This window comes from Streptosporangium pseudovulgare (genome assembly GCF_014648055.1).
In the GTDB taxonomy this organism is placed as follows: domain Bacteria; phylum Actinomycetota; class Actinomycetes; order Streptosporangiales; family Streptosporangiaceae; genus Streptosporangium; species Streptosporangium pseudovulgare.
In genome coordinates, this window is record NZ_BMQJ01000001.1 from 1 (window position 1) to 115343 (window position 115343).

Sequence of the window (115343 nt, forward strand, 5' to 3'; positions counted from 1 at the left end):
AGAGCGAGAAGGTCGGGAACCTCAAGGGGTTCCTGGATGCGTGCGAACGACACACGACGGGGACCAGCGGGTACGGCGGAGGCGTTGCGCGAGGCTGCCAACAGGCGTCCTTCCGGAGAGCACGGATGGAATCGAACTTCGCGCACGCCAAAACGCCCCGGCGGGATCCAGGGCGTCGGAGGGCAGCGCGAGGCAGCAGCATAACGCAAATGGTAAACGAATGTCCACACCTACTAGGCATGTCAACCTCGGTGCCATCTTCAGGATGGCACAGCCCTGTCGAACTCGTCAACTCTCACGGACCCCGTCGTCTTCCGCGGGGCGTCCCGCGGAAGACGACGGGCGGCCCGGCTCGTGCCGGGCCGCCCGTGACACCGCCGCGGCGGCTACTTCCGCTTCGCCGCCCCCGAGGACTGCCGCTTCTCGCGGATCTTCATGGTGACCTCGATCGGGGACCCGGCGAAGCCGAACTCCTCGCGGATCCGCCGCTCGACGAAGCGGCGGTAGGTCTCCTCCAGGAAGCCGGAGGTGAACAGCACGAACTTGGGCGGCTCCGTCGACGCCTGCGTGGCGAAGAGGATCTTCGGCTGCTTGCCGCCCCGGACCGGCGGCGGGGTCGCCGCGACCAGCTCGGTGAGGAAGGCGTTGAGCCGCGCCGTCGGGACGCGGGTGGACCAGGAGTCCAGCGCCTTCTCCAGCGCCGGGACGAGCCGGTCGACGTGCCAGCCGGTCATGGCGGAGATGTTGACCCGCAGCGCCCACGGGACGCGGACGAGCTGGCGGTCGATCTCCTTCTCCAGGTAGTAGCGGCGGTCCTCGTCGACGAGGTCCCACTTGTTGAACGCCACCACCATGGCCCGGCCGGACTCGATGACCAGGGAGATGATCCGCAGGTCCTGCTCGGTCAGCACCTCGCCGGCGTCGATGAGCACGACCGCGACCTCCGAGCGCTCCAGCGCAGCCCGGGTGCGCATGCTCGCGTAGAAGTCGGCGCCCTTCAGCTCGCGGTCACGGCGGCGGATGCCGGCGGTGTCCACGAAGCGCCACGTCCGGCCGCCGAGCTGGATCAGCTCGTCCACCGGATCGCGGGTGGTGCCGGCCATCGGGTCGACGAGGACGCGCTCCTCCCCCGCGAGCTTGTTCAGCAGCGAGGACTTGCCGACGTTGGGCTTGCCGACCAGGGCCACCCGGCGCGGGCCGCGCTCGGCCTCGAAGGTCTGCTTCGGAGTCTCAGGCAGCGCGTCGAGGACCACGTCGAGCAGGTCACCGCTGGACCGGCCGTGCAGGGCGGAGACCGGCTGCGGCTCGCCCAGGCCGAGGGACCACAGCGCGGCGGCCTCCAGCTCCATCTGCTGGTTGTCGACCTTGTTGGCGGCGAGGATGACCGGTTTGCCGGAGCCGCGCAGCACGTGGCCGACGATCTCGTCGGCGTCGGTCACGCCCACGGTCGCGTCCACCACGAACAGGATCACGTCGGCCAGGTCGGCCGCGATCTGCGCCTGCTCGGCGATCCGCAGGGCCATGCCGGTCGCGTCGGGGTCCCACCCGCCGGTGTCGACCACCGTGAACCTGCGCCCGCGCCAGGTCGCGTCGTAGGTGACCCGGTCGCGGGTCACGCCCGGAACGTCCTCCACGACCGCCTCGCGGCGGCCGATGATCCTGTTGACCAGGGTGGACTTGCCCACGTTGGGGCGGCCCACCACGGCCACGACCGGCTGCGGGCCCAGATCGGGGCCCGCCTCCGGGGAGCTGTCGTCGGTACCCGGATCGGTCAGCTCAGCCTCGATCCAGCCGCTTTCTTCGCTCACACTTTTTCCTTAATCAGACGGAGCACCTCGGCGATGACCTCTTCCAGGTTCAGCGCCGTGGTGTCGAGCTCGACGGCGTCTGCCGCCTTCGCCAGCGGGTCGGTCTTCCGCGTCGAGTCCAGGGTGTCGCGCCGGGCCATCGCGGCCTTCTGCGCCTCCACCGTGGTGCCGGTGAGCTCCGCCGTACGGCGAAGCGCCCGGGCCTCCGCGCTCGCGGTCAGGTAGATCTTGACCGGGGCCTCGGGGGCCACGACCGTGCCGATGTCACGGCCCTCGACGACGATGTCGCCCGCCCCGATGATCTCGCGCTGCTCGGCCACCAGCCGGCGCCGCACCTCGGGCACCGCGCTGACGGCGGAGACCGCCGCGGTGACCTCGGCCGTCCGGATGGGCCCGGCGGCGTCGACGCCGTCGACGGCGACCGTGGGCGCGTCGGGGTCGGTGCCCATCGAAAGGGCCGGTTCCGAGGCCCTGACCGCGATCGCCGCGGGGTCGGTGAGATCGACCTCTCCCTGCAGCATCCACCACGTGATCGCCCGGTACATCGCCCCGGTGTCGAGATAACGCAGCCCCAGCGCCCGCGCGACCCCGCGCGACGCGCTCGACTTGCCCGACCCCGAAGGACCGTCCATGGCGACGACCAGTCCGGCCACGGCGCCTCTCCCTTACAGCCCGCTTCAGTTGTCTGTACGAGGCTACCGGCAGCCGGGCCGCAACCTCGCATCGGAGGCCGGGCGAGGTCCGGGCGGCGGCCAGGAGGCCGGCGTCGGCGGGCCGGGGCAGGTGCCGGAGGTCAGGGCAGGTGCCAGCCGTGGGCGCGCAGCGCCTCCGACAGCGCCGGCACCGCCTCCGGCTGCACCAGCAGGTCCGCCGCGCCCAGCGGCAGGCCGGGGGCGTGCTCCAGCCGGACGTCCTCGATGTTGACGCCCGCGTCCCTGGCCACCTGGAACAGCCGGGCCAGCTCACCCGGACGGTCGCCGATGATGACCTGGACGGTCGCGTAGGCGCGCGCCGGGCCGCCGTGCTTGCCGGGGATGCGGCCGGTGCCCGCGACGCCGCGGCGCAGCAGCTCGGTGACCCTGCCCATGGCCTCCGGATCCGCCGGGGCGTCCGCCGCGCCCGGGGCGCTTTCGGCGTCGGGGCCCGCCGAGGCGCGCAGCGAGGCCGCGGCGGCGGCGAGATCGGCCGCCACCGCCTCCAGCACGTCGGCCACCGGCAGCGCGTTGCCCGACAGGATGCCCGTCCACAGGTTCGGGTCCCCGGCCGCGATGCGCGTGACGTCGCGGACGCCCTGCCCGGCCAGGCCGAGCGCGGCGGCCGGGGCCTCGGCGAGCCGGGCGGCCACCGCGGAGGCGGTCACGTGCGGGGCGTGCGAGACGACCGCGACGGCCCGGTCGTGCTCGACCGCCCCGACCTGTACGGCCTCGCCGCCGCAGAGCTTGATCAGCAGGCGCAGGGCCTCCACCGCGTCGGGCGAGGTCTCCGCCGTCGGGCACAGCGCCCAGGGGCGGCCCAGGAACAGGTCCGCGCGGGCCGCCGCGGGGCCCGAACGCTCCCGGCCCGCGAGCGGATGCCCGGCGACGTAGGTGGCCAGGTCGCAGCCGATCTCGGCGGCCTGCCGGAGCGGGAGCGCCTTGACGCTGGCGACGTCGGTGTAGAAACGGGCCGCCCCGGCCCGCTGCAGCTCGGCGAGCTGGCCCGCCACCGCCTGCGGCGGGACCGCGATGACCGCCATGTCCACGCTCTCACCGGCCCACTCGACGCCGGCGCCCAGCTCGCTGGCCAGCCGTACGGCGGCCGGGTCGCGGTCGGCGAGGTGGACGGTGACGCCCTGCCCGCGCAGGGCGAGGGCCACCGACGCGCCGATCAGGCCGGTGCCGACGACGAGGACGTTTTCGAGGCCGCTCACGTCTGTCCTTAAGGTGTTGAGACCCGCGGCGGGGCCGACGGGATCTCCGCGGGGATCGCGGCGGAGGCCGCCGTCCGGATCATCGTCCGGATCCCCGCCCGGATCACCGGCCGGACCGCCGGGTTCACTGGGCGATGTCCACCCGCAGGGCGACCGCGCCGCGCAGGTAGACGTGCTGGATCTCCGCGCGCGGCCGGTCGGTCTCCACGTGGGCCATCAGCCGGACGACACGGGGCAGCGCGCCCGGGACGCCGATCTCGGAGGCGCAGATCAGCGGGACGTCGTGGAAGCCGAGCTTGCGGGCGGCCAGCGCGGGGAACTCCGCGGTCAGGTCGGGGGTGGCGGTGAAGATGACGCTGATCACGTCGTCGGTGGTGAGCCTGTTGCGCTCCATCACCTCGGTGACCAGCTCGGTGACGCCGGACAGGATGGACTCCCGGTCGTTCCCGTCGACCTGGACCGCCCCGCGGATCGCCCGCATCATCGCCGTTCCTCCTTTGCGTGCCCGCCGGACCCGCCCGAGGCGGGACGGGTCCGGCGGGCCCCGAACGCGTGTGTATCCGAAGGTTACAGGCCGACGGCGGCGTAGAGCTCGCCGACTTCCCTGAGGGTCAGCGCCCGGACCGTGCCCGGCTTGAGGCGGCCGAGCTTGACCGGGCCGAACTCGATGCGGGCGAGGTCGATGACCGGGTGGCCGACCTCCTCCAGCATGCGGCGCACGACGTGCTTGCGGCCCTCGTGCAGGATGATCTCCACCAGCGCCTGCTGACCGTGCTCCTGGACCACGCTGAAGGAGTCGGCCCGGGCGATGCCGTCCTCCAGCTCGATGCCCTTCTGCAGGCGGCGGCCGAGATCGCGCTCGATCTTGCCCGGCACCTTCGCCCAGTACTTCTTCTGCACGCCGTAGCTGGGGTGGGTGAGCCGGTTGGCCAGCTCGCCGTCGTTGGTGAGGAGGATCAGGCCCTCGGTCTCGGTGTCGAGGCGGCCGACGTGGAAGAGCCGCTCGGTGCGGTCGGCGACGTAGTCGGCCAGCGAGGGACGGCCCTCGGGGTCGGACATGGTGCTGACGACGCCGATCGGCTTGTTGATCGCGAGGTAGACCAGGTCGGGCATGGTCGGCAGGCGCTTGCCGTCCACGTGGATGACCTGCTTGGCCGGGTCGACGCGGGCGCCGAAGCGGCGGACCACCTGACCGTCGACCGTCACGCGGCCCTCGCCGATCATCTCCTCGCAGGCCCGGCGGCTGGCCACGCCCGCCTGGGCGAGGACCTTCTGCAGCCGGACGCCGCCGGGGACCTCGGTGGTGTCGCGCTCGTCGGTGTAGCCGGCCTCGTAGAAGTCGGGGTCGCGGCGCGGCTGGCGGGCGGTCTTGAACCGGTCGTTCCCGGCCCCGCCGGGTCCGCGCCCGGCGGGCGCCCCGGACGCGCGGCCGGCCGGACCGCGGCGCTCGCCGTACGAGCCGGACCGGCCGCCGCCGATCGTCTGGACCTCGTCCCGCCGGCCGGTCCTGCCGTACCGGGCACGGGAACCGCCGCGGGGGGCGTCGTCACGGCGCGGGCCACCGGAACGCTCCTCACGGCGAGGGCCGCCCGAGCGGTCGTCACGGCGCGGCGCGTCGAAGCGCTCCTCACGGCCCGAACCGCCGAAACGGTCTTCGCGGCGCGGGCCACCGGAACGGTCGTCACGGCTGGAGCCGCCGAAGCGGTCGTCACGGCGCGGGCCGCCGAAGCGGTCGCGCGAACCACCGCGCTCGGCCCGGAAGCCCCCGCGATCGTCACGCCGGGGCGCGTCGGAGCGGTCGTCACGGCGGAAGCCGCCGGAACGGTCGTCACGGCGCGGCGCACCGGAACGGTCGTCACGACCGGAACCGCCGAAACCACCGGAACGGTCGTCACGGCGCGGGCCGCCGAAGCGGTCGCGCGAACCACCGCGCTCGGCCCGGAAGCCCCCGCGGTCGTCACGCCGGGGCGCGTCGGAACGGGAGCCGCCGCGCTCATCGCGGCGGAAGCCGCCGGAACGGTCGTCACGGCGCGGCGCGCCGGAACGCTCCTCGCGACCGGAACCGCCGATGCCGCCGGAACGGTCGTCACGGCGCGGGCCACCGAAGCGGTCGTCGCGGCGCGGGCCACCGAAGCGGTCGTCGCGGCGCGGGCCGCCGGGACGGTCGTCGCGGCCGGAGCCGTACCGGCTCCGCGAACCGCCGCGCTCGGCCCGGAAACCCTCACGGTCGTCACGCCGGGGCCCGTCGAACCGGTCGTCGCGGCGCGGGCCGCCGGAGCGGTCGTCGCGGCGCGGCGCGTCGGAGCGGAAACCGCCCCGGGATCCGCCGCGGAAGCCGCCGGCCCCGGATGCTCCTCGGGTGCCGCCGCCTCCGCGGGGGCCGCCGCCGCGCGGGGCTCCGCCGCGGCCTCGACCGCGTCCATCACCGGACGGGGTGCTACGCCTGTCGTTCACTGCTTCTGCTCCTCTAGGTTTTCCACGTCGTCGGGAAGGAACGGTGCCAGCTCGGGAAGCTCCTCAAGCTCCCGGAGGCCCATCCGTTCGAGAAAGTACGAGGTCGTGCGGTAAAGAAGGGCCTGGCTCTCGGAGTCGGTGCCGGCCTCCTCGACCAGCCCCCTCGCCACCAGCGTGCGCATCACGCCGTCGCTGTTGACGCCCCGGATCGCCGCCACCCTGGCCCGGCTGACCGGCTGGCGGTAGGCGACCACGGCCAGGGTCTCCAGCGCGGCCTGGGTGAGCCGCGCCTGCTGGCCGTCGCGGACGAACCGCTCCACGAGGGGCGCGTGCTCGGCCCGCGTGTAGAACCGCCAGCCGCCCGCGACCTCTCTCAGGTCGAAACCCCGTCCGGCGGCGGTGTATTCCGCCGACAGCGCGCGCAACGCGGCGGCGATCTCCGGAACGGGGCGTTCGAGCACCTGGGCGAGGGTCCGCTCGGCGACCGGTTCGTCCACCACGAGCAGGATGGCCTCCAGCCCGGCGCGCAGACCGGCCTCGGGCGCCACGTCGGTCATGAAGCTTCTTTCCTGCCGCTCTCGTCGTAGTCGTCCGCCACGGCGATGTCGCCGTCGTCGCTGCCCGTCCAGGTCACATGCAGCTCTCCCAGGGGCTCGATCTGCTCGAAGGAGACGGCAGCCTCCCGGTAGAGCTCCAGGACGGCCAGGAAACGCGCGACGACCTCGAAGGTGCCGGCGCAGTCGGAGGTGAGCGCCCGGAACGTCGCCCGGCGGATCCGCCTCAGCCGCTCGACAAGGATAACCGCCTGCTCGCGGACATTGGCGAGCGGCTGGTAGATGTGGGCGACCGACACCGAGGGCGGCGCCTTGGGGGTGAAGGCCCGTCGTGCGATCTCCGCGAGGCGCTCGGGGCCGATGCCCAGCACCAGTTCGGGCAGGAGACCGGCGAACCGCGCCTCCATGGGGACGAGCCGGGGGAAGCGCAGCGCCTCCTCGGCCATCCGGCCGGAGAAGACCTTCGCGACCTCCTTGTAGGCCCGGTACTGCAGGAGGCGGGCGAACAGCAGGTCGCGGGCCTCCAGCAGGGCGAGGTCCTCCTCGTCGTCCACCTCGCCGGACGGCAGCAGCCGGGCCGCCTTCAGGTCGAGCAGGGTCGCCGCGACGAGCAGGAAGTGGCTCGTCTGGTCGAGGTCCCACTCCGGTCCCCTGGCCCGGATGTAGGCGATGAACTCGTCGGTGACCTGGCTGAGAGAGACCTCGGTGATGTCCAGCTTGTGCTTGGCGATCAGGCCGAGCAGCAGGTCGAAGGGACCCTCGAAGACCTCCAGGCGGACCCGGAAGGTGTCGGCGGCCGGTTCCGGCCGCCCGGCCGGCTGTGGCTCCGGCTGCGGCTGCTCGGTCATCCCGCCATTGTCCCGCACCCCGGCCGCGCTCATCGCCCCCCGGCGCGCCGTCGCGCCCGTTCTCCCGGCGCCATCGCGCCCGTTCCCCGGCACGCCGCGGCGCCCGCCGTCGTCCGTGCCCGTCGCACCCGGCCGTCCCGGGTCGCGCTCACCGGCCCCGGGTGCCCCGCCCGCGGCCGCTCTCCGCCGTACGGCGGGTCACCGTTCCTGGGCGCGCTCCTCGGCGCTCCACCTGGCCAGGACCTCGCGGGCCAGCTCGCGGTAGGCGCTGGCGCCGAGCGAGGAGGGGTCGAAGCTGGTGATGGGCTCGCCGGCCACCGTGGCGTCCGGGAAGCGGACCGTACGGTTGATCACGGTGTGGAACACCTTCTCGTCGAACGCCTCGACCACCCGGGCCAGCACCTCGCGGCCGTGCAGGGTGCGCGCGTCGTACATGGTGGCGAGCAGGCCCTCGATGACCAGGTCCTCGTTGATGCGCTGCTGGACCTTCATGATGGTGTCCATGAGCAGCGCGACGCCGCGCAGCGCGAAGAACTCGCACTCCAGCGGGACCATGACGCCGTGCGCGCAGGCCAGCGCGTTGATCGTGAGCAGGCCCAGCGAGGGCTGGCAGTCGATCAGGCAGACGTCGTACTCGGGCAGCAGCGGCTTGATCACCCGGCCGAGCACCTGCTCGCGGGCGACCTCGGTGACGAGCTGGACCTCGGCCGCGGACAGGTCGATGTTGCTCGGCAGCAGGTCCATGCCCTCGACGCCGGTCTCCATCAGGACTTCCCTGGCGGTGATCTGCGGGTCCATCAGGAGGTTGTAGACCGTCAGGTCGAGCTGGTGGGGGTTGATGCCCAGGCCGACCGACAGGGCGCCCTGCGGGTCGAAGTCGACCAGCAGCACCCTCAGCCCGGCCTCGGCCAGCGCCGCGCCCAGGTTGATGGTGGTGGTGGTCTTGCCGACGCCGCCCTTCTGGTTCACCATGGCCACGATGCGCGCCGGTCCGTGCACCGTACGCGGGGGCGGGTCGGGGAAGACCGGGCGGGGCCGCCCGGTGGGGCCGAGGACTCCCCCCGGGTGAGGGGTCCCCGCGGTCTTGGTGTCGCCCCAGGGATTCTCGGGGTTTCCGGGGGTCGTTCCCCGAGCAGAACCGTCGGTGGTCACAGTCACCAGTTGAACCTCCCTGACGGCCTCGAACCGGACCGTCCGGACGGACACTATGGCGTCAACACGTATGCGGCAAGGCGGCACGCCCGAACGCGGACAAGCTCAATGCCGCGCGCGGGGGCGCGCGGCGGCGTACGCCTCCCGGAGCTTGTCGACCGTGACCAGGGTGTAGACCTGCGTGGTCGTCACCGAGGCGTGGCCGAGCAGCTCCTGAACCACCCTAACGTCCACACCCCCGTCTAGGAGGTGTGTTGCGAACGAATGTCGCAAGATATGGGGCGAGATTCCGTCCAGTCCCCCGCGCTCGGCGGCGGCCTGGAGCACCTCCCAGGCGCCCTGGCGGGTCAGCCGGCCGCCCCTGGCGTTGAGGAACAGCCCCGGACCGCCCCCGCCCTGAACGGCGATGCGGGGGCGCCCCCGGGTGAGGTAGGCGCCCAGCGCCTCCCTGGCGAAGCGGCCCAGCGGCACCGCGCGGACCCGCCCGTCCTTGCCGCGCAGCCGTACCCGCTGGATCTCGGCGCCCAGGTCGACGTCGTCCACGGCGAGCCCGACGGCCTCGGAGATGCGGGCGCCGGTGCCGTACAGCAGCTCCAGCAGCGCCCGGTTGCGCATGGTGAGCGGCGCGCCCTCGGGCCCGGCGGCGGCGATGAGCCGCTCCACCTCCGCCACGCTGATCGCCTTGGGCAGCCGCCGCAGACGGCGCGGCGGGCGCACCGCGTGCGCGGGGTCCTGCCCGGACAGGCCCTCGCGCAGCGCGAAGCGATGCAGGCCGCGTACGGCGGAGGCGGCACGCGCCACGGAGCTGGCGACGAGGGCCTGGTGGTCCTCGTCGCCGTCCCCGAGCGCGGTCAGGAAGGCCGTGACGTCGCCCTCGACGACCTCTCCGAGGGCGACGCGGCCGCGGCTCCTCAGGTGCGCGGTGTAGCGCAGGAGGTCACGGCGGTAGGAGGCCAGTGTGTTGGCGGCCAGCCCCCGCTCCACCGCGAGGTGGGCGAGGTAGCTCTCGAGGACGGCCTCCGTCTCGCTCAGGGTGTCCTCCTGTCATGCCTCCGGTGCGTCGGCGGGCCGCAGAGAGGCGAAAGCGTCCGCCGAAGCGGCGTATGCGGCGAGAATACCGGCCACGGCCTGGGAATTGTGGATCATTCCCGCCAGGGCACGCCGAACCGCTTCGGACAGGGGAATCCACACCACCGGCATGTCGGCCTCCTCATGCCGCCGGACGAAGTCCAGCTCCCCCTCGGGGATGGGGCTGAGGTCCCTGGCGAGGAAGATCCGGGTCCGCTCGTCCGTCATCCCCGGCGAGATGAAGGCGTCGACGAGGGTGTGCCAGGTCCGCGCGCGGTAGCCCGCCTCCTCGGCCAGCTCCCGCGCCGCCCCGGCGTGCAGCGGCTCGCCGTCGACGTCACGCAGCCCGGCGGGCAGCTCCCACAGCAGCCGCCGGGCCGGGTGGCGGTACTGGCGGATCATCAGGACCCGGTCCTCGTCGTCGAGCGCCACCACGGCCACCGACCCGGGGTGACGGACGTAGTCGCGGGCGACGACCTCGTCCTCGCCGTCCCCGCCCGGCATGACGACCCGGTCGGTCAGCGCGGTGATGACCCGCCCGGAGAAGTGCTCGGCCGAGGAGACGACCTTCCACTCCTCCGGGACGTCGACGACCTCGGGGACCCCGGGACCGGCGGAGGCGTCCGCCCGGTCCGCCGTCACCCGCCCGGAGTCGTCCGTACGGTCCGCCTGCGGTTCGGGGGCGCTCACTTGCCCCGCCCGGCCTTCGCCGTGGTGCCGCGGGCCTCGGCGTAGGCCAGGGCGGCGGCGACGAGGCCCTTGAACAGGGGGTGCGAGCGGGTGGGCCGGGAGCGGAACTCCGGGTGCGCCTGGGTGCCGATGAAGAACGGGTGGACGTCGGTGGGCAGTTCGGCGTACTCCACCAGGCGGCCGTCGGGCGACAGGCCGGAGAAGACCATGCCGATCTTCTCCAGGTCGGCGCGGTAGGCGTTGTTGACCTCGTAGCGGTGGCGGTGGCGCTCGTCGGCCCTGGCCTTGCCGTACAGCTGGCGGGCGAGGGAGCCCTCGGTGAGCTTGGCGGGGTAGAGGCCCAGCCGCATGGTGCCGCCCATGTCGCGGTCGCCGGCGACGACGTCCTTCTGGTCGGCCATGGTGGAGATCACCGGGTGCGGCGTCTCGGGGTCGAACTCGGTGCTGCCGGCGTCCTCGATGCCCGCGAGGTTGCGGGCGGCCTCGATGACCATGCACTGCATGCCCAGGCAGATGCCGAGCAGCGGGACCTTGTTCTCCCGGGCGTGCCGGACCGCGCCGAGCTTGCCCTCGATGCCGCGTACGCCGAAGCCGCCGGGGATGAGCACGCCGTCCACGCCGTCGAGCTCGCGGGCGGCGCCCTCGGGGGTCTCGCAGTCGTCGCTCTTGACCCAGCGGATGTTGACGCGGGCGTCGTTGGCGAAGCCGCCGGCGCGCATCGCCTCGGTGACCGACAGGTAGGCGTCGGGCAGGTCGATGTACTTGCCGACGAGCGCGATCGTGACCTCCCTGGCCGGGTGGTGCACCCGGCGCAGGAGCTGCTCCCACTCCTTCCAGACGACGTCGCGGAAGGGCAGGCCGAGGCGGCGGACGACGTAGGCGTCCAGGCCCTCGGTGTGCAGGACCTTGGGGATGTCGTAGATGCTCGCGGCGTCCACGGCCGAGACGACGGCGTCCTCGTCGACGTCGCACATCAGGCTGATCTTGCGCTTGATCGGGGTGGCGACCGGCCGGTCCGAGCGCAGGACGATGGCGTCGGGCTGGATGCCGATGCTGCGCAGCGCGGCCACGGAGTGCTGGGTCGGCTTGGTCTTCAGCTCGCCGCTCGGCCCGATGTACGGCAGCAGCGAGACGTGGAGGAAGAACACGTTGTCGCGGCCGACCTCGTGGCGGACCTGGCGGACGGCCTCGAGGAAGGGCAGCGACTCGATGTCGCCGACGGTGCCGCCGACCTCGGTGATGACCACGTCGACGTCGGGGCCGGCCATGGACCGGATGCGGTCCTTGATCTCGTTGGTGATGTGCGGGATGACCTGGACGGTGTCACCGAGGTACTCGCCGCGGCGCTCCTTGGCGATCACGTTGGAGTACACCTGGCCCGTGGTCACGTTCGCGGAGCCGTGCAGCTCGGTGTCGAGGAAGCGCTCGTAGTGGCCGACGTCGAGGTCGGTCTCGGCCCCGTCGTCGGTGACGAAGACCTCACCGTGCTGGAACGGGTTCATCGTCCCGGGGTCGACGTTGAGGTAGGGGTCGAGCTTCTGCATGGTGACTCGCAGGCCACGCAGCTTGAGAAGGCGTCCGAGGCTCGACGCCGTCAGTCCCTTGCCGAGACTGGAGGCGACGCCGCCGGTGACGAACAGATGCTTGGTTTGTGCGGCGCTGCGCAAGGAGTCTCCCGTGGTCGCGATAGAGCTGCAGGCACCCCCTGATGGGGGCCTACTGTCCACGGGCTCTCAGAATATCAAACGGCTGCCGCGAACCGCCCCGTCACCTGCCCTGCCCCGCATTTCCCGGGTAAACCCTCGAACGGTAACTTATCCCCCTATGTCACTACATGGGGTGTTGAGGCGCGTCCTCGGCACTCTTGTCCACCGCGGCTGGTCCGCGCTCCGCGCAGCCGGCGCGGTCACCCCGGCCAGCCCCGGCGGCTACCGGTTCCGCCGCCTGGGCGAGGGCGCCTGCCTGGCCTTTCCCATCGGCGCCGTCTTCGGCGAGCGGTGGATCGAGATCGGCGAGCACACCCTCGTCGGCGAGCGGGTCTCCATCTCCGCTGGCATGGGCCCCGGGGTGGACCTCGGCCCCGGCAGCGTCGTGCGGATCGGCGGCCACTGCTCCATCGGCCGGGGCGGCCACATCGTCGGGCACCAGTCGATCGACATCGGCGACCACGTCTTCACCGGCCCCTACGTCTACATCACCGACCAGAACCACGTCTACGACGACCCCGAGACGCCGATCGGCCGCCAGTGGCCCCGCAACAACCCCGTGGTCATCGGCTCCGGCTCCTGGCTGGGCACCGGCGCGATCATCCTGCCGGGCACCCGGATCGGCCGGCAGTGCGTGGTCGCCGCCGGAGCCGTGGTCCGCGGCGAGTTCCCCGACCACAGCGTGATCGCCGGCGTCCCGGCGAGGGTGGTCCGCCACCACGTCCCCGGCCACGGCTGGCTCCCACCCCACCTCGCCGCCGACGGCTCCCCCGGAGCCCCCGTGCCTCCCGGAGAGCCCGCGATCCCCGGAATCACCGTGACATCCGATGACGCGGTGACCTCGGGGACACCGTGATCCCCGTACCTCCCGGGGCCTCCGCCGCCGCCGCGGTCCGCCGAGACGGGATCTTTGCGCCGTGATCGTTCGTTGAGGGAAGGGCGACAGACGGAGGAGGCACGATGCTCGCGGCACTGACGGGCCTGGGGCTGTCCACGGCGGCCGGGCTCAACGCCTACATCCCGCTGCTGGTCGTCGGCGTGCTCGCCAACCTCACCGACGAGGTGCGGCTGCCGAACGAGTTCGCCTGGCTGTCCAACGGCTGGGTGCTCGCGATCATCGGCGTGCTGCTGCTCGCCGAGATCGTGCTCGACAAGGTCCCGGCGGTCGACAGCGTCAACGACATGATCCAGACGGTCGTCCGCCCGGCCTCCGGCGGCGTGGTGTTCAGCGCCACCGAGGCGGCGGCCCGGCTCGACGGCTCGGCCTGGATGAGCCACAACCCCTGGCTGAGCTGGGTGCTGGGCATCGCGATCGCGCTGGCCGTACACGTGATGAAGTCCACCGCCAGGCCGGTCGTCAACGTCTCCACCGCCGGGGTGGGCGCCCCCGTGGTCAGCACCCTGGAGGACGCCGGCTCGCTCGGCATGAGCCTGGTCGCCGTCTTCCTTCCGGTCCTGGTGATCGTCGGCGTGGCGATCCTCGCCCTGTTCGGCTGGTGGGCGATCCGCAGGGTACGGCGCCGCCGCGCCCTGCGCCGAAGTCCGACCTGACCCCGGCCCCGGCCCCACCGGGTCCTGCCCGGCCGCCCCAGCACAGGACGGGCGGCCCCGCGGCCGGATCCTCCCGCCCACGGCTCCGCCCCGTCCCCGGTCCCGGGGATATGCTCGAAGAACCCGTCTCGCCCCCGTCAGGAGGTGGCTCCCATCGGCACTTTCGTCACCATCGCGCTGGTGATCCTGCTGTTCGTCCTTCTCGCCTCGGCGGCCGGGATCTACCTCCTGGTCAAGGTCGGCAAGAAGGCCACCAAGGAGGCCCGCAAGGTCGGCGACCGGGTCGCCACCCACGTGGCGTCGATGGGCACCGGCGAGGCCGCCGAGGCCGAGCGGATGCGCATCGACCTGCGCCGGGAGGTCTCCCTGACCCGCCAGGCCGTCGAGCAGGCGTTGCGCGACGGCTGGGGCCTGGGCGACCTGCCCCACCTGATGGCCGAGATCGCCGTACAGGCCGACCAGCTCGACGCCCAACTCGGCCTCTACGCCCGGCACGCCCGCATGCCTTCCAACTCCGACCGCCACTCGTTCGGCCTGCTGCGCGACCACCACGCCAAGCTGACCGATTCCTGCTCCCGCATCCGAGCCGACCTGCTCAACGACCAGATGTCGCACTCGGCCGGGGTCATCGCCGACCTCCAGAGCCGCACCGACCTGGAGATCGAGGCCCGCCGCCGCGCCCCCGACCCGCTGGACCAGATCGACGAGCTCTACCGGCGCACCATGCTCAGCCGCCCCCAGCGGGAAGAGCCCCGCTGACGAAAGGCGGAGCGATCCACCCGGGACGGCTGCGGACGTCCGCCGGCTTCGACGTGGACATCGACCTCGATCTGAGCACGTACATGGACGGCAAGGCTCCGTAGGAGCCGCTCCACGTCCGTCTCCGCCCGCGCGGCGGCCCTCTCCCCGCCGCGGGCGTCCCGGCTCTCCCGTGCCAATGGGGTGTCCGCTGGTGCGCCGAAAAGGTGTCGTGCCGGATTTGGGATGATCGACCGGTGATCCCTCCCCCTACGGAAGCCGGCCGGGCATCGGCACGAGAACGTGTACGCCGCATCCTCGAAACCCCCCGCCTGCAGCGGGTCGTCATCGTCGTCATCGTCCTCAACGCGGTCACCATCGGCTGCGAGACCTCCTCGCTCCTCGTCGACCGGATCGGCGGCCTGCTGCACGTGATCGACCGGGTCACCCTGGCCGTCTTCGTCGCCGAACTCGCCGCCCGGCTGTACGCCTACCGTGGGAAGTTCTTCCGCGACCCGTGGAACTGGTTCGACACGCTCGTCGTGGCGGTCTCCTTCGCCCCCGCGTCGGCCTCCACCTCGGTGCTGCGCACACTGCGGATCGTGCGGGCGCTGCGCCTGGTGTCGGCCGTGCCCAGCATGCGGAAGGTCATCGGCGCCCTGATGGCGGCCGCCCCCGGCATGCTCTCGATCGTCGGCCTGATCATCCTGCTGGTGTACGTCTCGGCGGTGCTGGCGACGCACCTGTTCCGCGACACCGCTCCGCAGTACTTCGCCGAACTGCCCACCTCGCTGTTCTCCCTGTTCCAGGTCATGACCGGCGAGGGATGGCCCGACATCGCCTCCGAGGTGATGGGGCAGAAGCCCTGGGCGTGGGTGTTCTTCGTCGGCTACATCCCGCTGACCACCTTCGTGGTGCTGAACCTGTTCATCGCCGTCGTCGTCAACGCCATGGACGACCAGACCACCTCGGCCGAGGAGCAGCGCGTCGAGGACACGCTCACCGTCATCGCCGGGGAACTGGCCCGCCTGCACGCCAAGATCGACGAACTGCAGGCGTCCGCCGGCGACCGGCACCCCGGCGGGAAGGCCGCGGCGGAGTCCTCCGACATGGCCGGGCCCCGCTAGCCCACGGACCAGATCATGCCGTCGCTGAACGGCGTCGCCTCCCTGCCATGGGGGCTCACAGCGGGAAGGATCTCCTCGGGCCGCCCCGGAGGTCTCACTCCCGGGGCGGCCGGTCGGCTCAGGAGACGCCGGCCTCGCGCATGTCGCGGACCTCGCGCTTGAGCTCCTTGATCTCGTCGCGGAGCCGGGCGGCGACCTCGAACTGCAGGTCGGCCGCGGCCTGGTGCATCTGCTCGGTGAGCGAGGCGACCAGCTCCTCCAGCTGGGCCCGGGGCATCTCCCCGGCGATGGCCTTGGCGTGCTGGCCGGCGGCCTTGGAGGCGAAGCCGGGGACCGGCGCCTTGCCGCGCGTCTGCTGGCGGCCGCCGCCGCCGAGGAGCTGCTCGGTGTCGGCGTCCTCGCGGTTGAGCGAGTCGAGGATGTCGGCGATCTTCTTGCGGAGCGGCTGCGGGTCGATGCCGTGGGCCTCGTTGTAGGCGATCTGCTTGGCCCGGCGGCGGTTGGTCTCCTCGATCGCCCGCTCCATGGACGGGGTGATCCGGTCGGCGTACATGTGCACCTGGCCGGAGACGTTGCGGGCCGCGCGGCCGATCGTCTGGATCAGCGAGGTCTCCGAGCGCAGGAAGCCCTCCTTGTCGGCGTCGAGGATGGCCACCAGCGACACCTCCGGCAGGTCGAGGCCCTCACGCAGGAGGTTGATGCCGACCAGCACGTCGAACTCGCCGGAGCGCAGCTCGCGGAGCAGCTCGATGCGGCGCAGGGTGTCGACCTCGCTGTGGAGGTAGCGGACCCGGATGCCGAGCTCCAGGAGGTAGTCGGTGAGGTCCTCGGCCATCTTCTTGGTCAGCGTGGTGACGAGGGCCCGCTCGTCCTTCTCGGCGCGGATCCTGATCTCGTGGACGAGGTCGTCGATCTGCGACGTCGTGGGCTTTACGATCACCTCGGGGTCGACCAGGCCGGTCGGCCGGATGACCTGCTCGACCACGTCGCCGCCGGAGCGGCCCAGCTCGTAGGGGCCGGGGGTGGCCGAGAGGTAGACGGTCTGGCCGATCCGCTCCAGGAACTCCTCCCACTTCAGCGGGCGGTTGTCCATCGCGGACGGCAGCCGGAAGCCGTGCTCGACGAGCGTGCGCTTGCGGGAGGCGTCACCCTCGTACATCGCGCCGATCTGCGGCACGGTCTGGTGCGACTCGTCCAGCACGAGGAGGAAGTCCTCGGGGAAGTAGTCGAGCAGGGTGTTGGGGGCGCTGCCGGGGGCGCGGCCGTCCATGTGGCGCGAGTAGTTCTCGACGCCGGAGCAGGTGCCGATCTGGCGCAGCATCTCCAGGTCGTAGGTGGTGCGCATGCGCAGCCGCTGCGCCTCCAGGAGCTTGCCCTGGCGCTCCATCCTCTCCAGCGTCTCGGCCAGCTCGGCCTCGATGCCGGCGATGGCCTTCTCCATCCGCTCGGGGCCCGCGACGTAGTGGGAGGCCGGGAAGATGTAGACCTCGTCGTCGTCGGTGATCACCTCGCCGGTCAGCGGGTGCATCGTGGAGAGCTTCTCGATCTCGTCGCCGAACATCTCGATGCGCACGGCGAGCTCTTCGTACTTCGGGATGATCTCGATGGTGTCGCCGCGCACCCGGAAGGTGCCCCGGGTGAAGGCCAGGTCGTTGCGGGTGTACTGCATGTCGACCAGGCGGCGCAGCAGCCGGTCACGCTCGATCTCCTGGCCCACCTGGAGGCGGACCATGCGGTCGACGTACTCCTGCGGGGTGCCCAGGCCGTAGATGCACGACACCGACGCCACCACGATCGTGTCGCGGCGGGTCAGCAGCGAGTTGGTCGCCGAGTGGCGCAGCCGCTCGACCTCGTCGTTGATCGAGGAGTCCTTCTCAATGTAGGTGTCGCTCTGCGGGACGTACGCCTCGGGCTGGTAGTAGTCGTAGTACGAGACGAAGTACTCGACCGCGTTGTTCGGCATCATCTCGCGCAGCTCGTTGGCGAACTGCGCGGCGAGCGTCTTGTTGGGCTGGATGACCAGGGTCGGCCGCTGCAGCCGCTCGATCAGCCAGGCGATGGTGGCGGTCTTGCCGGTGCCCGTGGCGCCCAGCAGGACGGTGTCCTTGTCCCCCGCGCCCACGCGCCGCTCCAGATCGGCGATCGCTGCGGGCTGGTCGCCCGACGGGGTCATCTCGGTGACCACCTGGAAGGGCGCCACCTTGCGCTGCAAATCAGTTACCGGCCTCACTCCACCCACTGTAGGCGGGCCCACCGACATTTCCGCCCGGCCGCCCGCCCGGCCGACCGGCCGACCGCGGCCCGGCTGGACGGCCACGGCCCGGCGCGCGCGTACGGCGCGCGGGCCGCGCGTCCGCGGTCCGCCCGGCCGTACGGCGGGCCGCGCGTCCGCGATCCGTCCGGCCGTACGGGCACCTTCGGCCCGCCGGGCGCGTTGGGCGTAAAGAGAGCGTAAAAAAGGGCGTCCGAACGGGCGAGGGCGCGGGACGGAGACACGGGGTTGACGGGTGGCTTCCAGGATGGGCCGGACGGCTTCAATCCGGTGGCAAGCCGACGTCAAGCCCGGAGGACTTCACTGCCGGATACGGCTCCGCCACCCGGTGCCCCATCCTGATACGCCAAACAGAATCCCCCAAAGACTGATATATCGGACTATCTCGTACGACTACCCCCCGGAGGTCAGATGTCCCGGTCACAACAGGTCATGCGGACCGCTGCGGCGGCCGCCCAGGCGATAGGACAGGGAGGTGACCCGCGCCAGATGGCCGGCCAGGCCATGGGCCGGCTGGCGGGCCAGTTCACCGGCCAGGCGCCCGGCGAGAAGGGCTTCGCGCTCGACCCGGCCGACTTCGCCGCGGCCCGCGACCAGGACGTCTCCACCGGGACGGTCATCGAGGCCCGCAGCGCCTCACTGGCCGAGGCCGGTGAGATCCTCAGCCGGAGCTTCACCGCGGCCGGGCCGGACGGCCGGCCGGCCCACGTGATCTCACCGGTGGTGATCCCCAAGGGGACGACGGCGCGGTTGATCGTCCCGCTGGTGGTCCTGGCCGTCCTCGGCCTGGCCGGGCTGGTGGCCACCGGGCTGCCCGACGGCGCGCGGGTGCTGTTCGGCCCGCACTACTGGCTGGTCCTGGTGCTGGCCGCCGCGTTCCTGTGGTGGCGGCGCAGCGTGGTCATGGTCCCCGAGGGCGCCAAGGCGCTGATCACCAAGTTCGGCAAGCTCGTGCAGATCGCCGAGCCGGGCCGGGTGACGCTGTTCAACCCGTGGAAGCGGGTCAGCTACATCGTCAACACCACCCGCGAGTACCCCTTCAACGCGCCCATCAGCGAAGCCCCGACCCAGCAGGGCGTCAAGGCGAGCGTCGACCTGTTCCTGCAGTTCCGCATCGAGGACCCGGCCGAGTTCATCTTCGTCCTCGGCTCGGTCGCCGGCTTCCAGGCCAAGCTGCAGAACGCCATCAGCGAGGTCACCCGCTCCCTCATCTACGCCCAGCGCGCCGAGGAGATCTACGACCTGGTCGGCGAGAGCACCCTGGGCATGCTGGACAGCCTCAACCAGCAGTTCCTGCCCGCCGTACGGCTCACCGACGTGAACATCACGCACGCCGAGCCGACGAGCCAGGAGTACCGGATGGACCTCGCCGCCCCCGAGATGATCAGGGTGGCCAAGGAGGCGTACACCTACGAGTACGAGCTGCAGCTGCGCAAGGAGCAGAACGAGGGAGACCTCGTCAGGGAGCTCGCCGGGCTGCAGGAGCAGCTGTCGGCCATCCAGGCCGAGATAGCCGGATACCAGGCCCGGATGGACACCGCGCTGGAGCGCGCCTCCTACCAGGCCAAGGCGCAGGCGAGCCAGCGGCTGGTGGAGGCGGAGTCCACCGCCAAGGCCAACGCGGCGCTGCTGGAAGCGCAGGCGCTGGACATCCGGGCGCTGAGCGCGGCCCAGGCGCCGGAGATCCTGGACTACCGGTTCCAGCAGGACCTGCTCGACAAGCTGGAGGCGGTGGCCGCGCACCTGCCCCGGATGGTGCAGGTGGGCGAGCAGCCCGACATCGACCTGCTGACCCTGGCCAGGCAGCTCGTCGGCAGCCGCGACACGCAGCTGTTCTCCGAGCAGGACATGGCGGCCATCAGGGCGCGCGTCACCGAGATCGGCAGGCGGGTCGAGGAGCGCGGGTCGGAGATCGCCGCCCTGCTGAACCCGGCTCCGGAGACCGGCGGCGCGGGCGGCGGAACAGGCGGGACCGGCGGCACCGGTACGGCGGGCGGGACCGGCCCGGCCGGGACGTCGCAGGCGGGGCGGGCAGAGCCGTCGGAGCGGGCGCTCCGGGCGGCCGAGGCGCAGGGCGGGCCGGCGGCCCGGGAAGGTGAGGACGTGCGATGAGCGCGGAGTTCTCCAAGATCAAGGAATCCCTGGCCTCCTGGTCGGAGATCCGCCAGCTGCTGCGCGGCGGCGAGTCGGGCCGGCTGGTCCCGGTGGTCATCCCCAAGGACCGCCGCGGCTTCGCCTGGCTGACGCTGCCGTTCGCCGCGCTCTACCTCGCCGGCACGGCGGTGCTCGCCGGCGGGGTGATCTCCTTCCTGTCCGCGGTGGGCGCGGTGGTCCTGCTGCTGGCCTCGCTGGTCTGGGTGTGGCGGCGGGCGATCATCGAGATCGAGGAGGGCACCACCGGCGTGCGCAGCCGCTGGGGCGCGATCATCGGCACCCTGCCCCCGGGCCGCCACTACCTGTGGCTGCCGTGGGACCGGGTGGACGCGGTGGTGGACACCTCCACCGAGATCCCCTACTCGGCGCCGATCGTGGCCTGCCCGACCGCGGAGAACGTGCCGCTGAAGTCGATCGAGTTCTTCCTGAAGTTCCGCATCGTCGACCCGGTGGCCTTCGTCCGGACGATCGGGGCGAGCAACTTCGACCTCGTGCTGAGCAGCGCCGTACAGGACGCCATCCGCCAGCGCAGCCGCAGGGTGCACACCGAGCGCGCCTACGACCTGCGCGGGTCCGACGTCGGCGACATGCAGGAGCTGCTGACCCGCCAGCTCGGCCGGTACGGCGTGCGGATCACCGGCGCCAACATCCCCGACGTGCAGCTGCCCGACGCCTACCAGCAGCACCTGGCCACCCGGGAGAAGGTCGCCAAAGAGCTGTCGGCGTTCGAGCGGGAGTGGGAGCTCACCCGCAAGCGGCGGATCGACACCCTGCTGATGGAGATCGAGCGCGCCAAGAAGACGCGGGACGCGCGGATCGTGGAGGTGCGGGCCGCCGCCAACACCGCCCGCAAGGACGTCGCCCGCATGCTGGAGGAGCACGAGACCGAGGCCCAGCGGGTGCGCTGGGAGATCGAGGCGAAGGGCCGGGCCGAGCTCACCTCCGCCGAGAACGAGGCCCGGGGGCTGCGCAGGCTGGCCGACTCCTACCGCGACAACCGGGCGGTGCTCCAGTACGAGCTGGCCCGCCGCCGTCTCGACGTGGGGGCCAGGCTCGCCGAGAGCGCCCCGCGTCCCCTGGTGGTCCGCACCGACGGCACCTCCGGCGAGTCGTCGGCGCTGTCCACGATGCTCCTGGCCCAGCTCCTGCCGCGGATCGGCGGCATCGGCGACGGCGGCGCCGGGAGCGGGAACGGTGTGAACGGTGTGAACGGCCAGGGCAGGCCGTCCACCCAGCCCGGCTGAGCCCGTCCCGATCGAGCCCGTCCCCGGCCGGACCCCGCCCCGGCCGGGGCGTCCCGCCTCCGATCCGTCTCCGCGACGCGCGTCCCCATCGGGCGCGCCCATCCCGAACCCGTCCGGCCACGAGCGTCCCGGCCGGGCACGCCCCACTCCAGACCCGTTCCGACTCGCGCCTCCTGACCGGGCGCGTCCCACCTCACATCAGACGACACCCGGGGAGTCCCCATGGTTTTCCGCAAGCTGATGGCCGCGTTCGGCGCGGGCGTCGAAGTCGACACGATCCTGCAGAACTCCCACGTCCGCCCCGGCGAGATCCTGCGCGGGCGCGTCGACTTCCGCGGCGGCGGCTCCGACCACCAGGTCGAGGGCATCTTCATCGACTTCACCGCGGTCGTCGAGGTCGAGAGCGGCGACAACGAGCACCACGCGACCTACAGCTTCCTGCGCGAGCAGGTGGCCGGGCCGTTCCAGCTCGCGGCGGGCACGGCCCACTCGGCGCCGTTCGAGATCGCCGTCCCGTGGGAGACCCCGATCAGCGCCGTCGGCGGCCACCCGCTGCGCGGCATGCGGCTCGGCGTGGCCACCGAGCTGGCCCTGGCCGGGGCGCTGGACAAGGGCGACCTCGACCCGCTGTTCGTCAACCCGCTGCCCGCCCAGGACAACGTGCTCGGCGCGCTGAGCCGGATGGGCTTCCACTTCAAGAAGGCCGACCTGGAGCGGGGCACGCTGCGCGGCTCGCGGATGCCTTTCTTCCAGGAGATCGAGTACCACGCGGGCCACGAGTACGGCCGGCACTTCAGCGAGCTGGAGCTGACGTTCATCACCGGGCCGCACTCGATGGACGTCATCCTGGAGGCCGACAAGCGAGGCGGCTTCCTGTCGTCCGGCGGCGACACCTACGACCGGTTCACGGTCCGGCACGGCGACCATCCGGGCCAGGTGGAGCAGTCGCTGCGCGCGGGGCTGGAGTCGATGGCCCGCAGGCGCGGCTGGTTCTGACCATCCCGGTCACCCTCCCGTACGGCCGGCGCCCCGCCGGTGATCCGGCCGGCCGTACGGGGGACCCGGGCGTGGACGCCCGCTTTCCGGGAGAGCGTCGAGGCGGCCGGATCCCGTCCCGTTCCGTGCCTGGAGCGCGGCGGGATCCGGTCCTACTATGACGGCGGGGACATCGGCCGCGCGGGGCGGCGACCCGGGCGGGGCCGCGGATCGGGCAGGGCCGCGGGCGAAGCGTGAACCGGGGCGGATCGGACGGGACCGCGGACGAGACGCGGACCCGGCGGACCCGGCGGACCCGGCGGACCGGGCGGACCCGCGGACGGGCCGGTGGACCCGGTGAACGGGCGGGCGGACGGGCGGAGCGCGCATGGGTCGGATGGCACGGTTCGGGACATGGCTCGGCAAGAACGCCGACGGTTTCATCGCCCTGCTGCTCGCGGTGGGCGTCGGCGTGGTGGGCCTGCTGGACGACGCCATCGACAAGGCCGTGCGCGACCAGGTGATCGAGTCCGGGACCCTGCTGGTGCTGGCCCTGCTGACCACCGCGATCCTGCGTGACCGCTGGCGCCAGGAGCCGGCCGAGACGGCGATGCGGGAGAGCTTCGCCAGGACCGCCACGCTGCCGGAGCGGATGCAGCGGCTGGAGGGCGTGGTCTCCGATGCCGGGCGAGCGCTTGCGGACCTGTCGGTCGTCAAGGTCCTCAACGGCGCGGAGGAGATCGCCAAGGCGCACGCGGAGGCGCGCGCCGGCACCGACCGCTGGACCTTCAAGGGCGGTACGGGCACCTACCTCCGCGCGGTGACGCTGCCCGAGTGCGTGGCGGCCGCGCGGGCGCAGCGGCGCGCGCTGCTGATGCGCCTGGAGATCATCGACCCGGCCGACGAGCGGGTCTGCGAGGCGTACGCCCGCTTCCGCCGGTCAATGTCGCAGGAGCCGGACGGCACGGGCGAGGTCTGGACGGCCGAGCGCACCCGCAAGGAGGCGTTCGCCACCATCCTCGCGGGCTGCTGGTACCACCAGCGGTTCGGCCTGCTGGAGATCCACATCGGGCTGTCGGCCACGATGACGACGTTCCGCTGGGACCTGTCGGCCTCCTCACTGATCATCACCGGGGAGGACCCGCGGCGGGCGCTGCTCGCCGGGCGGCGGTCCTTCTACTACGACAGCTGCACCACCGAGCTGATGGCCAGCCTGGAGCAGGCCAGGAGGGTGCCGATCGAGCTGGCCAGGTCGGTCCCGCTCGGCGACGAGCCGACGATCGAGGAGGTGCGCAAGCTGTTCGAGACCCTCGGCCTGCCCCTCCCCCGGTCCTACACCGACAGGGATGTCGCCGACCTCACGCGCAAGGCGCTCCGGGCCAAGAATCCCTACCCCTGACGGGACGAGATGAGATACCAGGAGCTGTACGAGGAGATGACCGGCGGCCGCGGGGGCGAGGCCCTGCGCGGCTGGGCCGGGCGGGTGCTGCGGGACATCGCGTCGGGCGCCTCCCCGGTCGCCGGGGTCCGCCATCCGCTCGGGTTCCTCTGCCTGCCGCTGGAGCGGACCGGGGAGTACGGCGTGTGCCTGCACATCTGGTCCGGCGCGCTGCCGCGCGCCGCCTCCACCACCTCCCAGATCCACTGCCACAGCTGGGACCTGGTCAGCCACGTGCTGTACGGCCGGGTGGAGAACGTGCGCGCCGACGTCGGCGACGCGGGCGGCGGCGCGGGGGACGATGCGGGTGACGGCGCCGCGGGCGCGACCGGCGGGATCCCCGGGCACGCCGGAGAGGCCACGGGCGGAAACGGTGGAACACCCGGGCACGCCGGAGAGGCCACGGGCGGAGGCGGTGGGACGACCGTCCCGCCCGGGGCCACCCACCGGGTCTTCGAGGTCGTCAGCGACGCGGGCGGCGACCGCGTCCTGCCGACCCCGCGCACCGTCCGGTGCGCCCCCGGGGTGAGCGAGGTGTACGGGCCGGGCGAGACCTACACGCTGCCCGCCGGGGTGTTCCACTCCAGCGTCGTGCCCGGCGGGGAGACCGCCACGATCGCGCTGGGCCACGGCCGTCCCGGCCGCAGCGACCTGTCGCTCGGCCCGCTCGGGCTCGGCGCCCACCTGGTCCCCCGCCACCGCTGCGACGCGCGGGAGACCGCGCGGGCCGCGCTGCACGCGGCGGGGCGCCTGTCCTGACCGCCCACCGGGCGGACCGGCGGGCGCCGGTCCACGACACGACCGAGGAGGACCACATGGTTCGGCAGGCGAGCGAGGGCCGCGCCGGAGAAGGCGCCGCGGGACAGGACGAGGAGCACACCGGGAACGGCGCCGCAGAGCGGGACGAGGATCGCGCCGGAGACGGCGCCGCGGAGCGGGACGAGGATCGCGCCGCCGCGCCGACGGATCTGGAGCGCGCCCGCCGGGTCGCCGTGGACGCCGCGCGGGCGGCCGGCTGGCTGATCACCGAGGGCACCCGGGCGGCCCTCGTGGTCAACCCCAAGGGCGACGACGGCGACGTGGTCACCGACCTCGACCTCTCGTCGGAGAGGCTGCTGGTCGGCCGGGTCCTCTCGGCGTTCCCCGGGCACGCGGTGATCTCCGAGGAGGCGGGCGTGCTGGGTGAGGCCGGGTCGGAGTGGACGTGGGTCATCGATCCGCTCGACGGCACCAACAACGTGGCGATCGGCCTGCCTCTGTACGCCGTGGGCCTGGCGCTGTGCCGCGGCGGGCGGCCCGAGCTGGGGGTCGTGCACGAGCCGGTGACCGGCCGTACCTGGTCGGCCGTGCGGGGCCGGGGCGCGGTCGGCCCGGCGGGCCCGCTGTCGGCTCCGCCGTACCGGCCCGGCCGCTCCGGTCCGGTGCTGGCCTGGGTCCAGGGGTACGGCGTGCGGCGCGGCGACCCCGTGGCCACGGCGCTGAAGGCGGCGCTCGACCTGCGTGCCCGCCGGGTGCTGCGGCTGTGGGCCCCGCTGCTCGCCTGGGTGATGCTGGCCCGGGGGGACATCGACGGGATCGTGGGCTACCGGACCGGGGTCGTCGATCTGCCGGGCGGCCTGCTGATCGCACGGGAGGCCGGGGCGGTGGTCGGAGGCTTCGACGGCGCGCCGTTCGACCGCGTCCCGCTGGACGGGAGCGGGTGCGACTTCGTCGCCGGGCGGGCCGGGCTGCGGGAGGAGCTGCTGGAGGAGGTCCTGAAGGAGGCCGGGGCCGTCCAGGAGGCCGCACGCTGACCCCCGTGGGCTCCCCGGCCCCCCGCGGACCTCCGCGGACGTCAGGCGGTGAGCAGCAGCGCTGCCACGGCGGCGGCCACCCCGGTCACCGCCAGCCCGGCCCCGGCCAGCACGAACGTCAGCGGCGGCACCCGCACCGCGCGGCGGCGGCACCACTCGAACCACAGCAGGGTGGCCAGCGACGCCCAGGGGGTGATCACCGGCCCGATGTTGGTGCCGATGAGCAGGGCGAGGAGCTGGTCGCGGTTGCCGGGCGGGACGACCTTCTCCACCGCGGTGTAGGCGGGCAGGTTGTTGATCAGGTTGGCCAGCCCGCCGCCGGTGACCGCCGCCCGGTAGGCGCCGCCGGCGTCGCCCGCCGTGCCGGTCAGCGCGCCCATGAGGTCGGCCAGGCCGTACCGGCTCAGGGTGGGCACCACCAGGAACAGGCCGGTGACGAAGACCAGGAGCTGCCAGGGGAACAGGGCGAGGGTGAGCTTGGACCGGTCGCGCCAGGCGAAGGCGGCGACCATCAGCACCGCCGCGGCGAGGGCGGCGAGCTGGATCGGCAGCTCCAGCAGGAGCGCGGCGATGAACAGCACGCACACCGTGGCCGCGACGCGGAACAGCAGCGGGTCGGCGACCGGGACGGGACCGGGCGGGACGTAGCGGTCGGCGCCGCGCCGGCCGCGCCGCCAGAAGAACACCCACAGGAAGACCATGGTGACCGCGATCGAGACGGCCTGCGGCAGCCAGAGCCGCCCGGCGAACTCCTTGGTGGACATGCCCAGGCGGTCCATGGCGAGAAGGTTCGTCAGGTTCGACACCGGCAGCAGCAGGCTCGCGGTGTTGGCCAGCCAGACGGTGGTCATGGCCAGCGGCAGCGCGGCGATGCCGGTCCTGGCGACCAGGGCGAGCATGACCGGCGTCAGCAGCACGGCGGTGGTGTCGAGGTTGAGGAACATGGTGACCAGGGCGGCGAAGGCGGTGCACAGCAGGAACAGCGCCGCGTAGTTCCCCCGCCCGGCCGCCGCCAGCCGCGCCGCGATCACGTCGAAGACCTGGGCCTCCTTGATGAGCTCGGCCATCACGATCACCGCGCCGAGGAACAGCAGGATGGGCGCGATCCGTGTCAGCTCCGCCCGGGCGTCCCCGGAGGGCAGCAGGCCGGTCAGGACGGACAGGAGCCCCAGCGCCAGCAGGCCGATCCGAATCCAGTCCAGAACGCTCAGTCGCCGCAGCACACCGACCATGATCCACGAGGCCGGTCAAGATCGCACGCCTGCTCTTGATCGAACCCCTTCGAATCGCCGGTACGGCGGGCGATACTGGACTCCCGTTGGACGGCGGCGAGGGGTGTGATCGCTATGGCGCGCGACGACAGGCCGATCGACATCTTCGTCAGCTACTCCCCCGCCGACGAGCGCTGGGCGTCGTGGATCGCCTGGGAGCTGGAGGCCGCCGGTTACCGCACGATGATCCAGGCGTGGGACTTCGTGCCGGGGACCCAGTTCATCGAGTTCATGGACCGCGGTGTCAGCGAGGCCGCGCTGGTGGTCGCGGTGCTGTCGCGCAACTACCTCAGGTCGCGCTGGGGGCGGATGGAGTGGCAGGCCGCGCTGCGCGCCGACCCCGAGAACCCCTCCAACAAGCTGGTCACGATCCGGCTGGAGGACTGCCCGCTGGAGGGGCTGCTGGCCACGATCACCTGGGTGGACCTGGTCGGGGTGACCGGCGCCGACGAGGCGCGGGCGCTGCTGCTGAACCGGATCGAGCAGGCGCTGGCCGGCCGTGCCAAGCCGCTGGACCGGCCGTCCTTCCCCGTCGGGCCGGCCCTCTCCGGCGGCCCGGTCCTCACCGGCGGGACGGCGGCCGGCGCCGGCGAGGTCCCGGCGGCGCCGTCCCGGCACGGGCCGGCGCGGGCCCGCCGTACCCCGGTGGCGCCGCCCGCCTACCCGGCCGGGCCGCCGGCGCGGGGCCCGCGCGGGCCGGTGACGCTGCTGCACGTGGCGGGCCCCCGGTTCGGCCGGGGGCTGGCCGCCGAGGACGAGCCGCTGACGGCCGAGGAGCTGCAGCCGCGGATCTGGGCCGACCTGGCCCGGATGCGGGACGCCGGGGCGCCGCGGCCCGACCTGATGATCGTGACCGGTGACCTCACCGAGTCGGGCAGCCGCCGCGAGTTCGGTGAGGCCGCGGCGTTCCTGACCGGGCTGCGGGTGCTGCTCGGCCTGGAGCCGCAGCGGCTGGTGGTCGTGCCCGGCCCCCGCGACGTCACCAAGGCCGCCTGCCGGGCCTACTTCAGCAACTGCGAGGCCGACGACGTGCGCCCGCAGCCGCCCTACTGGCCCAAGTGGCGGCACTTCGCCGCCCTGTTCGAGGAGCTCTACCTGGGGCTCGACGGGCCGGAGTTCGACAGCGCCCAGCCGTGGACGCTCTTCGCCGTCCCCGACCTGAAGGTCGTGGTGGCCGGGCTCAACTCCACGATGGCGATGAGCCACCGTGAGGAGGATGGCTACGGCTTCGTCGGCGAGTCGCAGGCCGCGTGGTTCGCCGAGCGGCTGCGGCCGTTCGAGGAGGCGGGCTGGCTGCGGGTCGGCGCGGTCGGCCACCCGCCCGCCACGCCCCACCTGCGTGACGCCGCGACGGTCGAGCGGCTGCTGGCCGGGCGGCTCAACCTGCTGCTGCACGGCGCCGGCGGCACGCGCGGCGCATCCGCCGCCGACGGCCCGGAGACGGGGGGCGGCGCCGGGCCGCGGGACGTGCTGCGCCTGCCCGCCCTGGCCCCGGGACGCCACCGGATCATCGAGGTGACCGCGGACGGCCTGCGCCGCTGGGACCGCGACCGCGACGACCCGGCGCCCACCGAGGAGGTGACGCGCCGGTGGCACGCGACGGGGCTGACGTTCGCGCCGGCCGACTCCCCCGAGGGCCTCACCGGCCCCGCCGCCCTGCCGCCGGCCGGGCCCGTCCCTGCCGGGCCGGAGCGGGCGCCGTCCCCGTCGATGCTGCTGCTCGACCGGATCGCCGAGGTGTGCGAGGCCCGGCACGACCGGGTCAAGATCAGGAAGATTCCCGGCGAGGTGCCGCAGCTGCTGGTCACCTACCCCGAGGACGGCTTCGTCCGGCAGCTGCGGATCGGCGCGCACGCCGGGGAGCCGACCCGGCGCGAGGTGGAGGCGTTCGCCGGCCAGGTGCACGCCTCCGGGATGGAGCACGGCGCCGAGCTGGTCTACCAGGGGCCGCCGCCGTCGCCGGCGCTGCGCGAGGAGACGGCCCGGCGGGGGCTGCGGCTGCGCAGCTTCACCGAGTTCCAGGGGCTGATGGACCTGACGGGATACGTCGCCGACCAGTCGGCGCGGCTGCGCGCCGACCGGCGCTACCCGCCGGAGCTGTACGTGCCGCAGCGGTTCCGGGAGCTGGACCGCCCCGGCGGGCAGGTCCAGGAGGGCCTGACCGACGAGCTGATGCGGCTGCTGGCCGCCGACCACGGCCGGTTCCTGCTGCTGCTGGGCGACTTCGGGCACGGCAAGACCTTCGCGCTGCGCGAGCTGGCCCGGCGGATCCCGGTGGAGCTGCCGCACCTGGTGCCGATCCTGATCGAGCTGCGCTCCCTGGACAAGGCGCACTCGGTGGACGGGCTGGTCGCCGCGCACCTGGCCGGTCACGGCGAGGACGTCATCGACCTGAAGGCGTTCCACTACATGCTCCGCCAGGGTCGCGTGGTGCTGCTGTTCGACGGGTTCGACGAGCTGGTCACCCGGGTGACCTACGACCGCGCCGCCGACCACCTCGACACGCTGCTGCAGGCGGCCGAGGACAAGGCGAAGATCGTCGTGGCCGGCCGTACCCAGCATTTCAAGTCCAGCGCGCAGGTGCTGACCAAGCTCGGCGAGCGGGTTGGGCTGCTGCCGCAGCGGCGGCTGCTGAGCATCGAGGACTTCACCCGGCCGCAGATCCGCTCCTACCTCGTCAACCGCTACGGCGGCGACGAGGACGCGGCGGGCGACCGGTTCTCGCTGATGAGCGACATCGGGGACCTGCTGGGCCTGGCGAGCAACCCGCGGATGCTCGGCTTCATCGCCGACCTCGACGGGCAGCGCCTGGCCACCGTCGCCCGGGCCCGGCACACCATCAGCGCGGCGCTGCTGTACGAGGAGATCATCGACTCCTGGCTCGCCTTCGAGGAGCACCGGGTGCACGGCGTCCCGGGCGCGACCGCCGGGCTGCGCGCCCGGCAGCTGCACGAGGCGGTGACGGCGCTGGCGCTGCGGCTGTGGGAGAGCGGCGAGGCGTACCTGCGGCCCGCCGAGCTGGCCGAGGCCGCCGAGACGCTGACCGGCCTGGCCGACGGGCAGCTGACCGGCGGGCAGACCGCGCACGCGGTCGGGACGGGCAGCCTGCTGGTCCGCACCGAGGAGGGCCTGTTCGGGTTCATCCACTCCTCCGTCATGGAGTGGCTGGTCGCCCGGCACGTCGCCGCGACGTTCCCCGACCCGGCGGCGCTCGCCCGCAGGCCGCTGTCGCAGCTGACGGTGGAGTTCCTGTGCGACCTGGCCGACGTGCGCGCCTGCCGGTCCTGGGCGGCCGGGGTGCTGGCCGACCCGGACGCCGGCGACGTCTCCCGGGCCAACGCCGTCAGGATCACCACCAGGCTGCGCACGCCCGCGATGACCGACCTGCGGGGCGCCGTGCTGCGCGGCGAGGACCTGTCCGAGCGTGACCTGCGGGAGGTCGACCTCACCGGCGCCGACCTGACCGACGCCGTCCTCGCCGGGACCGACCTGTCGCGCGCCGTGCTGCGCGGCGCGCGGCTGACCGGGGCCCTGCTGGACGAGGCCAGGCTCACCGGCGCCGACCTGCGCGGCGCCGACCTGACCCGGGCCCGGCTGGCCAGGGCGGACCTGCGGGACGCGGCGCTGGCGGGCAGCCGCTGGCGGCGGGCCGCGCTGATCGACGTCACCGGTACGGTGACCGGCGTCCCGGAGCTGCGCGGCGCCGCGATCGCGCCGGGCCACCCGGTGGAGATCGAGCTCGCCCCGGCGGCGATCGGCGTGCCGTACGGCTACCACTTCCAGACCAGCAGGCTGCCCGAGCCCGTGGCCTACAGCCCCGACGGCGATACCGTGGCGATCTGCGGCGACGACGGCGGGGTGCTGCTGTGCGACAGCTCCACGGGCCTGCCGATCAGGAACCTGCGCGGCCACCGCGGGCGGGTCTACGCCGTCACCTTCGACGACTCGGGCGACCTGCTGGCCACCGGGGCGAGCGACGGCACGGTCCGGCTGTGGGACCCGGTCACCGCGCAGGCGTCCCACGTGCTCACCGGGCACCGCGACGGGGTGTGGCCGGTGCTGTTCGGCCCCGGCGGGCGGCTGGTGGCGGCCGGCGGCGCCGACGGCGTGGTGCGGCTCTGGGACACCGCCACCGGCCTGCCGTACCGGGAGCTGGCCGGGCACCGGGCGCCGATCTACACCGCGGCGTTCGACGCAGGCGGCGGCACGCTCGTCACCGGCGACGCCGGCGGGACGATCCGGATGTGGGACGTGCGGTCCGGCGCGCTCGCCCGGACCCTGACCGGCCACCGCGGCCCGGTGTACCGCGTCGCCTACGACCCCGGCGGCACGCTCCTGGCGGCCGGGGACCGCGAGGGCGTGGTGCGGATCTGGGACCCCCGCGACGGGCGGGTCCTGCACGAGCTGACCGGGCACGCCGGCCGCGTCTACGCGCTGGCCTTCGCCCCGTCCGGGCGGCTGATGGCGACCGGCGACACCGAGGGCGCGATCCGGCTGTGGGACCCGGCCACCGGCGCCTCGCGGGGCGTGCGCGCCGGGCACCGCGCGGCGGTCTACCAGGTCGCGTTCAGCCCCGACTCCGCGCTGCTGGCCAGCGCCGACTCCGACGGCGCGGTCCACCTGCGCGACGTCTCCGACGACCGGGGCCGGGTGGAGCTGACCGGGCACCGCGGCTCGGTCTGGCCGTTCGCCTTCCGGCCCGACGGCGGCCAGCTCGCCACCGTCAGCAACGACGGCACGGCCCGGCTGTGGGACCCGGTCACCGGGCAGTGCCGGCACGTGCTGCGCGGCCACGGGCGGAAGATCACCTCGGTGCGGTTCAGCGGCGACGGCAGCATGCTGGCGACCAGCGGCAACGACGGGGTCGTGCGGGTCTGGGAGCCGCGCACCGGCCGCCGCCTGCGGGAGCTCACCGGGCAGGCCGACCGGCTCATCTCCGCCGACTTCAGCCCGGCCGGCCCCACGCTCGCCACCGCCAGCAACGACGGCGGGGTGCACTTCTGGAACGCCGCCACCGGCGACTACGAGCGGGAGCTGGACGTCGAGACCGACCACGTGTGGGCGGAGGCGTTCAGTCCCGCCGGGGACCACATCGCCACCGCCAACGACGACGACAGCGTCTGCGTCTGGTACCGGCCGAGCGGCCGGCGGGTCGTCAGGCTCGCCGACCACCACGGCCGGGTCCGCTCCATCGCGTTCAGCCCGGACGGCGAGCGCCTGGCGACCGGCTGCGACGACCGGCTGGTGCGGATCTGGGACGTCGGGAGCGGCGAGTGCGTCGCCGTCCTGGAGGGGCACACCGACCGGGTGTACGCGGTGACCTTCAGCCCGGACGGCCATGAGCTGCTCAGCGCCGGCAACGACGGCCAGGCCCTGGTGTGGGACCTGCGGCGGGAACGCCCGGAGCTCCGGCACGCCCTCACCCGCGGCTCCGGGCGGCTGTGGACCGCCGCCTGCAGCCCCGACGGCTCGCTGCTGGCCACCGGCGGCGACGACCTGTCGGTGCGGCTGTGGGACGCCCGCACCGGCCGGCACCTGCACTCCCTCACCGGGCACACCCGGCGGATCTGGTCGCTGGCCTTCACTCCCGGCGGGGACCTGCTGGCCAGCGCGGGCGACGACGGCGTGGTGATCCTGTGGGATCTGCGTCCCGGTACGGCTCCCGCCCGGCGGGTCTCGCTCCTGGGATTGGCCGAGGGGTGGGCGGCGATCGCGCCGGACGGGCGGTACAAGCTGGTGGGCGACGTGGCGGGCCAGTTCTGGTACGCCGTGGGGACCCGCCGGTTCGAGCCGGGGGAACTGGACGCCTACCTGCCGGTGGCCGGCCGGATCCCGCTGGACGCCGAGTTCTGACGTCCGGCCCCGGGCCGCGCGGGCCTCTCGCGGTGGGACGGGCGCCGGAGCGGCCCGGCGGACGGCTCCCGGGCGGCGCGGGCGGGCTCAGGCACGGGCACGGGCGGGCTCAGGCGCGGGCACGGGCACGGGTGGTCAGGCGCGGGCGCGGACGGGCTCAGGCGCGGGCACGGGCGGGCTCAGGCGCGGGCACGGGCGGTCAGCTCGGCCCAGACCTCCTCGGCGCGGGCCGCCAGCTCCTTCAGCGACCCCTCGTTCCGCACGACGACGTCGGCGACCTTCAGCCGGTCCTCACGGCTCGCCTGGGCGGCGATCCGGGCCTCGGCGTCCTGCCTGGCCATGCCGCGCAGCTCCACCAGCCGGGCGATCCGGACGTCGTCGGCGGCGTCCACCACCACGACCACGTCGTACATGGGGGCGAGGCCGTTCTCGGCGAGCAGCGGGACGTCGTAGACCACGATCGCGTCCGCGTCCGCCCGGTCCTGCAGCTCGGCGACGCGCGCGCCGACCAGCGGGTGCACGATGCCGTTGAGGACGGCGAGCTTCCCGGGGTCGGAGAAGACGATCGAGCCGAGCTTCGGCCGGTCGAGCGTGCCGTCGGCACGGAGGATCCCGGCGCCGAAGGCCTCGACGACCCGGGCCAGCCCCTCGGTTCCGGGTTCGACCACCTCGCGGGCGATCCGGTCGGCGTCGATCACCACGGCCCCCAGGGAGGCCAGCCGCCGCGACACCTCGCTCTTGCCGGACCCGATTCCGCCGGTAAGTCCCACCTTCAGCATGACGGGCAGCATAACGCGGCCCGCTCCGGGGGACGGGATCGCGGGAGCGGACTCGGCGGGGGTGCCCCCGTGTGCGCCGGCCCCGGCGGACGGTTCCCGGGCGGGTCAGGGTTCGCGGCGCAGGTGGACCAGGGTGAGGTGGTCGCTCATCCGCTCCCGGCGGGTCTCGCGGTAGCCGTGACGCCGGTACAGCCTGAGGTTGCCCTCCGACAGGTGACCGGTGAACAGGTCGAACGCCCGCGCGGACGCGGCCTCGGCGTGGAGGGCGGCCAGCAGCGCCCCGCCGACGCCGCGGCCCTGGGCGTCGGGTGCGACCACGAGACGGCCGACCAGGCAGGTGGTGCCGGACATCCGCCCGCGGACCGCACCGACGATCCGTTTCCCCTGGCGGGCGACGAGGACGACGCCGGTCTCGACGGCCGCGCGGACCTGCTCGGCCGACTCCACCAGCGGCGGGATGAACGGATCCCCGTAGAGCTGGGCCTCGCTGACGTAGGCGGCCCGCTGCACGGTCAGGATCTCTCCGGCGTCCCCGGGTCCGGCCCGTTCGATCATGGTCACGGCCGCCACCCTACGGCACCGCCGTACCGTACGGCGGGCGCGGGTCTCCACGGTCCGGAGCGCGGTTCCGGCCGCCTCCGGCCGCCGGAACATGAAAAAGGACCCCGCCGAAGCGGGGTCCTTCCTCACATCACTCGCTCAGGGCGTACGCCCGGTGGGACCGGTGTCAGCTCTGGCCGCCGGCGAGCTTCTCGCGCAGAGCGGCGAGAGCCTCGTCGGAGGCGAGGGCACCGGCCGCCGGAGCGGAGGAGCTGCTGCTGCCGCCGCCCGAACCGGCGGACTGGGTCTCACCGGTGTAGGACGTCGGAGCGGCCTCGGCCTCGGCGTCGGCCTTGCGGGCCTCTTCGATCTGGCGCTTGTGAGCCTCGAAGCGGTTCTGGGCCTCGGCGTACTGCCGCTCCCACTCCTCGCGCTGCTTGTCGAAGCCCTCGAGCCACTCGCCGGTCTCGGAGTCGAAGCCCTCGGGGTAGATGTAGTTGCCCTGGTCGTCGTAGGTCGCCGCCATGCCGTACAGCGTGGGGTCGAACTCGACGTCGGCGCCCATCGCGGACTCGTTCGCCTGCTTGAGCGACAGGGAGATCCGGCGACGGTCGAGGTCGATGTCGATGATCTTGACGAAGATCTCCTCGCCGACCGTGACGACCTGCTCCGGGATCTCGACGTGACGCTCGGCCAGCTCGGAGATGTGGACGAGGCCCTCGATGCCCTCCTCGACCCGGACGAACGCGCCGAACGGCACCAGCTTGGTGACCCGGCCGGGAACGACCTGGCCGATCTGGTGGGTGCGGGCGAACTGCTGCCAGGGGTCCTCCTGCGTCGCCTTGAGCGACAGGGAGACCCGCTCGCGCTCCATGTCGACGTCGAGAACCTCGACGGTGACCTCCTGGCCGACCTCGACGACCTCGGACGGGTGGTCGATGTGCTTCCAGGACAGCTCCGAGACGTGCACCAGACCGTCGACGCCGCCGAGGTCGACGAACGCGCCGAAGTTGACGATCGAGGAGACGACGCCCTTGCGGACCTGACCCTTCTGCAGGGTGTTGAGGAAGGTCTGGCGAACCTCGGACTGGGTCTGCTCCAGCCAGGCGCGGCGGGACAGGACCACGTTGTTGCGGTTCTTGTCGAGCTCGATGATCTTCGCCTCGAGCTCGCGGCCGACGTACGGCTGCAGGTCGCGGACCCGGCGCATCTCGACCAGGGACGCCGGCAGGAAGCCACGGAGGCCGATGTCGAGGATGAGACCACCCTTGACGACCTCGATGACGGTGCCGGTGACGATGCCGTCCTCGTCCTTGATCTTCTCGATCGTGCCCCAGGCCCGCTCGTACTGAGCGCGCTTCTTGGACAGGATCAGACGGCCTTCCTTGTCCTCCTTCTGGAGAACGAGCGCCTCGACGTGCTCGCCAACCTCGACGACATCCGCCGGATCGACATCATGCTTGATCGAGAGCTCACGCGAGGGGATGACACCCTCGGTCTTGTAGCCGATGTCGAGCAAAACTTCGTCTCGATCGACCTTGACGACGGTGCCCTCGACGATGTCGCCGTCGTTGAAGTACTTGATGGTCAGGTCGATCGCTGCGAGGAACTCTTCCTCGGACCCGATGTCGTTGACCGCTACCTGCGGGGTGCTCGAGGTGGCCTCAGTGCTGCTCGTCATGTGTGGAAGTGCTCCGAACGCGGACAGATGTCGATGTGGCGAACACGCAGCAGGCCTCTTACCGATCAGCCGGAGAATCCGAAGGATGACGCCGATCTGATCGAGCGCGAGCCCACTCGGTCCGAGACACGCACGAGCCCACAGCGCAGCGATCAGCATATGAGACCAGACGAGCCTGGTCAATCCGGGGGCACGACACGCCGGGGGTCGGGACCGGAAATCAGCTGATCCGGACCGTGATCGGGGTCGCTCAGTAGACGATCACCCGTCCCCTGTTCCGGGAACTGATCTTACCGCGAAGTCCTTTGGGAACGGAGATGTGGGCCGGATCACCGTCGGCGGTGTAGCGCCGGCCGGGGTGGTCGCGCAGCCACTCCAGCCAGTACTGCGAGCACCATCGACGACATTCGCCTTTTTTACCGTTGCTTTGGATCCGCTGGATGGCCCGCCAGTCGTATCCCTTGGTGAACGGCGACTCCGAGGGCTGCGCCCCGGCCAGGAAGACGCCCTTGAACCGGTAGGGGACGCCGTCCCACTTGCCGGCCTGCACGAAGGACCTCTTGCGCGGCATCGCGCCGTAGGGCAGGGCCATCGTCTCCGACGGCCCGACTCCGAGCCGGCCGAGCAGCCGCTCCGTCCGCGCGAGCTGCTCGGCGATCTTCTTCTTCGGCATGGCGGGGAGGTAGGGGTGGCGCCAGGTGTGGTTGGCGACCTCGAACCCGTGGGAGGCCAGCCAGCCCACCGCGCGCTTCTGGTCCTTCTCCGCGCGCAGCCCGAACGGCTCCCGGTTGACCCAGAAGGTCGCCACCGGGCGGAAGCCCGGGTGCCTCCTGGCGACGTCGTAGATGACCCCGACGGCGGTGTCCTTGACCGGCATTCCGGAGTCGTCCAGCGCGAAGTGGCTGGGGTGGCCGTCGTCGAAGGTCAGCACGACCGGGTGCTTGCCGGCCGGGATGTCCATCCGGCCGGTGACGAACTCGCGCGCGGTGACCGGCACGTAGTCGTCCTCGGCGAGCCTCTCCAGCTCCTTGCGCAGCTGGGCGGGCGTGCGGTCGATGGAGGCGGCGCGCTTGGCGACGATCCGGTGGTACATCAGCACCGGGACCATCCCGGCCTCGTTGGCCCCGACCTGCCGGGCGAACTCCGGGGTGGCCGGGACGGGCGGTGGCAGATCGGCCGACGGCAGGACGGGGTTCGCGGACTCCGAGGAGCCCGGAGACCCCGAGGGGCCCGGCGCGGCGGACGGTGAATCCGTCGCCCGTCCCCTCGTCCAGTCGGCCACCGGCGTGGTCGCCGGGGGCAGCACCAGGAGCGCCACCACCGCGACGGCCACCACCAGCACGTTCACCAGCATGATGACCTGTGCGAACGGCGTCAGACTCCGCACGAAACCCCCGTGACGTCGAAGATGTCGGCTCGATGACCCACCCTAGAGCAGATCCGGGCGGGCCGGACGATCCCCGCCGTCCGGGCTCAGTGGCCGGCGTCCTCCCAGGTGCGCCCGACGCCCACGGAGACCTCCAGCGGGACCCGCAGGGAGTAGGCGGCGTTCATCCGGCCGACGACCAGGTCGCGCAGCGTGTCGAGCTCTCCGGGCGCCACCTCGAACACGAGCTCGTCGTGGACCTGGAGCAGCATCCGCGACCGCAGCCCCGCCTCCTTGACCGCGCGGTGGACGCCCAGCATGGCGACCTTGATGATGTCGGCCGCCGACCCCTGGATCGGGGCGTTCAGCGCCATCCGCTCGGCCATCTCGCGGCGCTGGCGGTTGTCGCTGTTGAGGTCGGGGAGGTAGCGGCGGCGGCCCAGGATGGTCTCGGTGTAGCCGTCCTGCCGGGCCTGCGCGACGATCGCGTTGAGGAAGTCGCGGACGCCGCCGAACTCCTCGAAGTACTCCTCCTTCAGGCCCCTGGCCTCGGCCACCGGGATGTTCAGCTGCGCCGACAGCCCGTAGTCGGACAGGCCGTAGGCCAGGCCGTAGTTCATCGCCTTGATCTTGGCGCGCATCTCCCCGGTGACCTCGCCGGGGGCGATGTCGAACACCCGCGCGGCGGTGGCCTTGTGGAAGTCGTGGCCCGACTCGAAGGCCGCGATCAGCGACTCGTCGCCGGACAGGTGCGCCATGATCCGCAGCTCGATCTGGCTGTAGTCGGCCGTCAGCAGCGTCTCGTAGCCGGAGCCGACCACGAAGCCCTGCCGGATCCGGCGGCCCTCCACGGTGCGGATCGGGATGTTCTGCAGGTTGGGCTTCTCGGAGCTGAGCCGCCCGGTGGCCGCGACGATCTGGTTGAAGGTGGTGTGGATCCGCCCGTCGTCGGCGACCTCCTTGATCAGGCCCTCGACGGTGACCTTGAGCTTGGCCTGGTCGCGGTGACGGAGCATGATCGTCGGCAGCTCGTGGTCGGTCTGGGTGGCCAGCCAGGCCAGCGCGTCGGCGTCGGTGGTGTAGCCCGTCTTGGTCTTCTTGGTCTTGGGCAGCCCGAGCCTGACGAACAGGATCTCCTGCAGCTGCTTGGGCGAGCCGAGGTTGAACTGCTCGCCGACGCAGGCGTGCGCCGCCTCCACGGCCTGCTTGACCGCGGCGCCGAACTCGGCCTCCAGCCGGCCGAGGTGGTCGCCGTCGGCGGCGATCCCGGCCCGCTCCATCTCGGCCAGCACGCCCACCAGCGGCAGCTCCACGTCGCGCAGCAGGCCGGCGCCGCCGCGCGTCCCCAGGAACGCCTCCAGCGCGTCGGCCAGCTCGGCGACGGCCAGCGCCCGCAGGCCCAGGTCGCGGGCGGCCTCCTCCTCAAGGTCGTCGAACAGGCTCGCCTGGCCGCCGTCGTCGGCCTGACCGCGCAGCTCCCGCTGGAGGTAGGAGCGCGCCAGGTCCTCCAGCGGGAAGGCGCGCTGCCCCGGCATGGCGAGGTAGGCGGCCAGCGCCGTGTCGCACGTCAGGCCGCGCAGCTCCATCCCCTGCGCCCACAGCGCCAGCATGGGGCCCTTGGCGTCGTGGACGGCCTTGGCCGCCGACTCGTCGGCCAGCCACGCCCGCAGCGCCGCCTCGTCGGACTCGGTGAGCGCCACGGGGTCGACGAAGGCCGCGCGGCGCGGCGCGCCGTCGCCCGGCGCGGCGATCGCGATGCCGTCCAGGCGGCCGGTGCCCTTGGCGTAGGAGCCGGTGAAGGCCAGGCCCGCGCGGTGACCCGGGCCGGTGGGCAGCCCCGCGAGCCAGGCGGCGACCTCACCGGGGCCGAGCCGCACGACGTCGACCTCGAACGCCTCACCGCCCTCGCCCGTGGTCTCGGCCGTGCCGAGCGTCTTGAACAGCCGGTCGCGGATCTCGCCGCGGAACTCCAGCGTGTCGAGGATCTTGTCGATCTCCCCGCGGTCCCACCGGCCGATCGTCAGCGCCGCGACGTCCTGCTCCAGCGGCGCGTCGCGCAGCAGGTGGGTGAGGCGGCGGTTGAGCAGCACCTGGTCGAGGTGGGCCCGCAGCTTGTCGCCGACCTTGCCGGTGACCTCGTCGACCCGGTTCACCAGCTCCTCCAGCGAGCCGAACTCGCGGATCCACTTGGCGGCGGTCTTCTCCCCCACGCCCGGGATGTTGGGGAGGTTGTCGCTGCTGTCGCCGCGGATCGCGGCGAAGTCGGGGTACTGCACCGGGGTGAGGCCGTACTTCTCCTCGACGGCCTCGGGCGTGAACCTCGTCATGTTGCTGATCCCCACCCGGGTCATCAGCACCGTGATCCGGTCGTCGACGAGCTGCAGCGCGTCGCGGTCGCCGGTGACGACCAGCACGCTCATCCCCTGGTCGGCGGCGCGGGTGGCGAGCGTGGCGATCAGGTCGTCGGCCTCGTATCCCGGCAGCGACAGGTGCGGGACGCGCAGCGCGTCGAGCATCTCGTGGATGAGGCTCATCTGGCTGCGGAAGCTGTCGGGGCTCGCGCTGCGGTTGGCCTTGTAGGGGGTGTACTCCTCGTGCCGGAACGTCGGCTCCGACCGGTCGAAGCAGACCGCCACGTGCGTGGGCTGCTCGTCGCGGAGCACGTTGACCAGCATCGACGTGAAACCGTAGACCGCGTTGGTCGTCTGCCCGGTCGTCGTGGAGAAGTTCTCCTCCGGCAGGGCGTAGAACGCCCGGTAGGCCAGGGAGTGACCGTCCAGCAGCAGCAGACACGGACGAGAGGGGGTCGCTTCGTTCTTCGGCACACCAAAAGCCTAGTCTCCTGGTGCGACAGAAAACCTGAGCCGGCACGACAGGAGGCATCCCCTTGACCATGACGGACCCCGACGAGGTCGCCCGCCGGCTGCAGGAGCGGCTCGGCGCCTCCCACGCCAACACCCTGGTCGACCGGATGGGCATCGAGATCGTCGAGGCCGGCCCGGACCGGGTGGTCGGCCGGATGCCGGTCGAGGGCAACGTCCAGCCGTACGGCCTGCTGCACGGCGGCGCCTCCTGCGTGCTGGCCGAGACCCTCGGCTCGACCGGGGCGGCGCTGTTCGCCGGGCCCGGCCGGATCGCGGTGGGCGTCGAGATCAACGCCTCCCACCACCGCTCGGCCACCTCCGGCCACGTCACCGGCGTCGCCACCCGGACCCACGGCGGCCGGACGCTCGCCACCTACGACATCCGGATCACCGACGAGCAGGACCGCCTGGTGTGCACCTCGCGCCTGACCTGCGTGCTGCGCGACCGCTGACCCCGTACGGGCCCGCGCCGTCCGCGCCGTCCGCGCCGTCCGCGCCGTCCGCGCCGCCCGCGGTCCTCCCGGGCCGCGCGGGACCGGCGGGCCCCCGGCCGCGCGCCCGCCCCGCGTAGGACCGCCCCGCGTGGGACCGCCTCACGCGGGACCGCCGATCCTTTACGTTGCGAGGCCGGATCCGGGCCGCACATCTTTGCACTATCGGCACATGGGTCGCTACGGTGGGTGACAGCGGTGCCCGCGGGGAGGCCGAGTAGAAAACGCGCAGGGTCGGGGAAGCTCTGCACGGCGCCAAAGGCCTCCCCCGGGCCCCGGGAACGGCCTCACGGCCCGCACCGGGGTGCGGGGCCGCGAGGGCCGCTCGGGACGCCTCAGACGTCGGTGTGGGTCGGGTCCAGCACCCGGCGCAGGAACGCCTTGGTGCGCTCCTGCTGCGGGTCGCCGATCACCTGGGCGGCCTGGCCGTCCTCGACGATCACCCCGCCGTCCATGAAGACCACCCGGTCGGCGACGTCGCGGGCGAACGCCATCTCGTGGGTGACCACGAGCATGGTCATCCCCTCCTCGGCCAGCTTGCGCATGACCGCCAGCACGTCGCCGACCAGCTCGGGGTCCAGCGCCGAGGTGGGCTCGTCGAAGAGCATCAGCGCCGGGTTCATGGCCAGCGCCCGGGCGATGGCCACCCGCTGCTGCTGGCCGCCGGACAGCTGCGCCGGGTAGGCGTCGCACTTCTCGGCGATGCCGACCTTCTCCAGGTTCTCCCGGGCGACCCGTTCGGCCTCGGCCTTCCCGCGCTTCAGCACCCGCCGCTGGGCGATCATCACGTTCTCCAGCACGGTCATGTGCGGGAACAGGTTGAACTGCTGGAAGACCATGCCGACCCGGCGGCGGGCCGCGTCGAGGTCGACGTCGGGGTCGGTCAGCTCGACGCCCTCCAGGACCACCCGGCCGGAGGTGGGCTGCTCCAGGAGGTTCACGCACCGCAGCAGCGTCGACTTGCCCGACCCCGAGGGGCCGATGACGCAGACGACCTGGCCGGGCTCGACGGAGAAGTCGATGCCCTTGAGGACCTCCAGCTCACCGAACGACTTGTGCAGGTCGCGGATCTCGACCGCGTGCTCCACCCCGCTCACCGTCCCTTCACCTGACGACGCTCCAGCCGGGAGGCGAGGTAGCCCAGCGGAATGGTGACCAGGAGATACGTGATGCCGACCACCAGGATGGGGGTGGCGTTGGCGTAGGTGGACGCCATGTCGTTGCCGAACTTCGTCAGCTCGACGTACTCGCCGGACACGCCGAGGAACAGCACCAGCGAGGAGTCCTTGAGCAGCGCCACGAACTGGTTGGTCGTCGGCGGGATCACGATCCGCACCGCCTGCGGGATGACGATGCTGACCATGGCCCTGGCGTGTGACATGCCCAGCGAGCGGGCCGCCTCCATCTGCCCCCTGGGTACGGCCTGCAGGCCCGCGCGGAGCGTCTCGGCCATGTAGGCCGCGCCGACGACCGTCAGGCCCAGGATGCCCTGGCCGTAGGTGCCGCCCGGGACCTCGAAGCCCGGCAGCGCCAGCGGCAGGAACAGGATGAACAGGAAGATCAGCACCGCGGGCAGCCCGCGGAAGATCTCGATGTAGGCGACGGCGATCCACCGGTAGGGGCGCACCGACGACATCCGCATCAGGGCGAACAGCAGGCCCAGCAGGAAGGCGAAGACGAAGCCGCCCACCGAGTAGATGATCGTGTTCTTCAGCGCGACCGTGAACAGGTCCGGGAACATCTCCCGGGCGACCTCGCCCTTGGCGAAGTTCTGGCCGAGCGGGCCCCACTCGACGCGCAGCGCGAGGAAGACCACCACGGCGACCAGCACGACGTACTGGACGGCCCGGCTGATCCGTTGCTTCTTGCGGGGGCTGAGGCCCGCCCGGCCGGAGGGGGTTCCGGCCGGACGGGACGGCTCAGCCGTCTTGAGATGGTCGGTCATCGATCAGCCGAGCTCTCCGGGCTTCTTGCCGAACCACTTCATGAAGATCTCGTCGTAGGTGCCGTCCGACTTGGCGGTGGCGATCGACTCGTTGATGGTCTTCAGCAGGACGGGGTCGGCGCCCTTCTTCAGGCCGACGCCGTACTGCTCGCCGGTGTCCAGACTGGCGACCATCTCGAACTTGTCGGCGATCTCCGGCTTCTTCAGCCAGGTCAGCACGACCGGCAGGTCCTGGACGATCACGTCGACCTGGCCCGACTGCAGGCCCAGCAGCTCCTTGGGCGAGTCGGCGAACTCCTTGGGGTTGAGACCCTGCTTCTTGACGTAGTCGAGGCCCGTGGTGGAGGCCTGCGCGCCGAGCCGCAGGTTCTTGCTCTTGATGTCCTCAAGGGAGGCGACACCGCTGCCCTTCTTCGCCAGCAGCGCCTGGGTGGCGTCGAAGTAGGGGTCGGAGAAGTCGATGTTGGCCTTGCGCTCCGGCGTGATCGTCATGCCGGCCGCGGCCGCGTCGCACTTGCCGGTCGCCATCGCCGCGCCGCTCTTGATGACGGCGAAGTCGATGTCCACGATCTCCTGCGTCAGACCGAGCTTCTTGGCCGCCAGGTCCATGATGTCGACGTCGAAGCCGACGGTCTTGTCGCCCTGCTTGAACTGGAAGGGCTCATAGGGGAGGTTGGTGCAGACGGTCAGCTTGCCGGGGTTGACCACCTTGACGCCACTGCCCGCGGCGGACGCGTTCGACGAGGCGCCCCCGCTCGACGCGGTGGTGTCGCCACCGTCACCGCCACAGGCCGACAGGCCGAGCGCGCCGGCGACGACCATGGCGCCCACCGCCAGCGTCCGACGGCGGAGAACAGAACTCAGGCCCACAACGGCCTCCTTACGGATCGGTGTCGCATCCGGAAACAGATACCTCAGTGCTGGGAATGCTTTCCCAGCTGCATGGCCATGCAGATCACCGATACGACACAATTCGGACAACAGTCACGTTCGGAGCCGCCCGGTCGCCGCCCTGTACCGGCATCGATCCCGGCGCCTCCTTCATCCGACGGCCAACGCCCGGTTTCGCGCCGGCCTGTGAGAACGCGACCGGTCAGGCCGCGTCCCAGAACAATGTAAACGAACTATATTCGCACTTCAGAGCGGTGTGTTCCCGTTCACACGCTCCCCACCGGACGCCCCGGGGCCCGGACGCCGGCCGGGACCGGCGGCCCCGACGCGGTTCGCGCGCCCGCGCCGGACTCATTGATCTCCGCGACCGCCTCGGTTACGTTGCCCGATGTGCGCAACCCCCCTACCGCGTTCGCCGGTGCCGCGCTGACCGTGCTCCTGCTCTCCGGTTGCTCGGCGGCGGACCCGCCGGCCCCGGCGGCGACCGCCGCCCGCGGCGCCTCCCCCGCGCCCGCCTACGACCTGCCGCCCCGCCACGTACGGCCCGGCGAACGGGCCGTGCACGCCGCCCCGGTCACCGACGGCGACACCCGCTTCCAGGTCATCGGCCTGCAGACCGGCCTCGACGGTTTCGTCGGCAGCCACGGCGAGTGGCAGGCCAAGGGCCAGTACGTGGTCGTGCGGATCGTCGCCGAGAACCCCGGCCGCACCAACTCCCGGTTCGACGCCAAACGCCAGCGGCTCCTCACCGCGGACGGCGCCGTCCATTCCGTCAACGCCTTCGCCCAGGCCATCAAGCGCCAGCCCGACACCCTGCCCCTCGGCGCCGAGGTCAGGATCGAGATGGACCTGTGGTTCGACATCCCCAAGGACGCCCGGGTCACCGGCATCCGCCTGTTCGGCGACCCGCCGCTCGGCGTCGGCGGCACCACCAAGGGCGCCGAGGTGCCGCTCCGCTGACCCCCGGGGACTCCGGGGGCCGGCGAAGGGCGGGGAGCCGCGGGCGGCCCGCGCCGGCCGTACGGCCCGGGCCGCGGGGCTCACCCCCGCGGCGGCGGACCGGACCGGCCGGCGCGGGACGTCACGCCTCCGGCGCGTCGCTCCGCTCCCCGGACACGGCCGGCTCCTCGGACACGGCCGGTTCCCGGGACACGGCCGGCTCCTCCGGCGCGTCGTGCCCCAGGCCGCCGCCGAGATAGGCGGCCTGCACGTCCGGGTCGTTCAGCAGGTCGGCGGCGGGCGCGCTCTTGACCACCTTGCCGGTCTCCAGCACGTACGCCCGGTGCGCCAGCTTCAGCGCCTGCTGGGCGTTCTGCTCCACCAGCAGCACCGTGGTGCCCCGGCGGTTGATCTCCTCGATGATGGAGAAGATCTGCTGCACCATCAGCGGCGCCAGACCCATCGACGGCTCGTCCAGCAGCAGCACCTTCGGCTTTGCCATCAGCGCGCGGCCGATCGCGAGCATCTGCTGCTCACCGCCGGACATCGTGCCGGCCGCCTGGTTGCGGCGCTCGGCCAGCCGCGGGAACAGCTCGTACGCCTCCGCCAGCTCGGCGGAGAAGTCACCCGAGCGGGTGTAGGCGCCCATCAGCAGGTTGTCGTGCACCGTCATGCCGGGGAAGACACCGCGGCCCTCGGGGGCCTGCCCCAGGCCCGCCACGACCCGCTTGTGGCCCGGCATCCTGGAGATGTCCTTGCCGTCGAAGACGATGCTGCCCGACGTCAGGCCCCGCAGGCCCGAGATCGTCTTCAGGGTCGTGGTCTTGCCCGCCCCGTTCGCCCCGATGAGCGTGACGATCTCACCCTCGTTCACCTCGACCGAGATGCCCTTGAGAGCCTCGATCTTGCCGTAGTGGACGTGGATGTCCTTGACCTCAAGAAGCATCTGCGGGAGCCCCCAAATACGCCTCGACGACCCGGGGGTCGTTCCGCACCTCATCCGGCAGCCCGTCGGCGATCTTCTGGCCGAAGTCCAGCACCGCGATGCGGTCGCTGATGCCCATGATGAGGCTCATGTCGTGCTCGATGATCAGAATCGTCCGGCCGGCGTCCCGGATGTCCCGGATCAGCTGCTGCAGCGCCACCTTCTCCGCCGGGTTCATGCCCGCGGCCGGCTCGTCCAGCAGCAGCAGCTTCGGGTCCGTCGCCAGCGCGCGGGCGATCTCCAGCCGCCGCTGGTCACCGTAGGGCAGGTTCTTGGCGTAGTCGTGCGCCCGATGGGAGACCCCGACGAAGTCGAGCAGCTCCATCGCCAGCGCCCGGCCCTGCCGCTCGGCCTGCCGGTGCCAGGGCAGGCCCAGCGCCACGCTGACCATGCCCGCGCGGTGGTGGACATCGGAGCCCACCATCACGTTCTCCAGCGCCGTCATGTTGTGGAACAGGCGGATGTTCTGGAACGTCCGGGCGACACCACGCTTCGTGATCTTGAAGCGCTTGAGACCGCTGATCCTCTCGCCCCCGAACAGCACCTGGCCCTCCGTGGGCCGGTACACCCCGGTCACCACGTTGAAGACCGTCGTCTTGCCCGCGCCGTTCGGACCGATCAGGGCGAAGATCTCCCCCTCACCGATCGTCAGGCCCACGTCCTTCAGCGCCGTGACACCGCCGAACCGCATCGTCAGCCCCTGCAGCTCCAGCAGCGCGCGACGGCCCTCCCGGCCCGCCTCCGCGTTCGCCCCCGTGCTCACCTCGGTGCTCACCTGGAGGCCACCTCCTCACCGTGCGACTCCGGCCCGGGCACCTCGGCACCGAGCGTCCCCATCCCGCCGGAGCCCTCCTTGAACTCCGCCTTGCGCTGCCGCGACGGCAACAGCCCCTCCGGACGGAAGATCATCAGCGCCACGAGCACCGCACCGAAGATCAGCATGCGGTAGTCCTTCAGCTCCCGGAACCGCTCCGGCAGCCACGCCACCACGAACGCCCCCAGCATGACGCCCGGCAGGTTGCCCGAACCGCCCATGACCACCGCCGCCAGGATCGTCGCCGACAGCAGGAACTGGAAGTCGTTCGGATTCAGCGACACCGACTTCGCCGCCCACAGCACACCCATCGCGCCACCGATCGACGCGCCGATCGCGAACGCCAGCATCTTGAACCGGAACGTCGGCACGCCCATCACCTCGGCCGCGTCCTCGTCCTCACGGATCGCCGCCCACGCACGCCCGACCCGGCTCTTCTCCCACCGCTTCACCAGAATGATCACGATGACCGCCAGCGCCACCAGCAGGTAGTAGTACGGCCGCGGATCCAGCACGCCGTACTTGAACACCTTGACGCCGAACAGCTCGAAGTCCTCACTCAGGTTCGGCGGGTGCGGAATGCCGCTGATACCCGTCGGACCGCCGATCGAGTCGGTGTTACGGGCCGTGATCCGGATGATCTCACCGAAGCCCAGCGTGACGATCGCCAGATAGTCACCGCGCAGCCGCAGCGTCGGGGCGCCCAGCGTGATGCCCGACAGGGCGCAGATCCCGATGCCCACCACCAGGATCACCCAGAAGTCCCAGCCCATCCTGGTGCCCAGCAACGCCATCGCGTAGCCGCCCACCGCGTAGAACGCGACGAAACCCAGGTCGAGCAGACCCGCCTGGCCCACCACCACGTTCAGGCCGATCGCCAGCACCACGTACGTGCCGATCGGGAAGAACAGGATCGTCGCCCAGTCGGTGTCGGGCGACATGAAACTGCCGATGCTCTCCGACGGCAGCAGCAACGCACAGACGATCAGCAGCAGATAGACGATCCACCGCTGCCAGCCCGGCGCCCGCAGCCACCGGTCGTGCACGACGTCACCGAAGTGACCCAACTGATGGCGGAAACCCGCCGAGGAAGTCTTCTTGTTCATGCGCGCGCCTGCTGGAGTGATTCACCGAGGATTCCGGTGGGACGGAACATCAGGACCAGGATCAGGATCGTGAAGGAGATCACGTGCTTCCAGTCGGAACCGACGAGGATCGCACCGTAGTTCTCCACCAGACCCAGCACGACCCCGCCGACCAGCGCACCACGCAGGTTGCCGATACCGCCCAGCACCGCCGCGGTGAACGCCTTGATACCGAAGAGGAACCCGATGTAGTAGTTCGTGTTCTCATACGAGATCAGGTACAGCGCGCCGGCCACACCGGCCATCGCGCCGCCGATGAGGAACGTCATCCGGACGATGTTGTTGATGTCCACCCCCATCAGGGTGGCCGCCTCCGGATTCTGCGCGGTCGCACGGATACCACGGCCGATCTTCGTCCGGTTCACCAGCGCGTCCAGCGCGATCATCATGCCGATCGCCGCGACGATCACCACCACCTGGTCCACCCGCACCGGATGACCCGCGATCGAGAAAAGCTCCGACCGCTCCATCAACCGGGGCAGACCCATCTGGATACGGCCCCGCTCCGGACGGTCGAACACCCCCGGAATCACCACCAGGGCGAACAGCTCCTGGAGGAAGATCGAGGCGCCGATCGCCGAGATGAGAGCCGCCAGCCGCGACGCACCACGCTTGCGCAGCGGCTTGTACGCCACCTGCTCCAGCGCGATCGCCGTACCCGCCGACGCCAGCATGCCCGCCACGATCATCGCCAGGATCACACCCACCAGCGCGATGCCGGTGAGCGTCGAGTCGATGCCCAACGTGAACGGGACGAACATCGCGCCGAACGTACCGATCATGAACACTTCGGAATGCGCGAAATTGATCAACCGCAGCACGCCGTACACCATCGTGTAGCCGAGTGCGATCAGAGCGTAAATGGAACCGAAGGCCAGGCCGTCGATCGACGCCGGCCAGAATTGATTGATGAAGTCACTGAACACTTGGGGGATACCACTTCCAGCGGGGGTCGCCTGCACTGCCGGTAGCCCACGTCACCGGCCCGGGCCTCGTGAACCCGACCCGGACGCACAAGGGGAGCGGGACCGCACTTCGGCGCTCCCGCTCCCCGCGCGTCGACTACCTACTCTTCTCGTCGGCCGGCGCTAGCCCAGCTTCGCCTCGGACGCCTTGCCCAGCAGCGTGATCGCGCCGTTCTTCACCTGGTACATGTAGATGTCCTTGGCCTCGACCTCGCCGTTGGCCCCGAACTTCACCTGCTTGGAGACACCCGCCAGATCAACGGTCTTGATGAACTCGTTGATCTTCTCCGGGGTGGTGTTGCCCGCCTTCACCGCCTCCACGATGACCGACGCGGCGTCGTAACCCTCCGCCGCGTAGATCGCCGGGTCGGCGCTGTAGGCCGCCTTGTAGGCGTCCGCGAACTTCTTCACCTTCTCGTCGGTCACATCCGCCGTGGCGATGTAGCAGGGGCAGCCCACCAGCGCGCCCTCGGCGTTCGGCGCACCGGCGCCGTCGATCAGGCCCTTGTCCAGCGAACCGTCGGCCGAGAAGAACTTCGCGTCCTTCACGCCCTTGTCACGCAGCTGCTTCAGCAGGTTGCCCGCCGCCGCGTAGTAACCACCGAAGAAGATCGAGTCCGGCTTGGTCGCCGCGACCTTGTTCACCACCGAGGAGAAGTCGCTCTCCTGCGGGTCCAGCGAGTCGGTGGTGACCTTCACACCCTTGGTCTCCAGCTGCCCCTTGACCGCGTCGGCCAGCGGCTTGCCGTAGTCCGACTTGTCGTCGATCACGAACGCGTTCTTCGACGCCGCGGCACCCGCGATGAAGTCCGCGATACCGGGACCCTGCACGCTGTCGTTCGGAAGGATGCGGTGCCAGTACTTCCAGCCGTTCTGCGCCAGCTTCGTGTTCGTCGCCGACGCCGTGATGCTGGGCAGCTGCGCCTCCTCCAGCACCGGCCCCACCTGCGCCGACTCACCCGAGAAAGCCGGGCCGATCATGGCCGCGACCTTGTCGTTCTTGATCGCCTGCTGCGCCAGACCGACGGCCTTGGAACCGTCACCCTGGCTGTCGTACTCGACCAGCTCGATCTTCGTCGCCGGGTTCGTCTTGTTGTACTCGTCGAACACGAGCTTCGCGCCGTTCTTCGGCGGAATGACGATGCCGGAGTTCGGGCCGGTCAGGTCTCCCATGAAACCGATCTTGACCGTGCCGGAGGCCGCACCGGAGCCGCCCTCCGAAGGCTCCGCGCTCGAGCCACCGTCACTACAGGCGGCGAGACCGAGAGAGAGCGCCAGACCGGCAGCGAGCAACCCACCGAGGCGAGCAGTCCTAGGCCGCAAAGTTGCCTTCCTTTCGCCCGGACCCCCGAGTCGGGACCGGGTTCACAGATGCCCTCCCTGACGGAGTGGCCAGGGGGTTGTTGACGGTTAGTACAACCAGCCCATGTCACGGGTCGATACAGGAAGGGCCACCGTAACCGTTTCGTTATTACACCGATCCTTTACGGCTACCCGGGCAAAAGCCATGGTCATCCACGACCCCGCACCGCATCGGAAGATCACTCCAAGTACGCAAAAGACCCGCGCACCCCCTCGAACCCGAAGAGCACGCGGGCCCCGAAACCCACGAAACACCGGCACCCCGGCACCCGCCGCAACGGGCACAGCACCCACCTCGAACCTGCCCCCGACCCCACCACCCGGCCCAGGACCACCGGCTCCCACACCGGCCGCCCACCCCGAACGCCCACCCCCGAACCGGCCACCCCGACAGCCCGCCCCCGAGCGGACCATCCAGGAACAGACCGGCTACGAACAACCCACCCGCAGACGGATCAACCCTCCGACGGACCCTGCTCCTCCCCCGGCCCCTCCGACACACCGTCGACCACGATCTGCGCCACCTGACGCATGCTCAACCGCCGATCCATCGACGCCTTCTGAATCCACCGGAACGCCTGCGGCTCGGACCAGCCATGCTGCGCCATCAGCAGCCCCTTCGCCCGCTCCACCAACTTCCGCGTCTCCAGCCGATCCGACAGCGTCCCGACCTCACGCTCCAGCGCCGCGATCTCCTCATGCCGGCTCACCGCCATCTCGATCGCCGGCACCAGATCCGACTTCGTGAACGGCTTCACCAGATACGCCATCGCCCCGGCATCCCGCGCACGCTCCACCAGATCACGCTGCGAGAACGCCGTCAGAATCAGACACGGCGCGATCCGCCGCGCCACGATCTGCTCCGCCGCCGAGATACCGTCCAGCACCGGCATCTTCACATCCAGGATCACCAGATCCGGCCGGTGCTCGGCCGCCAACTGCACCGCGGCCTCACCGTCCGCCGCCTCGGCGACGACGGCGTAACCGTCCTCTTCCAGCATCTCCTTGAGATCGAGGCGGATCAGGGCCTCGTCTTCCGCGATCACCACTCGCCGCTGCGTACTCACGAGCAAGAGGGTACCGACGTCCGCTAGATTGGGACCACGCCGGTGTCCGAGTCCGATCCAGTTCTGGGTAAGCTCTAGCCGACGACAAAACCGGACAAGTCCAGATATATCAGCCGGAATGGCGAAATGGCATACGCGGACGCCTCAAAAGCGTCTACCCGAGAGGGTGTGCGGGTTCGAGTCCCGCTTCCGGCACCTATAGAAACTTCGCCCTGATTCAAAACCACCCCTGTCAGCTACCTGGCACCCCAGGTCGACCACTCTCTGCATCCAGTCAAAAACTGTCAGTGGCCGTTGGCATGGTTTACCTATGCACCCCCGCAGAATTGTTGATCGCGCACTCCACCTCTCCTCCTGCGGCCTCAACGACCGGCAGGTGGCCGAAATCTGCGGCGTCTCCCTCGGCGCTGTGCAGAAATGGAGAACGGGAGTGCGCCGTGCACGGGAAGAAGAAGACGGAAGGAAACTGCGTTCTTGCCCACGCTGTCATAACCGGATACTTGACGAGGAGGCCTACTCCTACCTACTCGGTCTGTATCTCGGCGATGGCCACATCGCGCTCTGCCGCAAGGGCGTTTACCAGCTCTCCCTCTCCTGCTGCGACAGTTGGCCAGGACTTATCGAAGAAGCGGCGAAAACACTGGCCGCGGTGATGCCTACATCGTCGGTGAGCCGACGGCAGAAGACAGGATGCACCGAGGTGAAAAGCCTCTCCAAGCACTGGGCGTGCCTCTTCCCTCAACATGGACCAGGACGCAAGCACCTCAGGAAGATCTTGCTGGAAGCGTGGCAAGAGAAGATCGTCGAAGCACACCCGGGACCGTTCGTTCGAGGCCTAATGCACTCGGATGGCTATCGCGGCATGAACCGGGTTCGGCATCGGATCAATGGAGTAGACCACTGGTACGAGTATCCACGCTACCTTTTCAAGAACGAATCCAAGGACATCCTGGAGATTTGCGCCAAGGCATTAGACCTGCTTCGCGTGAGTTGGCGCTATTCACGCTATAACACCATCTCCGTCGCCAGGCGGGAGGCCGTCGCGCGGCTGGACGAGTTCGTGGGGCCGAAGTACTGAGGGGATGTCCGGCGCCCGATGCTCCGGCGGCCTGAGGCGCCGGAGCGCCGGAACCCCGGAGCGCACGCGGCCGGTTCCGCGCCTCCGGACCCCATCCCCGGCAGGGGGATGATCCGCTCCTCGCGGTCGGCCGGTCGGCCCCCGGTTCGACCGGGCCGGGGCCGCCCTTCCGGTACGGCCGCCTTCCGGGCGCGGAGGCGGGGTGGTGCGAGATGAAGGCGCGGCACGGAGCGGGCGAGGACACGGGGACGGGAGCGGACGGCGACACCGAGGAGAGGGCGGCACGGGGCAGGCCGGCGCGGGGTGCGTCCGGGGAGGGGACCGGCCAGGGGCGCGGGGGTCGGCCGGGGGTGGGGACCGGCCGGGGGCGCGGGGTTCGGCGGGTGGGAGGGCCCGGAGGGGCTTCGGGGGCATAAGACCGAAATATGGCGAAATATGTTTATGTCCGAAATACCGTTTTCGGTCACTTGCTCTTCGTAGCCCACTACTGCGCTCGGTGTCCGACAGGTGAGACGCGAGGCAACGCCGCGGGGCCGACCGGCCCGGCTCTCCGCGTTATCCCGCCGTGACATGCGGTTATGTCAAGCCGTTCCCAGGGTTCACGGTCTTCGCTCGGACCCGAAACCGGAATTCGAACACGCTTGAAGATTCATCTCTTGACGCGGATTGCCCCGGAACCGTAGGAATAACGTGCCTTACCACTATTGATACTTTACGGGGCAAAACCCCTGTTTAGGACTATGGGGGGTGGATGCTCGAAGCGATGCGGGAGGACCCCTCGTCCGCCTCGTTGCCAGGTACGCGACACGTCTCATCTCCGGCGGAGACGCCTGCGGGAACACCCGTGGGAACACCGCCGGCGACCCCGGTTCCCGTCGAATGGACGTCGGGACCGCCCCATGTCTCCCCCCGAACCACGCTGTGCGACCTCATCGCCGCGCAGGCCGCCCGTTCCCCCGACGCCCCGGCCGTCCGCCAGTGGGACGCCCTTCTCACCTACCGTGACCTGATTTCCTCGGCCACCGCGCTGGCGGCTCGGCTGCGTGCCCTCGGGGTCGGCCCCGAGGTCCGGGTGGGGTTGTGCCTGCGGCGCACCCCGCTCATGCCGGTGGCGGCGCTCGGCGTGATGCTGGCGGGCGGCGCCTACGTCCCGCTGGACCCGGGGCATCCCCGTCGCCGGCTCCAGGAGGTGATCGAGGACGCGGCGATCGGCGTGGTCGTGGCCGACGAGGACGGCCGCGGCCTGCTGCGGGAGTGCGGGCGCACGCTGGTCGTTCCGGAGATCGTGTCGTCCCCCGCCGGTTCCTCCCCCGGGCCGTCTCCCGCCGAGCCGTCTCCTGGACCGTCCTCCGCCGGTCTTTCCCCCGCGGGTCCGCTCCCCTCCGAACCGATCCTCACCGGCCGGCTTCCCGCCGGATCGTCCTCCGGGGCCCCCGGCTCCGGGGTTTCGGTCTCCGACGGGGTTCCGGTCTTCGGGGACGCCCGTCCCGGCGACGCCGCGTACGTGCTGTACACCTCGGGTTCGACGGGCCGCCCCAAGGGCGTGGTGGTGGACCATGCCTCGGCGGTGGCGTTCGTGACGGCGGCGGTGGCGCGTTTCGGGCTGGACGCCTCGTGCCGGTCGATCGCGTTCTCGGCGCTGGGGTTCGACGTGTCGGTGCTCGACATGTTCGCGCCGCTGACGGCGGGCGGGTGCGTGCAGCTCGTGCCGGACGGGGACAGAGTGGATCCGGGCCGGTTGCAGCGGTTCCTGGAGGAGCACGAGGTCACGTGGGGGTTCGTGCCGCCCGCTCTGCTTCCGCTGGTGGATCCGGCGCGGCTGCCGTGTCTGCGGGATCTGGTGACGGCCGGGGAGCCTCCGGGGCCGGAGCAGGTGGCGCGGTGGTCGGCGTACGCGCGGTTCCACAACTGGTACGGGCCGACGGAGACGACGGTGTGCGTGGTGGGGGCGGAGCTGTCGGGGGTGTGGGACAGGCCGCTGCCGATCGGCCGCCCGCTGGCCGGCTGCCGGGCGCACGTGCTGGACGAGGGGATGCGGGAGTGCCCGGTGGGGGTGCCGGGTGAGCTGCACATCGGCGGTCCGCAGGTGAGCCGGGGGTACCTGGGTCGTCCGGGGCTGACGGCCGAGCGGTTCGTGCCCGATCCGTTCTCGGCTGAGCCCGGCGCGCGGCTGTACCGGACGGGTGACCGGGTGGCCTGGCAGGAGGACGGCCGGATCGCGTTCATGGGGCGGCTGGACCGACAGGTGAAGGTCCAGGGGCAGCGGGTGGAGATCGGCGAGGTCGAGTCGGTGGTGCGGGCTCATCCGGGAGTGCTTCAGGCGGTGGTGGACGCGCCCGGGGAGCTGGTGGCGTATGTGGCGCCGCTGGACGCGCCGGACCTGGTCGCGTTGCGGGAGCACTGCGCGTCGCGGCTGCCGCCGTACATGGTGCCGACGAGGGTGGTGCGGGTGGCGGCGTTGCCGCTGAACGCGTCGGGGAAGGTGGATCTGGGCGCGCTGCGGGCCGCGTACGGGCCGGTGGCCGCCGGGTCCGGTGCGGCGGCCGGGTTCGCGGACGGTACGGCCGGCTCATCCGGCGCCCCGGGACCCGCCGGGGGCACAAGGTCTTCCCGACCGGCGAGGTCGGCCGGGCAGGCGGGCTCCGCCGGGGACGCGGCGTCGGCCGGGGACGGCGGGCTGGCGGCGATCTGGTCGCGGGTGCTGCAGGCTCTGCCGCCGGAGGCGGATGACGACTTCTTCGCCGTCGGCGGGCACTCGCTGCGTGCGATGCGGCTGGTGGCGGCGGTCCGGGCGGAGCTGGGGCGGGAGATCTCGGTCGAGGACGTCCATTCGGCCCGGGTGTACGGCGCGCTGGCGGCGAGGGTGGCGGGCGCGCCGCGTGTCGGCGGGTCCGGCCGGGGCGGGGGTCGCGCGGAGGACGGGGCTCTTCCGGAGGGCGAGGATGTCCGGGACGGCGTCCCCGGGGCTTCCGGTGCCGCCGTGGGGCCGGTGCCGCCGGCCGGTGCCGCCGGTTCCGACGCGGAGCCGGTGCTGTCGGCGGCGCAGCGGCGCATGTGGTTCGTGGAGCGGCTGGCGCCGGACACCCCCGCGCACAACATCGCGATGGCGGAGCGGGTGCGGGGCCCGCTGGACGCGGGTGCCCTGGGGCGGGCGCTGGGGGCGGTGGTGGCCCGGCACGAGGCGTTGCGGTGGCGGGTTCCGGCGGAGGACGGTGTGCCGCGGGTGTCGGTGGCTCCGGCGGGGCCGGTGCCGTTGCCCGTGGAGGATCTGTCCGCTCTCGCGGCGGACGCGCGGGAGGCGGCGCTGGCGCGGGTGCTGGACCGCGAGGCCCGGGAGCGGTTCGACCTGGCGGCGGGGCCGCTGCTGCGGGCCAGGCTGGTGCGGCTGGCGGCGGACGAGCACGTGGTGGCGGTGACGGTGCACCACATCGTGTTCGACGGCTGGTCGCAGGATGTGTTCTTCCGGGATCTGGGCGTGGCCTACCGGGGCGGGGCTCTGGAGCCGGTGGGGGTCTCGTTCGGCGACTACGTGCGGTGGGCGCGGGAGCGGGACGGCGGAGCCTCCAGGGCGGGGCTCCCCGCTGCCGGGGCCTCCGTTGCCGGGGCCTCCGTTGCCGGGGCCTCCGGGGACGGGGCCTCTGACGGCGGGACCTCCGGGGGTGGAGTCCCCGCGGGTGGAGCCTCCGGGGAGACGCTGGAGTGGTGGCGTGCTCACCTGGAGGGCGCGCCGACGGTGGTGGACCTGCCGCGGGACGCGCCGCGTCCGCCGGTGCAGACGTTCCGCGGCGCCGTACGGCGGGCGGGGCTGGACGGTGAGCTGGGCGGGCGCGTCAGGCGGCTGGCGGCGGAGCTGGGGGTGACGCCGTACCCGGTGCTGCTGGCGGCGTTCGGCGAGCTGGTGGCCCGGTTGACCGGTGAGCGGGACCTGCTGGTCGGCACGCCGTACGCCGATCGGGGGCGCGCGGCGTTCGCGGAGCTGGTGGGGATGTGCGTGCGGATGCTGCCGCTGCGGTTGCGCCAGGACGGCGACGCGTCCTTCGCCGAGTCCGTGCTGCGGTGCCGGGACGAGCTGGCGGAGGTGGTGGCGCAGGGGGACGTGCCGCTGGAGCGGGTGGTGGAGGCGTTGCGGGTGCCCCGGGATCTGGGGCGGAACCCGGTGACGCAGGTGTTGTTCAACATGTACGACTTCGCCGGGGCGAAGCTGGACCTGCCGGGATGTACGGCGGAGCCGCTGGCGGCGGGCCTGCCGGGTTCGCTGTTCGACCTGACGCTGTACGTCGCGGCGGAGCCGGGGCCCGGACCGGGCTCGGAGGTGGATTCGGGGCCGGAGCCGGGGCCCAGGCCGGGGTCCGCGGGGGGTTACGCCCTGCAGCTGGTGTACAACCCGGATCTGTTCTCGGCGGCGCGGATGGAGGCCCTGCTGGCGGGCTACGCGTCCCTGCTCGCGGATCTGCTGGCGCGTCCGGATGATCCGGTGCGGCTGGCGCGGATGACGGAGGGCCCGGGGTCCGCAGGAGGCCGGAAGCACACGGGACCCGTGGGATCCACGGCCGAGGAGCACGCGGGACCCGTGGGATCCACGGCCGAGGAGCGCCCGGAGGACCCGAAGGACCCGGAGGACCCGGAGGACGTAGAGCCGGTGGGGTCCGGGCCGCTGCCGGTGTGGGACGGTCCCGGCCTGTCGGAGTCGCTGCGCGCGGACGCGGTGGCGGAGGGTTCGGGGCGGGTGCTGGACGGCGCGGCGCTGGCGTCGCTGCGGGACCGGGTGGCCGGGGCGGTGCGCGGGGCGGGGGTGGAGCCGGGGCGGGCGGTGGCGGTGCTGGCGTCGCGGGTTCCCGAGTTGCCGGGCGTGCTGCTGGGCGTGCTGGCGAGCGGGGCGAGGTGGGTGGTCCTCGATCCGGCGTATCCGGTGGCGGTGCTGGCGCGTCAGGCGGAGGCCGCGGGGGCGGTGGCGGTGCTGCGCTGCCCGGGGGCTCCGGACAGCGCGGACCTGCCGATGCCCGCGGGACTGCGGGAGATCACACCCTCCGGCGGATGGGAGACCGTGCCGCCCGGCGGGCGGGAGACCGTACTCCCTGAGGCGCGGGAGGTCACGCCGTCCGACGCGGCGGAGGCCGTGCCGGCCGGCTCGCGGGAGTCCGTGCCGTCTGACGCGGAGGAGGCCGCGTCATCCGGATCGCGGGAGTCCGTGCCGTCTGACGGGTGGGGGGTCGTGTCGTCCGGCGCGGGTGCGCCGGGGGCGGGGCCGGGGCGAGGTCCGGTGCGGGGGTATCTGTCGCTGACGTCGGGCACGACGGGTGAGCCCAAGCCGGTGGTGACGGGTGAGGGTCCGCTGGCGCACTTCGCGCACTGGTACGTGGAGACGTTCGGGGTGTCGCCGGCCGACCGTTTCGCGTTGCTGTCGGGGCTCGCGCACGATCCGGCGCTGCGGGACCTGTTCGTGCCGCTGGTGGCGGGTGCGCGGCTGTGCGTTCCCGAGGCGGCGACGGTGCGTGATCCGCTGCGGCTGGTGGAGTGGCTGCGTGAGCGCCGCGTGACCGTGCTGCATCTGACGCCGCAGCTGGCGCGGATGCTGTGCGGGACGGGCGGGGTGCTGCCGGAGGTGCGGCTGGTCGCGACGGGGGGTGATCGTCTCACCTTCGCCGACGCCGTGCGGTTGCGTCGTCTGGCTCCTGCGGCGCGTGTGGTGGCGTTCTACGGCACGACGGAGACTCCGCAGGCGCACGCCTGGTACGAGGTTCCGCCCGGCGCGGCGGAGAGCGCGGAGCCGGTGCCGGCCGGGCGTGGGGTCGAGGGCAGCGAGTTGCTGGTGCTGGCCGGGCACGGTGGCCGGGCGGGGGTGGGTGAGCTGGGCGAGGTGGTGGTGCGCAGCGCCAACCTCTCGGACGGCTACCTCGACGCCGAGCTGACCCGGGCGCGGTTCACCGCGGAGGGTTTCCGGACCGGCGACCTGGGGCGGTTGAACCCGGACGGGACGGTGACGCTCGCCGGGCGGCGGGACGACCAGGTGAAGGTGCGGGGTTTCCGGGTGGAGCCGGGCGAGGTGGAGGCGGCGCTGGCGGCTCATCCGGCGGTGCGGTCCGCGGCGGTCGTGGCGGTGGCCGGTGCCGGTGGCGGGCGTGGGGCGGTGCTGTACGGCTACGCCGTCCCGGTCAGACCGGGGGTGTCGTCCGCGCGGCTGCTGGAGCATCTGCGGGGGGTGCTGCCGGAGTACGCGGTGCCCGCCGGGGTGGAGGTGGTGGCGGCGTTGCCGTTGACGCCGAACGGCAAGGTGGATCGTGCCGCGTTGCGCCTGCGGGCGCCCGGTCCGGCGGCGATGTCGGCGGGGCGGGGCCACGCCCCGGGCGGCGGTCCCGGCGGTGGTCCGGCCGGTGTTGCGGGACCCGATCCGGCGGCGATGTCCGCGGGGCGGGGCCACGGCCCGGCCGGTGGTCCCGGTGACGGGCCGGCCGGTGGTCCCGGTGGCGGCCCGGCCAGGGTGCCGGGGCGCGGTGCGGGTGGTGGTCCGGGCGGGGAGCCCTCGGGGCCGACGGAGCGGGCGGTGGCCGAGGTGTGGCGGGCCGTGCTCGGCGTGCCCCGGGTGCGGGCGACGGACAACTTCTTCGAGATCGGCGGTCATTCGCTGGCGATCGCCGCGGTGCAGGCGCGGCTGGCGGGAGTGCTCGGCCGGGAGGTCCCGGTCGTGGATCTGTTCCGTCATCCGACCGTGCGGGCCCTGGCGGCGCATCTGGACGGCGGGGCTGACAGCCCGGGTCTGGACCGGGCCGCGCGGCGGCTCGCCGTACGGCGGGACCGGATGAGGGGGCGGGCCCGCAGACCTGACTGAGCCGGGCGGTCCCGCCGTACGGCGGGACCGCGCCGCGTGCGGTGCCCGCGCCCGGCCTCGGGTGCCGGAGAGGAAAGCCGCAGAGGAAAGCCGAAGAACCACAGAAAGCCGGATAAAGCGCCCCCGAAGAGGACCAAGAGGGACCGCCGTGCCGGCGGGCCACGGAACCGCGAGGCCCGCCGGGCCGCAGGAGAGCTCGTGAGTGAGAGGGAAGGGACCCAACGCATGGCCGAGGAACCCACGGTGGAGCCGATCGCGATCATCGGTCTTTCGTGCCGGGTGCCGGGAGCCGGGGACGCCGGGCAGTTCTGGCGCAACCTCGCCGACGGGGTGGAGTCGCTGACGCGGTTCACCCTGGAGGAGCAGCGGGCGCTGGGCGTCTCGGAGCGGGTGCTGGAGGACCCGAACTTCGTCCCGGCCGCGATGATGCTGGACGACCACCAGGATTTCGACGCCGCGTTCTTCGGCATGTCGATCCGGGAGGCGGAGATCCGGGATCCGCAGCACCGGCTCTTCCTGGAGCTGGCGCACACGGCGCTGGAGGACGCCGGTTACGACCCGTTCCGGTATCCGGGTGAGATCGGTGTCTACGCCGGGTCGGGTTCGGACTTCTACCAGTGGATCAACATCCGCAGCAACGCCCAGGCGCACGCGAACGCGGGCTGGCTGGCCGTGATGGTGGGCAACCATGTCGACTACTGCGCCACGCTGGCGTCGTACAAGCTGGACCTGCGGGGTCCGAGTTACACGCTGCACACGGCGTGTTCGACGTCGCTGGTGGCGGTGCACGTGGCGGCGGAGGCGCTGCGCAACGGCGAGTGCGACATGGCGCTGGCGGGCAGCGCGATGCTGGACCTGCCGCAGGGGCAGGGGTACGTCTACGACGAGGACGGCATCGTCTCCCCCGACGGTCACTGCCGGGCCTTCGACGCGCAGGCGGCGGGCACGATCTGGGGCAGCGGCGGCGGGGTGGTGGTGCTGAAGCGGCTGTCGGAGGCGCTGGCCGACGGTGACAACGTCCGGGCCGTCGTCCTGGGCAACGCGATCAACAACGACGGGGCGGGCAAGGTCGGGTTCTCGGCGCCCAGCATGGACGGCCAGGCGGCCGTGGTCGCGCAGGCGCTGGGGGTCGGCGGGGTGGACCCGCGCACGGTGACGTACGTGGAGGCGCACGGCACGGGCACCGCGCTGGGCGACCCGATCGAGGTGGCGGCGCTGAGCAGCGTGTTCCAGCAGGACACGGCCGACCGGCAGTGGTGCGGCATCGGCTCGGTGAAGAGCAACATCGGGCACCTGGGCCAGTCGGCGGGCATCGCGAGCCTGATCAAGGCGGTGCTGGCGCTGGAGAACGGGCTGATCCCGCCGACGCTGCACTACCGGAGCCCGAACCCGAAGATCGATTTCGCGGCGAGCCCGTTCTACGTGGCGGCCGCGCCGACGAAGTGGGAGCGCGACGGTTTCCCGCGGCGGGCGGGGGTGAGCTCGTTCGGGATCGGCGGCACGAACGCGCACATCGTGCTGGAGGAGGCCCCGGTCGTCGGGCATGAGGACCCCGGCGGCCCGGAGGGGACACGGGCGGCGCATCTGCTGCGCCTGTCGGCGCGGACCGACACGGCGCTGGCGGCGGCGGCCGAGCGGCTGGCCGGGCATCTGGCGGAGCGTCCGGACCTGCGGCTGGGCGACGTGGCCCACACGCTGCGGGTGGGGCGCAGGGAGCTGCCGCGCAGGCTGGCGGTGGTGGCGTCCGACGTGGCCGACGCGGTGGCGGCGCTGGCCGATCCGCGGCGGGTGATCTCCGGTACGGCGTCGCGGCGCACCCCGGGGGTGGCGTTCCTGTTCTCCGGGCAGGGCTCGCAGTACGCGGGGATGGGCGCCGAGCTGTACCGCGCGGAGCGGGTGTTCGCCGAGGCGGTCGACGAATGCGCGGAGATCCTGCTGCCGGTGCTGGGCGAGGACCTGCGGGAGCTGATCTTCGACGGGAGCGAGGAGGCCGGGGAGCGGCTGCGGCGGACCGAGCTGACCCAGCCGGCGTTGTTCACGGTGGAGTACGCGCTGGCGGCGCTGTGGCGGTCGCTGGGCGTGGAGCCGGCGGCGATGATCGGTCACAGCGTCGGGGAGTACGTCGCGGCGACGGTGGCGGGGGTGTTCAGTCTGCCGGACGCGTTGCGGCTGGTGGCGGCCAGGGGGCGGCTGGTGCAGGGGCTGCCGGGCGGGTCGATGCTGGCGGTGCGGCTGATGCCGGAGGAGATCGGCCCGCTGCTGCCGGACGACGTGTCGGTCGCGGGGGTCAACGGTCCGGGGACGTGCGTGGTCGCGGGGCCGTCGGCGTCGATCGCGGAACTGGCGGCCGAGCTGGAGGAGGAGGGAGTGGGCGGGGTGGTGCTGCGCACCTCCCACGCCTTCCACTCGGCGATGATGGAGCCGGTTCTGGGGGAGTTCCGGGAGCTGGTGGCCTCGGTGGAGCGGTCGGCGCCGGGCCTGCCGTTCCTGTCGAACGTGACGGGCACCTGGATCACGGCGGAGGAGGCGACCGACCCGTCCTACTGGGCGCGGCACCTGCGTGAGCCGGTGCGGTTCGGCGACTGCGTGGCGAACCTGCTCGCCGACGGCGAGTGGATCATGATCGAGTGCGGTCCGGGCGGGCAGCTCGCCGGGCTGGCGGGGGCGCAGGTTCCGGCGGGCGGGGTGGCGCCGCTGACGTCGCTGCCCGGCCCGAAGGACGTGGGCGACGATGTGCGGGTGCTGTCGGCCGCCGTCGGGACGCTGTGGGTGAACGGCCTGGAGCTGGGCGAGTTCGGGGATCCGGGCCGCCGGGTGTCGCTGCCGGGTTACCCGTGGGAGCGGCGCAGGGCGTGGATCGACCCGGATCCGCAGGGGGCGTTCGTCGGCGGGGTGGCCAACCACGCGGCGCCGGCCGCTGGGGAGCTGCCGCTCGCGGAGTGGTTCAGTGTGCCGGTGTGGCGGCAGGCGGCGCCCGCGCCGGTGCCGTCCGCGCCGGTGGGCCGCGCACTGGTGTTCGCCGACGAGGGTTCGACGGCGCTGGTGGAGGCGTTGCGCGCGGCCGGGGCCGAGGTGACCGAGGTGCGGCCGGGTGCGGCGTTCTCGGCGTCGGAGGCGGGTTTCACCGTACGGCCGGCGGAGCGGGCCGACTACGACGCGTTGCTGGCGGAGCTGGGCGCGGTGCCGGGCAGGGTGGTGCACGCCTGGACGGCCGGCGGCGGCCCGGCGGACGGCGCCGGGGAGGTGTGGCGGGCGCAGGACCGGGGTTTCTTCAGCGTGCTGGCGCTGGTGCAGGCGCTGACGGCGGCGCAGCCCGCCGGTGAGGTCGAGCTGGACCTGGTGACCTCGGGGACCGAGGACGTCGTCGGCGGCGACCTGCTCCGGCCGGAGCACGCGACGCTGGCCGGTTTCCCCCGGGTGGTGCCGCTGGAGACGCCGTGGCTGCGGGTGCGGCACGTCGACGTGGACGCCGGCGGGCGGGGCGACTGGGCGCGGCACGCCGCGGCGGAGCTGGGCAGGCGGCCGGAGCCGGACGAGGCGGGGCTGCTGCCGTCGGTGGCGCTGCGGGGCGGGCGCCGCTGGCTGCGGCACTACGAGCCGGTGGAGGTGCCCGCCGTACCGGACGCGGCCGGGGCCGTGGAGGCCGGAGCCGGGGCCGTGGAGGCCGGAGCCGGGGCGGCGGGCGTCGCGAGCGCGGCGGAGGTCGTGGCCGGGGCGGCGGGTGCCGGGGCGGGGCCGCGGGACGGGCAGGTCTACCTGGTCACCGGCGGTCTGGGAGGCATCGGGATCTCGCTGGCCGCCGACCTGGCGTCCCGGGCGCGGGTGCGGCTGGCGCTGCTGTCGCGGTCCGGGCTGCCGGACCGGTCGGAGTGGGACGCGCACTCCACGGGCCGGGCGGGCCGGGCGATCGCGGCGATCCGGCGGATGGAGGCCGCCGGTGCCGAGGTGATGGTGCTCGCGGCCGACGTGACCCGCGCGGACGACATGCGGCGCGTCCGGGACGAGGTGCTGGCCCGGTTCGGCCGGGTGGACGTGGTGGTGCACGCGGCGGGGCTGCCCGGCGGCGGCATGGCCGAGGTCAAGGAGCGGGCGGCGGCCGAGGAGGTGCTGGCGCCCAAGGTGGCGGGCACGCTCGCGCTGCGCGACGCGTTCGGCGACCTCGACCTGGAGGCCGTGGTGCTGTGCTCGTCGATCACCGCGGTGGCGGGCGGGTTCGGGCAGGTCGACTACTGCGCGGCCAACAACTTCCTGGACGCCCACGCCAGGGGTGAGCACGGCTGGCGGGCGGCGTCGGTCGTGTCGGTCAACTGGGGCAGGTGGCTGGAGGTCGGCATGGCGGCCGAGGTCGCCGCTCCGGCCGGGTTCGTGGCGTTGCAGCGCGGCGACCGGATCCGGGCGGTGGACCATCCGATCCTGACGGCGCGGCACGAGCCGGACGGCGGTGACGGCCTGGGCTGGGTCGGCGGGCACCTCGCCCCCGAGACGCACTGGGTGCTGGAGGAGCACCGCATCTCCGGCGTGCCGGTGCTGCCGGGCACGGGGCACGTGGAGATGGCGCGGTGCGCGAGCGACGCGGTGCTGCCGCCGTCCGGCGGGGTGGTGGAGCTGCGTGACGTGGTGTTCGTCGAGCCGCTGTCGGTGGCCGACGGCGCGTCGGCGGAGATCCGGGTGGTGTTCGCGCCGGAGGCCGAGGGCGCGGAGTTCCAGGTGCGCAGCGTCATCGGCGGCCGGGAGCGGGTCCACGCGCGGGGCACGGCGGCCAGGGTCGATCCGGGGCCGGCACCGTACGTGGACGTGGCGGCGATCACCGCGCGGTGCGCCCCGGCGGGTGAGAACCAGGGCGGGGTGCCGCTGTCGGGGCTGCTGGAGCTCGGCCCGCACTGGGGTCGCAACATGCGGGAATGCCGCGTGGGGCGCAACGAGGCGCTGGGGTTGTTCGAGGCCGACGACCTGGTGGCGCTGGACCTGGACCGGTGGGGACTGCACCCGGCGCTGATGGACAGCGCGACGTCCTTCACCTGGGTGGACATCCAGGGGCACTACCTGCCGCTCGGATACGGGCGCATCACCGTCCGGGACCGGCTGCCGAGGTCGTTCTGGAGCCACATGCGGTTCCGCGACAGCGACACCGACGAGGTGCTCGCGGTGGACGTGACGTTCATCGGGATGGACGGCACGGTCCTGGCGGAGATGTCCGACTACGTGCTGCGGCGGATCGACACCGACGCCGTGGTGGCCGGGGTGACGGCCCACGCGGGTGCGCAGCGTGCGGCGGCGGCCGGTGAGGGCGTCCCGGACGGGCCGCCGACACCGGAGGCGCCGGCCGGGCGGGGCGGGCAGGACGCGGCGGCCGAGGCGGACGCGGCGGGCCAGGCGGGCATCCGCCCCGCCGACGGCGCCGAGGCGTTCCGCCGCCTGCTGGCCGTACCGCTGGGGCCGCAGGTGGTGGTCGCGGCGACGCCGCTGGCCGGCTATCTGGCGAACGTCGGCTCGGTCAACCAGGAGACGGTCGAGACGGAGCTGGACCCGGCGGCGGTGGCGGAGCGGCCCGCGCGGGCGGCGGACGACGACTACGTCGCGCCGCGCGGCGAGGTCGAGGCCGCCGTCGCCAGGCTGTGGGGCGAGGTGCTGGGCGGTGAACGCATCGGCGTCGACGACGACTTCTTCGAACTCGGCGGCAACTCGCTGATCGCGGTGCAGCTCATCGCGCTGATCCGCAAGGAGCTCGGCGTGCGGCTGCCGATGCGCAGCCTGTTCGAGGAGCCCACGGTCGCGGGGGTCACCGCGCTGATCGAGCAGACCCGCGCCGCCACGACGGCGGACGCCCCGTCCACGCCCACCGGTCAAACCGTCATCCCCCGGCTTCCCCGCAGGAGCGAGCAGCAGTGAGCGAGTCAGTCATGGACACGAACGCCGCCGGCGCCGAGACCGCCGACACGAAGGTCGTCGTCAACGACGAGGAGCAGTACTCCGTCTGGCCGGCCGGCCGGGACAACCCCGACGGCTGGCACGACGAGGGTTTCACCGGGTCCAGGGAGGAGTGTCTGGCCCACATCGAGCGGGTGTGGACCGACATGCGGCCGCGGAGCCTGCGCGAGGCCATGGCCGCGAGGGCGGGCGCCGACGCAGGCACGGGGACGGACGCGGACATGGGTACGGGCACCGGCGCGGACACGGGCACGGGCACGGACGTGGGCACCGGCGCGGACGCGGAGCCGGGCACGGACGTGGGCGCGGACGCGGACGCGGAGCCGGGCACGGACGTGGGCGCGGGCGCGGAGGCCGGGAGGTGAGCGGGCAGGCGGTGGACGTCTTCCCCTCGTCCTCCGGCCAGGAGCGGATGTGGTTCCTCGCCCGCTTCGAACCCGACCTGGCCGTCTACAACATCGGCATGCTCATCCCGATGAGCGCCCGGCAGCCGGTCGATCCGCGCCGGCTGGAGAGGGCCATCGCCCGGGTGGTGCGCCGCCACGAGGTGCTGCGCACGGTCTTCGAGTTCCGCGACGGCCAGGTGGTGCAGGTCGTCACGGGCGAGTCCCCCGAGGTGCGGCTGACCGAGACCGACCTGACCCACCTGCCGGAGGCGGAGCGGGAGGCCGAGCTGGCGCGGCTCGCCAAGGCCGACGCGGCCGAGCCGTTCACGCTGGACCGGGCGCCTCTGTGGCGGATGCGGCAGGTGCGGATGGCCGGCGACGACCTGCGGCTGGTCTGCGTGTTCGACCACACGGTCTTCGACGGGGTGTCGAGCCTGATCTTCGTCAACGAGATGGAGGAGTGCTATGACGCGCTGGGCGAGGGCCGGGAGCCGAGGCTTCCCGAGCTGCCCATCCAGTTCGCCGACTTCGCGGCGTGGCAGCGCGGCCGGCTGACCGGGGAGTTCGTCGAGGGCGAGCTGGCCCACTGGCGGGAGCGGCTCGCCGGGATCCCGGCCGACCTGGCGCTGCCCGCGGACCGGCCGCGCCCGCGCCGCCGTACCTACCACGGGGACATGCGGCTCGGCGTGTTCTCCGCGGAGCTGTCGGAGGGTGTGGAGCGGCTGGCCAAGGAGCTGAACGCCACGTTGTTCGTGGTGCTGCTCGCCGCGTTCGCGACCGTGCTGTCGCGGTGGTCCGGGCAGCGGGACATCGTGGTGGGCACGCCCGTGGCGGGGCGGCTGCTGCCGGAGACCGAGCCGGTCATCGGGATGTTCGTCAACGCCGTGGCGCTCCGTACCGACCTGGGCGGCGACCCGACGTTCGCCGAGGCGGTGTCGAGGGTGCGCGCCACGGTGGCCGACGCCCTGGACCACCAGGAGCTGCCGTTCGAGCGGCTGGTCGAGGCGTTGCAGCCGACGCGTGACCTGAGCGTGCCGCCGATCTACCAGGTGATGTTCAACCTGGCGGTGGACACCAACGAGGGCCAGATCGCCAACGGCACCGCCAAGGTGGACCTGCAGCTCGACCTGAACATGCGCGAGGGGCGGCTGCACACCCGGCTGGAGTACAGCACGGACCTGTTCGACCGGGCGACGATGGACCGGTTCGCGGCGAACCTGGAGACGCTGCTGGCGGGGGCCGTCGCCGACCCGCGCGCGCCGATCTCCCGGCTGCCGCTGCTCACCCCGGCGGAGCGGGAGCGGATCCTGGCGCTCGGCACCGGGACGGACGCCGGCTCCCCGGGGCACACCGCCGACGGCGCGGACGCGGCGGGCGCCGGGAGTACGGCGGGCGCCGCGAACACGGCGGGCCCGGACGGGGACCTCGCGGAGACGGGCCTCGCGGCAACGGATCTCGCGGCAACGGATCTCGCGGAGACGGGCCTCGCGGACGGCGGCGCGACGCTGGGCGCGCTCGTCGAGGCCCAGGCGGCCAGGACGCCCGGCGCCCCGGCCGTGGTGGCGGGCGACGTCACGCTGACCTACGCCGAGCTGGACGAGCGCGCCAACCGGCTGGCCCACTGGCTGCGCCGGATCGGCGTGGGCCCGGCCGCCCCGGTGGCGGTCTGCGCCGAGCGGTCGGCTGACCTGGTCGTCGCCCTGCTGGCCGTGGTGAAGGCGGGCGGGGCCTACGTCCCGCTGGACCCGGAGTACCCGCGGGCGCGGCTGGCGTTCATGCTGGCCGACAGCGGCGCCCGGGTGCTGCTGACCCAGCGGCACCTGCGTGACCTGCTTCCTCAGGGGGCGGTCAAGCCGGTGCTGCTGGACGAGCCCGGCGCCTGGGAGGACCAGCCGCCGCACGCCCCCGCCTTGGTCACCGGACCCGATCACCCCGCCTACGTGATCTACACCTCGGGGTCGACGGGCCGCCCCAAGGGGGTGGTCAACACCCACCGAGGGGTGGTCAACCGGCTCGACTGGATGCAGCGCAGGTTCGGCCTCGCCCCCGGCGAGGCGGTCATGCAGAAGACCCCGGCGAGCTTCGACGTGTCGGTCTGGGAGTTCTTCTGGCCCCTGGTCACCGGAGGTCTCCTGGTGGCGGCCCGGCCCGGCGGGCACCGCGACCCGGGCCACCAGCGTGACCTCGTCAAGGAGCACGCGGTGACGACGATGCACTTCGTGCCGTCGATGCTGGCGCTGTTCCTGGAGGAGGCCGGCATCGAGTCGTGCCGGTCGCTGCGGCGGGTGATCTGCAGCGGCGAGGAGCTGACGCCGCGCCTGGCGGACAGGTTCGCCGAGCGGCTGCCCGGCGTGGAGCTGCACAACCTCTACGGGCCGACGGAGGCCGCGGTGGACGTGTCGGCCTGGCGGGTGGAGCCGGGCCGGTCCCGGCACACGCTGCCGATCGGCCGGCCCATGCCCGGCAACCGGCTGTACGTCCTGGACGACCACCTCCGGCCGGTCCCGGTCGGCGTGCCGGGGCACCTGCACATCGGCGGGGTACAGGTCGCGCCGGGCTACGCGGGGCGGCCCGGCCTGACGGCCGACCGGTTCGTGCCCGACCCGTACGGCCCGCCCGGGTCGCGGATGTACGCCACCGGCGACGCGGCCAGGTGGAACGGCGAGGGCGACCTGGAGTTCCTGGGACGCCTGGACGACCAGGTGAAGGTGCACGGCTGGCGGGTCGAACCCGGTGAGATCGAGGCGCTGCTCGCCGAGCACCCGAAGGTACGGCGGGCGGTGGTGGCGCTGCGCGACGACGCCCCGGGCGGGCGCGGCCTGGTCGCCTACGTCGGCTGGGACGGCGATCCCGCCGCACTCACCGCCGAGCTGCGCAGGCACCTGGCCGGGCGGCTGCCCGCCGCGCTCGTCCCGCAGGCGTTCGTGGGGATCGACGACGTCCCGCTGACCCCCGGCGGCAAACTCGACCGCGACGCGCTGCCGTCGCCGGGCGGTACGGGCCGGGCCGACCTCGGCACGCCGTACGTGGCGGCGCGCACCCCGCTGGAGGAGGAGCTGTGCGCGCTCTGGGGGGAGCTGCTGGGCCGTGACCGGATCGGCGTCGAGGACGACTTCTTCCAGCTCGGCGGGCACTCGCTGCTGGCGGTGCTGCTGGTCACCCGCTACCGGGAGGACCACGGCGTGGAGATGCCGCTGCGGCGCTGCTTCGAGGTCACCACGGTGGCCGGGCACGCGCTGGCGCTGCTGGAGCTGCGGATGAGCGGAGACGACGAGCTGGAGGAACTGCTGGCCGCGTTGGAGGACCCGGCGGATGGGTGACCTGAGGGCGAGGCTGGCGCGGCTGAGTCCCGAGCAGCGGGCGGCGCTGGAGGAGAAACTGCGGCGGAAGGCGGCGCCGCCGCGGGAGGAGATCCCGCGGCGGCCGGAGCCCGGCGGCCCGGGGCCGCTGTCCTTCGGGCAGGAGCGGCTGTGGTTCCTGCAGCGGCTCGACCCGGCGGACGCCTCCTACAACATGTTCATGGTGCAGCGGCTGCGCGGGCCGGTCTCGGTGGACGCGCTGCGTCACGCCTTCGGCCGCCTGGTGGAACGGCACGAGACGCTGCGCACCCGCTTCACCGTCCGCGAGGGGCGGCCGGTGCAGGAGGCCGGCCCGCCGGAGCCGGTCGAGCCGGAGGTCTTCGATCTCGGCGCGGCCCCGGCGGCCGAGCGGGAGGACCTCGCGACCAGGCTGGTCGCCGACCTCACCAACCGGCCGTTCGACCTCGCGGCCGGGCCGCTGCTGCGGGTCCACCTGATCACGATGTCGCCGTCCGACCACGTGCTGTGCGTGGTGCTGCACCACATCGTGGCCGACGGCTGGTCGCTGAAGATCCTGCTGCGCGAGTTCGCCGCCTGCTACGCCGCCCGCCTGGAGGGGCGCGAGACCGAACTGCCGCCCGTCGCGCTGCGCTACTCCGACTACGCGGCCTGGCAGCGGGCGCGGCTGGACGAGACCGCCGTGCGGAAGCAGCTGGACTACTGGAGCGGACGGCTCGCCGGGGTGCCGGTCCTCGACGTCCCCACCGACCGGCCCCGGCCCGCGGTGCGGTCGTCGAACGGCGGCTACGAGGTGCGGCGGCTCGGCCGCGAGCTGACCGCCCGGCTGGAACGGCTGGCCGCCGAGGAGCGGTGCACACCGTTCATGGTGCTGCTGGCGGCGTTCCAGGCCCTGCTCGGGGCGCACTCCGGGCAGGACGACGTGTGCGTGGGCTCGGTGATCGCCGGGCGGGACCGTCCGGAGCTGGAGCAGGTCGTCGGGTTCTTCCCGAACACGCTCGCGCTGCGCGGCGACCTGTCCGGCGACCCCGGCTTCCGCGAGCTGCTCGGCCGCGTCCGGACGACCGTGCTGGAGGCGTTCGCCCACCAGGACATCCCGTTCGAGCGGCTGCTGAACGAGCTGCGGGTCGAGCGTGACCTGAGCACCACGCCGCTGTTCCAGGCAATGTTCGTGATGCAGGACCGGGAGGCGTCGGAGCTGGCGATCGCCGGGGTCGAGACCGACGTGTTCGACCCGGGGGCGCGGCAGGCGAAGTTCGACCTGATGCTGGACGTGACGCCGCGCTCCGGCTCGCTGTACGCGATGCTGTCCTACAACGCCGACCTGTTCGAGAGCGGCACGGTGTCCAGGATGTTGCGCAGGTACGAGCGGATGCTGGAGGCCGTGGTCGACGACCGCGACATCCCGCTGTCGCGGCTGCGCGCCGTGATGCTGCTGCCCGAGGACCGCGTCCCGGCCGTCATCGCGTCCCTGCCGTCCTCCCGGCGGACCGGCACGGACACCACGACGGACACGACGGACGTGACGGACGTGACGGACGTGACGGACGCGCCCGGCGGGCCCGGCACGGACGCCGCACACGGCGCGGACACCACGACGGGCACGGCGGGCGCGGATGACGCGCCCGTCGGGCCCGGCGGGCCCGGCACGGACCGCTCCGGGGACGCGGACCGCGCGGGCGGCGCGGCGACGGTGCTCGCCCTGTTCGACGCGCGGGCGCGGCTGGCCCCGGACGCGGTCGCGGTCAGCCATGGCGACCGGCGGATCGGCTACGGCGAGCTGCGCGACCACGCGGAGCGGCTGGCCGCGCGACTGGTCGCCGCCGGGGTGACGGCCGAGACGGTGGTCGGGGTGTGCGCCCGGCGGAGTCCCGAGCTGGTCGTCGCCCTGCTGGCCGTGCTGAAGGCGGGCGGCGCCTACCTCCCCCTGGACCCGGCCCACCCCGCCGGGCGGCTGCGCTGGATGCTGCGTGACGCGCGGGCGTCGCTGCTGCTCGCCCAGGGCGGCCTGCTGGAGTGCGACGACCTCCCGCTGATCACCTTGGACGGCGCCGCGGACGGCCCCCCGCTGATCACCCTGGACGGCGCCGCAGACGGCCCCCCGGCGGTCACCCTGAGCGGCGCCGCGGATGGTCCCCCGGTGATCACCCTGGACGGCGCCGCGGACGGATCGCCGCCCGCGGCCCCCTCCCCCCTCCCGGCACCCGCGGTCGTCTCCCCCGTCCCGCGGGCGGGCGATCCGGCGACCCTGGCGTACGTGATCTACACCTCCGGGTCGACCGGCCGTCCCAAGGGAGTGGAGGTCGAGCGGCGCGCGCTGGACGCGCGTGTCGCGTGGATGCGCCGCGAGTACGGCATCCGGCCCGGTGACCGGGTGCTGCAGTTCGCCTCCGCCGGGTTCGACACGCACGCCGAGGAGGTCTACCCCGCGCTCACCTCGGGGGCCGAGCTGGTGCTGGCCCCCGACGAGCCGCTGCCCGACTTCCTGCGGACCCCGCTGGGGCGGTCGCTGACCGTCATCGACCTGCCCACCTCCTACTGGCAGGAGCTGACCGCCGCCCGCGTCGCGTGGCCCGAGACGCTGCGCCTGCTCATCCTGGGTGCCGACCCGCTGCCCGCCCCGGCGCTCGCCGCCTGGTACGCCGCGCACGGCGAGCGGGTCACCCTGGTCAACAGCTACGGCCCCACCGAGACGACGATCATCGCCACCGCCGCCGAACTGGACCCCTCCGAGGCGTCCCGGCGGCCCACCGTGGGCCACGCGCTCACCGGCGGCCGCGTCCACGTGCTGGACGAGCACGGCTCGCCGGTCCCGGTCGGGGTGGCCGGTGAGCTGTGCGTCGGCGGGGCCGGGCTGGCGCGCGGCTACCGGGGGTCGCCCGCCCTGACCGCCGCCCGGTTCGTCCCCGACCCGTACGGCCCGGCGGGGTCGCGCCTCTACCGCACCGGCGACCGGGCGCGGCTGCGTCCGGACGGGCGGGTGGAGATCCTCGGCCGCGTCGACCGGCAGGTCAAGATCCGTGGTTACCGGATCGAACCCGGTGAGATCGAGGACCGCCTTCTGGCCCTCCCCGGGGTGGCGCGGGCGGTGGTGACGGTCCGGGAGGACGCCCCCGGCGACCGCCGCCTGGTCGCCTACGTCGTGCCCCAGGAGGATTCCGTACCCCGGGAGGAGTCCGTACTCCGGGAGGCGTCCCTGGACGGGAACGGCCCGGCGGGCGACGAGGCACCCGGGCGTCCGGCGGGCGACGACCCGCTCGGGCGCCCGGCGGGAAACGAGCCGGCCGGACCTCTTCCGGAGGACGAGCCGGCCGGAGACCTGGCGGAGGACGAGCTGCTCGCGCGGCTGGCGGCGGAGCTGCCGCCGTACATGGTGCCCGGCGCCGTCGTGGTCGTGGACCGCATCCCGCTGACCCCCTCGGGCAAGGTCGACCAGACGGCGCTGCCCGTTCCCGGGCCGCGCGCGGGGCACGCCCACCTGCCCCCGGCCACCGCCACCGAGGAGCTGGTGTGCTCGGTGTGGGCCGAGGTTCTCGGGGCCGAAAGGGTCGGCGCGCTCGACGACTTCTTCCGGCTCGGCGGCCATTCGCTGCTGGTCACCCGGGCGGTCACCCGGCTCTCGGCCGCGACGGGCCTGGACGTGCCGCTCAAGCTCGTCTTCACCCACCCGTCGGCCCGGCGGCTCGCCCGCGAGCTGGACCTGCTCGCCGGGGACGGCCAGGCGGGCGGACCGAACCCGCTCGCCGGGGACGGCCAGGCGGGCCCCGCCCTGTCCCGGCGGCCGGAGGGCACGGCGCCGCCGCTGTCGTTCGCGCAGGAACGCATCTGGTTCATGGAGGAGCTCACCCCCGGCACCTCGACGTACGTGCTTCCCGCCGCGGTACGGCTGCGCGAGCCGGTGGACGCCGCGGCCCTGCAGGACCGGCTGGACGACGCCGTGGCCCGGCACGAGAGCCTGCGCATGCGCTTCCCCGCCGCCCCGGACGGGCGGCCGGAGGTCCGCGTCGTCCCCGCCGGGCACCCGGACGCGCGGGTCCCGCTGCGCGTCGCCGAGGCCGGCTCCGCCGGGGAGGCGCGCGAGATCGCCGCCGCCGACGCGGAGCGTCCCTTCGACCTGGCCGCCGGTCCGCCGCTGCGGGTGACGCTCGTACGGCTCGGACCCGCCGACCACGTCCTGGTGGTCGCCGTGCACCACATCGTCGCCGACGGCTGGTCGGCCGAGATCCTGCTCGGCGAGTTGCTCGGCGGGACGCGGCGGCCGTGTGCGCCGCGCGCCGGGTACGGCGACTACGCGCTCCGGCAGCGTGAGCGGCTGGCCGGGCCGTACCTGGAGCGGCATCTGGACTTCTGGCGGGAGGAGCTGGCCGGGCTGCCCGCGCTGGACCTGCCTGCGGACGCGCCCAGGGCCGTACGGCCGGCGCACCGGGGGGCGTGGCACGACCTGCGGCTGGACGCCGGCCTCGTCGCCGGGCTGACGGAGCTGGCCCGCGCCCGCGGCGCGACCCTCTACATGGCGCTGCTGGCGGCGTTCCAGGCGACGCTCGCCCGCTGGTCCGGGCAGCGCGACTTCGCGGTGGGCTCCCCGCTGTCCGGGCGGGACCTGGCCGAGCTGGAGGACATGGTCGGGCTGTTCGTCAACCTGCTGCCGATGCGGGCCCGCCTATCCGGCGACCCGGACTTCGGGGGGCTGCTCGACCGCACCCGGGACGCCGTGCTGGAGGTCTACGCCCACCAGGAGCTGCCGTTCGAGAAGCTCGTCGCCGAGCTGGACGTGGCCAGGGACACGAGCCGCCCGCCGCTGGCGCAGGTGCTGTTCGCCCTGCAGAGCTACCTGGACACGATGCCCCGGACGGGCTCGACGGACTCGGCGGACTCGGCGGGCTGGGTGGACTCGGCGGGCTCGACGGGCTGGGTGGACTCGGCGGGCTCCCCGGGGTCCGCGGGGTCTGCAGGGTCCGCGGAGGCCGCGGGGACGCATGGCGGGCGGCGGGCGGAGCCGTTCGCGCTGCGCACCACCACGGCCCGGTTCGACCTGGAGCTGTACGCCGCGGAGACCGGTGACGGCGTGGCGGCCAGGTTCGTCTACGACCGCGACCTGTTCCGGCCGGACACCGTCGAGCGTCTCGCAGGCGGTTTCCTCTCGCTGCTCCGCGCCGTCGTCGCCGCCCCGGACACCCCGCTGTCGGAGCTGGAGGTGCTCCCGGCGGAGGAGCGGGACCTGGTGCTGAACCGGTGGAACGCCACCCGCCGGGACCATCCGGGCGGCACGCTGCACGGCCTGTTCGAGGAGCAGGCGGCGCGCACCCCCGACGCCACGGCGGTGGTGTCCGAGGAGGGGACGCTGACCTACGCCGAGCTGGACGCGCGGGCGACCCTGCTGGCCGCCGGCCTGGTGGGCGGTGGGACGGGGCCGGACTCCGTGGTCGCCGTGCGCGCCGAACGCTCGCTCGACCTGCCCGTGCGCCTGCTCGCCGTGCTCAAGGCGGGCGGGGCCTACCTGCCCCTGGATCCCGGTCTGCCGGAGCGACGCGTCCGGCTCATGCTGGACGAGGCCGGCGCGAGGGAGCTCACCGCGGTCCTGGAACGCGCCCCCGGGCCGGGGCCGTCCGTCGCGGAGGCCGCCTTGGAGGACGTCCCGGAGGACTCCCTCGCGTATGTGATCTTCACGTCCGGGTCGACCGGCCGCCCCAAGGGCGTCGGGGTCTCCCACCGCGCCATCGTCAACCGGCTGCGCTGGATGCAGGAGACCTACCGCCTCACCCCCGCCGACCGGGTGCTGCACAAGACCCCGGCCGGGTTCGACGTGTCGGTGTGGGAGCTGTTCTGGCCGCTGATCACCGGCGCGGCGCTGGTGGTCGCCCGGCCCGGCGGCCATCGCGATCCGGCCTACCTGCGCGACCTCGTGCGGAGCCGGGGCGTCACCACGGCGCACTTCGTTCCGTCCATGCTGGCAGCCTTCACCGCCGAGGAGGGGATCGAGGACTGCCGGTCGCTGCGCCGGGTGATCTGCAGCGGCGAGGAGCTGACGGCCGCCGCCGCGCGGCGGCTGACCGACCGGCTGCCCGGGGTGGAGCTGCACAACCTGTACGGTCCCACCGAGGCCGCGGTGGACGTCTCCTGGCACCGCTACTCGCCGGGTGAGGAGACCGTGCCGATCGGCCGCCCGGTGGACAACACCCGGCTGTACGTGCTGGACGACACGCTGCGGCCGGTGCCGGTGGGCACGCCGGGACAGCTGTTCATCGGCGGCGTCCAACTCGCCCGCGGCTACCTCGGCAGACCCGCTCTCACCGCCGAACGCTTCCTGCCCGACCCCTACGGACCCCCCGGCTCCCGCCTCTACGCCACCGGAGACCGCGCCCGCTGGCGCCCCGACGGCGAACTCGACTACCTCGGCCGCCTCGACGACCAACTCAAGATCCGCGGCATGCGCGTCGAACCCGGCGAGATCGAGGCCGTCCTCGCCCGGCACCCCGGCCTGGAGGCCTCCGCGGTCGGCGTGCGGCGTGACGCCGCCGGGGCGCGCCTGGTCGGCTACGCCGTCTGGCATGACGGGGACGGGGACGGGGACGGGGGCTCCGGCGCGGAGCGTCCCGACCTCCGCGAGTGGCTCCGCCGGGAGCTGCCCGAGCATATGGTCCCGTCGGTGTGGGTGACGCTGGACGCCCTGCCGCTCACCGCCAACGGCAAGCTCGACCGGGCCGCGCTGCCCGTACCGGACGGCCGCGGCGGTCTTCCCCCGGAGCCGCCCCGCACCGACGCGGAACGCGACGTGGCCGAGGTGTGGCGGGAGGTGCTGGGCGTGGACGGGATCGGCCGCGACGACGGCTTCTTCGCCGTGGGCGGCGACTCCATCCGCAGCCTGTCGGTGGTGGCCGGGCTGCGGCGCCGGGGCTACCGGCTCGACCTGCAGCGGCTGTTCACCCACCAGACCGTCGCGGAGCTGGCCGCCGCACTCACCCGCGGCGACGGACCGGAGCCGGCCGACGCGCCGGCGACGGAGGCGTTCGGCCTGCTCGGTCCGGAGGACCTGGCCAAACTCACGGGAGGCGACCGATGATCGAGGACGCGTATCCGCTGGCCGCGCTGCAGGCCGGCATGCTGTACCACAGCGAGCTCGACACCGGCGGCTCCACCTACCACGACCTGATGACGATCACCGTGCGCGGTGGTCTCGACGCCGCCGCGCTGGAGCGGGCGCTGGCCGAGGTCGCCGCCCGGCACCCGGTGCTGCGCACCTCCTTCGACCTGACCGGATTCAGCGAGCCGCTGCAGCTCGTCCACGACGCGGCCGTCATCCCGCTGGGGGTCACCGACCTGCGCGGCGACGGGGCGCGGGAGCGGCTGGCCGAGTGGCGGGAGGCGGAGAAGCGCACCGGGTTCGACTGGGCGTCTCCCCCGCTGATGCGCGCCCACGCCCACGTGCTGGGCGACGGCGAGTTCGCGTTCAGTCTCAGCTTCCACCACGCGATCCTCGACGGCTGGAGCGTCGCCGCCCTGGTCACCGAGATCCTGCGCCGCTACACCGCCGGTCCGCGGGAGCGGGCCGGCGGCCTCGCCCCGCCGCGGGCGACGTTCCGGGACCTGGTGGCGGCCGAGCGGGCCGCCGTGGCCTCGGAGCGGGCGCGGGAGTTCTGGCGGGAGCGGGTGGCGGACGCCCCGGACTGCCGCCTGCCGAGGCTGCCCGGGTTCCCCTCGGGCGGACCGCGCGCCACCGAGGTGCTGGCCGTACCGGTGCCCGCGCCCGCGGTGGCCGCGCTGGAACGCGACGCCCGTGAGCTGCGGGTCCCGCCGCGCACGATCCTGCTGACGGCCTTCCTGCTGGCGCTGGGCCTGGTGACCGGTGAGCGCGAGGTGATGACCGGCGTGCTGGGGCACGGCAGGCCGGAGAGCGAGGGCGGCGGCGAGGTGCTCGGCCTGTTCCTCAACACGCTGCCGCTGCGGGTACGGCTGGACGCCGCCGACCGGGCCGAGCTGGTGCGGCGGGTGTTCGACGCGGAGGTGGCGGCGGTGCCGTACCGGCACTATCCGCTGTTCGAGATCCAGCGGCTCGCCGGCCGCTCCCCCCTGCTGGACACGCTGTTCGACTTCAGGGACTTCCACGTGTACGGCGGGCTGCCCGAGGACGGCCCAGCCGTCACCGGACAGGAGTTCTTCGAGCAGACCGACGTGCCGTGCACGGTGGCCTTCGTCCGGGTCCCGGGCGGCGGGTTGACGCTCACCGTCTCCTACGACGGCGCGCAGTTCCCGCGCGGGCAGATGGAGGCCCTGGCCGCTCACGTGCTGACGGCGGTCACCGGTGCGCCGCAGGTCGGCGAGGCCGACGTCGCGGCGGTCACCCGCTGGAACGCCACCGGCCGCGACCACGCCGGGGGCACCCTGCACGGCCTGGTGCTCGCCCGCGCGGCCGCGGTCCCGGACGCCCCGGCGGTGGGCTTCGCGGGCGAGTGGATCACCTACCGCGAGCTGGCGCGGCGGGCGTCGCGGGTGGCGGCGGCGCTGCGTGAGGCCGGGGTTCGGGCCGGCGAGCCGGTCGGCGTCCACCTGGAGCGGAGCCCGGACCTGCCCGCCGCCCTGCTGGGCGTGCTGGCGGCCGGTGGCGCGTATCTGCCGATGGAGCCGGGGCACCCGGCCGGGCGGCTGCGGGACATGCTGGCCGACGCCGGTGCCTCGGTGGTGCTCACCTCCGCCGCCCTCGCCGGGCAGGCCCCGCCGGCCGCCCGCACGGTGACGCTGCCGGACGGCTGGGACGGCGAACCGCTTCCGGCGGACGCCGCGACGCCCGCCGCGGACGGGCCCGGGAATGCCACCGGCTCCGGACCGTCCACCGCGAGGGACGCCGCCGGCTCCGGACCGTCCGCCGGGAAGGACGCCGCCGTCCCGGGGCCGTCCACCGCGAAGGACGCCGCCGGCTCCGAGCCGTTCACCGGGGAGGACGTCCCGGAGGACTCCCTCGCGTATGTGATCTTCACCTCCGGATCGACCGGTCGCCCCAAGGGCGTCGGGGTCTCCCACCGCGCCATCGTCAACCGGCTGCGCTGGATGCAGGAGACCTACCGCCTCACCCCCACCGATCGAGTGCTGCACAAGACGCCGACGTCGTTCGACGTGTCGGTGTGGGAGCTGTTCTGGCCGCTGATCACCGGCGCGGGACTGGTGGTCGCCGAGCCGGGCGGCCACTACGACCCCGGCCGCATCGCCGAACTGATCGCCGGCGAGGGGGTCACCACGGCACATTTCGTGCCGTCGATGCTGGAGGCGTTCCTCGACCTGCCGGAGGACCTGCTGGGAGACCTTCCGGAGGACGGTGACTCACCCGAGGACCGTGACCCGCTCAAGGACCTGCCGGAGGACCCGCCGGGGCGGACCGCGGGCGGGTTGCGCAGGGTGGTGTGCTCGGGCGAGGCGCTCCCGGCCGACCTGGTGCGCCGTTTCGCCGACCGGCTGCCCGGGGTGGAGCTGCACAACCTGTACGGTCCCACCGAGGCCGCGGTGGACGTCTCCTGGCACCGGTGCGACCCGGCCGAGCCGGTGGTCCCGATCGGCCGCCCGGTGGACAACACCCGTCTCGAGGTGCTCGACGATCGGATGGCGCGGGTGCCGGTGGGCACGCCGGGACAGCTGTTCATCGGCGGCGTCCAACTCGCCCGCGGCTACCTCGGCAGACCCGCCCTCACCGCCGAACGCTTCCTGCCCGACCCCTACGGACCCCCCGGCTCCCGCCTCTACGCCACCGGAGACCGCGCCCGCTGGCGCCCCGACGGCGAACTCGACTACCTCGGCCGCCTCGACGACCAACTCAAGATCCGCGGCATGCGCGTCGAACCCGGCGAGATCGAGGCCGTCCTGCTCGACCAGCCCGAGGTGCGCGCCGCGGCGGTCGTCGCCGACGGCGACCGCCTGGTCGGTTACGTCGTGACCGGCGGTGCTCCGGTGGAGTGGCGGTCGCGGCTGCGGAACCGGCTGCCCGAGCACATGATCCCGTCGGCGTGGGTGACGCTGGACGCCCTGCCGCTCACCGCCAACGGCAAGCTCGACCGGGCCGCGCTGCCCGCGCCGGAACGGCCGGAGCCGGATCGGTACCGGGTGCCGCCCAGGGATCCGGTGGAGGGCCGGCTGGCCGCCGTCTGGGAGGACGTGCTCGGCGTCACCGCGGTCGGCGTGTTCGACGACTTCTTCGACCTGGGCGGGCACTCGCTGCTGGCGCTGCGGCTGGCCACGCGGATCCGGCGGGAGTTCGGCAGGGAGCTGCCGGTGGCCGCCGTGCTGGCCTCGCCGACCGTCGCGGGCCTGGCCGACGTGCTGCGCGGACCGGAGGACCTGGCGGCCGGGCAGCGGATCGTCACGCTCAACGCCGGTGGCGACCGGCCGCCGATCTTCCTGGTGCACGCGCTCGGCGGGCAGGTCTTCCGGTACCTGCCGCTGGCCCGCAGGCTCGGCCCCGACCAGCCGGTGTACGCGATCGCCGCCAGCGGCCTGGCCTCCGGCGAGGAGCCCCACCCGACCATGGCCGAGATGGTCGACGACTACGTGGCGCGGCTGCGCGAGCTGCGGCCCGCCGGGCCGTACGTGCTGGGGGGCTTCTGCATCGGCGGCAACATCGCGCTGGAGACGGCCAGGCGGCTACGCGCCCTCGGCGAGGAGGTGCCTCTGGTGGTGCTGTTCTACTCGGACGCCGACGAGCCGGTGATCACCAGCTCGCTGGAGGACGACGCCTCGCTCATGACGCACGCGCTGGCCGGCGGGCCGCTGGAGACGGACGCGGCCGAGTTCGCGGGCCTCGGCCCGGAGGAGATGCTGCTGGCGGTCATCGAGGCCGCCGGCCGGGAGCGGCGGCTGGCCCCGGACACCGCCGACGTCGAGCAGGCGCGGCGCTACCTGCGGGTGTTCCGGGCCAACGCGCACGCCGTCGGCCGCTACCGCCACGACCCCTACGACGGGGACGTGGCGCTGTTCGCGCCCGTCGGCGACCGGCCCGACCTGGGCTGGAGGTCCGTGGTCAAGGGGACGCTCGCGATCGAGCCCATTCCCGGCGAGCGCGTGGTCGTCCTTTTCGAACCCCTGGTCGCCGAGGCGGCCGCCAAAGTGAGGAGCTGGATCGACGATGGTGTCACCGGAGGCTGAGCGCGCGCGGGAGGCCGGGGACGGTCCCGGGACGGCCGGAGACGGGGGCGGGGGCACGCTCTGGCGCAACCACGACTTCCTGCGGCTCTGGGCCGGGCAGGCCCTGTCCCAGGCCGGTTCGCAGATCTCCTACGTGGCGATCCCGCTGGTCGCCGTCGTCACCCTGGGCGCGAGCGCGACCGAGATGGGGGTGCTCGGCGCGCTGGTCCGGCTGCCGATGCTGGGGTTCCTGCTGTTCGGCGTCTACGTCGACCGGATGCGCAAGCGCCCGGTGCTGATCTGGACCGACCTGGGCCGGGCCGTGGTGCTGGCGCTGGTGCCGCTGCTGTACGTGATGGACTCCCTGACGCTGGGCGCGCTGTACGCGGTGGTGTTCGCGCTCAGCCTGCTGTCGGTGCTCTTCCAGGTCGCCTACCGCTCCTACTTCCCCTCGCTGGTGCCGCTGTCGCACCTGGCGGAGGGCAACGGCAAGCTGCAGCTCAGCGAGTCGCTGGCGCAGACCGCCGGTCCGGGCGCCGCGTCGGCGCTGCTGAAGGTCATGGCCGCGCCGATGCTGATCCTGATCGACGTGTTCTCCTACCTGTTCTCCGCGGCGGCGGTGCTGCTGATCCGCCGCCCCGAGGCCCGGCCCGAGCCGGACGACGAGACGGCCGGCAGCGTGCACCGGGCCATCTGGGCCGGTTTCCGCTGGGTGATGACGCAGCCGATGATCCGCCCGCTGGCGATCGCCAGCGGCCTGTACTCGTTCTTCGTCATGGGCGCGATGCAGTCGATCTACATCCTGTTCCTGCTCAGGGGCGGCCCCGACCTGCCGCCGGAGTGGGTGGGCGCCGTCATGGCGACCGGCGGGGTGGGCGCGATCCTCGGCGCGACGCTGTCGGTGCGGACGATGCGCCGCCTGGGCCTCGGCCCGACCCTGCTGTGGAGCACGGTGATCGGCAACTGCTCGCTGCTGCTGGTGCCGTTCGCCTCCGGCTCCGTCTGGACGGCCGCGGTGATGCTCGGCGCGTCCCAGTTCGTCGTCTGGGCCTGCAACCAGGTCTTCTTCGTCAGCAACATGACGCTGGTGCAGTCGATCACCCCGCCGCGCATGCAGGCCAGGGTGATCGGCACGATCTACTCCCTCGGCCTGATCCCCGCGCCGCTCGGGGCGCTGGGCGCCGGTCTGCTCGGTGACGCCGTCGGCCTGCGCTTCGCCATCCTCGTCGCGGTGGTCGCCGGCGCCATCCTGCCGATCCTGCTGCTGGTCTTCTCCCCCATCCCGGGGACGAAGGAGATCCCCGCCGGACCCCGGGACTAGGGCCCGTTCCGCGGGCCTTCCCGCCCACCGCGGCCGTCCAGTGGAGATCCGCGGGACGGGTCCCAGGAGTGACGACCGGGGGCGCCGGCCGATCGTGTGAGGGGCGGCCGGCCGGCGCCGGCGCCGGCGGTGCGGGGTCGGCGGCGGTCGTGGTGCCGCGGCCATGCCGGTGGCTTCGGCCTCACGGCCGCGCCTGCTTCGGCAGGGTGAGGATCTCGGCTCCGTCGTCGGTGATGGCGATCGTGTGCTCGCTGTGGGCCGTCCGGCAGCCGGTCGCGCTTCGGAGCGTCCACCCGTCGGCGTCGGTGACGAGCCTGGCGGTGTCCGCCATGACCCACGGCTCCAGGGCGAGCAGCAGCCCGGGGCGCAGCTTGTACCCACGGCCGGGCCGTCCGGTGTTCGGGACGTGCGGGTCTTGGTGCATCGTCGATCCGATGCCGTGGCCGCCGAACTCGGTGTTGATCGGGTACCCCGCCTCGCTGAGGACCGTGCCGATGGCGTGGGAGATGTCGCCGACACGGACCCCGGGCCCGGCGGCGGCGATCCCCGCGGCCAGCGCGCGTTCGGTCGCACTGATCATCGCGACGCTCTCCGGGGGCTTCGTGTCGCCCACGATGAAGCTGATGGCGGCGTCCGCGGCGACTCCGCCTTTGGAGACGGCGAGGTCGAGTGTCAGCAGATCGCCGTCGGCGAGCGTGTAGTCGTACGGCCGTCCGTGGAGTACGGCGTCGTTGACGGCCGTGCAGATGTAGTGGCCGAACGGGCCGCGTCCGAAGGACGGCTCGTAGTCGACGTAACAGGACAGCGCCCCCGCCTCGGCGATCATGGTCTTGGTCCACCGGTCGATGTCCAGGAGGCTCGTGCCGACCGTGCTGCGGCTCTTCAGCGTCTGCAGGATGTCGGCGACCAGGGCGCCCGTGTCCCTTGCCCGGGACAGGAGGGTGGGGTTCAGGATCTCGATCATGCGGCGCCCTTCTCATGCAACCAATAACTATACCGGCCATACTATACCGGTACTAGAATCGGAGTCATGGTCAGACTGCCGCTCACTCCCGCAGAGGTCGAACGCGGACAGCGCCTCGGCGCCCTCCTACGCCGGGCCAGGGGAGAGCGCTCGATGCTCGGGACCGCGCTCGACGCACGCGTCTCACCGGAGACCCTCCGGAAGATCGAGTCGGGCCGCGTGGCCACCCCCGCCTTCCCGACCATCGCGGCGATCGCCGGGGTCCTCGGCCTCTCCCTCGACGAGGTGTGGGCCGAGATCAGCCGGCCCGAACGCGATGCCGAGCCGACCGGCCCCGGTCACGGCACCCGTGAGCGGATGGCCTCCTAGTCCTCGATTCCGCGGAACGGGGCTCAGGCCACCAGGCCCGCGACGAGTTCCAGCTGCTCCAGGCGGAGCCGCAGGGTGGGGGTGACCAGGCCGACGACCAGGCCGGTCGCCCCCGCCTCCCGGTAGGCGGCGACCCGCTCGCGCAGCTTGCCCGGCGGACCGCACATCGTCATCGCGTCGACCAGCGCGTCGGGCAGCAGGGACATCGCCTCGCCCTGCCGCCCGGCCAGGAACGCCTCCTGCACCGCCTCGGCCTCCTCGCCGAACCCCAGGGTGCGGGCCAGGCGGTTGTAGAAGTTGGTCCGGCGCGAGCCCATGCCCCCCAGGTAGAGGGCGAGCATGGGGCGCATCATGTCGTAGGCCAGCTCCTCGTCCTCGTCCACCATGGCCAGGACCATCGGGACCACGTCGAAGCCGTCCAGGCTCCGGCCCGCCCGTTCGGCGCCCCGGCTCAGCTCGGCCGTGCGCTCGGCGAGGTGGCCGGGCGGGAAGTGGATGGCCAGCCAGCCGTCGGCCAGCTCACCGGCGAGGGCCGTCGTCCTGGGCCCCATGGCGGCCAGGTAGACGGGCAGCCGCTCCTGCGCCGGGGACACCGCGAGCGAGAGCTCCTTACCCTGGCCGCCGGGCAGCGGCAGCGTCATGGTCGGCCCCGAGTGGCTCACCGGCCGCCCGGACAGGGCGAGCCGCAGCACCGACAGGTAGTCGCGCGCCCGCTCCACCGGCCGGTCGAAGGGCTCGCCGTGCCAGCCCTCCACGACCTGGGGTCCGGACACGCCCACGCCCAGCCGGGCCCGGCCGCCGGAGACCTGGTCGATCGTGGCGGCCGTCATCGCCGCGACCACGGGCTTGCGCCCCGACATCTGCAGCACGCCGGTGCCCAGGCCGATCCGCTCGGTACGGCCCGCGATCCAGGCCATGAGGCTCGCCGGGTCCGTGCCGTAGGTCTCGGCGGCCCACACCGAGTCGTACCCCAGCCGCTCGGCCTCGCGGACGAGGGCGAGGTGGTCGGTGGGGCCGAGTCCGGCCCCGCCCCAGTAGCTCATGCTGTAGCCCAGACGCATCCGATCTCCTCGGTGATGGCGGCGGCCAGCCGGTCGGGAGCCTCCTCGGCCAGCCAGTGAGAGGCGTCGAGCTCACGCAGCGACGGCCGGTGGACGCTCTGCCTGCGCCAGCCGAGCAGCCCGCCCCTGGAGACCGAGCGGTCGCGCCCGCCGTACAAGACGGTGATGGGGACGGGCAGCGGCGGCGCGGGGACGTGCCGGTAGCCGGCGAGCATGCCGAAGTCGGCGCGGAGCGCGGGTTCGAGGATGGGCCTGAGCGCCTCGCGCTCGGCGACCTCGGCCGGGACCCCGCCGAGCTCGATCAGCTGCTCCCAGAACAGCCACGACGGCAGGGACGGCAGCCTGCGCAGCAGGAGCGCGACGTCCGGCGCGGCGAAGGAGCCCACCAGCAGCCGTTCTGGCAGGGGCGGGCGCTCCGCGGCCGGTCCCGGGGCGAACCCCGCCCGCGAGCCGGCACCCGGCGACGGTCCGGAGGCGGACCTCCCGGGCGCCGGTGGCGGTCCGCCGGGTGCGGACAGCTCGGGTGTCGGTGGCGGTCCGCCGGGTGCGGACAGCTCGGTCAGGCGGCGGCAGACCAGGTACGCCAGCAGCGCGCCGCTGCAGTAGCCGAACAGCGCGTACGGCGGGCGCGCGGTGGCCAGCAGGTCGCGGGCCAGGTCCTCGACGAGCCCGTCGAGGTCGTCGCGGGGCGGCTCGGCCAGCCTGGCCTGCCTGCCCGGCAGGTTCACCGACCACACCTCGACCTCGGGCGGGAAGGCGGCGGCCGGCCCGGTGAGCGACGCCGGGCCTCCCCCGGCGTTGGGGAAGGCGTACAGCCGGACGCGGCCCCCGGGCCGCTCCCCGACCGGCACGAACCACGGCGCGGTCAACGGCCCGCTCCTTCCTCGGTCTCCCCGGCGGACGTCCCGGCCCGCCCGGTATGCGTCTCGGCCTGTTCGGTATGCGTCCTGACCCCTGCGGGGAATGCCCCGGTCCGCCCGGCGGACGTCCCGGCGAACGCGGCCAGCCCGGCCGGGGTGGGGTGGTCGAAGATCGCGCGCACCCCGATCGGGTGCCCCACGAGCTCCTCCAGCGGGGCGATCAGCCGTACGGCGAGCACCGAGTGCCCCCCGCTGAGGAAGAAGTTGTCGTGCTCGCCGAGCCCGGGGCGCCCGAGCGCCTCCCGCCAGAGCCGCAGGACCCCGTCCACCAGCCGCGAACCCGTCGCGTCGGGCACCGCCGCCGGGTGCTCCTCCTCGGGCACGGTGAGACCCCGGTAGTCGATCTTGCCGTTGCCGGTCTCCGGGAAGCGGTCGACGAGCACGAACCCCGAGGGGACCGCATAGTCGGGCAGGCGGGTCCGGGCGTGGCGCCACAGCTCCTCACGCCAGGCCGCCCGGTCGGACGGCTCCCGCGCGGGCCGCACGAACGCCGTCATCGTGTCGCCGCGGACGACCACGGCGGCGGCCCCGACCGTCTCGTGGTCGTGCAGGACCGCCTCGACCTCGCCCAGCTCGATCCGGTGCCCGCGCAGCTTGACCTGCCGGTCGTCACGGCCGAGCAGTTCGAGGGTTCCGTCGTGCCGGAGCCTGGCCAGGTCGCCGGTCCGGTAGAAACGGCCGTGGCGGGGGTGCGCGCCGAACCGCTCGGCGGTCAGCTCGGGCCGGTTGACGTATCCCGCGGCGACCCCGTCGCCCGCCACGCACAGTTCCCCGGGGACCCCCGGCGGGGCCTCGCGCCCGTCGGCGTCCCGGACGAAGATCCGGGTGTTGGCGAGCGGCGCGCCGATCGGCACCGGATCGCGCGGAGCCTCCGCGATCTCGGCCGCGGTGGACCAGATGGTCGTCTCGGTGGGCCCGTAGACGTTGAACAGGCGGCAGCCCAGCGCCAGCAGGTCCCTGGCGAGCGCCGCCGGCAGGGGCTCCCCGCCGCACAGCACGGTCCGCCCGGCCAGCTCGCCGCCCGCCTCCGGTACGGCGAGCCGCCACGCCGTCGGCGTGGCCTGCACGACGCGCACGTCCCGCGCCACGACGAGGTCCAGGAGCCCGCGCGGGCGGAGCCGGTCGGCGTCGGAGGCGATGACCAGGGTGCCGCCGCAGGCCAGCGGCAACAGCAGTTCCAGGGCCGAGATGTCGAAGGAGGGGGTGGTGGACCACAGCACCCGGGCCGCGGCGTCCGGCCCCAGCCGCTCGGCGAAGTCCAGGACGAGGTTGGCCAGGTTGCCGTGGGTCACGGCCACGCCCTTGGGCCGCCCGGTGGACCCTGAGGTGTAGATCACGTACGCGAGCGCGTCCCCGGCGGCCGGAGCGGACGCGGACGCGGTGGCCGGGACGGGCACGTGATCGGCGAGGACCGCGGCGTCGTGGACGGTCCCGGAGGCGGGCGCGGAGCCGGTTCCGGGCGGGGCGGAGCCGGTTCCGGGCGGGGCGGAGCCGTACGGAACCGTCAGGACGGGGACCTCCCCCGCCCACGGGACCCCGCCGGGGGCGATCACCAGGCGGGCCCCGGCGTCCCGGACCTGGTAGGCCAGGCGCAGCTCCGGGTGACCCGGGTCCAGGGGCAGGTAGGCGGCTCCGGCCGCCCACACGCCGAGCACGGCCGCCACCAGCTCCACCGAGCGTCCGAGGCCGAGCGCCACGATGTCACCGGGCCCGACCCCGCGCGCGAGGAGCGCGTCCCTGACACCCGCGGCGGCGTCCAGCAGCTCCCCGTAGCGGACCTCCCGGTCGCCGTCGACGACGGCGACGGCGTCCCCCCGGTGGGCGGCGATCCGCTCCGGCAGCGCGGGCGGGCCGCTCCGGCGGCGGCCGGTGTCGTTCAGGCGGTCCAGCAGCGCCCGGTCCCCGGGGGAGAACGCCTCCAGGGCGCGCTGCGGCCGTTCGGGGTCCTCGGCCGCCTGCCGCAGCAGCGAGGCCATCCGTGCGACGAAGGCGGTGATCTCGGTCTCGTCGTGGACCTCCGTGCTGTGCCACACCCGGACGGTGAGCCGGTCCGGCTCGTGTACGGCGATGCACTGCAGGTCCAGGCGGCTGCGGTCGAAGAGGTCCTCGACGTATTCGGGCACGGAGCCCTGGATGCTCACCCGCTCGTCGGTCCACGGCCGGTAGTTGAACATGTGCCGGAAGAGCGGCACCCGCCAGTCGCCGGTGCCGTGCCCGCGTTCGACGAGGACGGCCTCGACGGAGGCGTCGGCGTGCTCCACCCCCTCGAAGAAGGCGTCCTCCACCCTCCTGACCAGGGCCGCGAAACCCTCCCGCGGATCGGTCCGCACCCGCAGGGGCATCGTGCTGACGCCGTAGCCGACGTGGTCGCGTGTCGCGGCGGTCCTGGTGCCGACCGGCACGCCGACCACCATGTCGGGGCCTGCCCCGTGGCAGCGCAGGGCGAGCAGGAAGGCGCTCGTCAGCACCATGTTGTCGGTGGTGCGCAGCCGGGTCCGCAGGGTGTCCAGCGCCCGCCGGGTCTCCGCGTCCATCTCCCAGGAGCAGGTGTGCCCGGCGAACGTGGGCCGTACCGGAGAGGGCCGGCTGCCGGGCAGCAGCATGGCGGCCGGGTCGGCGCCCTCCAGCCGGTCGAGCCAGTAGCCGATCGACTCCCGCGACGCCCGGCCCGGCTCCAGCATCGGGGCGGGGCCGGCGAGCCCGGCGGGCAGCGGCGCCCGGCCCGTCTGGGCGTCGTAGAAGGCGCCCAGCTCCTCGACGAGGAACTGCATCGACGTCGCGTCGACCACGATGTGGTGGGCGACCAGGCAGACCACGCTTCCGCCGCCGTCCGGCAGCGTGAAGTGGCCCGCCCGGAACAGCAGGTCCCCGGCGAGGTCGAAGGGCTCGTCCAGGAACGCCTGCAGGTCGGCGACCATCGTCTCCTCCGTGGTCGCCGCGCTCGCCAGCGTGATCCGGGCGTCCTGCGGCGCGGTGAGGTGCCGGACCGGGGCTCCGTCCACCTCGGGGAACCGCAGGCGCAGGGCCGGGTGCCGCCGGAGGAGACGGTTGACGGCGTTCTGCAGGGGGAAGCGGCGCAGCGGCTCGCGGGTCCGGAACGCCACCGCCAGGTTGGAGACGCCGCTCCCGCCCGCCAGCTGTTCCAGCACCCAGAACGAGTACGGCACGGCCCCCGGCGGGCGCGGGGGCTCGGCCGGCTCCGGCAGCCCTTCGAGCCCGCCCGCCTTCCTCGTGGACCCTCCGGGTCCGCCCGCCTGTCCCGCCGGTCCTTCGGCCCTGCCGGTCCGCTCCGCAGGCCCTTCGAGCCCGCCCGCCTGTCCCGCCGGTTCTTCGGCGACCGCCTCCTCCGGGGTGGGATCGGAACCGCCGGGGATGGACAACCGCTGAAGGGGGTGGTCGGGGTCGAGCGCCTCCCAGTCGACCCGGCAGCCGAGCGTCCACAGCCGCGCGAGCGCCGTCGCCAGGCCGTGCCGGTCGTCTCCGCAGTCGATCGCCGGCCCGCCCGGGGAGGCCGCGGCCGGGCCGAGGACGAGGGTGGGTTCCCCACCCGTCCCCGGGGTACCGGGGACGGGTGTCCCGCCGCCGGCCGTCCCGCTGAGCCCCGGCGCCCCGTCCACCCCCGCGAGACCGGGGGCGGCCGCCCCGCCGGCTCCCGGCGTCCCGTCCGTCCCCGCCGGGCCGGGGGCCGCGGTCCCACCGCCGACCACCCGGGCGACCGCCTCGCCGATCTCCAGTGTCCCGGCGACGGCGGCGGCCGCGATCTCCCCCACGCCCTCCCCCTCACCGGCTCCCAGGCCGACTCCCGAGCAGGCGGCGGGCGTGACGCCCCAGCCGATCAGGGTGGCCGCAAGCGAGCAGGTCACCGCGAAGGTGACCGGGGCGTCGTCCCGCTTCCCGGCGAGCCATTCGTCGTGGAGGTCGATCCCGTGCCGTTCGAACTCCTCCAGGCAGACGTCCATTGACTCGGTGAACAGCCGCTCCATCCCGTACAGGGCGGCGCCCAGCCGTCCGGTCCCGCCCGGCGGGAAGACGAACCGCACCCCGATGCCGTCCTGGACGGGATCGGGGGCCGTGGCGGCGGCGGTGAGGGCGCGCGCGGCCTCGGCCGCGGTCGAGCAGACGACCGCCCCCCGGAACTGATGCGGCGTGCGGCCCCGCTGGAGCGTGGCGACGGCGTCGGCGAACCGCTCCTGGGGAAGCGACGCGAAGAAGCCGGCCAGGCTTCGCCGTACGGCGTCGGCCTCCTCCGCGGTGCGCCCGGACCAGACGACCACGCGGGGCCCGGCGGCGGACGACGGGGGAACCGGCGGAAGGCCCTCCCCCGCCACCGGGTGACCGGACGCGGAGTCCGTGTCGAGTACGGCGCGCACGGGATCGCCGTCGAGAAGCGCCTCCCCCAGCCTCCGCAGTGCGACCGCGCGGTCCGCCGGTCCGAGCCCGGCCAGGGCGGCGCCCGCCCGGGTGACCGCCACGTCGCACCCTCCGGACAGCAGGGCCCGGCACGCGGCCTCCACGCTCTCGTGCAGGGCGAGGACTCCGGGGGGCCGCGACGGGTCGTGCCCGGCGTCGCCCAGCGCGGCCTCGGCGGACGCCGTGGAGAGCGGTCCGCGCGGCCCCGTGCCGATCACCGCGACCGACCGGCGTCCCGTCACCGGGACGCTCCGGGCCCCCGGCGGATGCGGGCCCGGACGTCCCTTCGGCCGCCGCCGGACGGGCGGGGCCGCGAGGGGTCGTCTCCGGCCTGCTCCGGAGCTCCGCCCGCCGGGAAGCCGCCCGTCGGGGAACCGGGTGCCGGGGAGCCGCCGGTCGGGCCTCCCGGCGCCGGTACGCCGGCGCCGGTACGGGCGCTTTCGACGAGGCGGCCGAGGGCCCGCGCGTTGGGACGGGTGAACATCGCGGTGACCGGAATGTCGATCTCGAACGTGCCGGTGATGTCCGCGTGCAGCTCGACCAGGGCCATCGAGTTGAGCCCGGCCTCGAAGAAGTTCTCGTCGGGGTCGACCGGCCGGCCGAGCCGGCTTTCGATCATCCCGGTGACCCGGTCGGCGATCGGAACGGGCCGTCCCGGGCGTCCCCGGACGTCCGCGGCGCCCCTCGCGCCGCCGCCATGCTGTTCTCCCGGGTCCACCGGCCGACTGCCCTGGATCATCCGCAACCCTTCGCTCGGCGTCGGGCGCACCGCCGCACGGGCGCCCTGTGCCGATCTTCTTGAAGGATTCAGGACACGACAAGACCGTATTTTTCGGCCTTTGTCATTCGGGGCGCGACCGGGTCACCGGATCAGCGGTTCCCCGCGGAGAGGCCGATGCGGATCTCCTCGGCGGTGAGCCGGGCGAAGGCGTGGCCGAGCTCCTCCAGGCGGTGCCGGGGAAGCGCCGCGGCGAGGGCGGGGAGGATCCCCTCCTCCTCGGCGGCGAAGTGGCGGGTGATCATGTCGGCGAGGTCGTCCAGCTGCGGCTCGAAATCCGTGGCGGTGGGGGCGATGTCCAGCAGGTGGAGGAGCCTCTGCTCGGCGCGCTGGTGCTCGTCGACGGAGTGGCGGGCGTGTTCGGTCTCCCGCGGATCCACCCTGGTGATCTCGGGGTAGACGATCTCCTCCTCGCCCCGGTCGTGGGCGACGAGCTTGGCGGCGAGTTCGACGAGCAGGGCGGGGCGTGCCGCCGGTTCCCGGCGAAGCCGATCGAAGATCGCTCTGATGTCGCGATGGTCCGCGATGATCATGCTGATGACGTCCCGTGCCATGATCCCCTCCTTCGTCCGGGGCCGCCTACCCGGGAGGAGGGGGCCTACACCCGCCGCGAGGAGAATTCTTCGCGGCGGGCGCCGGGCCTGGTCAGGAGAGGTGCGAGACCGCGGCTCCGATGGTGTGGACGCGCAGGGCGTTGGTGGAGCCGGGCGAGCCGGGGGGCGATCCGGCCACGATGACGACCTTGTCGCCCTTCTCCAGCCGGGCGTGGGCCAGCAGGGCGGCCTCGACCTGCCGGACCATGTCGTCGGTGTGGTGGACGAACGGCACCTCGAACGTCTCGACACCCCAGCTCAGCGCGAGCTGACTGCGGACGTGCGGGGAGGAGGTGAAGGCCAGCAGCGGGATCGGCGAGCGGTAGCGGGCCAGGCGGCGGGCGGTCTCACCGGACATGGTGAAGGCGACCAGGGCCTTGGCGCCGACGATGGCGCCGACCTCGGCGGCGGCGCGGGCGATGGCGCCGCCGGTGGTCTCGGGCAGGCGGTCGAGGCTGTGGGTGGCCTTGAGGGCTCTCTTCTCGGCCGCGCTGGCGATGCGGCTCATGGTCTCGACGGCCTGGACCGGGTACTGGCCGACCGAGGTCTCGCCGGAGAGCATGACCGCGTCGGTGCCGTCCATCACGGCGTAGGCGACGTCGGACGCCTCGGCGCGGGTGGGCCGCGGAGAGCTGATCATGGAGTCGAGCATCTGGGTGGCGACGATGACCGGGCGGGCCTTCTCGCGGCAGAGCTCGATGGCGCGCTGCTGGACGATCGGCACCTCTTCGAGGGGCAGCTCGACGCCGAGGTCGCCGCGGGCGACCATGATGCCGTCGAACGCCTCGACGATCTCGGGGAGCCGCTGGACGGCCTGCGGCTTCTCGATCTTGGCGAGCAGCGGGAGGCGGACGGCCTCCTGCTCCATGATGTTGCGCACCACGTCGGCGTCGGAGGGACGGCGGACGAAGGACAGCGCGATCATGTCGAAGCCGGTGCGCAGCGCCCAGCGCAGGTCGGTCTCGTCCTTGTCGGTGAGCGCGGGGGCGCTGACGTTGACGCCGGGGAGGTTGAGGCCCTTGTTGTCGGAGATCATGCCGCCGGTGACCACACGGGTGGTGACGCGGGGGCCGTCGACGCGGGTCACCTCGAGGTGGACCCGGCCGTCGTCGACGAGGATGCTGTCGCCGGGGCGGACGTCGTTGGGCAGGCCGAGGTAGGTGGTGGAGACCTGGTCCCGGTCGCCGGGGACCTCTTCGGTGGTGATGGTGAAGACGTCACCGAAGCCGAGGCGGATCGGTCCCTCCTCGAACTTGCCGACCCGGATCTTGGGGCCCTGGAGGTCGGCCAGCACGCCTACGCCGCGGCCGAGCTCGGCGGCGGCCTCCCGGACCCTGTCGTAGACCTCTTTGTGCAGCTCGTGGCTGCCGTGGCTGAGGTTGAAACGGGCCACGTCCATGCCTGCGGCGATGAGCTCGCGCAGGCGTTCGGGTGAGGATGTGGCAGGGCCGAGGGTGCAGACGATTTTCGCGCGACGAGTCACGGTTCCCAGCCTAATTGGTACAGACCACCTGGTCGTTACATTGCCCGGAGCAGGCATGAAAAACTCGGTGACCTCAACGCTACCGGCCGGGGGCGGCGATGGCGAACCGGCCTCCCCTCCCCGGCGGGTCACCCGCGGTCACCGCCGCGGGTCCCCGCGCGGCGGCCGTACGGCGTGCGCGCCCGGCCGTGCGGCCCGGGACGCGGAGCCGTACGACCGGGGCGCGAGCCGTACGGCCCGGGGGTCAGGGCTCGACGGTGGCGGCCCTGGCGGCGTCGACGATGCCCCTGCCGTAGAAGCCGTTGCGGTCCTTGGTCCCCTCGCACGTCTGGATGTCGTCGTCGTCGATGACGCGGTAGACGAAGCGGCGCGGCGAGGGGCAGGACTGCTTGGACGCGGTGGCGTACAGCAGGCGCTGGACGTCGGCGGGCGGCATGGTGAGACCGCCCTTCCCCGGTTTGCCGAAGCGGCTGATCAGGATGGCGGCGACGCCGGTGGCGTGCGGGGCGGCCATGGAGGTGCCGGCGAGGTACTGGTAGTAGGCGCAGGTGCCGCCGTGGCAGTCGCGGACGACGGAGGGGGAGGCGGGCCGGCCGTTGCGGGAGATCAGGCCCTGGGCGCGGAGGGCGCGCTCGGGGGCGGCGGCCAGGATGGTCCTGGTCTCGTCGAAGCCGCGGCCGTCGAGCTCGTCGCCGCCGGGCGCGGCGAGGTCGGTCTGCTCGACGCCGTAGTCGGAGTAGTAGGCCTTGCGCTTGCTGGGGCCGAGGGCCGCGACGGAGATGACGCCCTTCGACTCGGCCGGGACGTTCAGGCAGGAGTTGTCGATCCGGCGGGTGCGCTGCGCCTTGGCGGGGTAGTCGGGGCTCTCGGTGTCGGTCCGGGGCCTGCCGAGGTCGGTGGACTCGTTGCCGAGGGCGCTGATGAGGGTGACGCCGCGCTTGCGGGCGTAGTCGAGGGCGCGCTGCATGCCGGTGATGACGCCGCGCTGTTCGAGCTGCTCGGCCTTGGAGTCGGCGGGGTTGGCGCGGCAGTTGAACAGCCAGGGGTCGATGTAGTAGCTCATGTTGACCACGTCGATCCCGGCGTCGGCGGCGTAGGTGAGGGCGTCGAGGCTGGGCTTGAGGAAGAACAGGCCGGAGTCCTGGCCGGCGCGCAGGTTGACGAGGGTGACGCCGGGGGCGACGCCGGCGACGCCGAGCCCGTTGATGGGCGAGGCGATCGTGCTGGCCACGTGGGTGCCGTGGCCGTCGTCGTCCCAGTCGACGGGGTCCTTGCAGCCGGGGAACTCGCAGGGGCCGTCGAGGGTCGCGCCGGTGGAGTCCTTGGGCCGGTCGGTGACGAAGTTGCGGCTGAGGGCGCGGTCGAAGTTGGGGGCGATGTCGGGGTGCTTGCCGTCGATGCCGGTGTCGATGACGCCGACGAGCACCTTCCTGTTGCCCGGGGCGGTGGCGTGGGAGCCGGTGGCGGTGGCGCCGATCATCTTCATGTCCCACTGCCGGGAGGCCAGCGGCTCGGCGGTGGGCGCGGCCCGGTCTGTGCGCGAGGCGGGCGGCGCGGCCCGGCCGGCGTGGGAGGCGGCGCCGGCGGCGTGGCCCGCGCCGCCGCTCCGGGAGTCGCGGGAAGCACGGGGACCGGTGGCCGCGAAGGCGGAGGCGGAGGCCGGGAGGGCCGGGACGGACGCCGCGAAGCCGATGGCGCGGTCGGAGGAGACGCCCGCGACGGCGCCGCTGGCGGCCAGGCGCTCGACGAAACGGTCGCCGGGGCCCCGGGCGGTGACGTAGCCGAGCCTGGACTCGGTGGCGGTCGCCGTGCCGCCGGCCGCGCCGATCGCGGCGACCGCCCGGTCGTGCCCGCCGCCGGGGTAGAAGACGAGGTAGTCGCGGAGCCCTCCGGTCTCGGCCGACGCGCCGCCGGGTGGTCCGCCCACCGTGAGGGTGCTCGCCAGGGCGACCACCGCCGTCACGCCCGACAGGTTCCTGCTCCAGCGACTCATCCGATCCCCTCCACGGCTGTCCGGACCAAGGGGCCATCCTTCCCGGTATTCGACCGCTCAGGCAACGCGGGCGTCGTTCCGACGGGTCTTTTCGGTATGGCGGGGAGGCCTCGGGGCCCCGGGGCCCCGAGGCCGGGCCGGGTTCCGGGAGGGGCGGAGGTAGGGTCCCGGAAGGACATGATCCAGGAGGCGATATGGACATCGTGAACCCCGCCGTCAACGACTACGTGCTGGCCCACTCCACCCCGGCGGACGACGTGCTGCGGGATCTGGCGGCCGAGACGCGGAAGGCGTTCTCCGACTTCACGAGCATGCAGATCACGCAGGACGAGGGCGCGTTCCTGACCATGCTGGTGCGGCTGGTGGGGGCGCGGCGGGCCGTCGAGGTGGGGGTGTTCACCGGATACTCGTCGATCTGCATCGCCCGCGGGCTGCCCGCGGACGGGCGGCTGCTGGCCTGTGACGTCAGCGAGGAGTGGACCTCGGTGGCCCGGCGCTACTGGGAACGGGCGGGCGTGGCGGACCGGATCGACCTGCGGATCGCCCCGGCGCTGGAGACGCTCCGGGCGCTGCCGGCCGACCCGGTGATCGACTTCGCGTTCATCGACGCCGACAAGGTGAACTACCCCTCGTACTACGAGGAGCTGGTCACCCGGCTGCGGCCGGGCGGTCTGATCGTGCTGGACAACGTGCTGCGTTCCGGCCGGGTGCTGGACGAGTCCTCCCAGGATGAGCCGGACGTCGTGATGCGCCGGATGAACGACATCGTGGTGTCCGACGACCGCGTCGAGTCGGTGATGCTGCCGATGCGCGACGGTGTGACGCTCGCCCGGCGGCGCTGAGCGCGGCCCCGCGCGGGAAGGGCGGGCAGGGACTCCGAATCGAGCCCTGGCCCCGGTGACGGCGCGGCCCCGCGCGGGGCGGGCGGGTGCGGGGAGGGCGGGCGCGCTCCGCTCCCGGCGCGGTCTCCCGGACGCGGTCTCCCGGACGCGGTAGAGGCCGCGCGCCCCGGTGCGGGACGCGCGGCCTCCGTGGTGCCGTGGTGTCGTGTGGTCCGCGCCGGAGGTTCCCGGCGCGGGCGTCAGACCAGCGGGCGGGCGGTCGGCGGGATCGCCCTGGGCAGGGCCGTGTCGCCGGTGAGGTAGCGGTCGACGGCCGAGGCGGCCGAGCGGCCCTCGGCGATCGCCCACACGATCAGCGACTGGCCGCGGCCCATGTCGCCGGCGACGAACACGCCGTCCACCGTGGACATGTAGGAGGCGTCGCGGGCGACGTTGCCGCGGGCGTCGAAGAAGCCCTCGCCGCCGTCCTCGGCCAGGTCGGACAGCAGGGACCCCTGCTCCGGGCCGAGGAAGCCCATGGCCAGCGTGACGAGCTGGGCCGGGATCTCCCGCTCGGTGCCGGGGATCGGCGCGAAGCCGCTCGCCGGTCCCTCGACGTCGACCAGGCGCAGCGCCCTGATGTTCCCGTCGTCGTCGCCGACGAACTCGGTGGTGGAGGCGGCGTAGACGCGGGTGCCGCCGCCCTCGGTGAGCTCCTCGTGGGCGCTCTCCATCTTGAACAGGATGGGGTAGGTGGGCCACGGCTGGCTGCCGGGGCGCTCCGCCGGGGGCCTGGGCATGATCTCCAGCTGGGTGACCGACGCGGCGCCCTGGCGGATCGCGGTGCCGATGCAGTCGGCGCCGGTGTCGCCGCCGCCGATCACGACGACGTGCTTGCCCGCGGCGTCGATCGCCGGGGCCTGCCGGTCGCCCTCCTGGACCCGGTTGGCCTCGGGGAGGTACTCCATCGCCTGGTGGACGCCGCCCAGGTCGCGGCCGGCGACCGGCAGGTCGCGCCACCGGGTGGCGCCGCCGGCCAGCACGACGGCGTCGAACTCCTCGCGCAGCTGCGCCGCGGTGACGTCGACGCCGACGTCGACGCCGGTGCGGAACTCGGTGCCCTCCGCCCGCATCTGCTCCAGGCGGCGCTCGATGTGGCGCTTCTCCATCTTGAACTCGGGGATGCCGTAGCGCAGCAGGCCGCCGATCCGGTCGGCGCGCTCGAAGACCACGACGTCGTGCCCGGCCCGGGTGAGCTGCTGGGCGGCGGCCAGTCCGGCGGGGCCGGAGCCGACGACCGCGACGCGCCTGCCGGTGCGGACGGCCGGGGGCGCGGGGGCGACCCACCCCTCGGCGAAGGCGCGGTCGATGATCTCGACCTCGACCCGCTTGATGGTGACGGGGTCCGAGTTGATGCCGAGCACGCACGCCGCCTCGCACGGGGCGGGGCACAGGCGGCCGGTGAACTCGGGGAAGTTGTTGGTCGCGTGCAGCCGTTCGGCGGCCTCCCGCCAGTCGTCGCGGTAGACCAGGTCGTTCCACTCGGGAACGAGGTTGCCCAGCGGGCAGCCGTTGTGGCAGAACGGGATGCCGCAGTCCATGCAGCGTGAGGCCTGCCTGGTCAGCGCGGGCCGCGGGAAGTCCTGGTAGACCTCCTTCCAGTCGCGGATGCGCACGTCCACCGGGCGGCGGGCCGGCAGCTCGCGCCCGTGCGTGAGGAAACCCTTCGGGTCGGCCATCGGTTACGCCCCCTTCTATCCCTGTACGGCGGCCGCCATGACGGCCTCGTCGATGTCTCGTCCTTCGAGCCGGGCGGCCTCGGCGGCCGTCAGGACCCGCTTGTAGTCGGTCGGCATGATCTTGCTGAACCGGCCGGAGTCCCAGTCGGCGAGCAGGGCCCTGGCGACCGTGGAGCCGGTCTCGGCCAGGTGCCGCTCCAGGAGCCCGCGCAGCTCCTCGGCGTCGTCGTCGCCGAGGGCCTCGATCTCCACCATCTCCCGGTTGACGCGGGCGGCGTCGAGGTCGAGCAGGTAGGCGACGCCTCCGGACATGCCGGCCGCGAAGTTGCGGCCGGTGGGCCCGAGGACGACGACCCGGCCGCCGGTCATGTACTCGCAGCCGTGGTCGCCGACGCCCTCGACGACCGCGGTGGCGCCGGAGTTGCGGACGCAGAACCGTTCGCCGGCCACGCCGCGGACGAACATCTCACCGGAGGTCGCGCCGTACAGGGCGACGTTGCCGGCGATGATGTGGCCCTCCAGCGGGGCCTCCTCGTGCGGCCGCAGCGTGACGCGGCCGCCGGACAGGCCCTTGCCGGCGTAGTCGTTGGTGTCGCCGGTGAGGCGCAGCGTGACGCCGCGGGGCAGGAAGGCCCCGAAGGAGTTGCCCGCCGAGCCGGTGAAGCGGATGTCGACGGTGTCGTCGGGCAGGCCCGCGCCGCCGTACCGCCTGGTCACCTCGTGGCCGAGCATGGTGCCGACCGTACGGTTGACGTTGCGGATGGGCAGTTCCAGCGTGACGGGGCGGCCGTCGTTCAGCGCACCCTCGGCGAGCTGGATCAGGGTGTTGTCCAGGGCCGCGGCGAGCCCGTGGTCCTGCTCGCGGACGCGGCGCAGCGACGCTCCGCCGGGCAGTTCCGGGCGGTGCAGGATCGGCGACAGGTCCAGGCCCGCGGCCTTCCAGTGGTTCTCCGCCGAGGCGGTGTCCAGCAGCTCGGCGTGGCCCACGGCCTCCTCCAGGCTGCGGAAGCCCAGGGCGGCGAGGTACTCGCGGATCTCCTCGGCGATGAACTCGAAGAAGTTGACCACGAACTCGGGCCGGCCGGAGAAGCGCTTGCGCAGCTCGGGGTTCTGGGTGGCGACGCCGACCGGGCAGGTGTCGAGGTGGCAGACGCGCATCATCACGCAGCCGGAGACGACCAGCGGGGCGGTGGCGAAGCCGTACTCCTCGGCGCCGAGCAGCGCGGCGATGACCACGTCGCGGCCGGTCTTGAGCTGGCCGTCGACCTGGACGACGATGCGGTCGCGCAGGCCGTTGAGCAGCAGCGTCTGCTGGGTCTCGGCCAGGCCGAGCTCCCAGGGGGCGCCGGCGTGCTTGAGCGAGGTCAGCGGGGAGGCGCCGGTGCCGCCGTCGTGGCCGGAGATCAGCACGACGTCGGCGTGGGCCTTGGACACGCCCGCCGCGACCGTGCCGACGCCGACCTCGGCGACGAGCTTGACGTGCACGCGCGCCGCGGGGTTGGCGTTCTTCAGGTCGTGGATGAGCTGGGCGAGGTCCTCGATGGAGTAGATGTCGTGGTGCGGCGGCGGCGAGATGAGGCCGACGCCGGGGGTGGAGTGCCGGGTCTTGGCGATCCACGGGTAGACCTTGTGGCCCGGGAGCTGGCCGCCCTCGCCGGGCTTGGCGCCCTGGGCCATCTTGATCTGGATGTCGTCGGCGTTGACGAGGTACTCGGAGGTCACGCCGAACCGGCCGGAGGCGACCTGCTTGATGGCCGAGCGGCGCTCGGGGTCGCGCAGCCGCTCGGGGTCCTCGCCGCCCTCGCCGGTGTTGGACTTGCCGCCCAGGCGGTTCATCGCGATGGCGAGGGTCTCGTGGGCCTCCATCGAGATGGAGCCGTAGGACATGGCGCCGGTGGAGAACCGCTTGACGATCTCGGAGACCGGCTCGACCTCCTCGATCGGGACCGGCTCGCGGACGCCCTCGCGGAGCCGGAACAGGCCGCGCAGCGTCATGAGCCTCTCGGCCTGGGAGTCCACCATGGAGGTGTACTCCTTGAAGATCTCGTAGCGACGCGAGCGGGTGGCGTGCTGCAGCTTGAAGACGGTCTCGGGGTTGAACAGGTGCGGCTCGCCCTCGCGGCGCCACTGGTACTCCCCGCCGACCTCCAGGCGGCGGTGGGCGTTGTCCACGCGCGGGTGGGCGCGGCGGTGGCGCCGCGCGACCTCCTCGGCGAGGACGTCGAAGCCGACGCCGCCCAGGCGGGAGGTGGTCCCGGCGAAGCAGGTGTCGATGACCTCGGCGCCGAGGCCGAGGGCCTCGAAGATCTGCGCGCCGGTGTAGGAGGCGACGGTGGACACGCCCATCTTGGACATGACCTTCAGGACGCCCTTGCCGTACGCCTTGATGAGGTTGCGCACGGCCTTGGCGGGGTCGCCGGCGAGCGCGCCGGTGGCGACCATGTCCTCGACGGTCTCGATGGCGAGGTAGGGGTTGACCGCGCCGGCGCCGTAGCCGATGAGCAGCGCCATGTGGTGGGCCTCGCGGGCCTCGCCGGTCTCGATGACCAGGCCGACCCGGGTGCGGGTCTTCTCGGCGATGAGGTGGTGGTGGACCGCGCCGGTGAGCAGCAGCGACGGGATCGGCGCGAGGGTCTCCGTGGAGCCGCGGTCGGACAGCACGATGACGCGGGCGCCGCCCTCGATCGCGGCGGAGACCTCGGCGCGGATCTCGTCCAGGCGGCGCAGCAGCGCCTCTCCCCCGCCGGCGACCTCGTACAGGCCGGAGACGACGTGCGGGTGGAAGCCGGGCAGCGCGCCCTCGTCGTTGATGTGGATGATCTTCGCGAGCTCGTCATTGTCGATCACCGGGTACGGCAGGACGAGCTGGCGGCAGGAGGCCGGTCCGGGCTCCAGCAGGTTGCCCTCGGGGCCGAGGGTGCTGGACAGGGAGGTGACGAGCTCCTCGCGGATGGCGTCCAGCGGCGGGTTGGTGACCTGCGCGAACAGCTGGCTGAAGTAGTCGAACAGCAGCCGGGGCCTCTCGCTCAGCACCGCGACCGGGGTGTCGGTGCCCATCGAGCCGATCGGCTCGGCGCCGGCCCTGGCCATCGGGGCCAGGATGATCCGCAGCTCCTCCTCGGTGTAGCCGAAGGTCTGCTGGCGCCTGACCAGCGCGCCGTGGCTGGGGATCTCGCGGGAGCGGGCGGGCAGTTCCTCGAAGCGGACCAGCCCGGCGTGCAGCCACTCGGCGTAGGGCAGCTCGGCGGCCAGCTCCGCCTTGATCTCGTCGTCCTCGATGATCTTTCCGCGGGCGGTGTCGACGAGGAACATCCGGCCGGGCTGCAGGCGGCCCTTGCGGACCACGTCCTGCGGCGGGATGTCGAGCACGCCGGCCTCGGAGGCGAGCACGACGAGGCCGTCGGCGGTGACCCAGAACCGGCCGGGACGCAGGCCGTTGCGGTCGAGGACCGCGCCGACCAGGGTGCCGTCGGAGAAGGTGATCGAGGCGGGGCCGTCCCACGCCTCCATGAGGGTGGAGTGGAACTCGTAGAAGGCCCGCCGCGCGGGGTCCATCTCGGTGTGGTTCTCCCACGCCTCGGGGATCATCATCAGCACCGCGTGCGGCAGCGAGCGCCCGGTGAGGTGGAGCAGCTCCAGCGTCTCGTCGAAGGAGGCGGTGTCGGAACCGTCGGGGTCGCAGATCGGAAAGAGCCGCGACAGGTCGCCCGGGATCGCGGCGGTCTCCAGCATGGCCTCGCGGGCCCGCATCCAGTTGCGGTTGCCCCGGACCGTGTTGATCTCGCCGTTGTGGGCGACGTAGCGGTAGGGGTGGGCCAGCGGCCACGACGGGAAGGTGTTGGTCGAGAAGCGCGAGTGGACCAGCGAGATCGCGGTCTCGTAGCGCTCGTCGGTCAGGTCGGGGAAGAACCGCTCGACCTGGCCGGGGGTGAGCATGCCCTTGTAGACGATCGTCCGGGAGCTCAGCGAGGGGAAGTAGACGTCCGCCTCGTGCTCGGCCCGCTTGCGCAGGCAGAAGGCGAGCCGGTCCAGTTCCAGGCCTCGCCCGCCTTCGGCGGAGGCGACGAAGAGCTGCCGGAAGGACGGCATCACCGCGCGGGCGCTGGGCCCGGGCAGCGACGGGTCGGTCGGCACGTCGCGCCAGCCGAGGACGGTCAGCCCCTCCTCCGCGGCGATCTCCTCGATCAGCCGCACGGCGGTCTCACGGGCCTCGGGATCGGCGGGCAGGAAGGCGGTGCCGACGGCGTAGGAGCCCGCCTCGGGGAGCGGGAAACCGGTCACGGCGCGCAGGAACGCGTCGGGGATCTGGGTGAGGATCCCGGCTCCGTCGCCGGTGTCCGGCTCGCTCCCCTGGGCCCCGCGGTGGTCGAGGTTGCACAGGGCGGTCAGGGCCTTGACGACGATGTCGTGGCTGCGGCGCCCGGCCACGTCGGCGACCATGGCGACCCCGCAGGCGTCGTGCTCGTGCTCGGGGTGGTACAGGCCCTGGGGCTCGGGGAAGCCGAAGTGGGCAGCAGGCATTGAATCCCTCCCGTCGTCTCACTACTCTGGATCAAGCAAGGGACGACGTTGGCCCTGCTGCGTAATGTTTTGACATTACAGTACCCCGTCCAAAACACGGCCGTCCTGTCCACATAGTGACCATTTGACAGATGTTTTACGGTTTTCGCCCCCTTTACGGTGACTCTCCGCTCCGGCGGGTCGGTGACGGGCGGATGACGCGCGGATCACGGTCCCGTGCCGCGTACGGCGGCGCGGGACGCCCCGCCGTACGCCTCTAGGGTTGAGCCATGGAAGGGATCGAAGACCTCATCGCGCGGGCCGGCGTGGACGGCAGGCGGCCGCGGGCGGTGCTCGCGGCGCTGGCCGACGGCCGCTGGTGGACGCTGGCCGACCTGGTCCGTGAGACGGCGACGTCCCGGCGGACCGTCGAGGCGCTGCTGCGCGAGGTCGAACTGGAGCGCTCCGGCGACCGGTTCCGGCTGACGCGCCCGCCGTCCGGGATCGCCGGCGTCACGAGGGAGACCGCGCCGGCCGACCCGGTGGCCCACCTGCTGCCCGGCCACGCCGACCTGGTCGCGACGATGGAGGAGCTGATCGCCCGGGCGCCGCGCGGCCGCCAGGCGCTCGACCACGTCGCCGCGACCGCCGACACCGTGGTCCGGCGGGCGCTGCTGATGGACGCCCGGTTCTGGCTGGACGGCGCGCGGCTGCTGTGCGTGGGCGACCACGACCTGACCTCGCTGGCGACCGCGCTGCTGCACCCGGGCGTCGAGATCACCGTCGTGGACATCGACGAGCGCATCCTGGACCACATCTCCGGCCACGCCGAACGGCTCGGCCTGGCCGTCCGGACCCGCTGGGCCGACCTGCGCCTGGGCCTGCCCGCCTCGGCGCACGCCTGGGCCGACCTGGCGATCACCGACCCGCCCTACACCCCCGAGGGGATCGGCCTGTTCACCGCGCGCGCCGTGCAGGGACTGCGCGACCGCGAGCAGGGCCGCGTCCTGCTGGCGTACGGCGCGAGCGAACGCACCCCGGCCCTGGCCTGGAAGGTCCAGCACTCCCTGTCCCAGCTCAACCTCGTCAGCGAGGCGATCTACCCGGACTTCAACCGCTACTTCGGCGCCGAGGCCATCGGCTCGGCCGCCGACCTGTACGTCCTGCGGCCCACCACCAAGACCTGGCCCGCCGTCGCGGCCCGCGTCGACGGCCTCAGCGCCGCGATCTACACCCACGGCCCCCAGTCGGTCGAGTCGGCTGGGGCGGCCGGTTCGGCCGTGCGGGCCGCCGCGCCGGACCCCGGGGAGGCGCCCGAGGTGCTGGTCGGCGAATGGCCCAAGGACGTCCTCCCCCGGGTCCGGCGCACGCGGCTGGCCACCTGGCTGTCCAAGCCGCACGCCGGCGACCCGCGCCGCGTGGCGATCGCCGTGCCCGCCGGGATGGAGGCGGCCCTCCCCCGGCTGCTGCTGGCCACCCGCGCCCGCGAGGTGCGGGTCACGCTCGCCGAGCCGCCCGGCGGCCTGCCCGGCGCGCCGCTGACGTCCCTGTACGAGCTGGCCGCCGAGGGCCCCGTCGTGCGCGCCGTACGGCTGGCGCCCCCGGAGACGGACGAGGGTCGCGTCCTGCGGCACATCCTGGACAACGCCCACGGCAAGCTCGCCAACACCTGGCGCGAGGGCCTCATCCGGATCCGGGACGGCCTGACCAAGAGGCAGGCCAGGGCCCTGGTGGAGGCCGCCGCGCCGTGGGCGGGCGAGGTGACCGTCCTGGAGCTGCCCGCCGGCCGCCTCGCCGGGCTGCCGGCCGCGGTACGGGCGTCGGTGCGGGCGGCGGAGGAGACCGGCGCGGGATCCGTCAGCGCGTCAGGCGACGCTGGACGGCCAGACTGAGGCTGTCGAGCGCCACCTGCGGGTAGGTCAGGTCCACCCGGCCCCCGCCGCCCACCGGGCCGACCCAGCTCACGGTGACGTAGTGCCCCAGGGCCCGCACCTGCGCCCAGCTCCGCGCGGCGCCGAAGCCGGCCGGGACTCCGGGGGCGAGACGCACGAAACCGCCGCCGCCGTCCCGGGGACCGGAGAACACCCGCACCAGCCGGTCGGCGGCGGCCGCGTCGGCCAGGTTGAAGATGACGAACTGCCCGAATACCCGGCCGTCGGCGGTGGCGTAGCGGGCACGCAGCGCCTGGCCGCACCCGGCGACCGCCTCCTCGGCGTCCCCCCACACCGCCGCGGCGCAGTCGGTGAGCGTCTCGGTGCCCTGGCGGGCGAGGGTGGCCCCGCCCGCGGCCACCGACCCGGTGGGGAAGACCTCGCCGGCGGTCAGCGGGGCGGGGTCGGCGGCGCGGGTGGCGATCGGCGCGTAGATGGCGCTGGTCGTCTCGCTGCGCAGGGTCACCGGCCGCGGGAGGTCCCCGCCTCGCAGCCACAGGAAGGCCGCCGCCCCCGCGGCGACGACCGGCACGGCGACGGCTGCGGCGATCCACTTGCGCATGACGCACCAGCCTACTGGGACGCGGGGGACGCCCGGGGCCGGAGCGGCGATCCGGGCCGCCGGGACGTGCGCGGACGCGCCCCGGCCGGGGCCGCCCGGCCGGGGCGTCCCGGCCGGGGGCGTCTCAAACGGGGGCGTCGCGCCGTACGGAGACGGGGACCCGGGAGGTCAGGAGGCCGGGTCGGCCGCGACGACGCGGCGGAACACGGCCCTCTCCGCGCCGCGGACCGCCAGGGTCAGCGTGACGAAGTCGTCCCTGGGGCCGGGCTCGGCGCCGTCGGCGCGGCCGACCCAGGCCAGGCCGGCGTAGTGGCCCATGGCGTAACCGCTGCCCTCGGTGTATCCCCCGGACGGGAAGACCGCCTTACCCGACTGCGGCGCCTTGACCCAGCCGCCCCGGTACGCCGTGGTCATCTCCTGGACGAGCCCGTCGGCGGAGGCGGCGTCGCGGAGGTTGAACAGGGCGTACATCGCGACGTAGCGGCCGTCGGCGCTGGTGTAGAGACCCCGGGCGACCTGCGTGCACCCGCCCCGGGCGAGCCGGTCGGCGAGCTGCCCCCAGGCCGCCCCCGGGCAGTCGGCGCCCAGGTCGGTGGCGGCCAGCCGCAGGGTGACCTTGCCCTCCTTGACGGTCTTGGCCGCGAAGACGTCCTTGACCGTCAGCGGCTTGGGGTCGGCCTTGCTCTGCGCGATCGGTGCGAACAGCTTCGGTGACGCCCAGCCCTTGTAGACGTCGGGCCTGGGCTGGGTGACCAGCGCGGCGGTGGTGGCCCGCTCGGGCACGACGTCCTGGCCCAGCGAACCGACGATGAGGACCATGGCGACGATGGTGCCCACCACCCCGGCCAGCACCGCGGCCGCGACGACGGCCCGCCGCTGGAACGGGGTCAGACCCCACTCCTCCAGCCGGGAGCCGCTGTCGAAGCGGTTCTCGGACCGGGATTTCTCGGAGCGGGACTTCTCCGGGCGGGGCTTCTCGGAACGGGACCTCTCCTGGCGGGACCTGCCACGGGCCCTGGACCCCCGGCCGGCCGCGGACCCCGCGCTCCTCGCGGTCTCCCCCGCGGACTCCGCGATCCCCGTGGCCTCTGTGGTCCCCCACGGGTCCGCCGCGGCGGACGCGGGCGGGACGGCGGAGGCGGCCCGGGCGGGCCTCCCCGGGAAAGCGGGGGCGCCCCCGGCGTACGCCTCCCGGAAGAAGGAGTCGTCCGCGGCGGGGCCGGGCGGGAAGGGGCCGTCCAGGAAGGGGGTGTCCGGGGCGGCGGAGCCGGGCGGGAAGGGGACGCCCGGAGCCTCGGGGGCGGCCGGTCTGTCGGCTCTGGAGGCGCCGCGGCGGCGCTTGCGCCCGGGGGGAGTCGTCACAGGCCGGTTCCTCCCAGGAGGCTGCCCAGGCCGAACGTCAGCGCCGCGGCGACCACGCCGACCAGGAGCTGGCGCAGGCCGCTGTACCACCAGCTGCGCGCGGTGACCCGGGAGACCAGGGCGCCCGCGCCGAACAGGGCCAGGCAGGACAGCACCGCCGGCCAGACCAGGCTGGTGACGCCCAGGAGGTACGGAAGGAGCGGCAGCAGCGCGCCCACGCTGAAGGACAGGAAGGAGGAGATCGCGGCGGTCTTCGGCGAGGGGAGGTCGTCCAGGGTGACTCCCAGCTCGGCGCTGGCGTGCACCTCCAGCGCCTTCTCCGGATTGAGGGAGATCTGCCGGGCCACCTCGGCGGCCAGCGCGGGTTCGACGCCGCGCGACTCGTAGAGCCTGGCCAGCTCGTCCTGCTCGGCCTGCGGGTTGCGCTCCAGCTCGCGCCGCTCGATGTCGATCTCGGCGATGGCGAGCTCGCGCTGGCTGGCCACCGAGACGTACTCACCGCCGGCCATCGAGAACGCGCCCGCCGCCAGCCCCGCCACCCCTGCCAGCACGACGACCTTGGTGCTGGAGGTGCCGCCGGCCACGCCGGCGATCAGGGCGAAATTGGAGACGAGACCGTCCATCGCGCCGAACACCGAGGGCCGCAGCCAACCGCCGTTGACGTCACGGTGCTCGTGATGGATCTCGGCACGCGTGCCGGACCCTCCGCTCATCGTTTCTCTTTCCGACCGTCGGACGCAGCCTCCGCGACCCCCTTCCGGGAGTCGGCGGGCTCTTCCGGCCCGTCGGCCTGGTCCGCCGGGTGCGCCGGATCGGCGCCCCCTCCGGTGTCCAAGGCTAGCCCGGCCGACACTATGCCCGGTTCGTCGGCCTTACCCGGTTCGTCTGCCGGATCGGTCCCGCTCGCCGTACCGGTCTCGTCTTCCGCGCCCGGCTCGTCCGCCGCGGCGGCCTCGTGCCCGTCGGCCTGACCGGCCGGGTGGGCGGGGTCGGCGGGCGGCTCACCGCCGGGGCCGGTGGCGAGGACCCGCTCCTCGCCGGTCTTGCCGCGGGCGTACCAGAAGTAGGCCAGCGCCGCGAGGAACAGCACGACCGAGGTCCACTGGTTGAGCCGCAGGCCCAGGATGTGGTGGGCCTCGTCGATGCGCATGCCCTCGATCCAGAACCGGCCCGCGGTGTAGCCCGCGACGTACAGGGCGAACACCCTGGCGTGGCGCAGCGCGAACCTGCGGCCCGCCCAGACCAGGAGGAGGGCCAGCGCCAGGTCCCACAGCGACTCGTACAGGAACGTGGGGTGGTAGGTGGAGACCCCGGGGATCGTGCCCGGCCGGTCGGGGTCGATCTCCAGCCCCCACGGCAGGTCGGTCGGCCCGCCGAACAGCTCCTGGTTGAAGTAGTTGCCCCAGCGGCCGATGCCCTGGGCCACCGCGATGCCGGGGGCGACGGCGTCGGCCACCGCGGACAGGGAGATGCCCCGCCTGCGGCAGCCGAACCACACGCCGAGCGCGCCGAGCGCGATGGCGCCCCAGATGCCCAGCCCGCCGTTCCAGATGAACAGCGCGTCGATGGGCCTGTTGGGGGCGTCCGGCGCGAAGTAGAGCTGCCAGTCGGTGATGACGTGGTAGAGACGTCCGCCCACCAGGCCGAACGGCACGGCCCAGACGGCGAGGTCGACGATCGTGCCCGGGGTCCCGCCGCGGGCCCGCCAGCGGCGTTCGCCGATGGCGACGGCGACGATGACACCGAGCACGATGCACAGCGCGTAGGCCCTGACGGGGACGACGCCGAAGAGATGCCAGACACCTTGGGAAGGGCTGGGAATCGAGGCGAGGGGCATGTCAGGTGACGTTACCGTGTCGCGGGCTACTTGGCCGCATCAACGACCTCCTGACGCAGTTCCGCCGGGCGGAACGCCACCTCGTTGTCGACCTCCTTACCGTCGAGCTTGAGCGTCGGGGTTCCCTTCAGCTTCGCCTGGTCGAGGACCCTGGCGCTGGCGGCGAGGTGGGCCTGCGCCTTCTCCTGGCCGGTCACGCACCGCTCGAAGCCGGGGTCGGTGACGCCGGCGTCCCTGCCCCAGGCGACCAGGTCCTCCAGCGAGAAGCCCGGGGTGTTCTCCGCCGGCTGCTTCCTGAACAGCTGGTCGTGGAACCTGGACCACGGGGCGCCGCCGGGGATGCAGCGCGCGGCGGCGCCGGCGCGCAGCGAGTTGCCGCGGGTGACGCCCTTGTTCATGTCCTCGGGGAAGATCGTGATCGGGTGGTAGACCACCTTCGCCTTGCCCTCGGTCGCGAGGTTCTTGATCGTGGAGCCGCTGGTCTCCTCCAGGGCCCTGCAGGCCGGGCACTGGAAGTCCTCGTAGACCTCGAGCACCGGCTTGTTCACGCCCGGCCTGGCCATCACCACCGAGCCGTCGGCGGCGACGCTGATCGGGGCGAGCGCCCCGGTGGACTCCTCGGGCTTGCTGCCCTGGGCGGCGAACCACCAGCCGGCGCCGATGACGCCGAAGGTGACGACGGCGGCGGCGACGATGGTCACGATGCGGCGGAGCCGCTCCCTGCGCCGCTCCTCCTCGCGCTGCGCCTTGATCCGGTCGCGGACCGACTGGTCACGCGCGGCCTTGCCCATCAGCGGTTCTCCTTCACATGGGGCTCCTCCTCGTCGCCCTCGGCGTCGTACACCTCCCGCCCGGGGGTCAGTCCCAGCGCGGAGTCGAGCGCGAGCCGGCCCGGCGGGAACCAGGCGACGACCACGCCGAGCGCGAAGAGACCGGCGTCGCGCAGGATCGTGAGGAGGTAGTCGGGCTCGGCCCCGGCCTTGAGCTGACCGCCGCCGCCGAAGCAGCCGCAGTCGATGCGCAGCCCGCGCGCCCACGCCGAGGCGATGCCGATGACGAACGCGAGCATCAGCAGCATGGAGATCATGCCCGCGACGCGCGTGAGCAGCCCGACGACCAGCAACACCCCTACGACGATCTCCAGGATGGGAAGGCCGTAGCCGACCACCTTGGCCAACGATTCAGGAAGCAGTTCGTATGCCTCGACCGCCTGGACGGAGAGCACGGGAGTGCCGATCTTCTGCCAACCTGCGGCGATCAGCACACCCGCGAGCACCAACCGCGAAACGGTCGTCACCCAGGGTAGCGCCGAAATCGCGCGCCGTGTTCCCACGCTGGTGGGCTTCTCGGAAGTCACGAGCATCATCGTCTCCTATTCCAGGCCCCCGCCTGCGCTCGTCGCGGAATCCCCCGCCATCTCGCGGAGATCCCATCACGGGCCCGGTAAGCGTCGGATAAGCCTGCGGCGGACGGCCGCGGGCCACCCGGCTTCGGACGTGGCCGAGCGGGGCGACCTGGGAATTTTATCCGAGATAGGGCTCTGAGCTGCGGATATGCCGATCGGAGACGATTCTTTGCGGCTCTGGGCGCCGGCCCGCGCATCGGGGCGGCCCCCGCCCGTCCGGCGGCCGCCGGGGCCCGGCGTGTCACCACCGCGGACCACGGCGGCACGCGGCCGGCGGCGGCACACGGCGACGGCACACGGCGACGGCGGCACGCGGCCGGTGCGCGGGATGTCGCGCGGCCGGGCCGTACGGCCGGCGGCGCGCGATGGGCGGCGCATGAAACGTCACGCGGCCGGTGCCGTACGCCCGCGGGCGTACGGCACCGGCCGCGCGTGGTCAGCGGCGCGTGGTCAGCGGCGGCGGACGCCCTCGGCGAGTTCGGCGGCGAGCTCGCGGACCGACGCCAGGCCGGCGGCCTCGTCGGAGGCGTCCAGCAGGCGGCGGATGAAGGCCGAGCCGACGATGACGCCGTCGGCGTATCCGGCCACCTCGGCGGCCTGGTCGCCGGTGCCGACGCCCAGGCCGACGCAGACCGGCAGGCCGGTGTGCGGGCGGGTCCGCTCGACCAGGCCCCGGGCGGCGGAGCCGACCTGGTCGCGGGCGCCGGTGACGCCCATCAGGGAGGCGGCGTAGACGAAGCCGGTGCAGCAGTCGACGACGGCCTTGATGCGCTCCTCGGTGGAGCTGGGCGCGACGAGGAAGACCGTGTCGATCCCGGCGGCGGCGCTGGCCTCGCGCCAGACGCCGGACTCCTCGGGCGTCAGGTCGGGCGTGATGGTGCCCGTCCCGCCGGCGCTCGCCAGGTCACGGGCGAACCGCTCGGCGCCGTAGCGGTCGATCGGGTTCCAGTACGTCATGACCAGGGTGGCGGCGCCCGTCGCGGCGACGCCCTCGACGGTGCGCATCACGTCGGCGATACGGGTGCCGTTGGTCAGCGCCCGGTGGACGGCCGCCTGGATCGTCGGGCCGTCCATGAGCGGGTCGGAGTACGGCAGGCCGATCTCGATCACGTCGCAGCCGGCCTCCACCATGGCGGAGGCGGCCGCGACGGCGCCCTCCACGGTCGGGAAGCCGGCCGGGAGATATCCGATCAGGGCGGCGCGGTCGTCCGCCTTCGCCTTGGCGAACACCGTCTGAAGAGTCGTCATCGCTGGTTCCAGTCGCGCGGTTCGGGCCCGTTCCTCCCCCGCCCCGTGCCGGGGTGGGGGCGGGCCGGTCGTCAGAGGTTGAAGTACTTCATGGCGGTGCCCATGTCCTTGTCACCGCGGCCGGAGAGGTTGACCAGGATGATCGCCTCGGGGCCCAGCTCGCGGCCGAGCTTGAGGGCCCCGGCCAGGGCGTGGGAGGACTCGATCGCCGGGATGATGCCCTCGGTGCGGGCGAGCAGCGCGAACGCCTCCATCGCCTCGGCGTCGGTGACGCCGTGGTAGGTGGCGCGGCCGGTGTCCTTGAGCCAGGCGTGCTCGGGGCCGACGCCGGGGTAGTCGAGGCCGGCGGAGATCGAGTGGGACTCGATCGTCTGGCCCTCGTCATCCTGCAGCACGTAGGTGCGCGCGCCGTGCAGGACGCCGACGGAGCCCTGGGTGAGGGTGAGGGCGTGCTCGCCGGTCTCGGCGCCCCGGCCGCCGGCCTCGTAGCCGTGCAGCTGGACGTCCTCGTCGCCGATGAAGGCGTGGAAGATGCCGATCGCGTTGGATCCGCCGCCGACCGCGGCGGCCACGGCGTCCGGCAGCCGGCCGGTGAGCTCCAGCATCTGGCGGCGGGCCTCGACGCCGATGACGCGGGCGAAGTCGCGGACGATCTCCGGGAATGGGTGGGGACCGGCGATGGTGCCGAACAGGTAGTGGGTGTGGTCGACGTTGGCCACCCAGTCGCGGAACGCCTCGTTGATGGCGTCCTTGAGGGTCTGGCTGCCGTTGGCGACCGGCACGACGGTGGCGCCGAGCAGCTTCATGCGGGCGACGTTGAGCGCCTGGCGCTCGCAGTCGACGGCCCCCATGTAGATCACGCACTCCAGGCCGAGCAGGGCGGCGGCGGTCGCGGTGGCGACGCCGTGCTGGCCCGCCCCGGTCTCGGCGATCACCCGGGTCTTGCCGAGGCGCCTGGTGAGCAGGGCCTGGCCGAGCACATTGTTGATCTTGTGTGCGCCGGTGTGGGTGAGGTCCTCGCGCTTGAGGATGATGCGGGCCCCACCGGCCTGCTCGGCGAACCGCGGCACCTCGGTGAGCGTGGTCGGCCGCCCGGCGTAGGTGCGCAGCAGGTGGTCGAACTCGTGGATGAAGGCGGGGTCGTTCTTGGCCTTCTCGTACTCGGCGGCGACCTCGTCGAGCGCCGGGATCAGGGCCTCCGGCACGTAGCGGCCGCCGAAGACGCCGAACTTGCCCCGGACGTCGGGGTCGTCGCCGTACACGCCGTTACCGGCGAGGTCGGCGGGGGTCAGGATGGTTGCCTCTGTCACTGCTCACTGCCCCTCGGGTCGGGATGCGGGGTGGGCTCCGGCGGTGACGAGGTCGACCACCGCGGCCCGCGGGTCCTTGCCGGTGACCAGGCTCTCGCCCACCAGGACGGCGTCGGCGCCGGCCCTGGCGTAGGCGAGCAGGTCGTGGGGGCCGCGCACCCCCGACTCGGCGACCTTGATGACGCCCTCGGGGATCTTGGCGGCCAGCTTGGCGAAGACGTCGCGGTCCACTTCGAGGGTCTTGAGGTTGCGCGCGTTGACGCCGATGATCTTCGCCCCGGCTTCGACCGCCCGGTCGAGCTCCTCCTCGGTGTGCACCTCGACCAGCGGGGCCAGCCCGATCGACTCGGCCCGCTCGATGAGGGAGACCAGCGCGTTCTGCTCCAGGGCGGCCACGATCAGCAGCGCCAGGTCGGCGCCGTAGGCCCGGGCCTCCCACAGCTGGTAGGAGGTGACGACGAAGTCCTTGCGCAGCACGGGGATGTCGACGACGGCGCGGACGGCCGCCAGGTCGTCGAGGCTGCCGCCGAACCGGCGCCGCTCGGTCAGGACACTGATCACGTGGGCGCCGCCCGCCTCGTAGTCCCCGGCGAGCGCGGCGGGGTCGGCGATCGCGGCCAGCGCGCCCTTGGACGGGCTCGACCGCTTGACCTCGGCGATGACGGCCACCTGGTCCCCGCCGAGCGCCGCGTAGGCGTCACGGGGCGGGGCGGCCCGGCGGGCGCGCTCCTTGAGCTCCTCCAGCGATACCGATCGCTGCCGCTCGGCGAGGTCGGCGCGCACCCCGTCGAGGATTTCGTCCAGCACGCTCACCTGACCTCCTCGCGAAACTCGGAGGTCAGGTCAGCGAACCCTGCCGTGACCGCGGTCCGCTCGCTCCACTCGCTCACGAGTAAGGCCCCTCCCGAATCGATTGCCCTTGTCCAGCCGATGGTATCGGGCTTGCCGGGTCCACCTGCCACGGGGGACACCGTAGCCGACTATGGGGCTAGGAATTCCCCAAAAGGTACATTCCGCAATATCCAAAAAAGGATCATTAAAGCCAGAAATGACCATACATAGTTAGCTTGTACGGATTTCATGGCGAACGGCCGACCCCGCCAGGAAAGCAGGACCCACCGGCCCCACACCAGCGCCGCCACCGGCACCAGCGCCACGACGAACGGGTTGAACCCCAGTGCCGAGGCCGGGTCGCCGTGGACGAGCGCGTGCACCGCCCGCAGCCCCCCGCAGCCCGGGCAGTACAGGCCGGTGAGGGCCAGGAACGGGCACGGCGGATAGTGACCGGGCTCGCCGGGGTCGACGGCCCCGACGTAGGCGGCCGCCAGGGCCACCGCCGCGGCGGCGGCCAGCGGGACCGCCAGGGACCTCGCCCGCGACCCCCGCGGGACCACGCCCCCGTCCGTCGCCATCGCCTCGCCCGCACCTCCGCCCTGCCCGCGCGTCCTCATCACCGGGACGACCTTCACCGGCCACGATACTCAACCCCGGGCCGGCGCCCCGCCGCCGACCCGGCGGCGGGGCGGGCGCGCGCCGCCGATCCCGGGCCGGATCCGGGAAGACCCCTGGAAAGCGCCGCCCGTGCGCGGGCCGTACGGGAGGCCGGACGCGGACCGCGCGAGGCCCGGCCGCCGGACGGCCGCCACGCGCCGGTCAGCGCGCCGGTCAGACCCCCGTCGTGTAGACCGCGCCCGCGAAGAGCCCGATGGCGGCGAACCACATCAGCAGCAGGATCACCCAGGTGGCGATGCCGAAGTAGGACAGGACCAGTCCGGCGATCGCCATGCCCCGCCCCTCCTCGCCGCTGCGCTTGATCTGGCTCAGCGAGACGTGGCCGAGCACCACGCCCACGATCGAGGTGGTCCCGCACAGGAACAGACCCGAGATGCCCAGGATCAGCGCGGCGATGGCCATGCCGTTGTTGCCGCGGGGCGGCGGCGGGCCGTACCCGTAGGGGTCGTAGCCGCCGGGCGGCCCGTACCCGCCCGGCGCGCCGTAGCCGTTCCCCGAGCCGTACCCGCTCCCCCCGCCGTAACCGTCCGCCGGGCCGTAGCCGCCGGAGGAACCGTAACCGCCGGAGGGAGGTCCATAACCGCCGGACTGGTTCCCGTAATTCATGAAATACCCCCTTTGTCGACACCGCGGGGCGAAATCCTAGTGAAGAATGGGCGGTCCCATCAGTCCACGCCCTTTTCCGTGCACAGGTCGTGACCTCGCGGCGGGCCCGGGACGCGCGGTGTTCAGGACGGGCGCGGCGTACCCGGGTCGTCCGGCCCGCCCGGCGCCCCGGGGTCGTCCGGCGTCTCGGGGTCGGCCGTCGGGTCGGCGCCCCGGTCGATCGCGTCCCACAGCGCCCGCTCGCCGGTGCCCCGGGCGGCGGCGCGGTCCGCCCCGCCGGAGCGTTCGTAACGGTCGGACATGCCGGGCCAGCCGCCTCCCCTGACGGCGGCCGCCACTCCCCCGGCCAGCAGGACCAGGCCCCCCACGCCGGCCACCACCGGCCAGGCCGGGACCGCGGCGACCAGCCCGCCGGTCTGTCCGGCCGCTCCGGTGGCCTGCTCGGCGGCGACCGCGGCCGCCGCGGCCGGGCGGGATCCGGCCCAGGCCGCCGCCACCGCCCCGGCCCCGCACACCGCCATCACGCCGCCGACGATCCTGCGCCACACCCCCCTGGTCGCGAGCACCGCGACGACCGCGGCGAGCGACGCCCAGGCCGCCGGCCCCAGCGCGGGAGCCACGTCCGCCGCGGCGACCGGCACCGCGCGGGCGCCGTACGTCACGGTGAACCAGTCACGGCCGGAGGCGAGCAGCACCAGCCCGGCTCCCGCCGCGCACACCGCCACCCAGGTCCACAGCGCCCGCGCGGCCGTCACCCGGACGTCACCTCGAGCCGATCGGCGTCGAAGCAGGTGCGGTCGCCGGTGTGGCAGGCCGCGCCCACCTGGTCGACCTTGAGCAGGATCGTGTCGCCGTCGCAGTCGAGGGCGGCGGACCTGACGTGCTGGACGTGACCGGAGGTGTCGCCCTTCACCCAGTAGGCGCCGCGGCTGCGCGACCAGTAGGTGGCGCGGCCCGTGGTGAGGGTGCGGTGCAGCGCCTCGTCGTCCATCCAGGCGAGCATCAGCACCTCGCCGGTGTCGTACTGCTGGACGACGGCGGGCACCAGCCCGTCGCCGGTGCGCTTCAGCCGGGCCGCGATGGCGGGGTCAAGGGACATGCCGCAATTCTGCCGCAGCGGGGGGCCGGGCCGCCGCCCGGTCCCCGCACCGGCCGTACGGTCGCCGCGCGCCGGACGCCCCGCCGTGCCTCAGCGGGCGCGGTCGTCGTCGAGCAGATCGGCCGCCTGGACGACGATCCTGGGGTCGGGCACGCCCACGACCTCCCGGTCCTTGTCCGTGTAGTCGAACAGGCTGAGCACGTGGCGCATCGCCTCGATGCGGGCGCGCTTCTTGTCGTTGCTCTTGATCACCGTCCACGGCGCCGCCTCCGTGTCGGTGTGCAGGAACATGTCCTCCTTGGCCTGGGTGTACTCCTCCCACTTGTCGAGGGAGGCCAGGTCCATGGGCGACAGCTTCCACTGCCGGACCGGGTCCACCTGGCGGATCACGAAGCGGGTGCGCTGCTCGGAGCGGGACACCGAGAACCAGAACTTCACCAGGTGGACGCCGTCGCGGACGAGCATGCGCTCGAACTCGGGGGTCTGCTCCAGGAACTCCAGGTAGTCGTCGGGCGAGACGAAGCCCATCACCCGCTCCACCCCGGCGCGGTTGTACCAGGAACGGTCGAAGAAGACCATCTCGCCGGCGGCCGGCAGGTGGGAGATGTAGCGCTGGAAGTACCACTGGGTGCTCTCGCGCTCGTTGGGCTTCTCCAGGGCGACGACGGTGGCGCCGCGCGGGTTGAGGTGCTCCATGAACCGCTTGATGGTGCCGCCCTTGCCGGCCGCGTCGCGCCCCTCGAACAGGATCACCAGCCGCCCGCCGGTGTCCTTGATCCAGTACTGCAGCTTCAGCAGCTCGATCTGGAGGAGCCGCTTGAGCCGGTCGTACTCCGCCCGGCCCATCCGCTCGCCGTAGGGGTACTTCTCCCGCCAGGTGTCGACCGGGCTGCCGTCCTCCCTGACCAGCACGGGGTCGTCGTCGTCATCGTCCAGGACCCTCAGGTCGGACATCTCGTCGAGCAGTTCGCTGCGGGCCGCCGCGGAGCGCACGTCGAGCACCGGCGGCCGCTGCTCCTGCGCTCCCTCGTCGGTCAGGTCCGTCATCGATGTTCTCCCCGTGGCGCGGATGTCGGGTTCACACCACAGGCACTACCTCACCGCCCGCGCGCTAATCCTCGGCGCCGCCACCGGAACGGCGCCGCCACCTGGACGGCGGCACCGCCGGACGGCGGCACCGCCGGACGGCGGCACCGCCGGACGGCGGGGGCACCGTTCCGGTGGCGGTGCCGGGGGCCGTGACCCCGGCGACCCCCGGGCGACCCCCGGCGACCCCCGGGACGGCCCTCAGGAGCGGGCCGCCGCGACCCAGGAGGCGTGCAGGTCGGCGTAGACGCCGCCCTGGCGGACCAGTTCGGCGTGCGGGCCGCGCTGCACGATCCGGCCCCGGTCGAAGACCAGCACCTCGTCGGCCGCCTCCGCGGTGGACAGCCGGTGGGCGATGGAGACGGCCGTACGGCCCCGCGTGACGCCCTCCAGCGCGCGGGCCAGCCGTACCTCCGTGGCGGGGTCCACCGCGGAGGTGGCCTCGTCGAGCAGGAGCAGGTCGGGGTCGGCGAGGTAGGCGCGGGCGAGGGCGACGAGCTGCCGCTCGCCCGACGACAGCGACTCGCCCCGCTGGCCGACGGGGGTGGCCAGCCCGGCGGGCAGCCCCTCCAGCCAGTCGGCGAGCCCCAGCTCGGTCAGGGCCAGCGTGATCTCCTCGTCGGTCGCCGGCGGGCGGCCGAAGCGGATGTTGTCGGCGAGGGTGCCGTCGAACAGGAAGCCGTCCTGCGGCACCATGACGATCCGCTCGCGCAGCGAGGAGAAGCGGATCCGGCGCAGGTCCTCGCCGTCCACGGTGACCCGGCCGGAGACCGGGTCCATCAGGCGGGTCAGCAGCTTGGCGAAGGTGGTCTTGCCCGAGCCGGTCTCCCCCACCACCGCGATCCGCGAGCGCGGCGGGATCTCGACGGACACGTCGCTCAGCACCGGGGGGCCGCCGGGGTAGGAGAAGGACACGTCCTCGAAGGCGACGGAGATGGGGCCGCGCGGCAGCTCGACCCCGTCCGGGCCCGGGTCGGCCACGTCGGGCGGGGTGTCCAGCACGCCCAGGACGCGCCGCCAGCCGGCCACCGCGTTCTGGGCGTCGCTGAGCACCTCGGTGGCGGTCTGCAGGGGCGAGACGAACAGGGTGATCAGGAACAGGAAGGCGACCAGGCTGCCGGCGGTCATCTCGCCGGAGACGCCCAGCCGCACCCCGAGCAGCACCACGCCGGCGACGGTCGCCGCCGCGACGATCTCCGTCACCGGGAACACCGTGGCGACGATCCGCTGCGCGCGGGTCTGCGCGGCCCTGCTGGCGTCGATCGCGGCGTCCAGCCGCTCGGCGGTGCGGGCCTCGGAGGCGTGGGCGCGGATCACCGCGGCGCCCACGACCGACTCGCTGACCGCGGCCAGCAT

General features: G+C 73.3%; 75 protein-coding genes, 1 tRNA gene and 1 pseudogene (1 of these 77 running past the window's edge). 25 read left to right on the forward strand and 52 right to left on the reverse strand.

Annotated elements, in window-relative coordinates:
- Positions 1-386: 386 nt before the first annotated feature.
- The 11 genes from der to pyrG form a co-directional block, all read right to left on the reverse strand.
- A complete protein-coding gene (gene der / locus IEZ10_RS00005) occupies positions 387-1775 on the reverse strand; it encodes a ribosome biogenesis GTPase Der (RefSeq protein WP_229810907.1) in 1389 nt (462 codons plus the stop codon).
- A 29-nt stretch (positions 1776-1804) separates the two neighbouring features.
- The gene (gene cmk / locus IEZ10_RS00010; protein ID WP_308426234.1) at positions 1805-2461 is read right to left on the reverse strand and encodes a (d)CMP kinase; all 657 of its coding nucleotides are present in this window, start codon (positions 2459-2461) and stop codon (positions 1805-1807) included.
- A 140-nt stretch (positions 2462-2601) separates the two neighbouring features.
- Complete coding sequence (locus tag IEZ10_RS00015; protein WP_189244376.1) at positions 2602-3717, reverse strand: prephenate dehydrogenase; 1116 nt, start codon at positions 3715-3717, stop codon at positions 2602-2604.
- 124 nt (positions 3718-3841) lie between these two features.
- Entirely contained in the window at positions 3842-4201 is a 360-nt protein-coding gene (gene aroH / locus IEZ10_RS00020) for a chorismate mutase (protein ID WP_189244377.1), read from the reverse strand.
- 83 nt (positions 4202-4284) lie between these two features.
- Complete coding sequence (locus IEZ10_RS00025) at positions 4285-6171, reverse strand: pseudouridine synthase (protein WP_189244378.1); 1887 nt, start codon at positions 6169-6171, stop codon at positions 4285-4287.
- Positions 6168-6728 (reverse strand): SMC-Scp complex subunit ScpB, encoded by a 561-nt coding sequence (gene scpB / locus IEZ10_RS00030; RefSeq protein WP_189244379.1) that lies wholly within the window; start codon positions 6726-6728, stop codon positions 6168-6170. Before scpB ends, IEZ10_RS00025 begins: the two co-directional genes overlap by 4 nt.
- Positions 6725-7573 carry a segregation and condensation protein A gene (locus IEZ10_RS00035; protein WP_229810788.1) on the reverse strand — a complete coding sequence of 283 codons (849 nt, stop codon included), beginning with the start codon at positions 7571-7573 and terminating at the stop codon, positions 6725-6727. Before IEZ10_RS00035 ends, scpB begins: the two co-directional genes overlap by 4 nt.
- 198 nt (positions 7574-7771) lie before the next feature.
- Positions 7772-8731, reverse strand: coding sequence for a ParA family protein (locus tag IEZ10_RS00040; protein ID WP_189244380.1), 960 nt, complete (start codon positions 8729-8731; stop codon positions 7772-7774).
- A 99-nt stretch (positions 8732-8830) separates the two neighbouring features.
- Positions 8831-9757, reverse strand: coding sequence for a tyrosine recombinase (locus IEZ10_RS00045; protein ID WP_189245007.1), 927 nt, complete (start codon positions 9755-9757; stop codon positions 8831-8833).
- A gap of 12 nt (positions 9758-9769) precedes the next feature.
- The gene (locus IEZ10_RS00050; RefSeq protein ID WP_189245008.1) at positions 9770-10435 is read right to left on the reverse strand and encodes an NUDIX domain-containing protein; all 666 of its coding nucleotides are present in this window, start codon (positions 10433-10435) and stop codon (positions 9770-9772) included.
- 44 nt (positions 10436-10479) lie between these two features.
- Positions 10480-12150: a CTP synthase gene (gene pyrG / locus IEZ10_RS00055; RefSeq protein WP_189244381.1), complete on the reverse strand. Its 1671-nt coding sequence runs from the start codon at positions 12148-12150 to the stop codon at positions 10480-10482.
- A 175-nt stretch (positions 12151-12325) separates the two neighbouring features.
- Here pyrG and IEZ10_RS00060 point away from each other — a divergent pair, with 175 nt between their 5' ends.
- From IEZ10_RS00060 to IEZ10_RS00075, 4 genes are all read left to right on the forward strand, one after another.
- Entirely contained in the window at positions 12326-13045 is a 720-nt protein-coding gene (locus tag IEZ10_RS00060; protein ID WP_373287368.1) for an acyltransferase, read from the forward strand.
- 104 nt (positions 13046-13149) lie between these two features.
- Positions 13150-13740, forward strand: a complete 591-nt coding sequence (locus IEZ10_RS00065; RefSeq protein ID WP_189244383.1) for a DUF4126 domain-containing protein — start codon at positions 13150-13152, stop codon at positions 13738-13740.
- Between the two features lie 144 nt (positions 13741-13884).
- Positions 13885-14499: a hypothetical protein gene (locus IEZ10_RS00070; protein ID WP_189244384.1), complete on the forward strand. Its 615-nt coding sequence runs from the start codon at positions 13885-13887 to the stop codon at positions 14497-14499.
- Between the two features lie 236 nt (positions 14500-14735).
- Positions 14736-15605: an ion transporter gene (locus IEZ10_RS00075; protein ID WP_229810789.1), complete on the forward strand. Its 870-nt coding sequence runs from the start codon at positions 14736-14738 to the stop codon at positions 15603-15605.
- 118 nt (positions 15606-15723) lie between these two features.
- On the opposite strand, the gene uvrB is transcribed toward IEZ10_RS00075, so the two are convergent.
- Positions 15724-17835 (reverse strand): excinuclease ABC subunit UvrB, encoded by a 2112-nt coding sequence (gene uvrB / locus IEZ10_RS00080; RefSeq protein WP_229810790.1) that lies wholly within the window; start codon positions 17833-17835, stop codon positions 15724-15726.
- Positions 17836-18288: 453 nt separating this feature from the next.
- On the opposite strand from uvrB, the gene IEZ10_RS00085 reads away from it, so the two are divergent.
- The 6 genes from IEZ10_RS00085 to IEZ10_RS00110 all read left to right on the forward strand — a co-directional run bounded on the left by IEZ10_RS00085 (position 18289) and on the right by IEZ10_RS00110 (position 25481).
- On the forward strand, positions 18289-19989 hold the full coding sequence (locus IEZ10_RS00085; protein WP_189244385.1) for an SPFH domain-containing protein: 1701 nt from the start codon (positions 18289-18291) through the stop codon (positions 19987-19989).
- Complete coding sequence (locus IEZ10_RS00090; protein WP_229810791.1) at positions 19986-21275, forward strand: SPFH domain-containing protein; 1290 nt, start codon at positions 19986-19988, stop codon at positions 21273-21275. Before IEZ10_RS00085 ends, IEZ10_RS00090 begins: the two co-directional genes overlap by 4 nt.
- Positions 21276-21497: 222 nt before the next feature.
- Positions 21498-22271 carry a sporulation protein gene (locus IEZ10_RS00095; RefSeq protein WP_189244386.1) on the forward strand — a complete coding sequence of 258 codons (774 nt, stop codon included), beginning with the start codon at positions 21498-21500 and terminating at the stop codon, positions 22269-22271.
- Between the two features lie 367 nt (positions 22272-22638).
- Positions 22639-23649: a hypothetical protein gene (locus tag IEZ10_RS00100; protein ID WP_189244387.1), complete on the forward strand. Its 1011-nt coding sequence runs from the start codon at positions 22639-22641 to the stop codon at positions 23647-23649.
- Between the two features lie 9 nt (positions 23650-23658).
- Positions 23659-24447: a hypothetical protein gene (locus tag IEZ10_RS00105; RefSeq protein ID WP_189244388.1), complete on the forward strand. Its 789-nt coding sequence runs from the start codon at positions 23659-23661 to the stop codon at positions 24445-24447.
- Positions 24448-24503: 56 nt separating this feature from the next.
- Positions 24504-25481, forward strand: coding sequence for an inositol monophosphatase family protein (locus tag IEZ10_RS00110; protein WP_189244389.1), 978 nt, complete (start codon positions 24504-24506; stop codon positions 25479-25481).
- A gap of 41 nt (positions 25482-25522) precedes the next feature.
- Here IEZ10_RS00110 and IEZ10_RS00115 read toward each other — a convergent pair whose 3' ends face one another.
- On the reverse strand, positions 25523-26713 hold the full coding sequence (locus IEZ10_RS00115; RefSeq protein WP_189244390.1) for an SLC13 family permease: 1191 nt from the start codon (positions 26711-26713) through the stop codon (positions 25523-25525).
- Between the two features lie 114 nt (positions 26714-26827).
- Between IEZ10_RS00115 and IEZ10_RS00120 the strand changes: the two genes are divergently transcribed.
- Positions 26828-32605 (forward strand): WD40 domain-containing protein, encoded by a 5778-nt coding sequence (locus IEZ10_RS00120; RefSeq protein WP_189244391.1) that lies wholly within the window; start codon positions 26828-26830, stop codon positions 32603-32605.
- A gap of 179 nt (positions 32606-32784) precedes the next feature.
- Here IEZ10_RS00120 and coaE read toward each other — a convergent pair whose 3' ends face one another.
- From coaE to polA, 5 genes are all read right to left on the reverse strand, one after another.
- Positions 32785-33384, reverse strand: coding sequence for a dephospho-CoA kinase (gene coaE, locus IEZ10_RS00125; RefSeq protein ID WP_189244392.1), 600 nt, complete (start codon positions 33382-33384; stop codon positions 32785-32787).
- 105 nt (positions 33385-33489) lie between these two features.
- Entirely contained in the window at positions 33490-34038 is a 549-nt protein-coding gene (locus IEZ10_RS00130; protein WP_268246259.1) for a GNAT family N-acetyltransferase, read from the reverse strand.
- 73 nt (positions 34039-34111) lie between these two features.
- Positions 34112-35605 carry a 30S ribosomal protein S1 gene (rpsA, locus tag IEZ10_RS00135; RefSeq protein WP_189244393.1) on the reverse strand — a complete coding sequence of 498 codons (1494 nt, stop codon included), beginning with the start codon at positions 35603-35605 and terminating at the stop codon, positions 34112-34114.
- A 250-nt stretch (positions 35606-35855) separates the two neighbouring features.
- Positions 35856-36992, reverse strand: coding sequence for a polysaccharide deacetylase family protein (locus tag IEZ10_RS00140; RefSeq protein WP_229810792.1), 1137 nt, complete (start codon positions 36990-36992; stop codon positions 35856-35858).
- 86 nt (positions 36993-37078) lie between these two features.
- Positions 37079-39796, reverse strand: coding sequence for a DNA polymerase I (gene polA / locus IEZ10_RS00145; RefSeq protein ID WP_189244394.1), 2718 nt, complete (start codon positions 39794-39796; stop codon positions 37079-37081).
- Positions 39797-39864: 68 nt separating this feature from the next.
- On the opposite strand from polA, the gene IEZ10_RS00150 reads away from it, so the two are divergent.
- A complete protein-coding gene (locus IEZ10_RS00150; protein ID WP_189245013.1) occupies positions 39865-40287 on the forward strand; it encodes a PaaI family thioesterase in 423 nt (140 codons plus the stop codon).
- Between the two features lie 374 nt (positions 40288-40661).
- Here the strand turns inward: IEZ10_RS00150 and IEZ10_RS00155 are convergent, their stop codons facing one another.
- The 3 genes from IEZ10_RS00155 to IEZ10_RS00165 are packed head-to-tail and all read right to left on the reverse strand — an operon-like array spanning position 40662 to position 43141.
- The gene (locus tag IEZ10_RS00155; RefSeq protein ID WP_229810793.1) at positions 40662-41423 is read right to left on the reverse strand and encodes an amino acid ABC transporter ATP-binding protein; all 762 of its coding nucleotides are present in this window, start codon (positions 41421-41423) and stop codon (positions 40662-40664) included.
- Positions 41420-42271, reverse strand: coding sequence for an amino acid ABC transporter permease (locus IEZ10_RS00160; RefSeq protein WP_189244395.1), 852 nt, complete (start codon positions 42269-42271; stop codon positions 41420-41422). The genes IEZ10_RS00155 and IEZ10_RS00160 overlap by 4 nt, the downstream gene beginning before the upstream one ends.
- A 3-nt stretch (positions 42272-42274) precedes the next feature.
- Positions 42275-43141, reverse strand: coding sequence for a transporter substrate-binding domain-containing protein (locus tag IEZ10_RS00165; RefSeq protein WP_229810794.1), 867 nt, complete (start codon positions 43139-43141; stop codon positions 42275-42277).
- A gap of 411 nt (positions 43142-43552) precedes the next feature.
- On the opposite strand from IEZ10_RS00165, the gene IEZ10_RS00170 reads away from it, so the two are divergent.
- Positions 43553-44122, forward strand: a complete 570-nt coding sequence (locus IEZ10_RS00170) for a DUF4352 domain-containing protein (RefSeq protein WP_229810795.1) — start codon at positions 43553-43555, stop codon at positions 44120-44122.
- A gap of 121 nt (positions 44123-44243) precedes the next feature.
- Here IEZ10_RS00170 and IEZ10_RS00175 read toward each other — a convergent pair whose 3' ends face one another.
- The 6 genes from IEZ10_RS00175 to IEZ10_RS00200 form a co-directional block, all read right to left on the reverse strand.
- A complete protein-coding gene (locus tag IEZ10_RS00175) occupies positions 44244-45047 on the reverse strand; it encodes an ABC transporter ATP-binding protein (RefSeq protein ID WP_189244396.1) in 804 nt (267 codons plus the stop codon).
- The gene (locus IEZ10_RS00180; protein ID WP_268246260.1) at positions 45037-45861 is read right to left on the reverse strand and encodes an ABC transporter ATP-binding protein; all 825 of its coding nucleotides are present in this window, start codon (positions 45859-45861) and stop codon (positions 45037-45039) included. The genes IEZ10_RS00175 and IEZ10_RS00180 overlap by 11 nt, the downstream gene beginning before the upstream one ends.
- Positions 45858-47006 (reverse strand): branched-chain amino acid ABC transporter permease, encoded by a 1149-nt coding sequence (locus IEZ10_RS00185; RefSeq protein ID WP_189244397.1) that lies wholly within the window; start codon positions 47004-47006, stop codon positions 45858-45860. Before IEZ10_RS00185 ends, IEZ10_RS00180 begins: the two co-directional genes overlap by 4 nt.
- Positions 47003-47971: a branched-chain amino acid ABC transporter permease gene (locus tag IEZ10_RS00190; RefSeq protein ID WP_189244398.1), complete on the reverse strand. Its 969-nt coding sequence runs from the start codon at positions 47969-47971 to the stop codon at positions 47003-47005. Before IEZ10_RS00190 ends, IEZ10_RS00185 begins: the two co-directional genes overlap by 4 nt.
- A gap of 162 nt (positions 47972-48133) precedes the next feature.
- Positions 48134-49333, reverse strand: a complete 1200-nt coding sequence (locus tag IEZ10_RS00195) for a branched-chain amino acid ABC transporter substrate-binding protein (protein WP_189244399.1) — start codon at positions 49331-49333, stop codon at positions 48134-48136.
- Between the two features lie 494 nt (positions 49334-49827).
- Entirely contained in the window at positions 49828-50421 is a 594-nt protein-coding gene (locus IEZ10_RS00200; RefSeq protein ID WP_189245018.1) for an ANTAR domain-containing response regulator, read from the reverse strand.
- Positions 50422-50551: 130 nt separating this feature from the next.
- Between IEZ10_RS00200 and IEZ10_RS00205 the strand changes: the two genes are divergently transcribed.
- The 9 genes and pseudogenes from IEZ10_RS00205 (at position 50552) to IEZ10_RS00245 (ending at position 80398) form a co-directional block, all read left to right on the forward strand.
- Positions 50552-50634: transfer RNA gene (locus tag IEZ10_RS00205), tRNA-Leu, on the forward strand.
- A 115-nt stretch (positions 50635-50749) separates the two neighbouring features.
- The gene (locus IEZ10_RS00210; RefSeq protein WP_189244400.1) at positions 50750-51517 is read left to right on the forward strand and encodes a helix-turn-helix domain-containing protein; all 768 of its coding nucleotides are present in this window, start codon (positions 50750-50752) and stop codon (positions 51515-51517) included.
- An 844-nt stretch (positions 51518-52361) separates the two neighbouring features.
- On the forward strand, positions 52362-58343 hold the full coding sequence (locus tag IEZ10_RS00215; RefSeq protein WP_268246261.1) for a non-ribosomal peptide synthetase: 5982 nt from the start codon (positions 52362-52364) through the stop codon (positions 58341-58343).
- A gap of 198 nt (positions 58344-58541) precedes the next feature.
- Complete coding sequence (locus tag IEZ10_RS00220; protein ID WP_229810797.1) at positions 58542-64232, forward strand: type I polyketide synthase; 5691 nt, start codon at positions 58542-58544, stop codon at positions 64230-64232.
- A gap of 11 nt (positions 64233-64243) precedes the next feature.
- Positions 64244-64444: pseudogene (locus IEZ10_RS38540) on the forward strand (MbtH family protein); the annotation flags it as partial.
- A gap of 188 nt (positions 64445-64632) precedes the next feature.
- On the forward strand, positions 64633-67977 hold the full coding sequence (locus IEZ10_RS00230) for a non-ribosomal peptide synthetase (protein WP_189244402.1): 3345 nt from the start codon (positions 64633-64635) through the stop codon (positions 67975-67977).
- Entirely contained in the window at positions 67970-75034 is a 7065-nt protein-coding gene (locus IEZ10_RS00235) for a non-ribosomal peptide synthetase (RefSeq protein ID WP_189244403.1), read from the forward strand. The genes IEZ10_RS00230 and IEZ10_RS00235 overlap by 8 nt, the downstream gene beginning before the upstream one ends.
- Positions 75031-79098: a non-ribosomal peptide synthetase gene (locus IEZ10_RS00240; protein ID WP_189244404.1), complete on the forward strand. Its 4068-nt coding sequence runs from the start codon at positions 75031-75033 to the stop codon at positions 79096-79098. Before IEZ10_RS00235 ends, IEZ10_RS00240 begins: the two co-directional genes overlap by 4 nt.
- Complete coding sequence (locus tag IEZ10_RS00245) at positions 79079-80398, forward strand: MFS transporter (protein WP_189244405.1); 1320 nt, start codon at positions 79079-79081, stop codon at positions 80396-80398. Before IEZ10_RS00240 ends, IEZ10_RS00245 begins: the two co-directional genes overlap by 20 nt.
- A gap of 181 nt (positions 80399-80579) precedes the next feature.
- Here IEZ10_RS00245 and map read toward each other — a convergent pair whose 3' ends face one another.
- Positions 80580-81362: a type I methionyl aminopeptidase gene (map, locus tag IEZ10_RS00250; RefSeq protein WP_189244406.1), complete on the reverse strand. Its 783-nt coding sequence runs from the start codon at positions 81360-81362 to the stop codon at positions 80580-80582.
- A gap of 66 nt (positions 81363-81428) precedes the next feature.
- Here map and IEZ10_RS00255 point away from each other — a divergent pair, with 66 nt between their 5' ends.
- Positions 81429-81731 (forward strand): helix-turn-helix domain-containing protein, encoded by a 303-nt coding sequence (locus tag IEZ10_RS00255; protein WP_189244407.1) that lies wholly within the window; start codon positions 81429-81431, stop codon positions 81729-81731.
- A gap of 23 nt (positions 81732-81754) precedes the next feature.
- On the opposite strand, the gene IEZ10_RS00260 is transcribed toward IEZ10_RS00255, so the two are convergent.
- The 7 genes from IEZ10_RS00260 to IEZ10_RS00290 all read right to left on the reverse strand — a co-directional run bounded on the left by IEZ10_RS00260 (position 81755) and on the right by IEZ10_RS00290 (position 92969).
- Positions 81755-82792, reverse strand: a complete 1038-nt coding sequence (locus IEZ10_RS00260) for an LLM class F420-dependent oxidoreductase (RefSeq protein WP_189244408.1) — start codon at positions 82790-82792, stop codon at positions 81755-81757.
- Entirely contained in the window at positions 82771-83661 is an 891-nt protein-coding gene (locus IEZ10_RS00265) for a thioesterase II family protein (RefSeq protein WP_189244409.1), read from the reverse strand. Before IEZ10_RS00265 ends, IEZ10_RS00260 begins: the two co-directional genes overlap by 22 nt.
- Positions 83658-88364 (reverse strand): non-ribosomal peptide synthetase, encoded by a 4707-nt coding sequence (locus tag IEZ10_RS00270; protein WP_189244410.1) that lies wholly within the window; start codon positions 88362-88364, stop codon positions 83658-83660. Before IEZ10_RS00270 ends, IEZ10_RS00265 begins: the two co-directional genes overlap by 4 nt.
- Positions 88361-88861: an acyl carrier protein gene (locus IEZ10_RS00275; RefSeq protein ID WP_189244411.1), complete on the reverse strand. Its 501-nt coding sequence runs from the start codon at positions 88859-88861 to the stop codon at positions 88361-88363. The genes IEZ10_RS00270 and IEZ10_RS00275 overlap by 4 nt, the downstream gene beginning before the upstream one ends.
- 131 nt (positions 88862-88992) lie before the next feature.
- A complete protein-coding gene (locus IEZ10_RS00280; protein ID WP_189244412.1) occupies positions 88993-89454 on the reverse strand; it encodes a hemerythrin domain-containing protein in 462 nt (153 codons plus the stop codon).
- A gap of 91 nt (positions 89455-89545) precedes the next feature.
- Positions 89546-90976: a pyruvate kinase gene (pyk, locus tag IEZ10_RS00285; RefSeq protein ID WP_189244413.1), complete on the reverse strand. Its 1431-nt coding sequence runs from the start codon at positions 90974-90976 to the stop codon at positions 89546-89548.
- A 244-nt stretch (positions 90977-91220) separates the two neighbouring features.
- The gene (locus IEZ10_RS00290) at positions 91221-92969 is read right to left on the reverse strand and encodes a S8 family peptidase (RefSeq protein WP_189244414.1); all 1749 of its coding nucleotides are present in this window, start codon (positions 92967-92969) and stop codon (positions 91221-91223) included.
- A gap of 194 nt (positions 92970-93163) precedes the next feature.
- Here IEZ10_RS00290 and IEZ10_RS00295 point away from each other — a divergent pair, with 194 nt between their 5' ends.
- Positions 93164-93811, forward strand: a complete 648-nt coding sequence (locus IEZ10_RS00295) for an O-methyltransferase (RefSeq protein WP_189244415.1) — start codon at positions 93164-93166, stop codon at positions 93809-93811.
- Positions 93812-94050: 239 nt separating this feature from the next.
- On the opposite strand, the gene IEZ10_RS00300 is transcribed toward IEZ10_RS00295, so the two are convergent.
- A complete protein-coding gene (locus IEZ10_RS00300) occupies positions 94051-95529 on the reverse strand; it encodes a glutamate synthase subunit beta (protein ID WP_189244416.1) in 1479 nt (492 codons plus the stop codon).
- Between the two features lie 15 nt (positions 95530-95544).
- Positions 95545-100050, reverse strand: a complete 4506-nt coding sequence (gene gltB, locus IEZ10_RS00305; RefSeq protein ID WP_189244417.1) for a glutamate synthase large subunit — start codon at positions 100048-100050, stop codon at positions 95545-95547.
- 269 nt (positions 100051-100319) lie between these two features.
- Here gltB and IEZ10_RS00310 point away from each other — a divergent pair, with 269 nt between their 5' ends.
- Positions 100320-101921: a bis-aminopropyl spermidine synthase family protein gene (locus tag IEZ10_RS00310; RefSeq protein ID WP_189244418.1), complete on the forward strand. Its 1602-nt coding sequence runs from the start codon at positions 100320-100322 to the stop codon at positions 101919-101921.
- On the opposite strand, the gene IEZ10_RS00315 is transcribed toward IEZ10_RS00310, so the two are convergent.
- The 15 genes from IEZ10_RS00315 to IEZ10_RS00385 form a co-directional block, all read right to left on the reverse strand.
- The gene (locus tag IEZ10_RS00315; protein WP_189244419.1) at positions 101887-102522 is read right to left on the reverse strand and encodes a hypothetical protein; all 636 of its coding nucleotides are present in this window, start codon (positions 102520-102522) and stop codon (positions 101887-101889) included. The two genes, IEZ10_RS00310 and IEZ10_RS00315, sit on opposite strands and share 35 nt — an antisense overlap.
- Before the next feature lie 168 nt (positions 102523-102690).
- The gene (locus IEZ10_RS00320; RefSeq protein ID WP_189244420.1) at positions 102691-103884 is read right to left on the reverse strand and encodes a hypothetical protein; all 1194 of its coding nucleotides are present in this window, start codon (positions 103882-103884) and stop codon (positions 102691-102693) included.
- The gene (locus tag IEZ10_RS00325) at positions 103881-104597 is read right to left on the reverse strand and encodes a VIT1/CCC1 transporter family protein (protein ID WP_189244421.1); all 717 of its coding nucleotides are present in this window, start codon (positions 104595-104597) and stop codon (positions 103881-103883) included. The genes IEZ10_RS00320 and IEZ10_RS00325 overlap by 4 nt, the downstream gene beginning before the upstream one ends.
- Entirely contained in the window at positions 104594-105721 is a 1128-nt protein-coding gene (gene lgt, locus IEZ10_RS00330) for a prolipoprotein diacylglyceryl transferase (RefSeq protein ID WP_189244422.1), read from the reverse strand. The genes IEZ10_RS00325 and lgt overlap by 4 nt, the downstream gene beginning before the upstream one ends.
- Before the next feature lie 26 nt (positions 105722-105747).
- Entirely contained in the window at positions 105748-106512 is a 765-nt protein-coding gene (locus tag IEZ10_RS00335; RefSeq protein WP_189244423.1) for a DsbA family protein, read from the reverse strand.
- The gene (locus tag IEZ10_RS00340) at positions 106512-107087 is read right to left on the reverse strand and encodes a MauE/DoxX family redox-associated membrane protein (RefSeq protein WP_268246262.1); all 576 of its coding nucleotides are present in this window, start codon (positions 107085-107087) and stop codon (positions 106512-106514) included. The genes IEZ10_RS00335 and IEZ10_RS00340 overlap by 1 nt, the downstream gene beginning before the upstream one ends.
- A 489-nt stretch (positions 107088-107576) precedes the next feature.
- Positions 107577-108374: a tryptophan synthase subunit alpha gene (gene trpA / locus IEZ10_RS00345; protein WP_179818359.1), complete on the reverse strand. Its 798-nt coding sequence runs from the start codon at positions 108372-108374 to the stop codon at positions 107577-107579.
- Positions 108375-108445: 71 nt separating this feature from the next.
- Positions 108446-109636: a tryptophan synthase subunit beta gene (trpB, locus tag IEZ10_RS00350; protein ID WP_229810911.1), complete on the reverse strand. Its 1191-nt coding sequence runs from the start codon at positions 109634-109636 to the stop codon at positions 108446-108448.
- Between the two features lie 51 nt (positions 109637-109687).
- A complete protein-coding gene (gene trpC / locus IEZ10_RS00355) occupies positions 109688-110497 on the reverse strand; it encodes an indole-3-glycerol phosphate synthase TrpC (RefSeq protein ID WP_179818360.1) in 810 nt (269 codons plus the stop codon).
- 167 nt (positions 110498-110664) lie between these two features.
- Positions 110665-111153, reverse strand: coding sequence for a DUF2752 domain-containing protein (locus IEZ10_RS00360; protein WP_229810799.1), 489 nt, complete (start codon positions 111151-111153; stop codon positions 110665-110667).
- 196 nt (positions 111154-111349) lie between these two features.
- Positions 111350-111802, reverse strand: coding sequence for a DUF4190 domain-containing protein (locus IEZ10_RS00365; protein WP_189244426.1), 453 nt, complete (start codon positions 111800-111802; stop codon positions 111350-111352).
- A 122-nt stretch (positions 111803-111924) separates the two neighbouring features.
- Positions 111925-112557: a Trp biosynthesis-associated membrane protein gene (locus IEZ10_RS00370; RefSeq protein WP_189244427.1), complete on the reverse strand. Its 633-nt coding sequence runs from the start codon at positions 112555-112557 to the stop codon at positions 111925-111927.
- A complete protein-coding gene (gene hisI, locus IEZ10_RS00375) occupies positions 112554-112901 on the reverse strand; it encodes a phosphoribosyl-AMP cyclohydrolase (protein WP_189244428.1) in 348 nt (115 codons plus the stop codon). Before hisI ends, IEZ10_RS00370 begins: the two co-directional genes overlap by 4 nt.
- 90 nt (positions 112902-112991) lie before the next feature.
- Positions 112992-113948 carry a polyphosphate kinase 2 gene (ppk2, locus tag IEZ10_RS00380; RefSeq protein WP_189244429.1) on the reverse strand — a complete coding sequence of 319 codons (957 nt, stop codon included), beginning with the start codon at positions 113946-113948 and terminating at the stop codon, positions 112992-112994.
- 240 nt (positions 113949-114188) lie between these two features.
- Positions 114189-115343: the 3' portion of an ABC transporter ATP-binding protein gene (locus tag IEZ10_RS00385; RefSeq protein ID WP_189244430.1), read on the reverse strand. It continues 618 nt past the right edge of the window; only the last 1155 of its 1773 coding nucleotides appear in the window; the start codon falls outside the window, past its right edge; it ends in the stop codon at positions 114189-114191.

Coding starts and splice junctions, on each gene's coding strand:
- IEZ10_RS00310 (WP_189244418.1), top strand. CDS start 100,320: ATGGAAGGGATCGAAGACCTCATCGCGCGGGCCGGCGTGGACGGCAGG.
- gltB (WP_189244417.1), bottom strand. CDS start 100,050: ATGCCTGCTGCCCACTTCGGCTTCCCCGAGCCCCAGGGCCTGTACCAC.
- IEZ10_RS00095 (WP_189244386.1), top strand. CDS start 21,498: ATGGTTTTCCGCAAGCTGATGGCCGCGTTCGGCGCGGGCGTCGAAGTC.
- IEZ10_RS00185 (WP_189244397.1), bottom strand. CDS start 47,006: ATGAACAAGAAGACTTCCTCGGCGGGTTTCCGCCATCAGTTGGGTCAC.
- IEZ10_RS00340 (WP_268246262.1), bottom strand. CDS start 107,087: ATGATGCTCGTGACTTCCGAGAAGCCCACCAGCGTGGGAACACGGCGC.
- IEZ10_RS00175 (WP_189244396.1), bottom strand. CDS start 45,047: ATGCTTCTTGAGGTCAAGGACATCCACGTCCACTACGGCAAGATCGAG.
- IEZ10_RS00280 (WP_189244412.1), bottom strand. CDS start 89,454: ATGGCACGGGACGTCATCAGCATGATCATCGCGGACCATCGCGACATC.
- IEZ10_RS00315 (WP_189244419.1), bottom strand. CDS start 102,522: ATGCGCAAGTGGATCGCCGCAGCCGTCGCCGTGCCGGTCGTCGCCGCG.
- IEZ10_RS00235 (WP_189244403.1), top strand. CDS start 67,970: ATGGGTGACCTGAGGGCGAGGCTGGCGCGGCTGAGTCCCGAGCAGCGG.
- IEZ10_RS00085 (WP_189244385.1), top strand. CDS start 18,289: ATGTCCCGGTCACAACAGGTCATGCGGACCGCTGCGGCGGCCGCCCAG.
- IEZ10_RS00260 (WP_189244408.1), bottom strand. CDS start 82,792: ATGCGTCTGGGCTACAGCATGAGCTACTGGGGCGGGGCCGGACTCGGC.
- IEZ10_RS00090 (WP_229810791.1), top strand. CDS start 19,986: ATGAGCGCGGAGTTCTCCAAGATCAAGGAATCCCTGGCCTCCTGGTCG.
- IEZ10_RS00275 (WP_189244411.1), bottom strand. CDS start 88,861: ATGATCCAGGGCAGTCGGCCGGTGGACCCGGGAGAACAGCATGGCGGC.
- IEZ10_RS00115 (WP_189244390.1), bottom strand. CDS start 26,713: ATGGTCGGTGTGCTGCGGCGACTGAGCGTTCTGGACTGGATTCGGATC.
- IEZ10_RS00295 (WP_189244415.1), top strand. CDS start 93,164: ATGGACATCGTGAACCCCGCCGTCAACGACTACGTGCTGGCCCACTCC.
- IEZ10_RS00210 (WP_189244400.1), top strand. CDS start 50,750: ATGCACCCCCGCAGAATTGTTGATCGCGCACTCCACCTCTCCTCCTGC.
- IEZ10_RS00105 (WP_189244388.1), top strand. CDS start 23,659: ATGAGATACCAGGAGCTGTACGAGGAGATGACCGGCGGCCGCGGGGGC.
- IEZ10_RS00245 (WP_189244405.1), top strand. CDS start 79,079: ATGGTGTCACCGGAGGCTGAGCGCGCGCGGGAGGCCGGGGACGGTCCC.
- IEZ10_RS00120 (WP_189244391.1), top strand. CDS start 26,828: ATGGCGCGCGACGACAGGCCGATCGACATCTTCGTCAGCTACTCCCCC.
- coaE (WP_189244392.1), bottom strand. CDS start 33,384: ATGCTGAAGGTGGGACTTACCGGCGGAATCGGGTCCGGCAAGAGCGAG.
- scpB (WP_189244379.1), bottom strand. CDS start 6,728: ATGACCGACGTGGCGCCCGAGGCCGGTCTGCGCGCCGGGCTGGAGGCC.
- rpsA (WP_189244393.1), bottom strand. CDS start 35,605: ATGACGAGCAGCACTGAGGCCACCTCGAGCACCCCGCAGGTAGCGGTC.
- IEZ10_RS00365 (WP_189244426.1), bottom strand. CDS start 111,802: ATGAATTACGGGAACCAGTCCGGCGGTTATGGACCTCCCTCCGGCGGT.
- IEZ10_RS00130 (WP_268246259.1), bottom strand. CDS start 34,038: ATGTTCCGGCGGCCGGAGGCGGCCGGAACCGCGCTCCGGACCGTGGAG.
- IEZ10_RS00290 (WP_189244414.1), bottom strand. CDS start 92,969: ATGAGTCGCTGGAGCAGGAACCTGTCGGGCGTGACGGCGGTGGTCGCC.
- IEZ10_RS00035 (WP_229810788.1), bottom strand. CDS start 7,573: ATGACCGAGCAGCCGCAGCCGGAGCCACAGCCGGCCGGGCGGCCGGAA.
- IEZ10_RS00150 (WP_189245013.1), top strand. CDS start 39,865: ATGACGGACCCCGACGAGGTCGCCCGCCGGCTGCAGGAGCGGCTCGGC.
- trpA (WP_179818359.1), bottom strand. CDS start 108,374: ATGACGACTCTTCAGACGGTGTTCGCCAAGGCGAAGGCGGACGACCGC.
- ppk2 (WP_189244429.1), bottom strand. CDS start 113,948: ATGACGGACCTGACCGACGAGGGAGCGCAGGAGCAGCGGCCGCCGGTG.
- IEZ10_RS00100 (WP_189244387.1), top strand. CDS start 22,639: ATGGGTCGGATGGCACGGTTCGGGACATGGCTCGGCAAGAACGCCGAC.
- IEZ10_RS00300 (WP_189244416.1), bottom strand. CDS start 95,529: ATGGCCGACCCGAAGGGTTTCCTCACGCACGGGCGCGAGCTGCCGGCC.
- IEZ10_RS00110 (WP_189244389.1), top strand. CDS start 24,504: ATGGTTCGGCAGGCGAGCGAGGGCCGCGCCGGAGAAGGCGCCGCGGGA.
- hisI (WP_189244428.1), bottom strand. CDS start 112,901: ATGTCCCTTGACCCCGCCATCGCGGCCCGGCTGAAGCGCACCGGCGAC.
- IEZ10_RS00325 (WP_189244421.1), bottom strand. CDS start 104,597: ATGAGCGGAGGGTCCGGCACGCGTGCCGAGATCCATCACGAGCACCGT.
- IEZ10_RS00255 (WP_189244407.1), top strand. CDS start 81,429: ATGGTCAGACTGCCGCTCACTCCCGCAGAGGTCGAACGCGGACAGCGC.
- IEZ10_RS00335 (WP_189244423.1), bottom strand. CDS start 106,512: ATGGGCAAGGCCGCGCGTGACCAGTCGGTCCGCGACCGGATCAAGGCG.
- map (WP_189244406.1), bottom strand. CDS start 81,362: ATGATCGAGATCCTGAACCCCACCCTCCTGTCCCGGGCAAGGGACACG.
- IEZ10_RS00065 (WP_189244383.1), top strand. CDS start 13,150: ATGCTCGCGGCACTGACGGGCCTGGGGCTGTCCACGGCGGCCGGGCTC.
- lgt (WP_189244422.1), bottom strand. CDS start 105,721: ATGCCCCTCGCCTCGATTCCCAGCCCTTCCCAAGGTGTCTGGCATCTC.
- IEZ10_RS00240 (WP_189244404.1), top strand. CDS start 75,031: ATGATCGAGGACGCGTATCCGCTGGCCGCGCTGCAGGCCGGCATGCTG.
- aroH (WP_189244377.1), bottom strand. CDS start 4,201: ATGATGCGGGCGATCCGCGGGGCGGTCCAGGTCGACGGGAACGACCGG.
- IEZ10_RS00160 (WP_189244395.1), bottom strand. CDS start 42,271: ATGACCGACCATCTCAAGACGGCTGAGCCGTCCCGTCCGGCCGGAACC.